Origin of the sequence: Bartonella sp. AA9NXGY, from assembly GCF_042196845.1 — a bacterium.
Taxonomy (GTDB): Bacteria; Pseudomonadota; Alphaproteobacteria; order Rhizobiales; family Rhizobiaceae; genus Bartonella.
Genome location: NZ_JBHIRB010000006.1, coordinates 1 through 115,343, shown reverse-complemented (window position 1 = coordinate 115,343; position 115,343 = coordinate 1). Strand labels below are relative to the sequence as shown.

The window sequence follows — 115,343 nt, the reverse complement described above, 5'->3', positions numbered from 1 at the left end:
TATTAATGAGAATGATACTGTTGCGACAAATGAAATTCGTTATGGTGATAATGATCGTTTAGCTGCACGTGTGGCAACAATGATGGGGGCAGATCTTTTAATACTTTTATCTGATATTGATGGTCTTTATACAAAGTCTCCCCATAGTGATCCTACGGCTGAATTTATACCTTTTGTTGCATCCATTACGCATGATATCGAAAAAATGGCAGATGTTGCTGCTTCAGAGTTTTCACGGGGAGGAATGAAGACTAAGCTTGAAGCCGGAAAAATAGCTAATGCTGCTGGAACGGCGATGATTATCACCTCAGGCAAGCGTATGAATCCTCTTGCTGCAATTGACAAAGGTGAACGCAAGAGTTTTTTTGCGGCAAGTAAGAAATCTGTCAATGCTTGGAAAACATGGATTTCTGGTCATTTAGATCCATCTGGTGTTTTGACGATTGATCAAGGAGCCATTAGGGCTCTTGAATCAGGAAAATCATTATTAGCTGCAGGGGTTATTGGCGTTGAGGGAAATTTCCAGCGTGGGGATACGGTTGCAATTGTTGGTACAGATGGAGTTGAGATTGCGCGTGGACTTGTAAGCTATGACAAAGATGAGGCTGTACGCATTATAGGACATAAAAGTGAAGAAATCGAAGCTATTCTTGGGTATGAGGCGCGCTCTGCTATGGTGCATCGTAATGATATGATTGTACGTTGCTTGACCAATACTGTTTAAAAAAGTTACTTTTGTTTTTATTGTTTTGGCAGAGTGGATGTTACGATGACTTTAGAAGAAAAAATGAAAGATATGGGACAAAAAGCACGCTATGCCGCTGCAGCATTGGCTATTGCTTCTTCTGAGCAAAAGAACAATGCATTAGAAATGATCGCTTTAAGTCTAGAGGCTCAGTCAGATGAAATTTTACGGGCGAATTGTCAAGATTTAGAGAATGCTGCTCAGAATAATTTGAAAGCTGCAATGATTGATCGGCTAAAATTAGATGATTTGCGTTTACGTGCAATGATAGACAGTGTTCGCCAAGTTGCTCGTTTATCTGATCCTGTTGGACAAGTGATGGATGAATGGACGCGTCCAAATGGGCTTCATATAAGTCGTGTACGAACACCTCTTGGTGTGATTGGCATTATTTATGAAAGTCGTCCCAATGTTACAGTTGATGCGAGTTCTTTGTGCTTAAAAGCAGGTAATGCTGCGATTTTGCGCGGTGGTTCGGATAGCTTTCATTCTTCTCATGCTCTTCATTTAGCTTTGGTACAAGGTTTAGAGCGCTCTGGTTTACCCAAAGATGCCATCCAAATGGTTGGAACGACAGATCGTGCTGCCGTTGGGGAAATGCTCAAAGGATTGGATGGAGCGATTGATGTGATCGTACCACGTGGTGGAAAGAGCCTTGTTGCCCGCGTTCAGTCTGATGCACGTGTTCCAATTTTTGCTCATTTGGAGGGACTTTGTCATATTTATATTGATAAATCGGCAGATTTAGATATGGCACGCAATATTGTTTTAAATGCAAAGCTGCGGCGAACAGGGATATGCGGTGCTGTTGAGACAGTTCTCATTGACAGCCAAGCATTAAAAAAATTTCTTCCTGTTTTAACTGCTTTACAGGAAAAGGGGTGTGAAATTCGTGCCACAGAAGATATTGTTTTTCTTATGCCAGATGTCAAATTAGCTTCTGAAGAAGATTGGTCGCATGAATATCTTGATGCTATTCTTTCTGTTAAAACGGTTGAGGGTGTTGAGGGAGCCATTGCTCATATCAAGCGTTATTCATCAGGACATACGGAATCGATTATTGCTGAGGATTTGGAAGTGGTGAAGAATTTTTTTAATCATTTAGATTCAGCTATTTTATTACACAATGCATCTACACAATTTGCTGATGGAGGTGAATTTGGTTTTGGAATGGAAATTGGTATCGCAACAGGAAAAATGCATGCACGTGGTCCCATAGGTGTTGGACAGCTAACATCATTTCAATATCACGTTAAAGGAAATGGTCAGGTTAGAGCTTGAGAACACCATTTTTTCCATGGAAAAATTGTATGCCACATGTTGAAAGATCTAATGTTGTGGGTCTTTTTGGTGGTTCCTTTAATCCACCGCATGCGGGGCATCTTCTTGTTGCAAAAATTGCCATTCGGCGTTTGCATCTTGATCAGTTATGGTGGATGATCACTCCAGGAAATCCTTTAAAGGATTGTACACAGTTGCTCCCTTTAGAGGAGAGAATGCGATTAAGTTTTAAACTTATTGACCATCCGAAAATTCGCTTGACAGGTTTTGAAAAAGCTATAGGGAGCAAAGTATCGGTAGATACGATTTTTCATATTCTTACTCATTACAGTGGCGTAAATTTTGTATGGATTATGGGGGCAGATAGTTTTGCGACGATACATCATTGGTATCGATGGCATGATATCGTCTCTATGCTTCCTATTGCGATTATTGATCGTCCTTTAGGCAATCGGTCAGCACTTTCCTCTCCTATGGCACATATTTATCGCCGTTTTCGTTTGGATGAGAGAGAAAGTAAGCGATTACCTTTTATCAAGCCACCAGTTTGGACTTATTTGCATGGACCTTTATCTTTTCAATCTTCAACAAACCTTCGTTTGAAGAAGAATGATTTTTCTTGAACATTTCATAAGATTCTGCTTCTCTTTAGAGAAGTCTTTTTTTTAGATTCCACAACGATAAGAAAGGATATTGATCTGAAAAACATTGCACACAAACACTCTTACGATATTATGCCTTCAAAAGAAAAAAAAGTTTTTTCTGTTAGTGAGAGTCTTGAAGTTATTCTCAAGAGTTTAGAAGATACAAAAGCAGAAGATATTGTTGCTATTGATATTCGAGGGAAGTCATCTTTGGCTGATTATATGGTCATAGCTTCAGCAAATTCGCAGCGTCATGTATCGTCTGTTGCTGATCATTTATTACATACTTGGAAAGATAGTGGGCAGGGGCTTGCGCGTGTAGAAGGGCTTGCTGGAGGTGACTGGGTATTGATTGATACAGGTGATATTATCATTCATCTTTTTCGTCCAGAAATTCGTCTTTTTTATAATTTAGAAAAAATATGGATGACGCCGGATTTAAACGATACGGCTTTGCTTCTCTTCGGAGATCATTAAAATGCAAATTTCTATTTTTGCGGTTGGTCGTATGAAAAGTGGGGCGGAGCAAAAATTAGTTCAGCATTATTTGGATCGTTTTTCTAAAATTTCTGGAGATGTAGGCTTTCATTTAAAAAAGTTACAAGAGATACCAGAAAGTCGTGCTCAAACAGTTTATCAACGTATGGAGGAAGAGGGGAGAAAACTTATTGAATTTTTACCTGAAAAATGTCGATTAATTGTGTTAGATGAGCGTGGAGAATCGATTTCGTCAATTTCTTTTTCTGAAAAATTGAGGCGTTATCGTGATGAGGGCATTCGAGATGTCGTCATTGCTTTGGGAGGACCTGATGGGCATAATGAACAAATAAGGAAGCGTGCTGATTTTCTTTTATCTTTTGGTTTGATGACGTGGCCACATCAAATTGCACGTATTCTTCTTACAGAACAACTTTACCGCGCTGTAACAATTGAAAATAATCATCCGTATCATCGTTTTTAATATTTTTGTTCAATTTTTAGCACTTATTTATATGTTTATTAATATTGTTTTAGCTGACACCATTTAAAGCATCTCTAATGTATACGATGAGGTGTCATGGTTTTTGCAAATGAAAAAGCTTCTTCATAGAAAGATGCTATATTTATATGAGGAGTGCGTCATATTTGTCATTCTGCTCTTGAGTATATTTTTTTGCTTTTCTGTATCGCATGCGGAAGATACAATGAGGAGTACGGAAGTCCATAAAGAATTAGGAGAAATTCGCCAAAATATTTCACTTTCGCGTGAGCGTGTTGCTTTTCTTATGCATCAAGTTGAGCATTTAAAAAAAGATCAACGTGTTTTGAGTGATGCACTCATAAAGGCGGCTAAAGAAGAACGTATAGTAGCAGATGATATTGCTAAAAGGGAAGAAAAGCTTAAAAAAATGATAGAAAAGCGGGTACAAGTCTATCAACGTTTAAAAAATCGTCGTGCTGAATTTGCGGAAGTTCTTGCAATTTTGGAGCGTATGGGATTGAATCCGCCTCCTGCTCTTATGATACAGCCAGAGGACGCGTTGGCTTCTATACGTAGTTCTGTTTTATTAGGTACCGTTATTCCTCAGATGCAAGAGAAAACACGAGATTTAACAGAAAAACTCAAGGAGTTGACCAATTTGAGTAATTCCATTACTACGGAATATAAGGCATTAAAGACAAAGCTGCAAAATCAAGCAGAGCAGCGAAAACGTCTAGAGCTTTTATTAGACCAAAAAAACAAACTACAAAAAAAATCAGAAAAAGAACTTACAGAACAGCAACAAAAAAATATTGCTCTTGCTAAAAAAGCGCAGTCTTTAGAAGAATTGATTTTAGAGCTCGACCGTCAGTCAAAACTTAGCTCTGATGCATCAGTACAGGTACGGAAAAGTTTGCAATTGTTAGAACAGTCCAATTTTGAAAGCCGAAAAGGTTCTTTACTTTTTCCTGTTTCAGGAAAAAGAATACATCACTCTAACAAAAGTTCGCAGATTACGCGCTTTGGTGAAACGATAGAAACAGAGTCAGGAGCTGTTGTTATATCACCTGTGGATGCTTTTGTTGCTTTTGCTGGGCCATTTCGTTCTTACGGACATTTAATCATTCTCAATGTTGGAAATGGTTATCATATCATTCTTACTGGAATGTCGAGAATTAATGTAAAACAGGGGCAGTTTGTTCTTTCAGGTGAGCCTCTGGGTATAATGGAAATGCAATTTATTTCAAACAGTGTTGCATTGGATATAGGAAAAACTTCTCCAATGCTTTACATTGAGTTTAGAAAGCAGGGAAAACCTGTAAATCCAACTCCTTGGTGGCAGACTGAAAAAATAAGAAGGAGCCAAAATGATTCGTAAAGTTATTCTTTTGGTCGCTGGGGTATTGCTCGGCGCCTGTTCAATGATTATGGTGCAGTCTGTTGCTGCGAATAATGAAGATAATGCATATAAAAAGCTAGCTATATTTGGCGATGTTTTTGAGCGTGTGCGTATGCAATACGTTACAGTTCCAGATGATAAAAAGCTTATTGAAAATGCTATCAATGGCATGCTCACATCACTGGACCCTCATTCATCTTATTTGAATGCTGAAGAAGCCAAGGATATGCGGGATTCTACGAAAGGAGAGTTCGGAGGTCTTGGTATTGAGGTCACTATGGAAAAAAACTTAATTAAAGTTGTTTCACCAATGGATGATACTCCTGCTTCAAAAGCAGGTATTCTAGCAGGAGACCTTATTTCAAAAATTGATGATGTACAAACGAATGGTCAAACATTGAATGAAGCTGTTAATAAGATGCGAGGTGCTCCTGGAACACCAATTACCTTAACAATTATTCGTTCTGGCGTTGATAAGCCATTTGAAGTGAAGATTGTTCGTGATATTATCAAAGTAAAAGCGGTGAAATATCGGGTTGAAGGTGATATTGGATATTTAAGAGTTATCCAGTTTTCTGAACAGACATTAAATAATCTTCTAGCGGCAATTAAAGATATCCAATCTAAAATTCCTGAAGATAAGCTAAAAGGTTACGTCCTTGATTTGCGGCTTAATCCCGGTGGGCTTTTAGATCAAGCTGTTAATGTTTCGAGTGCTTTTCTCAATAAAGGTGAAATTGTGTCGACTCGTGGGCGCAAAAAGAGTGATGTGACAAGATTTGATGCGAAGCCAGGTGATGTCATTAATGGAAAACCGCTCATTGTTCTTATTAATGGTGGTTCAGCAAGTGCTTCTGAAATTGTTGCGGGTGCACTGCAAGATCATCGTCGTGCAACAATTTTAGGGACGCAGTCTTTTGGTAAAGGATCTGTTCAAACAATTATTCCTTTGGGTGAAAATGGGGCTTTACGCTTAACAACAGCACTTTATTACACGCCATCAGGCACTTCTATTCAAGGAACAGGGATCACACCAGATATTATTGTAGAGCAACCACTCCCTGAAAAATATAAAGGTTATGATGTAAAAGTTGGTGAGTCTGCATTAAAAGGACATATCAAAGGAAAACGAGAGAGTAATAAAGGATCTGGTTCAGCTGCTTTTGTTCCCAAAGACCCTAAAGATGATATTCAATTGAATGAGGCTTATAAACTGTTACGAGGTGAAATGGCAAATGCAGCATTTCCACCAGATCCCAATAAGGATGTGTTAAAGTGAGAATTGATATCTATAGCTTGCGATTTTGAGGAATATTAAATGGATGCAGATATTAATTTGAAGATTCTTCCATATCGCAAATGTGTTGGGATTGTTGTCTTTAATCATGAGGGGAAAGTGTGGGTTGGGCGTCGTTTAATGATGCCCATTCATGCAGATGCAGATATTGACATATCTCATCGTTGGCAGCTTCCTCAAGGAGGGATTGATGAAGATGAAAAACCATTAGATGCGGCATATCGTGAACTTTATGAAGAAACGGGTATTCGATCTGTAAAGTTGATTAAAGAAGCACAAAATTGGTTCCATTATGATTTTCCACAAGAACTTATTGGGTGCACATTAACAAATAAATATCGTGGGCAAATACAAAAATGGTTTGCTTTCCAGTTTACAGGAAAGCTTTCTGAAATTGCGATTAATCCGCCACCAGATGGCAATAAAGCGGAATTCGATCAATGGAAATGGATTGATCTAGAAACCCTTCCGTTGATTGCTGTTTCTTTTAAAAAGCACGTTTATACGAAAGTTGTCAGCGAATTTCGAGGTAGCCTTAGACCATTATAAAAGCTATATGATTATGAGAAAGCTTTTTTTATTAAGATGCTTTATATTATAATAAATAATAAACATGTTTATCTTTTATGTAAAGAACAGGAATATAAAATGAAAAAGTTATTTAATTTACTTATAGTTTTTACTCTCTTGAGTATTTCATCTGTTGCATTTGCAACAAGTTCAAAGCCTCCTGCATCAAAAGATGCGGCAGCGACATTGCCAAATGGAGCTTCTTCTTTGACTGAAACCTACGGTTTGTGGACTATTAACTGTGGTATACAAGAAGGGAAAAGAATTTGTTTTATGCACCGTCAAGAAGTAAATGAGCAGGGGCGTGTTGTTGTGGCTATGGGCCTTACTCTCGATGCTGAGGGTGTTGTATCTGGTAATTTAACAGTTCCTTTTGGCATTTTGGTTTCTAAACCTGTTCGTTTACAAGTTGATGAGGGAAAAGCTGTTATCGAAACCGGTATCCGGACTTGTGTACCAGCAGGTTGTGTGGTTCCTGTCGTTTTTGACAAAAATCACGTAGCAGCTTTACGTTCTGGAAAACAGTTAAAGTTGGCGATGACAATTGCTGCTGCAGGTGAACCAGCTTTGAATGATTTATTTGTTCAGCTAGATGGTTTTAGCAGTGCTCTTAATCGTTTGACTGCTTTGCAGAAATAATTTTAAAACTAAAAGCGGCCTTTAAAAGGCCGTTTTTAGTTTGTTTGTTTTTTATAATTAATAATTAAAACGATGAGATTTAAGATTAATCCTATAAGGGATATTCAGATTTTTTGCCGTTTCTTCTATTTTATGTGCTATTTTTAATTTTGATATTTGTTTTCTAACTGCATCGTCATTAAATAGAGAGATGAAGAATTTAGATGTCTGGTTTTTATTCAAGAAAAAAGAGTATTGAAATATAAAACCATTTTTTGATACACAGACCTGCTTTAATGAAGGTTTTCTATACGCTCTTCTGTTTCCTTGATTGAAAGGGATGACGCATGATTTATGCATTGCTTCGAACGATTGATTTGATTTTTGAGATTTATATTGATATTTTAATCGCTAGTGTCATTTTTTCTTGGCTTTATGTCTTTAATATCATAAATTCACGCAATCGCTTTGTTGTTTTGATAGGAAGCTTTCTATATCGTCTTACAAATCCCGTTCTAAGCCGTATCCGGCAAATTTTACCAAATTTTGGAACGATTGATATTTCACCTATTGTAGTGTTCATTATTATTTATTTTATTCGTACTTTTATGTGGCGCGTTTACGCAAACATGTATGTATAGAAATATTACTTGAGGCGAATACATGTTTTATCAAGTTGATAAAAATAACTTGATTTTGTTTGTATATCTCATTCCAAAATCATCTGTTGACAAAATAATAGGGGTTGAATGTAGGGATGGTGAAAAACAATATCTGGTTATACGCCTTCGTGCTGTTCCTGAAGATGGAAAAGCGAATAAAGCTCTCATTAAATTTCTTGCGAAGCAGTGGAGAATCCCATCTTCTTCTATTTCTCTGAAAAACGGTGCAATATCTCGCTACAAACAACTTTACTTTTCAACACATTTAGAAGAGCTAAAACAGATATGGCAATCCTTTAGAGATTACATCTCGTAGAAAAAATAAATAACAAAGCCTATTTTTTTATAGGCTTTATTTTATTAAAATCGTTATACTTTTTTATTGCGCTCAACAGCTTGCCTAATTAATTCATGAGCAAAGTTTTTATCACGCCATCCTTCAATTTTAGCCCATTTTCCAGGTTCCAGATCTTTGTAATGCTTGAAGAAATGTTCAATTTGTTTGAGTGTAATCTCGGGCAGGTCTGTATAGTCATGAATATTGATATAGCGTTTTGTTAATTTTGTAGTGGGAATGGCAATAATTTTTTCATCTTTACCACCATCATCTTCCATCATTAGAGCTCCGATGGGGCGAACATTAATAACACAACCAGGCATAAGTGGACGGGTATTACAGATAAGGACATCAATAGGATCACCATCATCTGAAAGCGTATGAGGGACAAAACCGTAATTTCCAGGATAAACCATTGATGTATGAAGAAAACGGTCAACAAATAATGCACCCGACTTTTTATCCATCTCATATTTTATTGGCTGCCCACCAAGGGAGACTTCCACAATAACGTTAATATCTTCTGGTGGATTTTTGCCTACGGGTATTTCCTTAATATTCATAGAGACATCCTTTCTGGAATATAGTGAGGCTCAATACAATTAAATATTTTACCAAAGAGATTATGAAATTAATTTGAAATTGATGCACGTGTTTTTTCAAAACGTTTACGTTCATTAGGATCAAGATAGAGCTTGCGGAGACGAATATTTTTAGGGGTTACCTCTACAAGCTCATCATCTTGTATCCACGATAAGGCGCGTTCTAATGTCATTTTAATGGGAGGCGTTAACTTTACGGCCTCATCTTTTCCAGAAGCGCGCATATTGGTGAGTTTTTTTCCTTTTAACACATTAACTTCTAAGTCATTATCTCGTGAGTGGATGCCAATAATCATACCTTGATAGACTTTCACACCCGCATCGATGATCATAGGTCCACGATCTTCAAGATTAAAAAGAGCATAAGCGACAGATTCACCGTTGTCATTTGAAATCATAACACCATTAACACGACCAGCAATGTCTCCTTTATAAGGTTCATAAGCATGGAAAAGGCGATTCATAATTGCTGTACCACGTGTGTCCGTTAAAAGTTCAGATTGATAACCAATGAGTCCTCGGGTTGGGGCATAAAAGACAAGGCGGACACGATTACCTCCAGAAGGACGTAACTCCACCATTTCGCCTTTACGTTCAGACATTTTTTGTACAACAGTACCGGAATATTCTTCATCAACATCGATAACAACTTCTTCGATTGGCTCAAGAGTTATTCCATTTTCATCTTTTTGCATAACAACACGTGGGCGTGAAACACTAAGTTCAAATCCTTCACGGCGCATATTTTCAATGAGAACTGCAAGCTGTAATTCTCCTCGTCCTGAAACGTAGAAAGAATCTTTATCGGCTGATTCTTCAATTTTAAGAGCGACATTGCCTTCTGCTTCTTTTAACAATCGGTCACGAATGACACGACTTGTTACTTTATCGCCTTCAGTTCCAGCAAGGGGACTATCGTTGACGAGAAAACTCATAGTAACAGTAGGAGGATCAATTGGTTGGGCAGTAAGGGGTTCATTGACAGTAGGATCACAGAAAGTATCAGCAACGGTACCTTTTTGCAGACCTGCAATCGCAACAATATCACCAGCACTTCCTTCTTCAATAGGTTGCCGTTCTAAGCCACGAAATGCTAAAATTTTTGAAATACGCCCAGTTTCTAAAAGTTTTCCATCTTGTCCAAGAACCTTGACATTTTGATTGGGTTTTAGAGAGCCAGAATGAATCCGTCCTGTAATAATTCGTCCCAAAAACGGATCCGCTTCAAGAATAGTTCCAATCATGCGAAACGGTCCTTCTGCTACACTAGGAGAAGGGACATGCTGCGTCACAAGATCAAATAAAGGACCTAATCCCTGATCTTTTGGTCCCTCTGGGGCTTCAGCCATCCATCCATCGCGTCCAGATCCATAAAGAATAGGAAAATCAAGCTGTTCATCGGTTGCGTCAAGAGCAGCGAAAAGGTCAAAAACCTCATTAATGACTTCATCAACGCGTGCATCCGGTCGGTCAATTTTATTAATAGCAACAATAGGGCGCAATCCTACTTTCAATGCTTTGCCAACGACAAATTTTGTTTGTGGCATTGGTCCTTCAGCAGCATCAACAAGTACAATGGCTCCATCAACCATATTGAGGATGCGTTCAACTTCTCCACCAAAGTCAGCGTGTCCTGGTGTATCAACAATATTAATTCGAGTATCTTTCCAAACAACAGATGTCACTTTCGCTAGGATTGTAATTCCGCGTTCTTTCTCAATATCGTTTGAATCCATCATACGTTCGCTTGTACGCTGATTATCACGGAAGTTTCCTGATTGCTTGAGAAGCCCGTCTACAAGCGTTGTTTTCCCATGGTCAACGTGGGCAATGATGGCAATGTTACGCAATTGCATAAATTTTCTTCTTTTCGTTTAATGAAATTTCATTTGAGGTAAAGTCTTTACATTCTTTGCCTGACTATTAGAAAACCTTTTACATGTTTTTTTATAATTTTGGAAGATGGAGGCAATATTTTTATGGCAAAACTATTTATCCAAGTCTTTAAGGCTCTATTGAGCTTCAATTTCTGAAGCTTCGTAAAAGTTTTTATAGTACGTATGTTCTATTCTCGAGCTAAGAATTATCCAAAAAATCACCGTCAACTTGATTTTTATCAATATGACACAAGGAATTTATATGAGCTCTTGTAAGAGTAAGTATAAAGCTAGCCATATTATTGTTGTTGTTTTGCAAAGAGATTAATAAAAATCCGGAATATCTCTCAATCCATAGCCAATTTATTGACAACTGTACAACATTTTTATTCTAAATAAAGCTTTTTCTTATTCTATAACTTGTCAATCAAAATCCAGATCTAATGCAACCGTGTATTTGAGGTAAATATTGAGATGATTAAGAATTTTATAAGAAGCTCTAGCTTTTGTATGCCAGATTGGGCAAGAGTTATATCTGTTTGATTTATTTATGAACTCGGCATACAGTCTTATTTAGAAAGAATATGAAGGCATCCAAAGAAAATTCCCATCTTTGCTGTTAATCCAATTTATAATTTCAAAAGCATCTAAAGTAATATCTTTTAAACCATGGAGATAGTGCATTGCCTTACTTTTGTTAATTGCACTCTCTAATAGGAGTATGCTTTTCATGCCAAACAGAACACTTTAAACAGCATATACTTTTTGTTGCATATTCATGTACTTAAGAGAGATTGCTTAACGTACACTACATCCATTCCATGATAGAGCTCATAAATGATATAATATACGCGAATAGTATACTATTAACGCCTTTGTGAAGAAATATAAAGCCTGTTGAGTATCATCATGATTATTCTTTCTCAGCTGTCAATATTGCGCCAGTTTTTGATACGAGAGAGAGAGGATATAAGAAGTATTTTATTTTTTCTTGAATAGTTTTTAGACATACACCGATCTCGTTTGTGACTGGCAAGAAGATGACTTTAATCGATTTAATATGAGAAGCTTTATGATGAGGTAAAATTACGTTATTCGGAGCTGTTATTCAAAAAAATAATAAATTATCTATAGAGCGGTGCGCTAGAAAATAAATAATAAAGCTTATTCTCTTATGGAAAGAATCTTAGGTTACATGACAAGATTTTTCCATAAGTAAGAGTTTTTACTTTACATGTTTAAAGAAGAGTTCCTGACAAAATGAGAGAAGCTACAGAAAAATAGATTATAATGCCCATGACATCTACTAAAGTTGCCACAAAAGGAGCAGAAGCACTTGCTGGATCAAATTTTAAACCTTTAAGAATAAAAGGCAACATAGATCCAGAAAGAGAACCAAAGGTAACGATTCCAACTAAAGCTGTACCCACTGTTGTCGAAATAGCAATCCAATGTTGGCCATAGTCGTAGATACCCAGTTTTTGCCAAAGAGCAATGCGCGTAACACCAATAATTCCTAGTAAGAGACCAAGGGATAGTCCTGTTGGAATTTCACGAATGATCACTTTCCACCAGTCTTTCAACGTGAGTTCACGTAAAGCCAATGCACGTATAATAAGGGATGTAGCCTGTGAGCCGGAATTTCCTCCTGAGCTCATAATGAGAGGTATGAACAGTGTAAGAATAATCGCTTTTTCGAGTTCTGTTTCGAAATGTTGCATAGCGCTTGCTGTCAGCATTTCACCGATAAAGAGTAAAGCGAGCCAGCCTCCGCGTTTTTTCATCATTTCAGGAAACTTAATTTGCATATAGGGCTTATTAAGTGCTTCCATACCCCCAAATTTATAGGCATCTTCATTCATTTCATCGACCATAGTATCAAGCACGTCATCAACGGTTACAATGCCAATGACATGGTTACTTTCATCAACTACAGGCACAGAGAGAAGATCATGGCGCTGGAAAAGGCGTGCGATATCTTCATGATGTGTGAAAGGTGATATTGTAATGGGCGAGTCATGGGTAGGGACATTAAGAATTTGTTCATCAGGTGAGGCAAGAATAAGGTTACGCAGGGAAACAGCTTTGAGAAGAGTACCTGTTTTGGGGTCAATTACATAGCTGGTATAAACTGTTTCACGTGTTCGCTCGACCTCACGAATGTGATCCAAAGTTTTTTGTATGGTCCAGTTTGAAGGAACGGCTATAAACTCTGTTGTCATCAGTGCTCCTGCTGTATGATCAGGATAACTGGTGAGTTTTTTAAGTTCAGCGCGCGTTAAGGGGTTAAGCAAGGCATAAAGTCGTGTACGGGTTTCCTTATCCATTTCTTGAAAGACGTCTGCAGCAGCATCGGCAGACATGCCATCAAGAATTTCAACAGCACGATTTATAGGGAGAAGTTCTAGGATGGCAGCAGGTTGCTCAAGCTCTGGTTTATCAAAAAGTTCGATAACATAATCAAGAGGCAGAAGACTAAGAATAGTTACACGTTCCATGATATCGAGGTCATTGATGATATCAATAGAGTCTGCAAAATGCTGGTTCTTTAACTTTTCAGCGAGAGCTTCAGGAGAAAATTTTTTGAAGTCGAAGGCCGTTTTGATTTCAGTCATGATAAAGTACCTCCTGAAGAGTTGGAGAGTTGTAAATCTAGATAATAGATGAGATAAAAACAAAAGTTTATGGAAGATTTAAAAAAACTCCCCAGCTATATTCCCAATTGTTAATATTTGAAGTAAAGTCAAGGATAAATTATAAGTTATAAACAAGTTTCTGAATCACTAAAACGAGAATACAGCTTAATTTGAGGATAATATAAAAACGTAAATGTAAAAATCAGTTCTGATTTTACCATCATTTCTTTAATGTAGTTTGCGATTTTCAAAAGAATCTAAAGCAATATTTTATAAAGAGTGGAGATTATGCTTTTCTCCAAGTGTTTTTGTTAATATGCAATTCTATTGTGATGTGCGAGCGAATAATCTTTATTGCTTCAATATAATATGGTTTGAATGAAAGAACTTTACGATTTTCAGGTTTTTTTATTCAATAGGGTTTTGAAAGGTAGTTTTGAAACTCACGAAATAGTTTTAGTATGTTATCAATTTGTGTCGTAAAGATAATTGTTACAGTTTAAATTTATAATGGAGACATAAAGTATTATGACAAAAGCAGCAGTGCTGGACTGGAAGGGATTTTCAGGTCTTCCTGATTTTTCTTCTATAAGTGACGAAGATTTTAAACCCGCTTTTGAACAGGCACTTCAAGAAGCAGAAGAAGAACTAGAGGCAATTGCGATGGTGCAAGAACCACCAACGCTTGAGAATTTTTTGCAGCCTTTTGAGCTTTGCGGCAAAGCGCTTGATCGTGTCTGTTCAATATTTTTCTTACGCACCAGTGCTCATACGAATGTATTAATTCAACAGCTAGAGCAAGAGTTCGTTGTAAAACTTTCTCGTTATTCTTCAAAAATGATGATGGATGCGCGGATATTTGCGAAAATAGATGTACTTTATAAACAGTCGCAGCTGGGCACATTTGAGAGTGAAACAACACGTGTTCTTGAATTATGGTGGAAAAAGTTTGTTTGTCATGGGGCAAAACTCGATGAAAAAGCTAAGAAACGGCTTTTGGAAATTAATGAAAGACTTGCTTTTTTAAATGCTACTTTTGGACAAAATGTCTTAAATGATGAAGCTGAATGGATTCTGTTTTTAAAACAAACAGACTTATCTGGTTTACCGCAAGATCTCATTGCTTCAATGAAGGAAATTGCGTGTGAAAGAGGCAATGAAGAAGCGTATGCATTAACACTAGCACGTTCGATTGTTGAACCTTTTTTAAAATTCTCTGATCGTCGTGATTTGCGTGAGGTTGCATTCCAAGCTTGGGCTAAACGTGGTGAAAATAATAACAAGAATGATAATAAAACAATTATTGTAGAGATTGTTGCGCTTCGAGATGAGCAGGCTAAATTATTGGGATATAAATCTTTCGCAGATTTGAAGCTCGATAATACTATGGCTAAAAGTGTTGATTCCGTTATGGATTTGCTTATGCCTGTATGGGAGCGCGCAAGAGCGAAAGCTTCTACTGAGCAAATTGACTTACAAAATTTTGCCAACAATCAGGGCAGCAATGAATCTTTAGCTGCTTGGGATTGGCGTTATTATGCTGAAAGACTTCGCACTGAAAAACTTTCTTTCGATAGCGCTGAGATTAAATATTATTTTCAGCTTGATCTTATGATTAAAGCGGCTTTTGGGGTAGCCGAAAAACTCTTTAGCATTACATTTGAAGAAAAAAACGCTGTTACACTTTGGCATCCTGATGCACGTTTGTGGGAAGTAAAAAAGTCTGATGGAAGTCTACTTGGGCATTTTATTGGTGATTATTTTGCGCGTTCTTCAAAACGCTCCGGTGCGTGGATGAGTAGTTTGCAATCACAACATAAATTGGATGGCGGACAAAAGCCTATTATCTACAATGTTTGTAATTTTGCTAAACCACCTAAAGGGGAAGTTGCTCTTTTATCACTTGATGATGCACGTACGCTTTTCCACGAATTTGGACATGCATTGCATGGTTTGCTTTCTGATGTCACATGGCCATCTGTGTCGGGAACATCTGTTTCACGTGATTTTGTTGAGCTACCTTCTCAACTTTACGAACATTGGTTAACAGTACCAGAGATATTAAAATCTTATGCTATACATACAAAAACAGGTCATCCTATGCCACAAGAGTTGATAGATAAAGTCTTAGTAGCACAGACATTTAATGCAGGATTTTCTGCCGTTGAATTTATCTCATCAGCTTTAGTGGATATGGCTTTTCATCAAGGCGAAACAGTCACTGATCCAACAGTGTTTGAACGCCAAGAATTAGAAAAGCTGCAAATGCCTGATACAATTATTATGCGTCATCGTCCCCCACATTTTATGCACGTGTTTGCGGGAGATGGTTATGCATCTGGTTACTATTCTTATATGTGGTCGGAAGTGCTTGATGCTGATGCTTTTCAAGCTTTTGAAGAAACGGGAGATGTTTTTAATTCAGAGCTTGCTGATAAGTTGAAACGTTTTATTTACTCCGCTGGAGGAAGTCGTGATCCAGAGGAGCTTTATAAAGCTTTTCGGGGACGAATGCCTTTACCAGAGGCAATGATTAACAAACGTGGACTATAAGATATAACGGTATGGTTAACACCATGCCGTTTTCATATTATTCGAAAGGTACAGTTGCGATTTATGCAAATTTTCTCTTCATTATAGCTCTGTAAACAGAGTTTTTTATCTTATTCGCTTTTTGTTTATAGAGGAAAATAGATTTTGTATTTTAAATAGACATTATGGGAAAGAAAAATTATCAGCTCGATCTTTTTGATGCCCATTTGGTGGAAACCATGATTTTTTTATAAAACTTGACTTTCTTTTGCCTAAAAGGTGAGTGTTTTTTTGTACCATATCATCGAGGTTCATTGGAAGCTGACGCATAATTTTACTCCGCTCTTGATTCTCTGATTCTTGTATAAGTTTTTGAATAGCTTTATCGGTTGAGTATGAATTTTCATGAGAAAAGGCGTGAAAATTTAAAATATTTTTCAATGGTTTTTCTAAATAAGAGGCAATTTTTTTCTTTCCTTCAGGGGTGAAATGCATGCCATTATTGGTGCGTAATTTGGTTGTTTTTCCATTAATATCATAGCCTGAAAAAGAAAAAATTCCTTCTTCATCACTAAAGCCGCTCCAGATATCGAGAAAATACCCTCCTGCTGTTTCTGTTTCTTGTTTATAGAGCGCATTAAAAATTTTCATTTTTTGTGTCAAAAGGTCATTTCCAAAAGAAGGTTGACCTATCCATATCCATGATTTTCCAGAGGCGTGAAGACTTTCAGTAATTTCGATAATTCTTTGTTTGTAGATGCGTATCCATTCTGACTGATCTGTGTTAATCATGTTATGAGAGTCTGTGATGGGTTGATTATCATTTGCACCGATCATCATGATAATAACATCGGGGCTATTTTGGTCAATGAGTTTAGAAATATTGCTTTGCCAAGAATAATAATCCGTTCGAACTAAGCCGGAAGCTGGTATTGTGTTGTTCATGATAACGATATCGCTATTATTTATAAAAAACTTTTTAAGTGCATCGGCAACAGCGGAGGCTGCAAAATCCCCTACAACAAGAATGCGTTTTGCATTCTCATTTTTTAGCTTTTGTATGTTTTTTTGTGTTACGATCTTTTTTTGCGGCTTGTCTATTTTTTGTTCTATAATTTGCGGTGGCTGCTGTGTCTGTTTGTTTTGTTGTGATAACCATTTGAAGAAGTTCGTTGCTTTACTTGGGGATGGCTGTAAGATCCCCACAATAGAAAGTGAAAACAGCAATAATGTCAAATATATCAGGCGAAAAGAAGACAAAACCTTAGTCTCCATTATTGTTTGCGAAGGAGAAAAAGCACTTGAGATGATGGATATCCATTTTCTTTTAGACCGTAATGCAGCTGAAAAGCTTTGATTGCTTTGCGAGAGGCTGTTCCGATTTGTCCATCAATATCTCCTTTATAATATCCCAATGCACTTAAGCGAGATTGCAGTTCTTTGCACTCTTGGAAGGTAATAGGCTGAAAAGGTCTTTGCCAATCATGCACTAATCCAAGATGTCCAGCAATACGATCAGCAAGAAGGGAAACAGCAAACGCATAACGATCTGCATTATTATAATGTTTCAGAACAAAGAAATTTTTTGTGACTAAAAATATAGGTCCTTTTGCTCCATCTGGATATTTTAATATTGCTTGTTCAGCTGATGTAGGAAGAGGGTGCCCATTTGCGTGTTTTACACCTAATTTTTTCCATTGTTCAAAGGAATACCAGCCTTCAGGAAGGTTTTTCCCCTGCGGCACTTTTACCTCTACTCCCCAAATAAGATTAGGTTGCCAGCCATTTTTGTGGAGAAGGTTAGCAGCAGTAGCCAGAGCATCTGGAACAAAGTTCCAGATATCACGCCGTCCATCTTGATTTATATCAACAGCATAGGCGAGATAACTGCTTGGAATAAATTGTGTATGTCCCAATGCTCCGGCCCAAGATCCAGTGAGTTGAGAGCGTTTAATTTCACCACTTTGTAGAATTTTCATAGCAGCAATCAGCTGTGTATATGCGTATTTTTCGCGTTTTTTATCGGCATAGGCTAGGGTTGCAAGTGAGCGAATGGCATCACGCATTACACTTTTATTGGCTAAAATTTTCCCATAATTGCTTTCCATTGACCAAATAGCAAGCAGAATATTACGGTCAACACCAAAACGTTCTTCAATTTGAAGAAGCCATTTGTTCCATTTTTTTGCTTGGCGCCGTCCTTCCACAATTGCGATATCATGGACACGATTATCGAAATAGTTCCAGGAAGGAGCAACAAATTCCGGTTGGTATGCGGCGCTTTTTAGAACTTCAGGATCAATGGCATTAACACCTTTAAACGCCATATGAAACGTAGAAGGGGTAATATTGTGAGCAATAGCTATTTTTTTAAATTCTTTAATCCAGTGTTTAAATCCGCTATCAGCATATGAAAGGGATATAAAAAACATAAAAAAAGCAGAAAAAATAACGGCAGAGACAGTGAAAAGAGTTCTCCAAGCTATTGACTTCTCTAAAAAAGAGAAAGTCTTCAATTCTGTTTTTTGCATTTTGAAATCCCCATTAATATTCAATTCATTAGATGTGCAATAACTTTATTTTGTATTTAGTTTAATCGATAATATGATCAAGAAGAGGAAAAAACTGAAATAAATAACTCATTTTAATCCTTTCAATAAATTCTCAGACTCTTTTTACATTTTGATTGCCCATTATAATGATAATCAAAACAATAAGATATCTTTTTTACCATTTCGTAAAAACATATGATAAATAAAACAAAAAAGTTATATGAATTCATTGAGGAGGGTGAGTGTGCGTAAAATCCGGAAAGCAGTATTCCCAGTAGCAGGTCTTGGTACGCGTTTCCTTCCTGCGACAAAAACGATTCCTAAAGAAATGCTAACAGTTGTTGATAAACCTGTTATTCAATATGTTGTGGATGAGGCGAGGGAAGCTGGTATTGAGCATTTTATTTTTGTGACTGGACGTAACAAAGCAGTCATTGAGGATTATTTTGATGCGCAAGTTGAATTATACACGACACTTGCTGAATGTGGAAAGAAAGAAGATCTTGCACACTTATACCGTTTACAGCCATTACCAGGGTCAACTTCTTTCACTCGGCAACAACAACCTTTGGGATTAGGGCATGCTCTTTGGTGTGCGCGTGAATTAGTTGCAGGGGAACCTTTTGCTTTATTATTACCCGATATGTTGATACAGGCGAAAAAGGGCTGTCTTTCTGAAATGATGAGCCTTTATGAAAAGGTGGGTGGGGGGAATATTATAGCAGTTCAGGAATGCGATCCTAGAGAAACACATAAATATGGTATTGTTGGGAAAGGCAAACAGATTGCAAATGGTTTTGAAATCACAAAAATGGTAGAGAAACCGGCACAAGGAACGGCACCATCAAATTTGTACATCAATGGACGTTATATTTTGCAGCCAGAAATTTTTAATATTCTTTCCACTCAAGAACGGGGAACAGGAAATGAAATTCAATTAACAGATGCTATGATGCGGCTTTCAAATGAGCAAGATTTTTGGGGTTTGCAAGTAAAAGGGCGCACTTTTGATTGCGGTTCTAAAGCTGGTTTTATTGAAGCCAACGTTGCATTTTCTTTGGCACGCGCTGATATGCACAGCCACGTTTCTGCTTCATTGAAAAATTTACTGGAAACCATTAATGTTGAAAAGTGATATAGATCCCTCACTTAATTTTATTGATCGAATTTGATTATGACAATACCGTCTCCTCATATGGCTTTGCAAGGTGCAGTAGCATCAGCGCTTAAAACACTTGCTAGTGAAAAGCAGGGGCTTGAAGCTCTTGAAAAAGCTCTTCTGGAAAGTCTTTCTTCTTCTTTTGAAGCGGCTGTTCAAACTATTAGAAATGCTCGTGGACATGTGGTTATTACTGGTCTTGGAAAAAGTGGTCATATAGGGACAAAAATTGCAGCAACCTTAGCCTCAACTGGAACACCTGCCTTTTTTGTTCACGCTGCAGAAGCCAATCATGGTGATCTTGGTATGATTGGCTCTGATGACGTTATTCTTGCTTTATCATGGTCTGGTGAAACTCAAGAGTTAAGTGGTATTATGAGTTATGCGGCGCGTTTTCGTATCCCCCTTATTGCGATGACATCAAGTAAGCACTCTGTGTTAGGACGACAAGCTGATATTGTACTATTATTACCAAAGATAGAAGAGGCTTGCCCCCATGGTTTAGCCCCTACAACTTCAACAATTATGCAATTGGCAATGGGAGATGCATTAGCGGTTTCTCTTTTAGAAATGCGTGGTTTTACCGCAACGGATTTCAAAATATATCATCCTGGTGGTTCTCTTGGTGCAAGCCTTAAATACGTGTGTGATATTATGCATGAGGGTGATAATATTCCTTTGGTTATGCAGGGAACAGCTATGACTGAAGCGATGAATGTTTTGGTGGAAAAACATTTTGGTTGTGTTGGTGTTGTGAATCAAGAAGGTGAACTAATCGGAATTGTAACTGATGGCGATCTTGCACGTAACATTCATTTTAATTTATCAAAATTTAATGTTGACGAGGTGATGACCAAAGCTCCTAAAGTTGTAAAGCCAAATACACTTGTTGGTGCAGCAACAGCTTTTATTAATGATCATCAGATTGGTGCATTTTTTGTGGTTGAAGATAAAAAACCGATAGGAATTGTTCATTTTCATGATCTTTTGCGCATTGGCGCTGCTTAGATTAAGCTTCCCTATCAAATAAAATGTTATTTTAGGTTGAAATAGATTGAATGATACAAAGTTACAATTTTATTGTGAGGTGGCTTTACTGATATTTTGTGGAAGAAAATGATTATTTTACGCATTTCATAATGTTTAGAAAATTTTCAGGGTAAAGATTATACTAGCCTCTTTGCGTATTTTAGAGAGGATTTTCTATCAGGAGGAGAAAGGATATCGCCTCCTGCTTAATGTGTGTGCTCCCTCTGTTCTTAAGAGAGGTTTCCCTTGTACTTTGTTAAGATTTCCGCTTAAGGAAAAACTGTGCTCCTGTATGTGAGGTGCAGAGAAGTTGTGTGGCGTCATATGACATTGTACAATTGACTCTAGAAATTGTTCCACGGAGAATAGAGCGTATTTCAATTTCTATATTTTGGGCATTGAGATAATTATATGCTCCTTCTGATAGTTTTTCTTCTGTATCTGCTGCATGCGTTTCAAAAACACCATTGTGGAAAGAAGAAATAATACCATTCTCATCAACCCATTTTCCATCAATTCCAGTTGGCATATTTGAGTTATAATATCGCGAAAAGTTACAGGCACTTAACAGCAAGGCGGTAATTGTAAGACATAAAATATGATAGGTATGTTTCATTTATTGCACTCTATTTAGATTATTTTGCTCTCTAGTTTCTATAACATTATTAAATTACCCCATGAGTCAATATGAAAAATTTGATAAAAATCAATGAAAAAGCAAAAAAATGGAAAAAAATGCCTTAATGTTGTATTTAATTGACAGCTTGATGAATTTCGTAAGTGAAACACAAGAGGTAAAATATTTCTTATGGTTTACAACAATTTTTATATTAAGCTGCTAAGTAGTCTCAAAGGAGATTATTGACATTATGGTTGGTCCCATTCTTGTTGCGAGTGAAGATTATGGAAGACGTATAGAACTTTCTTCTATGCTGCGAGGTTTTGGTTATCGTGTCATTGAAGCAGAAAATGGTCTCCGTACGATTGATCTTTTACACAGGCGTAAAAACATTGTGCTTGCACTCCTTGATGTCGTTATGAGTGATTTGAGTGTGAGCGATTTGATTAAAATGATTAGAGTTGCTGGTGTTTCTGTTCCTATTGTCGTTATAGCACAACAAGAGAATCAGCATTTACTCCAGAAAGCTTTAACAGCTGGAGCTATTGATTATTGGATCCATCCAGTAACATTATTACGTGTAAGAGTTACTTTGGATATCCTTGCTCTTATTTCTGCCTTGGAGCATGAGGTTCGAGATATTCGGCGAAAAAAAGAGAATCATTTACGGTTTTCTGATCTTTGCGTAAAAAGTAGAGCTATGCAGATAGTATTAGAACAATCGAGACAAGCAGCAACTTCTTTACAGAATCTTTTGATAGAGGGAGAAGCTGGAACAGGACGTGAGACATTAGCTCGGATTATTCATCATGAGGGATTATTTTCGGAGGGTGTTTTTGTTCGCTTTCAATGTTCAGCCATCGTTGATCCAGAAGAAGAAAATCAGCAGTGGTTTAAAGAATTCCTACCATTGGTTTCTTCTCTTGAAAAAGGGACACTTTGCCTTTGTGATATTGATCGACTTGAGCCCATACAGCAAAAACGGTTTGCTCATTACCTTAAAGAAAGGGAAAGGGATACAAAAGGAGATTTTTTTCCTTTTCGGATCATCGCTATTTCAACATCGCGTTTAAAGGACTTGGTTAATGAGAACTTTTTTTTGCATAGTTTGTTTGAACAATTTTCTCACTTGTCTATTAGCGTTCCTGCTTTACGAGAATTAAGGGATGATTTTCCAGAGATCACACAACGTTTGATTGATCGCATTATCACAGAAACAGGGCGATCACATGTCCATGGTTTAGCAGGCTCTGCTCTTTCCTTGCTTATGCAGTATGATTGGCCTGGCAATAGAAATGAGCTTGAAACCTTTTTATTTCGTGCGATTTTACTCAGTGAAGGACCGTTATTAACTGTTCGAGATTTTCCGCAATTAATGGGAAATTCATTAATGAATGTTCCCAATATCATTGAGGGTAATATGCAAGAAGATAATGAGCAAGAATCGATAAAATTTTTGAATACTGATGGGCATGTACGTACTTTTGCAGAAATGGAGCATGATATTATAGAGAAAGCGATTAAACATTATAAAGGACATATGAGTGAGATTGCGCGTCGCCTTCATATTGGTCGCTCTACACTTTATAGAAAAATGGAAGAATTGAGAGCAATAAGAAATCAAGAACGAAAGTAAATTCATAACAAATTTCTCTTCATGACAAGCAAGCGTTTCAAAAAATAGAGTGAATTTTGATAAAGTCCGTGGGGGAAAGCTGAAGAAAACAATCATTTATTGTAAAATTTATCTATAGTGGATGATTTTGTTGATTTAAATCAAATATAAATTTTATGTGACTATTTTAATCGTTTGTTTCAATTTATACAATTTTAGTTAAGTTTACATTTATTAAAACAGAGAAGCATTTTTAAAAACTTTTAAATACTACCGCTAAAATTTTTGTATCATCAATATTAAATTTATACTCTCTTAAGCAAGAAGTGGCATTTTACCTGCTATACGATTAAGATAAAGTGATTAGTGTTATCGTTTGCATTACTGATGATGTGATAGTTTAAAATAGAAAGTTTGCCCTCTTTGACTCTTTTACAGATTGTTATTGGTTTTTTCCTCTTTTTTTTTATTGCATCTATGTTGGCAATCTACACCTATGGGCGTTTTGTGAAAAATGCTAGGGGAAAATGTTCTTATGCGTTACCTCTTCAGAAAGATGAAACTAAGCTTGATCGTATCGTCAGTCAATTAGCTGAGAAAGAAAATGGATTGGGGATTGATAAAGATGCCCTTTCCCTCATTATCAGCAATTTGGATGCGTTTTGTGTTCGGGCAATAGGAGCTGCAGAGGCTGGACGTAGCCTTGATCTGATGTATTATATTTGGGATGATGATTTAACGGGGCGCCTATTATTAAGTGAAATAGTTGAGGCAGCTGATCGAGGGGTTCGGGTACGGCTTCTTTTGGATGATATTAATGCTCAGGCACGTGATCCAGCTTATATTGCACTAGATAAACATCCTTATATTGAGGTGAGAATGTTTAATCCAGGGCGATCGCGTAAAGGTGGTTTACGCCGTGGTTTAGAAATTATATTACGGGCAATTACTGTAACACGTAGAATGCATAATAAAGCTTTTATTGTTGATGGCAGGGTCGCTTTTGTAGGAGGACGTAATCTTGCAGATTCTTATTTTGATGCTGGTAAAGAATCCCATTTTCGAGATTTAGATTTGATGTTAATCGGTCCTTCTGTTAAAAAGGTAGAAAGTATCTTTGATGATTTTTGGAATAGTGCTGTTGTTTTGCCAATTCATACTTTGGTTGTTCCTAAAAGCGCAAGTGATCTTAGCTATTGGAAAGATAAATTACGAAAGTTTCGTGATTCCAAGGTTGCAAAAGTTTATTTAGATTATGTCAAAGAGCACATTAACTTTAATTGTTTTATCCAAACAGGAAAGCGGTTATTTTTAGCAGACAAAGTTGTTGTTCTTTCTGATCCTCCAGAAAAAGCATTGCGTAAAAAAGCAAGCAATTGGCTTATGAAGGCACTTTCAAAGGTTATTGGAAATGCCCAAAAAACGGTTCAGATTACGTCACCTTATTTTGTTCCTGGTAAGGTTGGCACGCAGAATTTTAGTAATTTGGTTTCAAAGGGTGTTGATGTCAAAATTCTGACAAATTCTTTAGCTGCTACTGATGTAGCATTAGTGCATGGTGGTTATGTACCTTATCGTAAGGCATTGTTGAAAAGTGGTGTTAATCTTTATGAATTAAAAGCGGAAGGCAATACTCATGGGTTACGATTGTTTCGATCGAGTAAGGCAAGTTTACATGCCAAAGCTTTTTTAATTGATCGTAAAACAGCTTTTATTGGATCTTTAAATTTTGATCCAAGATCAGCATCATTAAATACAGAAATGGGCATTCTTTTTGAATGTGCTCCCATTACAGCAAGATTAGATTTGTTGTTTTCTGAAGAAACCACAGGGGAAATGAGCTATCATCTGCGTCTTGGTGATAATAATCGTATTTATTGGGATTTTATTGAAAATGAAAAAAAATATAGCATTGACTATGAGCCAGAAAGCAATTTTTGGCGTCGCGCATTTGCAAAAATAATAAGTTGGTTACCTATTGAATCACAATTGTAAATTTTTATAAACCACACTTAAAAAAAATATTTATTTTTCTTTTCATTTTGTTTGTAGCATGGCATAATTTTTTGCCAATCTACCATGTATGAGAACCGCAGTTGTATTTTAAAGCTTCTTGCGGTGTTTTATTATAAAAGGAATTTTGATATGGCAAAGATTGTTGAAACGGGGACAGGTGCATTGGCACTGACTTTTGATGATGTACTTTTACAACCCGGTCATTCTCTTGTTATGCCTAGTCAAGTGGATCTCAGTACGCGCATTGCAGCGGATATTAAGCTCAATTTGCCATTGCTTTCTGCGGCAATGGATACGGTAACAGAATCGCGTTTGGCAATTGCTATGGCTCAAGCTGGTGGTCTTGGGGTTATTCATCGTAATATGTCTCCTGCAGAGCAGGCAGAAGAAGTTCGCCAAGTAAAAAAGTTTGAATCTGGTATGGTTGTTAATCCAGTCACCATTGGACCAGATGCAACACTTGAAGAAGCAAAATCTTTGATGCGCTCTCATGGTATTTCCGGTATTCCGGTTGTTGAAAATGGTGCTAAAGGTGAAACTGCTGGACGGCTTGTTGGCATTTTGACAAATAGGGATGTGCGTTTTGCATCGGATCCTAAACAAAAAATTTATGAATTAATGACGCATGAAAATTTAATCACAGTGCGTGAAAATGTTCAACTCAGTGAAGCGAAGTATCTTTTACATCATCATCGTATTGAAAAATTATTAGTTGTGGATGAACAGAATCGTTGTGTCGGACTGATAACAGTTAAGGATATTGAAAAAGCAAAATTAAATCCAAACGCTGCCAAAGATTCACAAGGTCGCTTGCGTGTTGCAGCTGCAAGTAGTGTAGGGAACGATGGGTTTGAGCGGGCTGAACGATTAATTGATGCAGGCGTTGATATTCTAGTAATTGATACTGCACATGGACATTCTCAGCGTGTATTAGACACTGTTGAGCGTATTAAAAAAATGATGTTTTCTCCAGCTATTATTGCTGGTAATGTGGCGACTGCTCAAGCAACACAGGCTTTGATTGACAGTGGTGCGGATGCTATAAAAGTTGGGATTGGTCCTGGTTCTATTTGCACAACGCGAATTGTTGCAGGTGTTGGTGTTCCTCAGCTTGCAGCCATTATGAATGCTGCAGAAGTTGCTGAAAAAGCGGGCATTCCCGTTATTGCTGATGGGGGGATAAAAGCTTCGGGTGATTTTGCTAAAGCCTTAGCAGGTGGGGCTTGTGCTGCTATGATTGGCTCTCTTTTAGCGGGTACAGAAGAAAGTCCTGGCGAAGTCTATCTTTATCAAGGACGATCCTTTAAAGCTTATCGCGGCATGGGATCTGTTGGTGCTATGGCACGAGGATCGGCAGATCGCTATTTTCAAGATGATGTTCGTGATGAACTTAAGTTGGTTCCTGAAGGTGTGGAGGGGCAGGTGGCTTATAAAGGTCCTATAGCATCAGTTCTACATCAGCTTGCTGGTGGACTTCGTGCTTCGATGGGGTATGTTGGAGCAAAAGATCTCGTAGAGTTTCGTGAAAAAGCAACGTTTGTACGTATTACGAATGCGGGACTCCATGAAAGTCATACGCATGATGTTTCTATCACACGAGAGAGTCCAAATTATCGTGGGCCAGTTTAAAGATACAAGAGCCTAATATCATATTGCATAAATATAAAATTTTCCGAGAACAAGAAAGAGAGACTGCGCTTTTTTCTGTTTGTAATTTGGTGTAATAATCCCAAAAAGGAAAGAATTAGAGGTTAAAATTCTAATTCTTTCTGTTAAGACTATATGAAATAAGTTATATAAAATTAGAATTAACTTTTTGTTGTCTTCCGTCCAGTCTTTGACGCACGTTGGCGAGTGTTTGTCTGATCACTTTGGACGGATTTCTTTCCGTTGTTTGAGGGCGTTGTATTATGACGGCTTTTAGACGAAGTTGTTTTTCCATTATTATAAGTCATTATTTTCTCCTTTAAAATTGTCTGGCAGTTGCCATTAGAGTAAAAACGGTCATGCCAAATAGTGGTTCCAAGCATTTTCTAAAAAGTTAATTTTTTGTTGAACGTAAGATGAGCTTGTTTAATTTTATGAGAAGATTTTTTCTATTGTTCAGACAATCCTCGTAAACTTTATTTTACGCAAATAAATTAAAGAGTTTGTTTTTTTCGTAATGCATGGCGGAAATAAGTTTTTTATGGATGGCTACGTATCTTTTAGTATAAGAGGTAGAAGGATAAAAAACGAATGGGCAGAAGATGAAAGGAAAAATTTAGATACTCTAAATTGGATCTTATAAAAAAGTATGATCAGATCATTTTAATATTGAATGTAAATTTTTTATGGCGTTGAGAAGGTTTCATTGGCAAGAAGGCGATAATATTATTTTTTTAGATGATTTAAAATTTTATTATTTTAATGGGAGAAATGAATGCGATTAGGTGGGCGTTTGCAAGCAGCAATAGATGTTCTCACAGAGATAGAAATGAAGCATCGCCCAGTAGGAGAAGCTTTAAAGGATTGGGGTCTTTCTCATCGCTTTGCTGGAGCAGGTGATCGTGCAGCTATTGGTACAATCGTTTATGATGTTTTAAGACGACGTTATTCTTTACAATGGCGTATGGAGAGTGATGATATCCGAGATATCGTTTTTGGTGCCTTATTAGATTCTGGAAAAATGACGCTGGAGCAAATTGACGGTGAGTTGGCAGAAGATCGGTTTGCACCGCAGTTATTAGGGGCTAAACAGCGTAAATCGTGGCAAGGTCAGCAATTAGTGGATGCTCCAGACTATATTCGTGGTGATATTCCGCAATGGTGTCAAGCGCATCTGCGTCCTTTATTTGGTGATAATTGGATCACTGAAGCGGCTGCGTTAGCAACGCGTCCTTCTTTAGACCTACGGGTAAATAACCTAAAGGCAACACCAGAAAAGGTGCTGAAAGAATTAGCAAAAACCAAACTTAAATCTTTTCCATGGTTTGGGCAAGCTTTAAGAATTGCACCGATTGAAAAGTTTAATCGTCATCCCAATGTTCAAGTGGAACCAGCTTTTCAAAAAGGACACTTTGAAATACAGGATTTAGGATCTCAAATTGTTGCTCACCTTGTGGAAGCGCAAGAGAGCATGCAGGTATTAGATTATTGTGCAGGTGCTGGTGGCAAAACATTAGCTTTAGCTTCCGATATGAACAATCGTGGGCAAATTTATGCTTATGATTTTGATAAAGTGCGCCTAGCTCCTATTTTTGATCGTCTTCGACGCGCTGGTGTTCGTAATGTACAAACACGAGCACAAAAAGAAGAATTGAAGCCATTAATAGGCCAGATGGATAGAGTTCTACTAGATGCACCATGTAGTGGGACAGGAACATGGCGTCGTCGTCCAGATGCGAAATGGCGTTTAACATTAGAACAAGTGAAACAACGCCAAACAGAACAGAGGGATATTTTGAATGAAGCGATAGCTTATCTTAAGCCAAATGGGCGCTTAATCTATATTACCTGTTCTCTTTTTACAGATGAAAATGAGGAACAAATTTCCCATTTCCTTCAACAACATTCTCATTTTTCTCCAATAGATATGCCAGCGCTTTGGCAGAAACATTTTAGTTTTTCTCCTGTGCAACCAGTTTTTTCAAATTATGGACTTACTTTGTCGCCAGCCACAACACAAACAGATGGGTTCTTTTTATCTGTGTTGCAAAAAAAACATTGATCCATATTTTTGCACTTTTTATCATAAACTTTACGAGAATAATCTTTTTCGTAAGAAAATAGGCTTGTGAAAAGAGAAAGATTAAATCATAACTCTCATGAGTTTTCTTTTACAATTGTTGATTGGTTTTCTATGAGCATATCACATCCAGACACTGTTCTTATTATTGACTTTGGTTCACAAGTTACACAACTTATTGCACGACGGGTACGAGCAATGGGGGTATATTGTGAAATTGCTCCTTTTCAATTGGCTTTAGAAGCTGTGCGCCGCATAAATCCTAAAGCTATTATTTTATCAGGGAGTCCTTATTCCGTTATTGATGAGGGCTCTCCGCGTGCACCAATGGAAATTTTTGAGGCGGGTGTTCCGATTTTGGGTATTTGCTATGGTGAACAAGTCATGTGTGTTCAGCTTGGAGGAAAGGTTGAAGCTGGACATGAGCGTGAATTTGGGCGTGCTTTTTTGGAAGTTCAAGAAGAGAGTGCCCTTTTTGATGGAGTGTGGGAAAAAGGTTCTCGTTATCAAGTATGGATGAGCCATGGTGACCGTGTGGCAGCTTTACCAGAAGGTTTTCGTGTCATAGGAACCTCAAAAGGAGCTCCCTATGCGGCTATTGCGGATGAAAAAAGACATTTTTATGCGGTACAGTTTCATCCTGAAGTTATCCATACACCGGATGGTACAAAACTTTTGCAAAATTTTGTTCATAAGATCTCTGCTATTAAAGGCAATTGGTCAATGGCTTCTTATCGTGAGCAGGCAATTGCTACGATACGACAAAAAGTTGGGAAAAGTCGTGTGATTTGTGGTCTTTCAGGGGGAGTGGATTCATCTGTTGTAGCGGTACTCCTTCATGAAGCTATAGGAGATCAACTGACATGTATTTTGGTAGACCATGGGCTGATGCGCAAGAATGAAGCTGAAGAAGTTCTCACGCTCTTTCGTGATCATTATAATATAGAGCTTATTCACGTTAATGCTGCTGATGTGTTTCTTAATGCTTTAAAAGGTGAGACAGATCCAGAAAAAAAACGCAAAACAATTGGTCGCCTTTTTATTGAAGTTTTTGAAGAAGAAACGAAAAAAATAGGAGGTGCAGAGTTTTTAGCACAAGGAACACTTTATCCAGATGTTATTGAGAGTGTGTCTGCTATTGGTGAAACGGTAACCATTAAAAGCCATCATAATGTGGGTGGGCTACCAGAACAGATGAAGATGAAACTTGTAGAACCGTTACGTGAGCTCTTTAAGGATGAGGTTCGCTCGCTAGGACGAGAGTTAGGGCTACCGGAGCAGTTTATTGGTCGCCATCCTTTTCCAGGTCCCGGCCTTGCAATTCGGTGTCCAGGTGCTGTAACACGTGAAAAATTAGAAATTTTACGCGAAGCAGATGCTATTTATCTTGAGGAAATCCGTAAGGCCGGTCTTTATGATGAAATTTGGCAAGCTTTTGCTGTTCTTCTTCCAGTTCAAACTGTTGGTGTTATGGGGGATGGTCGCACTTATGAATTTGTTTGTGCTCTTCGCGCCGTCACATCTGTAGATGGAATGACTGCTGATTTTTATCCTTATGATATGGCGTTTTTAAGTAAGACAGCAGCACGTATTATTAACGAAGTTAGAGGGATTAATCGTGTTGTATATGATGTAACCTCAAAGCCTCCTAGTACTATTGAATGGGAATAATTAAAATGAAGGATAAGTCTTTTAAGAATAAAATATGACTGAGGGTTTGATATTCGAAAAGTGTAGAAAAAATCATTTAAAAATGATTGTGTATTTTCATATGATATAAGCTTTTATCTGGCAATCTGTACGTCAATATCGTTTAAAATTGAGAAGTGTGGGATTTTGCATGTCTGAGAAAAAAATTGTTGCACACCGTGGAGGAGCTCATCTTTATCCTGAAAATACCCTTTCGGCATTTAATAATGCTATAGCGTTAGGTGTTGATGAAGTTGAATGCGACGTTCATTTGCTAAAAAGCGGTGAAGTGGTTGTCTTTCACGACTTCCGTCTAGACCAATTGGTTGGAAAAAAGGGGTATATTCACGACATTGATAATGAAACACGCAAACAACTCTGCGTAAAAGGAAGCCAAGAAGCACCTCCCTTATTAGAAGAAGTGCTTGATCTTTTAGCACCAACGAATGTTGCATTGCATCTTGAAATCAAGACATGCGGTGAAGTGGAGCGCGAAACAATATTATCCCAAAAAGCGCTTGCGCTAATAAAAAGCCGAAATTTATCAGAACGGGTTTCTGCTATTAGTTTTGATCCTTTTATCCTTCGTCCTTTTATTGAAGCAGGAATACCATCTGGTCCATGTGTTGATAATTTCGAAGGTGATATGTACCGTCATTTTTCTGAATGGAAGCAATTAGGTTATTCTGATCTAAGTTTAGATGGCTCTATTGTTTCACAGAACTTTATTGAATCAGCTCTTGAGGCTGGTTTTACTGTAGGGGTATGGACAATTAATGGAAAAGCTCGGTTATCATATTGGCTTGATATGCCTGTACATTATATTACGACAGATCAACCTGATCTCGCATTGCAATTGTGTGCACAAAGGTAAAAATACATCAACACAAAAGGAACTATATATCTTCATAAAGTTAGCGTAATGAAAGAAGAAAAATTATCTAATATACGACAATAATACATTGATTTATAATCATAATTAATATTTTATTCATGTGAGTAAGAGACCTTAATACGTAAGATTCTCTTATTTCAAATATTTTTACAATGAATCAATCAAAATCATTCGTTTGCACATTACAAGCAGGGTTGGTGTGTGGATAAAAAATGATTGAGAAAAGAATAAAAATATTCATTTAACGTATTTTAAATGCAAGATTTGTTGAAGCATTAGGATCGCACATGATGATGTCGTTTTGCACTTTTATGAAGTGTAAAAATGATGGCATACAAAAAGTCTTATATACTTTAATGGAGAGGCTTTAGGGCTTATTTTATAGGTGCTATCATGAAATGTAGATGTATTGAAAGATTTTTTAACAGCATGGAAATTGGTTATACAGTGTCATTTTGTTTTGCGTGAGGGGTGTGATCTTGTTACAGGGAAAGAGACTATTAAGCGCTTCAAAATGATTTTCTTAATTTTAAAAAAATTCTATTTGTCTCTTCTTTAAATTCAGTAGCAACATCGTGTTAAAGTTATAAGCCGAAAGTTATAAGACAAATAATAAAAGAATAAACAATTCTTTTTAAAAAAGTAAATCCAGATATTAAAATAGTCATTGAAATGATATTTACGATCTATATCTTTTTACCAAGTGACTTTTCTTATTTAAGCCATCTCACTTTTTTCAGATAGTTACAAACACGTATTTCGTTAATACATAAGAATGCTTATAAAAGAAAATGAATAAATTTAAACAAATTCATTTGACCTTTTGGTGGTTCCTGTTTAAATGAGAGAATATGTTTCTGAAATAAAACTGTCATAGCATGTTCATGTGTAATACTATAAATTTAGGGGTAGTTTGTATTCCATCACTTCAGAAAGGGTGAACCATGAGTCGTTTTTATCTTTCCATAGCGGCCACGGTTGCTATCATAATGTCTACAGCGGGGGTGACAGCAAGTTTTGCACAGACAAAAATCAGCTTTTGGCATTCTATGAGTGGTGAATTAGGAAAGCAAACTGAAAGTCTTATTAACGATTTTAATGCGAGTCAGTCTGAATATAAAGTTATTTCTTCATATCGCGGTGAGTATGAAGAGGGTTTGATTTCACTCATTGCAGCATTTCGTGGAAAGAAACAGCCAGTGCTCGCTCAAATTTATGACGTTGGTACTGGAACTATGATGGCTGCAAAAGGCGCAATCTACCCATTTTATCAACTTATGGCTGATACAAAACAAGAATTTGATCCTACAGATTATTTCCCTGCTATTAGTGGTTATTACTCCGATGAACAGGGACGTATCGTCTCTATGCCATTTAATATTTCAACACCCATCCTTTATTATAACAAAGATATCTTTAAAAAAGCAGGGCTTGATCCAGAACAGCCTCCTAGAACATGGCAAGATATAGAAAACTTTTCCAAGAAAATTCTTGAGACTAAAGCGGCAACTTGTGGTTTTACAATGGCTTATGCCGCTCAATGGATTGGTATAGAAAATTTTTCAGCGTTGCATAATGTTCCTTTTGGAACGAAGGAAAATGGCTTCAAAGGACTTGATTCAGAACTTGCATTTAATGGACCTTTACAAGTGCGTATGTGGACTGACCTAAAAAAGTGGTCTGATCAAGGTATTTTCCGTTACGGTGGTCCAGCAGGTGCATTAGATTCAACACCAATGTTTATGGCACAAAATTGTGCAATTTTTATGCAATCTTCAGGATCACATGCTGGGATTGTTTCTGAAGCGCAGTTTAATGTGGGGGTTGGAATGCTACCGTACTATAAGGATACAGAAGGAGCACCACAAAATTCAGTTATTGGGGGAGCTTCTATTTGGGCGTTTAAGGGACATACTCCAAAGGAATATGCAGGGGCAGCCGCTTTTCTTAAATTTCTTTCAAAAACAGAAAATCAAGCAAAATGGCATCAGGAAACAGGTTATCTCCCAACCACAAAAGCGACTTATGAATTGAGCAAAAAACAACATTTCTATGAAAAAACACCAGGTGCGGATATAGCTATCAAACAGATTAATCTTAATCCACCAACAGTTAACTCAAAAGGGATAAGATTTGGTAATTTACCACAAATTCGTGCCATTCTTGATCAAGAGTTGGAAGCTGTTCTTAGTGGTTCAAAAACGCCGAAAGATGGTTTAGATGAGACCGTTGAACGTGGAAATAAACTCTTGCGTGAATTTGAAAGATCTAATCATTAATTTCGTTTTATTGTTAAACATTAAAGACTCAACAAAAACGGTTGAGTCCTTTTTGTTTACTTTTTTAAAGTCTCTACATTTAAAGAGCCCTACGAATGCAAGAAAAACATGCATATTTTAAAAATAGTCTACTTTCTTACGGACTGCTTTTTCCTCAGCTTCTTGTGACTTTTTTGTTTTTCTTTTGGCCTGCTGCCCAAGCAATAAAATCATCTTTTGAGCGTGAAGACCCTTTTGGCTTTACAACAACCTTTATTGGTTTTGAGAATTATCTAACTGTTCTTTCTGATCCTACTTATCGGCAATCGCTTCTTACAACCGCAGTATTTTCCATCTCAGTTACTGTCGCTTCAATGACAATATCACTTCTCTTAGCTGTCTGTGTTGATCGTGTCATACGTGCAAAAAAGGCTTATACAATGCTTTTGCTCTGGCCCTATGCTGTTGCTCCAGTATTGGCAGGTATATTGTGGCTGTTTATCTTTCATCCCACCATCGGAATTATCCCTTTTCTTCTCGAGAAAATAGGGGTGCTATGGAATTATCGTATTAATGGCACTCAAGCAATGATTCTTATTGTCATTGCGGCTAGTTGGAAACAAATTTCTTACAATTTTCTCTTTTTTCTTACAGGTCTTCAGTCTGTTCCGCGTTCTCAAATAGAAGCAGCCGCCATTGATGGTGCTGGTCCCTTTAAACGATTTTGGACAGTGGTTTTCCCGCAAATTTCACCAACGACGTTTTTCCTTCTTATTGTCAATGTCAATTATGTTATGTTTGATACTTTTGGTATTATTGATAATACAACTTCTGGAGGTCCTGCGCGTGCAACGAGCATCCTCGTCTATAAAGTATATGACGATGGCTTTAGAAATCAAATAATCGGTGCATCAGCAGCACAATCAACAATATTGATGTTGATGGTTATTGTCTTAACGTTTATCCAGTTTCGCTGGATTGAGCGCCGTGTACAATATTAGGAAACAAATTATGGTTGAAAATCGCCCTGTTTTGAAATTTCTAACCCATATTATTCTCATTGTTGGTATTATCATTATTTGCTTTCCAGTTTATGTTGCTATCATTGCATCAACTCATAGTTCAGCAGCATTTAACTCAGGAACACTTCCTCTTTTGCCTGGGAAATATGCTCTGGAAAATTATAAAACAATCTTTGGTGATGGCCTTGCACAGCTGGGTTTGCCCAACCTCTGGCCACTCTTAATGAATTCATTCATTATGGCTCTTGGGATTAGCGTTGGAAAAATTATTATTTCACTTTTGTCTGCTTATGCAATTATTTACATGCGCTTTCCCTTCCGAAAAACTGCTTTTGTTCTTATTTTTGTTACATTGATGCTCCCTGTCGAAGTTCGTATTCTTCCAACCTATGAGATTGTTGCAAAATTGGGGATGGTTAACACCTATAGTGGAATGATTATTCCACTTATTGCATCTGCAACCGCTACATTTTTATTTCGCCAGTTTTTTTTGACTGTTCCAGATGAACTCTTAGAGGCGGCACGTGTTGATGGTGCAGGTCCAGTTAAATTTTTTAAGGATATTCTTCTTCCTCTTAGTAAAAGCAATATCGCTGCTTTATTTATCATTATGTTCATTTATGGATGGATACAATATCTCTGGCCTCTTATCATCACAACGGATCAAAATCATCGAACGATCCTTATTATTTTAAAACAGCTTATTGTCGAATCACTTCAACATGATCCTCAATGGAATATACTCATGGCAGTATCGGTTGTTGCCATGGTTCCTCCTGTTCTTGTTGTTATCTTCATGCAGCGGCTTTTTATCAAAGGCCTTATTGAAACGGAGAAGTAATTGTGGCCATAATCCAGTTATCAAATATAAGAAAACAGTATGACAACGGCATTCTGGTCATTGATGATTTAAACTTAACTGTTGCCGATAAAGAACTTCTTGTTCTTGTCGGTCCTTCAGGGTGCGGAAAATCGACCTTATTACGTATTATAGCAGGACTTGAACAAGTTACCTCAGGTGAATTATGCATTGATAACGAATGTATCAATGATCGTGAACCAGCTGATCGTGATATCGCTATGGTTTTTCAAAATTATGCCCTTTATCCCCATATGACAGTTCGTGGAAATTTAGAATATGGTCTTAAAAATCGTAAAACTCCTAAAGAAGAAATTAAAAAACGTATCGCACATGCTGCAAAGCTTTTGGAGATAGAACCATTTCTTGATCGTAAACCACGACAATTATCAGGAGGACAACGTCAGCGTGTTGCAATGGGGCGTGTGATTGTACGTCAACCCCGTGTTTTTCTCTTTGATGAACCTCTTTCAAATCTTGATGCAAAATTACGGGCGCAAATGTGTATTGAAATAAAAACACTACAGCGTTCATTAGGAACAACGAGCCTCTATGTTACCCATGATCAACTAGAAGCTATGACATTAGCTGATAGAATAGTCGTTTTGAATAAAGGAGCTATCGAGCAAATTGGAACACCAATGGAAATTTACGATACTCCAGCAACAACATTTGTTGCTGATTTTATTGGTTCTCCTCCTATGAATTTTCTTGATCGCTATGTCTTAGAACAACATTTAGGGCATTCATTTTCTTATGGTGAAGAAACTGATCTTTTAGCATTCAGACCTGAAATAATCTTATTGGGCGAACATCCAGATAAAGGGCCTGTCTTTCACACAAAAATTGAGCTTATCAAGCTTATTGGAACAGGTTGCCATGTTTTAACGCGTTGGAATGGTATCATCTTTACGATTGAAATAAAAGAACGCTTGACACACGACTATGGTCAAAAACTAAGTTTCACTGTTGCTCATCAGAATTTTCATACTTTTAATAAAAACACAGGAAAGCGCACAAATAATAAGTAAGCATTAATTGATGTGATACGACTCTCTTTTATGCTGCGTCATGATAATGGTGTGTTTTGACTTTCTCGATTACATTCACAAAATCAGAGTATAATTGATGAGATTAAAAATAAAATTTTAAATGGTAAAGGCCCATTGTCACATGATGTTGAGAATATTCGAAACACTCATATAATGAAATCTTGCACTTTTATGGTATATAAGAAGAATATAATTTTCAAACATCAAACATAATAAAGTTCTTTTCATTGTAGAAAAACATCAAGAGATAATAACCATTTATTAACCATATTTCTTCTCATTTAGAAAGGTACTTTATCAATAAAAAACAATCTATTATTATCTATTTCCTGATGTAATAATTTATGTATCTTATAAAGAATGAATAAGAAAAATAGAGAGAGAAAATTATTCATAGATGATGGCACTATGCACCTTATATCTTAACTTTGATCCATTTTAGCATCTATAGGGTATAAATTTTTTCTGTAAAATCAACTTTGTTTTATATCATTGTCACCAATCATGAGGATTGAGTATCATTGGTAACATAATCATAGATCTATGATTTTATGAATTTTTTCTTCTCTCTTTCGTAGAAGATTTTTTAAGGTTTCGTGATAGCATCAATGATGGTATTTACATTATGTTCCATCATATCGAGATAAGTTGCTGCAGGGCCATTTTTGTTTGACAATGCATCAGAATAAAGTGTTCCACCAATTGTTAAACCTGTTTCTTTTGCAATCTGTTTTATGAGACGGGGATTAGAGATGTTTTCAACGAATAGGGCAGTTGCTTTATTCGCTTTAATTTGTTTTATAAGTTTAGCAACATCGGCTGCGGTTGCTTCAGTTTCTGTTGAAGCACTTTGAGGGGCAAGGATAGTAAAACCATATTCCTTGGCAAAATAGCCAAAGGCATCATGAGATGTGATAATGATACGTTTATCTTTAGGAATGGTAGCAATTTTTGTTTTCAGGGTATCTTGTGCTATTTTAAGTTTTTGGATGTAGGTTTCGGCATTTTTTTTGTAGCTGGTACAGGATTGTGGATCGATTTTACAAAAAGCAGCAGCGATATTCTTCACATAGATTTTGACATTGGGAATTGTTTGCCAAGCGTGTGGATCAATAACGCTGTGGTGGTGATGGGCATTATGTTCTTGATTTTTCATTTTGAGGGAGGGAATGTTAGCGCTAACTTCGACAAGAAGTGCTTTTGTACCACTTGCTGTAATGAGGCGATCAATAAATCCTTCTAAATGAAGCCCGTTGATGAAAATAATTTGAGCATTTCTAAGAGCCTGAGCATCATGGGGGGTAGGTTCATAAGTGTGGGTATTCGCATTGGGACCTACAAAAGTGGTCATAGAGATATGGTTGTCTCCTACATTTTTTACGAGATCTGCAAGAATAGAAAAGCTCGCAACAACTTTGATTTTATTGTGTGCAGAAGCAGAAAATGGAGAAAGGGCAAGCAATAAAGCTCCAAGAAGAACAAATTTTTGAGCAAACTTAGGCACATTTTTTTCCTTAAAGTGAGGAGGTATAAAAGAGGTGGGGAAACCATGTTACAATAAAGCCACGTGGACTTATCAAACAGGAAACAAGATAAATAAATCCTGCGGCAATGATGATAGCAGGGCCGGAGGGAAGTGAAAGATGAAAAGAAAGCAGGAGACCACATACGCTAGAAATGATTCCAAAAAGAGTGGAAAGCGCGCAAATAGGGCCTAGCCGTGAAAACCAAAAACGGGCTGTAATGGCTGGAATCATCATAATACCAACGGAAAGTAATGTTCCTAGTGATTGAAAGCCTCCAACCAGATTCAGCACCACAAGTCCAAGCAATGAAATATGAATATATTTACTCAATGGAGAGAGTGATTTAAAAAAGAGGGGGTCAAAGCTTTCTAAAACGAGTGCACGCCAAAAAATACAAAGGCTGCAGAGTGTAATCAGCATTATAGTAGTGATTAACCAAAGGGCTTGTGCATCAAGTGCAAGAACCGATCCGAATAAGAGATGAAGCAGCTCAATTGTTGAGTCTTTCAGTGAGATAATAATAACACCTGCCGCGAGTGCAATAAGATAAAAGACGGTCATGGATGCATCTTCTTTCTGAAAGCTGTTTCGTGAAATCAAAATGGTTGCTAAAGCAACAATAAGACCAGCGAAGATACCACCAAGTGTCATAGATATGAGGGAAAAACCACAAATCAGAAAAGCAATTGCAACACCAGGAAGAATGGCATGAGAGATAGCATCTCCTGTCAAGCTCATTCCACGGAGCATCAAAAATACACCAACAGGACAAGCGCTAATAGACAGAAAAATAGAACCGATAAGGGCGTTTTGCATAAATTGGAAATCAACAAAGGGGGCAAGAAAAAATGTATACACGTCTTATAACCTAAGAAAGAGAGGATCATTGATGAGAAGATTTTGTTTTTGTGCGCTAATAGGAAAAGAATTGGATGTGAGAGGTGGCATAACGTGATGAAGGGTGTTGTTTAAAAACTGTGTTGTTTCTCCATAAAAGGCGTTTTGTTGATCAATTTGAATCATTTGGGGGAAAAATTCTTGCACGATGAGAGGGTTATGGAGTGCTGTGAGAATTGTGCGTCCTTGCTGTTGCCAGTATGTGATCAGAGCAAGGAGGTCTTTTTGGGTATTATGATCTACACCATTGAAAGGTTCATCAAGTAAAATAATATTGGCATCTTGTACAATGATACGTGCAAAAAGAGCGCGTTGTAATTGCCCGCCTGATAATGTTTCAAGCGAACGGGGTGCGAGTTCTGTAAGCCCAACCATTTTAAGAGCATTTTGAATCTTAGAATCATAAGGGCGCTGATTCTTCCATAATCCACAAAAAGACCACAGTCCTGTTTTTACAAGCGTTTTCACATCAATTGGAAATGTTTTATCCACATCACATTGCTGAGCAAGATAAGCAATGCGGCTTTTTTTTGGTTTTGTAATTTTTCCTTTAAGAGGTTTAATCAATCCGGCGATGGCTTTTAGCAGTGTCGATTTTCCAGCGCCATTATCACCTGTTATTGCAACCAATGAACCAGCTTTTAACTTTGCTGAAAAGTTCTTTATTGCTATTCTATTCCTATAGCCTAATGTTGTCTTATTGAAGTGCAGATCCATATTTTTTACCATCGTTGCTTATTATTTTGGAAACTATGTAATAATATAACGTTTGTCAACAAAATGTTATATTATTACATAGTTTTAAGTACTGAAAATTTTAGTGGGAAGATCGTGGAAAATTAAAAATAATAATTGAATTCACCTTGACGAAAGAAAGAGAGTATATACTATATATAGTATCAAAATGATTGGTGATTCTAAATAAGCACAAGAGAGGGTGTTAGTGTGTTTCGTTTGGTATCTAAGTTATTTCCATTATTGTAAAGAGTTTATTGGCCAAAGGTATAGCAGTATTTTTACTGAAGGGTCTCTTTTGGAAGGATTTCCTTTCGTTTTTGTAATTGATTTTTGCCGTAAAAGAGCAAACAGAGCTCTTGAAAAACGGTAGTTTAGAACATTAGTTTTTTAGACAGCAGGAGGGAATTGTAATGCAAGCAAAAGATTGTTTTATAACTAGGGGGCTTTGCCATTTAAGTTGTAGAATAATCGCTTATTCTCATCATAGTTTTTGAAGTTATTTGATGAGGAACTCTGTTATGTTCAGGAAGCTGTGTATTATTTGAAAATAACCACATGTTTTGCGTACAATTTCTATTTTTTGTTATTCTTGAGTACCTATAAAATTATTAGATTGACCTTTCAGGGTTGATTGTTTGGAATTGTGAAAGTTGAAGAAAATGTCGATCACTATTTATAGCAAACCATCTTGTGTCCAATGTGATGCTACACGCCGCGCTTTTGATGCAAAAGGCATTCATTATCGTGTTGTTGATATTTCTTGTGATGAACAAGCATACAGTTTTGTTCAATCTCTGGGGTATCGTCAGGTTCCTGTCGTTGTTTGTGGTGAAAATCATTGGTCTGGTTTTAGACCAGATATGATTAGTGGTCTTTGTGCTTAATGGGGCTTATTGTTTATTATTCGAGTGCAACGGGTAATACAGAACATTTTGTCTCGCAGCTTGGGCAACGACTCTTCAAAATTGATAAAAGAAAGCCTTCTGCATTGGTTGGTGAACCTTATGTATTGGTTGTTCCTACATATGCAGATGGTGAAGGAAGAGGGGCCGTGCCGAAAGCCGTTGTCCAGTTTCTTAATGAAGCTGAGAACCGCAAATTAATTCGTGGTGTTATTGGCGGTGGGAATCGTAATTTTGGTCGCTATTATAATCTAGCAAGTAAAATTATTGCTGAAAAATGTTGTGTACCTTGCCTTTATCGTTTTGAGCTGCGTGGAACTGATGAAGACGTTATTTATGTAAAAAAGGGATTGGAAAGATTTTGGAAACAATTGGTATAGGACAATCGCAGAAATCGGATCAGATTACTGATTATCATGCGTTGAATGCGATGCTTAATCTTTATGATGAAAATGGTCATATTCAATTTGATATGGATCGGCTTGCTGCGCGGCAATATTTTCTTCAGCATGTTAATCAAAATACAGTTTTTTTTCATAACCTGAAGGAAAAAATAGATTACTTAATAGAAGAAGGTTATTATGAAAAAGCTTTATTTGAGCTTTATGATTTTTCTTTTATTAAAAAGCTTTTTAAACGTGCTTATGCATTTAAGTTTCGTTTTCCTACCTTTTTAGGCGCATTTAAGTATTATACCAGCTATACACTGAAGACTTTTGATGGGAAACGTTATCTTGAACGGTATGAAGATCGCGTCTGTCTTGTAGCTTTATATTTGGCACAAGGGAATAAAGCTCTTGCTGAAAGTTTTGTGGATGAAATTATTACAGGACGGTTTCAACCGGCAACACCGACATTTTTAAATGCTGGGAAAAAACAACGAGGTGAATTGGTTTCGTGTTTTTTGCTACGTGTTGAAGATAATATGGAATCGATAGGTCGTTCGGTTAATTCGGCCTTGCAGCTTTCAAAACGTGGTGGAGGTGTAGCGCTTTGTTTAACGAATTTGCGGGAAGCAGGGGCGCCAATTAAGCAAATAGAAAATCAGTCCTCAGGTGTTTTACCGGTGATGAAACTCTTAGAAGATTCTTTTTCTTACGCCAATCAGCTTGGGGCACGACAGGGGGCTGGAGCTGTTTATTTGCATGCTCATCATTTAGATATTATGAAGTTTTTGGATACAAAGCGTGAAAATGCTGATGAAAAAGTTAGAATTAAAACGCTTTCGCTTGGTGTCGTTATTCCTGATATTACTTTTGAGCTTGCACGGAATAATGAGGATATGTATCTCTTCTCATCGTATGACATCGAGCGTGTGACAGGTAAGCCCTTTAGCGATATTTCTTTAACGGAGCATTATCGTTCTTTTGTTGATAATGCAAAGATTCGTAAAAAGAAAATAAGTGCACGCGTTTTTTTCCAGACATTAGCGGAAATTCAATTTGAGTCGGGTTATCCCTATATTTTATTTGAGGATACTGCTAATCGATCGAATCCGATAGCTGGGCGCATAAGTATGAGCAATTTATGTTCAGAAATTTTGCAGGTGAGTGAGGCGAGTGAACTGGAGACAGATTTAACTTATCGCACGATTGGAAGTGATATATCCTGTAATCTTGGATCCATGAATATTGCCAAAGCAATGGAAAGTCCTGATTTTGGACAGACCGTGGAATCTGCTGTTCGCGCTCTGACTGCTGTTTCGGATATGAGCAATATTGATTGTGTGCCTTCCATTGCGAAAGGCAATGCTGAAAGTCATGCGATTGGTTTGGGACAAATGAATTTGCATGGGTTTCTAGCGCGTGAGCAGATCTATTATGGGTCTCCAGAAGCGATTGATTTTACCAATATCTATTTTTATATTGTGACATATCACGCCATACGTGCTTCCAATTTAATTGCGCACGAACGTCAAGAAATGTTTGCAGGGTTTGAAAAATCAGCTTATGCAGATGGACGTTTTTTCGAGAAATATATTGAAAAAGAATGGAAACCGCAATTTGCGCTTGTGCAAGAGCTTTTTGCACGGAATAATATTGTTATTCCAGATCAAAAGGATTGGCAGGAACTCAAAAAATTAGTTATTGAGTACGGGCTTTATAATCGCAATCTACAGGCAGTTCCACCTACGGGATCTATTTCCTATATTAATCATGCCACTTCCTCCATTCATCCAATTGCTTCAAAAATCGAAATTCGCAAAGAGGGAAAAATTGGGCGCGTTTATTATCCTGCTCCTTATATGGATAATACGAATTTGAATTTTTACCAAGATGCTTATGAGATTGGCCCTGAAAAAATTATAGATACCTATGCTGCGGCAACACAGCATGTTGATCAAGGTCTTTCATTAACATTATTTTTTCCTGATACAGCGACCACACGTGATATTAACCGCGCACAAATTTATGCTTGGAAAAAGGGTATCAAAAGTATTTACTATGTACGATTACGGCAAGTAGCATTAAGTGGAACAGAAGTTGATGGCTGTGTTTCGTGCAGTTTATAGGAGATCATCATATGACAAAGATTACAACCAAAAATCCTGTTGTGTGCGCTGTTAATTGGAATAGATTACATGATGAGAAAGATCTTGAAGTATGGAACCGCTTAACTGGGAATTTTTGGTTACCTGAGAAGGTTCCACTTTCCAATGACATTCCCTCATGGTCAAGCTTAACGGATGAAGAACGCAAGCTAACGATTCGTGTTTTTACAGGACTAACGCTTCTTGATACAATTCAAAACACTGTAGGAGCCATTTCGCTTCTGGCTGATGCGATAACAGAGCATGAGGAGGCAGTTTTGACGAATATTGCCTTCATGGAAGCGGTTCATGCACGTTCTTATTCCTCTATTTTTTCAACCCTTTGTTCGACGGTAGAAGTTGATGATGCGTTTAGATGGTCAGAAGAAAATATTCATTTGCAGAAAAAGGCTAGATTAGTACTTGAGCGTTATGAAGCAAATGATCCACTTAAGAAAAAAATTGCTTCGACTTTGCTGGAAAGCTTTTTATTTTATTCTGGTTTTTATTTGCCCATGTATTGGGCCAGTCGCGCTAAGTTAACCAATACAGCAGATCTCATTCGACTGATCATTCGTGATGAAGCGGTCCATGGTTATTATATAGGTTATAAATTCCAATTGGGCTTTGCAAAGCTTGATGAAGCCAAAAGACAAGAAATTAAAAATTTTGCTTTTAACCTGCTCTTTGATCTTTATAACATCGAGTGCAAATATACTGAAGATCTTTATGATGCGCTTGGATTGACAGAAGATGTTAAAATTTTTCTTCATTATAACGCTAACAAGGCTTTAATGAATTTAGGTTTTGAAGCTCTTTTCCCCCCTGAGGTTTGTCGTGTTAATCCCGCTATTTTGGCAGCTTTATCACCAAACTCTGACGAAAATCATGACTTTTTTTCAGGGGCAGGTTCTTCTTATGTCATTGGCAAGGCGGTTGCTACCACGGATGATGATTGGGAATTTTAATGTTTGCATGCAAATAGAAGTGCGCGGGGTATTCCACTGAGGTCTTTGCGCATTTCTAAACATTGGAAGCCATTTGTTTCAAACAAATTGCAAACTTCTTTTTCTTGAGAGTAACCAATTTCAACAGCGATAGTGCCGTTTTCTTTTAAGTAGTTGGCTGCTTCATGGGCGAGTTTTCGATAAAAATCAAGACCATCTTTTCCACCGATAAGAGCGCGCAATGGGTCATGTAAGCGCACTTCTTTTGCAAGTTTTTTGATATCTTTTGCGGGAATATAAGGTGGATTGGAAACAATAAAATCAAAGCGATCTGTGACAGAATCAAACCAATCGCTAAGAAGAGGTGTGAAGCGATGTATTACTTCAGCATTTTTTGCATTTTTTGTCGCTGTTTTAAGGGCATCTTCAGAAATATCGACAGCGACTGCATAGGATTGTGGAATTTGTTTAAGAATGGCAATGGCAATGGCGCCACTTCCTGTCCCCATATCAAGGAGTGTTATTTTTCTCGAATTTTCGACATATTTTTTGAGGAAAGGGAGAACAAGATCTATCAACGTTTCTGTATCAGGACGGGGTTCTAACGTCTCTTGAGATAAAGCGAAGGATATGCCATAAAATTCTCGTTCTCCTATAATACGGTAGACGGGTTCACCTGCAATCCGCCGTTGGACAGCCTGTTCTATTTGTGTAATGTGCTCAGAAGATAGAGGTATATCTGGTTGAGAAATTCTTTCAGCAGCATTTATTCCTGTTATCCATTCAATGAGTATTTTCGCATCGAGATTGGCTTCAGCAATTCCTTTCGTGCGCAATTTTTCTTGAGTTTGTTGGATGACATTTTTGAAAGAATATTTGTTCAATTATTGTCCATTTCTATCAGGAGTGCTGTTTGGTGATCTGAGATGAGTGCATGAAGAAGCTCATCAAGATCTCCCTCTAGAATGCGATCAAGCTTATACAAGGTTAGATTAATACGGTGATCCGTGACGCGTCCTTGTGGAAAATTATAGGTACGAATACGTTCTGAGCGATCACCAGAACCAACTTGGCTTTTACGAGAAGCTGAACGTTCACTTTCCGCTTTTTGTCGTTCGATATCGAATAAGCGTGCCCGTAAAATTTGAAGGGCTCGTGCTCGGTTTTGATGTTGTGATTTTTCTGCTTGTACGACCATAATTCCTGTTGGAATATGCGTGATACGAACAGCTGAATCCGTTGTATTAACATGCTGTCCTCCTGCTCCAGATGCACGCATTGTGTCGATACGAATATCTTCAGGACGAATATCAATATCAATATCTTCAGCTTCTGGAAGCACAGCAACGGTAGCAGCAGATGTATGGATACGTCCACCTGTCTCTGTTTCAGGGATGCGTTGCACACGATGAACCCCTGATTCATATTTCAATTTAGAAAAGACACCTTTTCCTGAAATGGTAGCAATAATCTCTTTATATCCGCCAACTTCCCCCTCACTGAGTGAAATAACTTCTACTTTCCAATTGTGAGCATGGGCATAACGTTCATACATGCGGAAAAGATCACCGGAAAAAAGTGCTGCTTCTGAGCCACCCGTTCCTGCTCGAATTTCAACAATAGCGTTTTTTTCATCAGCAACATCTTTAGGCAAAAGCAGAATCTGGAGTTCTTTTTCAAATTGCTCTACTTTTTTATATAACGATGGTAGCTCTTCCTGGGCAAGATTACGCATCTCTATATCTGTTTGTTTATCGTTAATAATCGTTTCTAATTCTGTAATCTCTTCGTAAAGAGCATTTAATGCGCGTATAGAGGTAATAACGGGTTGTAGTTCTGCATATTCAGAAGCTAATTTGACATATGTTTCAGCATTTGGATTCGTCGTCATTTGGCTTTCAATTATTTCAAAGCGCTTTTCAAGCTGTCTCATACGATCTTGTGGCAAAGAAACCATGATAATATTGGCCTAATTTTTCATAATACAATTTTTATAATATTTTGTTGCAATGATTTTTTGTTATAATATTGGCAATGAATTACTGTATAGCATCATACAAAGAGGGGTAATAAAGCAATTCTTTTTTTTGCCAATGAAAACTATTATATTTTAAAGGTAAATTTTTATAAAATTTGATTTGCCTAAGGTATTTTATCTAATGATATATGATTACTTTTTTAAGAGTTTTTTTTTCCGTAAAGTTCAAGGCGGTGATGAATAATATCATAGCCAAGAGATTTTGCAATTTCCTCTTGCAGCTTTTCAATAACATCAGAATGAAACTCGATAACTTGTCCTGTTTCTATATCAATGAGATGATCATGATGTTGCCCATCTGCTTGCTCAAAACGAGATGGACCACCACTAAAGCTATGGCGATGAATTGTTCCATTTCCTTCTAATATTTTCATGGTTCGATAAACAGTTGAGAGTGAAATATTCGAATCTATTTTGTTTGCACGCTGAAAAATTTCAAATGCATTAGGATGATCATTTGTATCAGTCAAAATATCAAGAATAACTCGTCGTTGACGTGTTACTCTTAAACCAGCTGTGCGCAATTCTTGCTCATAATTTCGCTTTTTATTCATTTGCATAGTTTGCTTTTCAAACAAAGGCTCCATGACAGTGTTTGTATTTTTTCTCTGAACCGCAAGGACAACGCTCATTACGTCCAACTTTTCCCCATGTGGTTATATCGTTAGGGTCACGATCTTGTGGATTAACAAATCTATTTTCTTGTGATCGTGCCCATAAGGTGGGAGCATTTTCTTGACTTTGATCATTAAAGACAGAAGAAGCAGCATCAGTTTGCTCAGGCATGGCCGGTTCTGTGGGGTGTTGAATGATTTCAAAGCGCATAAGCTTAGAAGTGACAATTCGGCGCAAATTTCTCAACATACTTTGAAAGAGTTCAAATGATTCTGTCTTATATTCATTGAGCGGATCCCGCTGCGCATAACCACGAAAACCAACAACAGAACGCAAATGGTCTAAACTCACCAGATGTTCACGCCATAACGTATCAATAGTTTCGAGCAATACTGCTTTGTGAAAATAAGCCATAACTTCTGGAGAATATCGTTCAGTACGCTCATTTTCAAGTTTTGTAACAGCATCTGATACACGCTCTAGAATTTGCTCCTCGGCAATTCCATCTTCTTTTGCCCATTCTTCCACTGGAAGCTCAAGATTAAAGAGTTGTTGAAGCTCTTCTTCAAGAGTTTTTGCATCCCATTTTTCAGAATATGTCCCTGATGGAATATAAGCCTCTACGAGATCCTCTACGACTTCATTGCGCATTTCAAGGATCATTTCTGATAAATCATCTGCGTTCATGACCTCCATACGCTGTTCAAAAATAACCTTGCGTTGATCATTCATGACATCATCATATTTTAGCAGATTTTTACGAATTTCAAAGTTTCGTGCTTCAACCTTTTTTTGTGCTTTTTCAAGGGCTTTATTAATCCATGGATGGATAATAGCTTCATTTTCTTTCAATCCAAGTTTTTGCAGCATACCATCCATACGGTTAGAGCCAAAGATACGCATAAGATCATCTTGAAGAGAGAGAAAGAATTTTGAGCGACCAGGATCGCCTTGGCGACCAGAACGTCCACGAAGCTGGTTATCAATACGACGGCTTTCATGACGTTCAGTAGCGATAACGTAAAGCCCTCCAGCCGCTAAAGCTTTTTCTTTAAGCTTCTGAACATCTTTTTTTATTTCTTCAATTTTAGCTGTCCGCTCTGGACCTTCCGGGATATCCTGTAACTCTTGTCGGATGCGCATTTCAACATTACCACCAAGCTGTATATCCGTACCGCGTCCTGCCATGTTGGTTGCAATGGTGAGAGCTCTAGGAACTCCTGCTTGCGCAATGATATATGCTTCTTGTTCGTGATAGCGAGCATTTAAGACTCTAAAATCGGTAATGCCTTCTTTTCGCAAACGCTCTGCCAATTGTTCTGACTTTTCAATAGAGGTTGTTCCAACAAGAATAGGCTGTTCTTTTTCATGAGCTTGACGGATATCACGCACAATTGCCCGATATTTCTCTTCTGCTGTTCGATAAATCTCATCATCTTCATCAATACGTTGTATTGGCAAATTTGTGGGGACTTCGACAACGTCAAGACCATAAATATTTCTGAATTCTTCGGCTTCTGTTGTTGCAGTTCCAGTCATGCCAGATAATTTTCTATACATACGGAAGTAATTTTGGAAAGTGATGGAAGCAAGTGTCTGGTTTTCTGGTTGAATAGCAACATGCTCTTTAGCTTCTAACGCTTGATGAAGTCCTTCAGAATAACGCCGCCCAGGCATCATTCGCCCTGTAAATTCGTCAATAATAACGATTTCATCATTGCGAACAATATAATCTTTATCGCGAGCAAACAGTTTATGAGCTTTTAGAGCATTATTGACATGATGAACGATAGCGACATTTTCTATGTCATAAAGACTCTCACCTTTAAGATGTCCAGCTTGTTCGAGCATTTTTTCAATTTTTTCAGTACCAACTTCGGTAAAGGTCGTTGTTTTTTGTTTTTCGTCTATTTCATAGTCTTCTGGAGTTAAGGCAGGAATAAATGTATCAATAAGGTTATAGAAGTCAGTACGATCTTCTAGAGGACCAGAAATAATAAGGGGGGTACGGGCTTCATCAATAAGAATCGAATCAACTTCATCAACAATTGCGTAATGATGTCCACGTTGGACCATTTGACTATGATCGAAGGCCATATTATCACGCAAATAATCAAAACCTAGTTCATTATTTGTGGCATAGGTGATGTCGCATGCATAGGCCTCTCGGCGGGCATCACTATCAAGATCATGAAGAATCACGCCTGTTGTAAGCCCTAGAAAACTAAAAATTTTCCCCATTGTTTCAGCATCACGACTGGCGAGATAATCGTTTACTGTCACAACATGAACGCCTTTACCTTCCAATGCATTGAGATAAATTGGTAGAGTTGCCATTAATGTTTTACCTTCACCAGTACGCATTTCAGCTATGCCGCAGTCGTGAAGGACCATTCCACCAATAAGTTGCACGTCAAAAGGACGCATGTCATAAACACGTTTTGCGGCTTCACGAACAGTCGCGAAAGCTTCTGGTAAGAGCAAATCAACACTCTCACCTTCACTAAGACGTTTACGAAAGGCATCTGTTTTTTGGCAAAGCTGCTCATCACTTAATTTTACGAATTGTTCTTCCAAAGCATTAATTTGTGCAACTTTTTGGCGGAGTGCTTTGAGATGTCGCTCATGAGCTGAACCAAAAAACTTACGGGCAAAAACACCTAAACTGACCATCTCTGGCCCTTTCTTTTAATTGTTGTCACTCTTGTTGGGTAATTCATACGCTCTCCCCATACTCTACATTTTCTTCAAATTATCTGATATCATTAGTGACATCATGAAATGCAGATGGTACCATTATACTTGCTGGTGTGCAATTTTTCACTCTAATTGTAAAGTAGAGATAAGAGGCTAAGCGCTTTATGTCAACTTTAAGTATGCTATTTAACTGATACAATACAAAGTAATTTAAGATACAATATGTCATTTTTCTCTATTATCATGTTTTTCATCTGCATTAGATAGGATTGGAGAAACTGAGATAAAAGGATAATTTTATACTTTTTTTAAATAAAATTACTAATTTATTTCTCTATGTTTAAAGATTAAAGTGTTATGGTAAAGAAAATTGGAATCTTGAACCTGCCTTCATTTTTAAGGAGTATATTTATGAAATTTAACTTTATCACGCTTTTTTTAGCATCAACTTTATTGGCAAGTACAAGTTTAGGGGTGAGTGCTCAAGAAGGTTTGAATTCATCGTCGAGTGATTTAAAGACTTTAGAGAAAGCTTCTGAAAAAGCCGTTTCTCCTTCTCATGTTATGGCGGTTATTGATGGGAAAAATATTACAGCAGGCCAATTGGATGATTTAGCGCTTGAAATAAATCCTAATTTAGCACGTTTTCCTGATGAACAACGCCGTATGATGGTTCTAAAAGCTTATTTAGATATGCAGGCCCTCGCAAAAGCAGCAAGAAGCAAAGGTCTTGATAAGACAGAAGCTTACGATAAACGTATGGCAGTCATGCGTGACAATGTTCTTCAACAGCTTTATTTTAAACAGGCGATTGTTGATAAAATATCGGATACTGATTTGGAAGCTCTTTATAAGCAAGAAGTTGCTGCTTTACCTAAAGAGGATGAGGTTAAAGCGCGTCATATTTTGGTCAAAACGAGAAAAGAAGCAGAAGCTATCATTAAGCATTTAAATAAAGGCGAAAATTTTGAAGAGATTGCAAAGAAAAGTTCAACAGATGGTTCTGCTGCCGTTGGGGGTGATCTTGGTTATTTTAGCCATGGTCAAATGGTCAAGCCTTTTGAAGATGCCGCATTTGGTTTGAAAGTTGGCGAATACACAAAACAACCCGTTGAAAGTCCTTTTGGTTGGCATATTATTAAATTAGAAGATCGTCGTGTAAAACAACCGCCTGCATTTGATGATGTTAAAGAGATGTTGCGGACACAGCTAATAAAAAAGCGCTATCAAGAACTGATTGTTGATTTGCGTAGCAAGATAGATGTGAAATACCCTGATCCTAATGTTACAAAAATCATGGAATCGCTTCATCAAAATGGGACGCTACTTCCCGATGAGACATCTGATGAAGAAGATACGGAATAGCTAGGAAAAATAAGTAGATAGCCTCTTTAATAGATAATTTGCTAGGTTAGTTTTGTTCAAAAAGCCTAGCAGTTTTCTATGAGAGGTTATTGATCTGCAATCATTTCATTTTTTATAGAAAGCATATTGTGGTTTTGAAAATCTCTCCTTTGTCTCCTCAAAAGATCCAAGAGCTTTCTCCATTATCTGGTGTACGGATAGCAACAGCTGAAGCTGGGATTAAATATAAAGATCGTACAGATCTTCTTTTCATCATATTCGATAAGCCAGTGAGTGTGGCCGGTGTTTTTACCCGTTCAAAATGTCCATCTGCACCTGTAGAGCATTGTCGTGCATCGCTTCCTCATGGGGTTGCAAGGGGTGTTGTTGTGAATTCTGGAAATGCAAATGCTTTTACAGGAAGCAAAGGAAAGCACACAACCGATGCAATTATTTGTGCAGCAGCGAACGCTTTAAAGGTTAGAGAAGATGAAATTTTTATAGCTTCTACGGGTGTTATTGGTGAGCCAATGGATGCATCGGGTATTGTCAATCTTTTACCAAGTATGACAGAGACAGCAGAAGAGGGAAATTGGTTGGAAGCTGCAAAAGCCATAATGACAACGGACACATTTCCAAAACTTGCTACGTGCACTTTTGACTGTGGGGGAGAGCGTGTTACCATTAATGGAATTGCAAAAGGTGCTGGTATGATTGCGCCCGATATGGCGACAATGCTGTCATTTGTGGTTAGTGATGCTACCATTTCTTCGGATGCACTCCAATCCATGTTATCAGAGGCAGTTGAGGGTTCTTTCAATTCAATTACTGTTGATAGCGATACCTCAACTTCAGATACGCTTATGTTGTTTGCGACAGGGAAAGAACATTTTCCCTGCATTAGATGTAAAACAGATCCGCGTTATGAAGTATTCTCAAAGCACTTGAGTGCACTTCTGCATGAACTTGCACTACAAGTTGTTTGTGATGGTGAAGGCGCTCGTCATTTAATTGAGGTTAATGTAGTGGGTGCTACAACAAATAATGCAGCTAAAACTATTGCTTTATCAATTGCAAATTCACCGCTCGTAAAAACGGCTATTGCCGGTGAAGATGCGAATTGGGGGCGGGTCGTTATGGCAGTTGGGAAGGCCGGTGTTGAAGTCGATCGTGATCTATTGACGATTTGGTTTGGTGAGCATCGTGTGGCCGTGAATGGCGTACGAGATCCTGAGTATTGTGAAGAGACAATAGGTACTTATATGCAAGGTAAGCACATCACGATTCGTGTTGATATCGGTTTGGGTAAGAGTACGGCGACGGTTTGGTCTTGCGATTTAACAAAAGAGTACGTTATGATCAATAGCGATTACAGAAGTTAATGGATGCACTTTATATTTAACAGTTTATTATTTTTCAGAGCAAATGGGGTATGTGAGCTCTTTTAGGAGCAGAGGGGATATGATAGAAAAGTCAGTTATCTTTATGTTCCCTATTGGGGAGTGATATGTGTATGAAAAGTTCCATTCTTCTTGTTGTTGCATGTGCACTGTTCGATCAGAATAATCGTGTTTTGCTTACACAGCGTCCTGAAGGAAAATCACTGGCTGGTTTATGGGAGTTCCCTGGTGGCAAGGTTGAGCAAGGTGAAACTCCGGAAGCATCATTAATTCGTGAACTAGAGGAAGAGCTTGGTATTTATGTTCAACCAAATAATTTACACCCTTTAACGTTTGCGAGCCATAGCTATAAAACATTTCATCTCTTAATGCCATTGTATCTTTGTGACCATTATGAGGGCGTTGCGCAAGGACGAGAAGGGCAAAATTTAGAATGGGTTTTTATTAATGATCTTGATAAATACCCTATGCCTGATGCTGATAAACCATTGGTTCAGGTATTGAAAAATCACCTTCTTTAATGTGTTATAAGGAGGAAATATTGCTTAAATTATAAATCAATATATTGAGTTATAATGATAATTTATAATTTTTTTATGTTGCATGGGGAAGTCCAGAGTCGTAAAAATTTTTCTCATTTCAAGTCTGTTTTATGTTAAATTAATCAAAACCATTCTTTTGCACGTTCCAAGCGGGGAGATTCATGTGGATAAAATTATTTAAGAAAGAAATAAAATACGTGCTGAAAGAACACTCTCCAATAGCCAAGGGTTATCGCAACATTGAGAATTGGCAAAGTGTATAATGATGCCTTTGCACGCTTCATAAGCATAAAAATGGTGGTAGATAATGGATTTATACTTTTCGCGATTATTATTGAGAGATTGTCTTGGAGGCACCGAGAGATATTAGGAGTATTTATTTCATAAGATATCGATAATAGGAAAAATTTCAAAAAATGTTGCTTTTGATTAAGAGGGGCATATCGCTTACGTAATATAGAACGCCATTGTGTTGCATATTTGCGGGGTTGTTTAAAAGAGGCATCTCGCAATATTCCAAAGCCCATTTCGTGCCGGCACTCGTGAATGGTATAATGGTAGAGCTTTATAAGATAAAATCTATTGAGCGCCACTATCTTTACGCTTGTGAAGGAGTAAGCTGGTTCCAATGTTAGTTATGATAGCTCTTGGCATTTGAGAGCATTCAGAAGGGATATTTTTCTTTTCGTAATCATTTTTACTTATACATCAATTTCGCTTGTGATGAACAAGCAAGCGATTTTGATTGATTCAACATAAAAACAGATTTGAAATAAGAGAATTTTACGATATTTAGAATGCTTGATGCAGAGTGAATGATGGATAATTATCCTTATAAATCAATCTATTGCATAATAAAAACATTCAATTAATTTTTTATAGGAGGCATGTATTAAGTTTCTTGAATTGGACGGCGTTTTGCGATAGGATATTGATTTTTTTTAGCGATACGCGTAATTGCTTTTTCCAATGGCTCAATCATAACGTCCATAGAAAAACCATTTGCGTGAATAATATTTGCGTGATCGACCATAATAGCAACATGATCTTTCCAAAAAATTAAATCACCTCGTTGAAGTTTATCAGTATCTGTAAGAAGACTGCCTATAGTTTCTTGCTGCATATCGGTATCACGTAAGACTATTTGATCGGTCATCATCATAGAGAGCTGAATGAGTCCCGAACAATCAATTCCAAAACCGCTGACACCACCCCAAAGATAAGGTGTACGGATAAAGGTTTCTGCAACTGTGACATAATCTTCATATACGCGTCCAATGGGGCTGAGATGGCTCGTAATGATTGCTGTTCCATTTTCAAGAATAGAATACATTGTGTCACGGACTTCAATTTCATCAACAACACTGACTTTGCTTCCCATAGATAATGGGGATACTATTGGTCCACGTAAGTCAGCGTGTAAATATTTAAATGTGCGTGGTACTGAAACCACATGTGTTTGTTTTATGGTTGATGTACAAAGAACTTTTGTATCAATATAACCGACATAACCATCTTTGAGTGATTGTCCCCACGACAATGTTTCCCCTTGTTCAAAAATGAGAAGTTCTTCTCCCAATAAGCATTCTGTTTGTCTTTCACTTTTTTTACTATTTTCTTTAAAAAGTCCAGCGACCGCTGTATTAACACGTCTTTTTTCACCTTGAACAAAGCGTTGAGCTGTAATTTCTGTTTCAAGACGTTGATCTGCTAGATCATCTCTGAATGCATGAAGTCTTGGGTCTTTAGAGATCATCTTTTTGCTTTCCATTTTGTTACTCCTTACCTTTAAACAAACTCATGAAAACTGTATTGGTAAGGTTTTTATCCTCAAACAAAACTAAGAACACAGTGTAAGACCAATTATTCTTTAAGCTGCAAAATTGTCCATTTTTGTGGATATTTGTGTCAAAATTCATTTTTTAAAAATATTATAAAGGGCACGAATAGTTTGTGCTGATCCACCAATAGGGTATCCTGGTTTTTCTTTTGGAACCCATCCATAAAGGTCAAAATGCGCAAAATGTTCAGCTTTTTCAACAAAAGAATTAAGAAATAAAGCAGCCGTTATAGAACCAGCAAAGCTATTTCCAGTTACATTGTTAAGATCGGCAATTGGTGATGATAACATCTCTTGGTAAGGTTTCCAAAGGGGCATTTGCCAAAGAGGATCAAAGACAGCGTGAGCAGATTCAGAAATTTGTTGTGCCCATATTGAATCATTACAATAAAATGCGGGAAGATCTGGTCCTAATGCTATACGCGCTGCCCCTGTTAAAGTAGCCATACAAAGCATGAATTGTGGACTTTCTTCATCACCATAGGCGAGTGCATCGGCAAGGACAAGGCGCCCTTCAGCATCTGTATTACCTACTTCAACACTTAAACCTTTACGACTTTTAAGAATATCACCTGGTCGGTAAGCATTCGCAGAAATTGCATTTTCTACAGCTGGAATCAAAACGCGTAAACGGAAAGGCAATTTTGCATCCATGATAAGTTTAGCCAATCCCAAAACGTTTGCTCCACCCCCCATGTCTTTTTTCATAAGCAACATGTTATTGGCTGATTTAATATCGAGGCCTCCAGTATCAAAAGTTACGCCTTTGCCCACCAACGTTATTTTAGGATGATGTTCTTGCCCCCAGAGTAACTCAATCAGTCGTGGTGCAGTGCTGCCTGCTCGTCCTACAGCATGAATCATCGGAAAGTTATGGGTTAAGAGATCGTCTCCACAAATACTTTTGATATGAGCACCATAGGTTTTTCCTAGTTTTCGAGCTTCTTTTTCGAGAGTATCAGGGTTCATATCATTGGCTGGAATATTAATGAGATCACGGACGAAAAAGACAGCTTCATAAATTCGTTGGAGTTCATTAAGATCAATAGCCTCATTGACATGGATAGATAATGATTTGAAAGAAGAATTTTGACGATAGCGATTAAATTGATAGCTACCAAATGCCAATCCAAGATAGGTATTTATTTCATCAGAGGTTGTACCTTCTAAATGCCATTGACCAGCAGGAAGCTTTTGAGCAAGCAGTCCTGTGATAAAAGGATCGTTACCATTGCCAATTCCAAATAAAACTTTTTTTAAATGCCCCGTTTCGTGAGGAATAAAGAGTATTTGTCCTGCTTTACCAGTAAAGTCATTAACTTTTATCCATGCTGTTGTTGACGCATCAAGTGATAAGTTGGCAAGAGTTCTTTGGTTTACCAATATGATAGGGCAACTGTTATCGATACGCGTTGAGGTAAAATGAATGTGGTGGTGCATAGTTATGAGATCCTTATAGCCGTCTAAGTGCGACATATTCGACCAAATGATTTTTTCCCTTTCGTAGAATGAGATTGGACCGTGGTCGTGTTGGCAATATATTTTCCTGTAAATTTTTTAAATTAATCGTTTGCCAAAGATCCTCAGCGATTTTTGAGGCTTCTTTTTCATTGAGGTGGGCATAACGATGAAAATAGGATTCAGGATTTTGAAAAGTTGTTTTACGCAAACGTTTAAAGCGCTCCAAATACCAGTGACGAATGACTTCTGTTTCGGCATCGACATAGATTGAAAAATCAAAAAAATCTGATACGAAAGGAATAGCTTTTCCATCTTTAGGAAGATCACTGACTTGTAATACATTAATACCTTCAACAATTAAAATATCAGGACGATCAATGGTAATTGTCTGATTTTCTAGAACATCATAGGTCATATGTGAGTAAAGTGGGGCACGAACATTTCCGATACCTGCTTTTATAGCCGAAAGAAAGCACAGCAGTTTTTTAATGTCATAGGAATCAGGAAATCCTTTACGATTCATACGATTTTTTTGCTGTAAGATTGCGTTAGGATAGAGAAAACCATCCGTTGTGATTAGATCAACTTTAAGACTAGATGTCCAACGTTTCAACAGTTCTTGAAGAATGCGAGCCGTGGTTGATTTTCCTACAGCTACAGAACCAGCAATTCCAATAATAAAGGGCGTTTTTCTACTCTCTTCTTGATGGAGAAACTGCTGACGTTTGTGAAAAAGTTCCTGTACTGCTTCAACATGGCATGATAACAGACGCGATAAAGAAAGATAAATGCGTTGGACTTCTTTAAGATCGATAGGATCATCAATAGAGCGTAAACGCTTAATTTCATCAAAAGTCAAAGTAAGAGGTGTGTCTTCACGAAACTCTGACCATTCTTGTGCAGTAAAAACACGATAGGGTGAATATCGGTCAGAAACGGATTTGACCAGATTATCTTTCTGATTAATTTTTTGTATAGTCGTATCAATCATTTGTATTTGTCGAGATTTTCTTGCAGCAGCAATTGATTAAGAGTAGACAGATGAGCGGCTTTATTTTCAAATAAATTTTGTTTTGCATGCTCTCTTCTTTTAAGATAATGGATCATTTTTCATTAACTTATAGTCCAGTCATTCCAGTTTGCACGGATTTGTGCTAATGAGTGCCCTTGCGCCAAAAAAGTCCATAAAAGTAGACGCGCTTTTACGGCTGATAAATAACCAGACATGAGAGCACCAGAAGCAATCATATCGATTTCGGAGCCTTTATAGCCATAAGTTATACGAGTTGTTGAGCCATTACAACAACGACTAGCAATAATGATTGGTATTTTTTGTGCATATTGTTGTACAAGGTCTGCTTCTTGAAAACTACAGTGCCCCGCACCAAAACCAGCAATAACAACTCCAGCATAATACCCACTTTCAAGGCATAGTTTCATTAATTGTGCACCAGATGATAAAGAGGAATAGAGGAGTGCAATTTGATGATCATGGTTTTGGGGAAGATCAAACGTTTTTGGGAAAAATTTTCGATCATTGAAATAAATAAGTTTTCCCTCTAAAATAGTTCCTAAAACACCTGCAAGACCTGATTGAAATGTTTCGACTTTGACGGTATGGCTTTTATAGAGCCAATAAGGTGAATGAATTGCATCATTTATGACAACGAGAACGCCCCTGTTACGACTTTGTGTGGCTGCTGCGACACGAGTGGCTGCTAAAATGTTTGCGGGGCCATCGGCGCCTGCTTCATGAGGCATGCGCATAGCGCCGGTTATGATGAGTGGTTCGGCTTCTTTCCAATAAAGAGAAAGAAAAAAAGCTGTTTCTTCCAGAGTATCAGTCCCTTGTGTTAAAACAATACCTTCTGCACCAGCGTTTATTTGTTGTTTTGCCCACTTAATTATTTCAAAAAGCATTTGAAACGATAAAGATCCACTTGGTATTTGCATTAATGTTTGTGCATGAATATCAGCAACGTTATTTAAATCAGGAACACTTTTTATGAGGTTATCTGAAGTTAAAGTCGGTTGCATGTGACCAAAACTATCAGCAGTCATTGCAATTGTTCCACCTAAGGTCCCTATGGCTATTTTTTTCATAATTTTCCTCTAAAAAGCACAAACTGTTTATATAAAGCTATTTAGCAGTAATTTACATTGACAACAATGATATCATTTTTCCATTTTCAACAAATTGAGTTATGCTGAATCATTGTGTTTTGCTGTATATGTTCTTAAATAGGACAATAGTAATTGAGTTTTACATTGTATGAAAAGAAATCAATATTAAAAAGTAAAGTTAATATTAAGGAGTTTCCTTATGACAGAACATAAGCCAGACATAATGTATGGTACAACAATTATTACGGTACGAAAAGGTGGACAAGTCGTGATGGCTGGGGATGGTCAGGTCTCTCTTGGACAGACAATTATGAAAGGCAATGCACGTAAAGTGCGTCGTCTTGGAAAGAACGGAGTGGTTATTGCTGGTTTTGCTGGTGCTACGGCAGATGCTTTTACATTACTGGAGAGATTGGAAACAAAGCTTGAACAATATCCTGATCAGCTTATGCGTGCTTGTGTGGAACTTGCAAAAGATTGGAGAACAGATCGCTATTTGCGTCGTCTCGAAGCAATGATGCTCGTGGCTGATAAGAAAGTAACTTTGGCTCTAACAGGGCTTGGTGATGTCTTAGAACCAGAAGATGGGGTTATGGCAATTGGCTCTGGAGGAAATTTTGCTCTTTCAGCAGCGCGTGCACTCATGGATTTGGATTTAGATGCAGAAACTATTGCTCGTAAAGCTATGGCTATTGCCGCTAAAATTTGTGTTTACACCAATGATCATTTTACGATTGAAACATTGGATGCAGAATTATCTTCTTTAGAGAAAGCTATTTAAATGTGTGTTGTATTTTCCCCTCGTGAGACTGTTTCTGAACTTGATCGTTTTATTATTGGCCAAAATGATGCCAAACGCTCTGTAGCTATTGCATTGCGCAATCGGTGGCGTAGGCAACAGCTTGATGAGCCGATGCGTGAAGAAGTTATGCCAAAAAATATTTTAATGATAGGGCCAACAGGTGTTGGTAAAACAGGAATCGCACGTCGATTAGCAAAACTTTCTGGAGCACCTTTTGTGAAAGTAGAAGCGACGAAATTTACTGAAGTTGGTTATGTGGGACGTGATGTTGAGCAAATTATTCGAGATCTTGTTGAAATTGCCATTTCTCTTGTGCGTGAAAAGAAACGGGATGAAATAAAAGAAAAGGCTCACGTGAATGCTGAAGAGCGGGTTTTAGACGCCCTTGTTGGTAAAACAGCAAGTCCTGCTACCCGTGATAGTTTTCGTAAAAAATTGCGTGAAGGTGAATTGGATGAGAAAGAGATTGAAATTGAAGTCGCCGATAATAATAGCAATAGTGCTTCAACCTTTGATATTCCTGGTATGCCTGGGGCACAAATGGGTATTATGAATTTATCAGATATTTTGGGCAAAATGGGCAGTCGTACAAAAGTCCGTAAGACGACAGTAAAGGATTCTTTTAAACCGCTCATTGATGATGAATCTGAAAAACTCCTTGATCAGGAGCAAATTATTCAAGAGGCGCTTCGTGTTGCTGAAAATGACGGTATTGTTTTTATCGACGAAATTGATAAAATTGCAACTAGGGATGGTGGAGCAAGTGTTGCGGTTTCGCGTGAGGGCGTTCAACGGGATCTTTTGCCTTTGGTTGAAGGAACAACAATTGCTACAAAATATGGGCAAATCAAAACAGATCATATTCTTTTTATTGCCTCAGGTGCATTTCATGTTTCCAAGCCATCTGATTTATTACCGGAACTTCAAGGACGTTTGCCCATCCGTGTGGAGCTGAACCCTTTAACAAGGGAAGATTTACGGCGCATTCTAACGGAACCAGAAGCTAGTTTGATTAAACAATATATTGCTCTTATGGCAACAGAAGAGGTTCATTTGGAAATTACCGATGATGCAATTGATGCTTTAGCAGATATTGCTGTAGATTTAAATGCAAGGATTGAAAATATAGGGGCACGTCGTTTGCAAACAGTGATGGAGCGCGTTTTGGATGAGATTTCTTTCACTGCACCTGATAAAGCTGGAACATCGTTTAAAATTGATGCTGCTTACGTGAGAAAATCTATTGGCGAGCTTGCTGCTGATATCGATCTTTCACGTTTTATTCTTTGAAAGTTATTGCTTGTTCTGTTTATCTGCGTGCTTCGATAATTTTGAAACCATGGGCTTGTTCATGTATCAACACTGTGCGGAAAATATTTTTTAATAATGTTTCATAAGGCAGGTGGCGGTTTGCAACAAAAAGCAGACTGCCGCTTGGCTTTAAGCACTTTGCAGCATTTATAATAAAATTTTTTCCTAATGAAATATCTGTTGTTTGTTGTGTGTGAAACGGTGGATTTGAAATAATTGTATCATACAGATTTGTGACAGGCTCATGTACAAGGTCATGCCAATAAAAATGAATTGGAAAAGGAGCTGTTATGGATTTAAGGTGCTGTTTTGCTGCTCTCAAAGCATTGTAGTCTGCTTCATAAAGGTCGAGAGCGGTGAGTTTTTCACTTCTTTCAAGCGCAACGTGAGAAAGATAACCCCATCCAGCACCAAAATCAGCCGTTTTTCCAGAAATAATTTTGAGCATATAAGAAGCAAGCGCAGCAGATCCTGGATCAATACGTCCGTGTGAGAACATACCAGAAGTGGTTTGAAATTTACCAAAAGTGAGCGGTGGTGAGCGCAATTGCGCAATGTTATGTCTCTCAATTTGTTGAGGAACTTGCAACCAAAATACAAGACCATGATTTTTAGACAATTTATTGGTGATGGGAACAATTGTTTTGACCCATTTCATCATTGAAGCAGCACCAGCAGTTTTATCCCCACTAATTACAATCCATCTATTGGGTTTAACGCATTCTAATAAATCAAGAAAACAATTTTGGTTCAAACCACGATATTTGCTCAAATGTAAAAATGCACCATCATAGCTGAAAGTTTTATCTATTTGAGGAGAGCAGTGAAATTGAGTATCGACAAATTTTAAAAAATCTGGTCGCCAAGGCGTAATAACTTTTAAATTTTGTGCCCATTCTGGAGCTGGGATTTCTGTTAAACCAAAACTTAGCCAACACTGGTTTGGATCAGGATACGGGAGTTCATGATTTTCAAAAGGCAAAAATAATAACACATATGACTCTTTCAAAGAAAAATGCCACTCCAATGTTGGGATGGCATTTCATGATACGATAAGAGGAAAAACTTACTCTTCTTTCTTACGGCGGCGCTTATTTTCAGGTTGTTTTTTTTCATCCACGCACTTTTCTTCATTCATCGCTTTATCACCGGTGATTTCCTTTCCGGTTGTTTGATCAACGACCTTCATTGATAACCGAACTTTTCCACGCTCATCAAAGCCCATTAATTTAACCCAAACTTTGTCACCTTCTTTTACAATATCTGTTGTTTTGGTGACGCGTTCTGATGCAAGCTGAGAGATATGAACGAGTCCATCACGAGAACCAAAGAAGTTTATAAATGCACCAAATTCTGCAGTTTTTACAACTGTTCCTTGGTAGATAGCACCAACTTCAGGCTCATCGACAATAGAATGGATCCAACGTTTTGCTGCTTCAATGGTTTTAGCATCAGCAGAAGCAATTTTAATGGTACCATCATCTTCAATATTAATTTTTGCTCCAGTTTGTTCCACGATTTCCCGAATAACTTTACCACCAGAGCCGATAACATCACGGATTTTATCGACAGAAATATTCATAACTTCGATTCGTGGAGAAAATTCACTCAGCTCAGCACGTGCACTGGTTAAAGCTTTCCCCATCTCATTAAGGATATGGATTCGTCCACCTTTGGCTTGTTCAAGCGCGATTTTCATAATCTCTTCGGTAATACCATCAATTTTGATATCCATTTGCAAGGCAGTAATACCATTTTCTGTTCCTGCGACTTTAAAATCCATATCTCCAAGATGATCTTCATCCCCTAAAATATCAGAAAGAACAGCAAAGCGTTCTCCTTCTTTAATCAAGCCCATAGCAATACCAGCAACAGGGCGTGCTAGAGGAACACCAGCATCCATAAGAGCAAGTGAGGTTCCACAAACCGTTGCCATAGAAGAAGAGCCATTGGATTCAGTGATTTCTGAGACAGCACGAATGGTATAAGGAAAAGATTCTTTCGTTGGTAACATGGGGTGAATTGCCCGCCATGCCAATTTGCCATGTCCAATTTCACGACGACCTGGAGAACCAAGGCGTCCCGTTTCACCCACTGAAAATGGTGGAAAATTGTAATGGAGAAGGAATGTTTCCTTATACATTCCTGTCAAAGAATCAACATATTGTTCATCTTCACCAGTTCCCAATGTTGCAACGACAATCGCTTGTGTTTCTCCGCGGGTAAAGAGTGCTGATCCATGTGTGCGGGGTAAAATACTTACTTCTGATTGGATAGGGCGTACGGTAGAAAGATTGCGTCCATCAATCCGCTTTTGGGTATCAAGAATGTTTCCGCGAACAATTTTTGCTTGCAACTGTTTAAATACGGTTGCAATTTGATCTGCACTAAATTGACAGTCTTTTTCTGGTTCTGGCATAAATTTATTGAGGATTTCTGTCTTTAGTGCATCAATTGCAGCATAACGTTCTTGCTTATCAGTAATTGTGTAAGCCTTTCGTATATCCTGTTCTGCCATTTTCTGCATCGCTTTTTCAAGCTCAGAAAGATCTTCAGGAACAAAATCACGAGGATCTTTTGCAGCAACTTCAGCAAGCTTTATAATGGCATCAAGGACAGGTTGAAGGCCTTTGTGACCAAACATTACGGCCCCCAACATGATATCTTCCGGTAATTCTTGTGCTTCTGATTCAACCATCAAAACAGCACTTTCTGTTCCAGCAACAACAAGATCAAGTTTTGATTCAGGCATTTCATCGATATGAGGATTAAGAATATATTGTCCATTACAATAGCCAACGCGGGCACCGGCTATAGGCCCCATGAAAGGAACACCTGACAGGGTCAATGCCGCAGAAGATGCAATCATCGCAAGGATATCGGGATTGTTTTCGAGATCATGCTGTATAACGGAAACAATAACTTGTGTATCATTTTTATATCCCTCAACGAAAAGGGGACGAATTGGGCGATCAATCAAACGTGAAACCAAAGTTTCATTTTCACTTGGTCGACTTTCACGTTTTAAATAGCCCCCAGGTATTCGACCAACAGCATAGGATTTTTCTTGATAATTAACGGTGAGTGGAAAAAAGTCCTGGTCTGGTTTTGGGATTTTGGCCGATACAACGGTAGCTAAGACAATCGTTTCTCCATAGGTAGCAATCACTGCACCATCAGCTTGACGCGCTATTTTCCCTGTTTCAAGGGTGAGCGGACGCCCGGCCCATTCAATTTCTATCTTGTGCGTTTTGAACATTTTTTATCCTTAATGACCAGTGTTTAAATCTTTGATTGCTCACATTCTGGTTTTGCGTAGCATACTTCCAAGATCTGGGGTGGACAACATACTTTTTATCTTTGTTGCAAGAAAAGAGAAGTAAACTGCTTAAATGCGAAACGATGAGCAGTTCTATCCCATAATAACTTATCAGTTTTTAAAATTTTTAATTAAAAGCAACACGTTGAAAAAATGGGTGTTTTTTAAATATCACTTCCATTTTTCTTTTAGCGACGCAAACCTAACTTCTTTATAAGTGTCTGATAACGATTTTGGTCAACTCCTTTAAGATAATCAAGAAGACGCCGACGTTGAGACACCATCTTCAAAAGACCACGACGAGAATGATTATCTTTTTTGTGAGATTTAAAGTGGTTTGTTAAATTAGAAATACGTTCAGAAAGTACAGCAATTTGCACTTCTGGTGATCCTGTATCACCAACTTTGTTTGCGTATTCTGCGACAAGAGCTTTTTTACGTTCAGCTGTAATCGACATCGTATTATCCTTTCCAAAAACGAAGAAACATAAAGCCACCCATAGCCGAGATGTCGTTCAGCAAGGGTCTGTGAGAAAACAGGAAAAGTCGAAGACTCTTACCTATTTTCGTTCTTATATAGGAAAGAAGGTTAAAATACTAGTCCTTGACAGCATTTTGAAGTCTTTCTTTAAATAAAAGCTTTTGTTTTGAAATATTGATTTAAATAGAGTTTTATGAGAAGTGTTTTAAACAATTATGCATCCTTTTGATACAAAGATTATGAGTGTGTGTGAGTGGTAACAAAAGTGATAAATAGCGTTGGAGGGAAAAGATGCAGAGCATTTCAACATTAAAACTTTTTCGTAATTCGGTATTTCGAAATTTATGGTCATCTACTCTTATTTCTAATTTAGGGGGGCTGATACAAGCTGTTGGAGCAGGGTGGTTAATGGCGTTGATTAGTTCTTCGCATTCCATGGTTGGGCTAGTTCAAAGTGCCACAACATTACCACTTGTTATGTTTTCTTTGATGGCAGGGGCATTAGCTGATAATTTTAATCGGCGTCAAATTATGTTGTGTGTACAGATTATGATGATGGTCATATCGATGAGTTTATCTGTTTTAGCCTATATGGGATTTCTAACACCTTGGCTTTTGTTATGTTTTACGTTTTTGATTGGATGTGGCACAGCTTTTTATAATCCTTCTTGGCAAGCAACGATAGGAGATATTGTGAGCAGGGAAAATATTCCTGCTGCTGTTAGTTTGAATAGTGTCGGCTTTAATTTGATGCGGAGTGTTGGTCCTGCGATTGGTGGTGCCATCATTGCAACTTTAGGGGCATCGGCTGCTTTTTTGTTTAATGCTATAAGCTATATTCCTCTTATTGGTGCGTTGTTTTTCTGGAAGTCGAATTATGAAAACAACTCATTGCCACGAGAAAGGCTGTTAGGAGCTGTCTCAGATGGTTTGCGTTATGTTGCGATGTCACCTAATCTCTTAAGTATTATGGTTCGAGCGTTCCTTTTTGGTATAGGAGCAACTTCTATTTTAGCACTTTTGCCAATTGTTGCGCATAAAGTTCTTGGAGGAAGTGCCCTTCTTTATGGTACATTGCTCGGTTGTTTTGGGTTAGGAGCCATGACAGCAGGTATTATTAATGCAGTTGTACGGCATCATTTTCGTTCAGAAACAATTATTGCAAGTGCATTTATTGGTTTCGCCTTTTCTTGCTTTTTATTGGGAATCAGTCGTTCACTGATTATAAGCCATATTGCTTTATTTCCTGCAGGGTTATGTTGGGTTTTGGCCTTATCGTTGTTTAATACATCTGTACAACTCTCTACACCACGCTGGGTTGTTGCACGTTCTTTAGCTCTTTATCAAACGGCATCTGCCGGGGGGATGGCTATTGGAAGTGCAATCTGGGGAGGTTTAGCTGATGGTTATTCTCCAACAATTGCTTTGAGCGTTTGTTCTTTATTCTTGATTTTTGGTGCTCTTGCAGGGGTAAAATTTAGAATTCAAGAAATTCCTCAGATAGATTTAAATCCTCTTGATCATTTTAGAGAGCCGGAATTATTACTCGACCTCAAAGCAAGAAGTGGCCCGATTATGATAATGATCGATTATAAAATTCATGAAAATGATCTTGAAGAGTTTCTCAAAGTGATGACGCGTCGACGCCATATTCGATTACGTGATGGTGCGCGTCAGTGGGTTCTTTTACGAGATCTTGAAAGACCTGAATATTGGACAGAGGCTTATCATATGCCAACATGGGTAGATTATTTACGCCATAATCATCGTCGCACAAAAGCGGATGCAGAAGTCAATAAGCGTCTGCGTCATTTAAATTGTGCTCCTAACGGTATAAGAGTGCACCGTATGATTGAACGCCAAACAATACCCCAAGCCAATGAGATGCTTTTAAAAGTTTCCTCTGATCATCTCCCTTAGGGTTAAAACAGTTTTTGTAAATATTACATATATTAATATTATTTCGATCAATTTGTTAGCGTAATCATAAAAAAATTGCTGTTTCAATATTTAATGAATTGATTTATAATGGTTATTTTTCATTTTTCATGTTGAGTGATAGATTCTGAAAATCTTAAGCTTTTCTCGTTTCAAATCTATTTAGAGTAAATCAGTCCATATCTTTGCTTGTACATTATAAACGAGGACTAAAGTATGAGTAAAAAACGATTGAAAAAGAAATAAAAAGCCTTTTATGAATCCTTTAAATGCAAGGATTATTGCGACATTAAGAGGAAAAAGTGTGTGGTGGTGTTAGCTTATAGCACTGACTTAAATTTTGATATGAATACGGTAAATATAGACAATGAAAAGCACCATATTTTTCTTAATTGATAGAGAAAAATATCTTTCCGCAAAAGGTGGTTGGGAAAAGAATCGATTAAATTGTGAAAATCCGCTTTGGTTTAAATAGACCTTTGTCGAGAGTGCCTATAGCAAGAAGTTGTTCCTTATAGAGGACACAAATTTCCTCTTCATCAAGAGGTGCTTTGTGATGATTCAAGAGGATAGAATGGCCTCTTATAATTCTCTGTGCTTGAGTTTCATTAAGGATATAGTGAGGGAGGCAATCCAATGCGGCGCTTGTGTCAATTAAGAGCCCATCGAGTGTTGAGAAGTTTTTTTCAAAAGAACGATTATTCTCATCTGTAGTGTTTTTATTTGGCGGAATGGCCGCTTTTAGTTCCTCCCATGTAATGAGATCTTCTTCATCAAAAGGTGCGACGGCAATACGTCTTAAATCAGCAATATGCCCATAGCAACCGAGATCACGTCCCATATCGCGTGCTAAAGAGCGCACATAAGTTCCTTTTCCGCAGGTTATTTCAAAGATAGAATGCTCTTTGGTAGGCATTTCTAATAACTTGAAAGTTTCTATTTCCACTTCACGGGGCGGAATGTCAACAACTTCCCCTTCACGCGCTAAATCATAGGCACGATTTCCAGCAATTTTGATTGCTGAAAATTGTGGAGGTGTTTGCAAAATAACACCTGTATATTGAGGAAGAAGAGCAAGTATTTCTTCTTGTGTTGGACGTATGAGAGAAGTTTTCGTTATTTCTCCTTCTAAATCATCTGTTGAGCGCTCTTGCCCCCAAGCAATATGAAAACGGTAAGTTTTTTTGCCTTGCATCACGTAAGGGACGGTTTTGGTTGCTTCGCCCAATGCAATGGGAAGGAGACCAGAAGCAAGAGGATCAAGTGTACCCGCATGTCCTGCCTTTTGAGCATGGAAGAGCCATTTGATTTGTGAGACAGCTTCTGTTGATTTCATTCCTTTTGGTTTATCAAATATGACCCAGCCAGAAACAGGACGCCCTTTTTTCTTGTGTTGCCGCGCCATATCTTTAATCCTCATCTGTATCACTATGGTGAAGATCGCGTGCAACCTCAGGCGAGCGAAGGAGGGCATCAATTTTTGAAAAATTATCAAAGCTATTATCAAGTCGGAAACGCAGTTCTGGCATATATTTCATTTGTCGCAACGCATGACTGATTTCTCCACGGAGAAAACGACTATGTTTATTGAGGGTATCAACAACATCGGTATGAGAAGCATTTTTAAGAGTACTGAGAGGTGATACAAAGCAAGTAGCAATTTTTAAATCTGGTGACATGCGTACTTCAGAGACAGAAATAACAATATCTTTCAAGACATCATCAAGCAAAATATCACGCTGTAATATATGCGCTATTGCATGACGTACTTGCTCTGCTACTCTAAGTTGCCGTTGTGATGGCCCTGCATTTTTCATCAAAGTTTTATCCCTGCTACAAGATCTCTTTTTTGACCATTTAGATAAGGAAAAAGAGATATTGTGTATAAAACCTAATAACTTTTCTCATTTCACAACAGAGTAAAGTTATTGGATTATTTTATAATGTGCGGTTAATATGTTCGATACGGAAGGTCTCAATGATGTCTCCTGCGCGCATGTCTTCATAATTTTCAAAGGCTATTCCACATTCTTGACCACTTTGCACTTCATTGACTTCATCCTTAAAGCGTTTGAGTGTTTTCAGCTTTCCTTCGTGAATAACGATATTATCGCGGATAAGGCGAACACCGGCTCCTCGTTCTATTTTACCTTCTGTAACACGACATCCTGCAACTTTTCCAATTTTTGTAATGTTAAAGACTTCTAGAATTTCAGCATTACCAAGGAAAGTTTCACGCTGTTCTGGTGAGAGTAATCCAGACATAGCAGCCTTGATATCGTCAACAAGATCATAAATGATGTTGTAATAACGAATTTCAATTCCTTGTGTTTTAGCAAAATCACGTGCCTGCTTATTGGCTCGAACATTAAAGCCAATTACAGCAGAGTTAGAAGCTTCTGCAAGAGAAATATCACTTTCGGTAATTCCTCCAGCACCAGAATGTACAATACGCGCACGAACCTCGTCATTTCCGAGTTTTTCCAATGCTGAAGCGATTGCTTCAATTGATCCTTGCACATCTCCTTTTATAATAAGAGAAAATTCCTTAACACCAGTCGTTTGCAATTTTGTCATCATCTGTTCAAGAGAACCACGCGAACCAGTTTGCCGCGCAACAGCTTTATCACGTGCTAATCGTTGCCGATATTCAGAAATTTCACGTGCTTTTGCTTCATGTGTGACAACAGCAAAACGGTCTCCGGCTTGTGGTGTTCCTTGCATGCCTAAAATTTCAATTGGTGTAGAGGGAACGGCCTCTTTGACATGGCGGCCATGGTCGTCAATCAAAGCACGTACACGACCCCATTCATTTCCAGCAACGATAATATCAGAAGGGTGTAATGTACCTTTTTGAACAAGAACTGTTGCAACAGACCCACGTCCGCGATCCAATTTGGCTTCAATGATAACGCCCTCTGCAGTTCGTTGAGGATCTGCTTTCAGATCAAGCATTTCAGCTTGAAGAAGGATAGCTTCGAGAAGTTTATCAAGATTTTGACCAGTTTTAGCAGAAACTTCAACGTCCAAAGTTTCTCCACCCATAGTTTCAACAAACACTTCATGTTGTAGAAGTTCTGTACGCACTTTTTGTGCATTCGCAGCTGGTTTATCAATTTTGTTGATAGCAACAATGATAGGTACACCAGCAGCTTTCGCATGATTGATTGATTCAATCGTTTGAGGCATAACACTATCATCAGCGGCTACAACGAGAACAGCAATATCAGTAACACGAGCTCCGCGTGCACGCATAGCGGTAAATGCAGCATGACCTGGTGTATCAATAAAGGTAATTTTTTGACCATTTTGTTCTACTTGATAGGCACCAATATGCTGCGTAATACCTCCTGCTTCGCCAGAAACAACATTTGCTTTACGAATAGCATCCAAAAGCGAAGTTTTTCCGTGGTCAACATGGCCCATAATGGTTACAACAGGGGCGCGCTGCTGCATGTTTTGAGGATTATCTGTTATATTAAAGATACCTTCTTCTACGTCAGATTCTAAAACACGTTTAACAGTATGGCCAAATTCAACAGCGATGAGTTCGGCAACATCTGCATCAATAACATCGCCAGGTTTCATCATTTGTCCTTGTTTCATCAAGAATTTAATCACATCAACAGAACGCTCAGTCATACGTTGTGCGAGCTCTTGAATAGTAATCGTTTCAGGAAGAACAACTTCGCGAGAAATTTTTTCTCTTGGTTCTTGATTTTGTGCACGCTTAAACTTTTCCTGTCTACGCCGCATTGCAGCCATTGAGCGCCCACGTGCGCTTCCTTCTTCATCCAGTGCACTATTCAGAGTTAACTTTCCGCGTCTCCGCTCATCAGCTCCTTTGACAACTTTGGGTACACGTATTTCTGATTTAGCAGGATTAGCACGTCGACTATGCCGTTCTTCCTCTTTATTGTCATCTATTTTGCGTTTTTCAACCACGGTTGTCTGTTTAGGGGCAATAGGAATATCTGTCTGTTCAATGAGAGGGGGAACAGGTGGAGTCTGTACTGGCGATATTTCTTCTTCTTGTTGGAGATGTATTTCTTTTTCTTTAATTTCTTGCTGTAAAATTTCTTCACGCTCTTTAGCGCGTCTTGCTTCTTCTTCGGCTTGTTCTCGCGTTATTTTTTCTTGGATATGTGCTTCTTCTAACGCGCGAAGTCTCGCTTCCATTTCAGTTGATGAAAGATTGCTTTTGGTCACAGATTCTTGAGGCTTTTTTCCCTCAAAACGCGGTTTAGAACGCTGGGGGGCCACATGCGGCTTTGTAATGGGCTGTAGGGTTTCAGCTTTTTCATCAGGTCGCGTAATTTTACGCCGTTTGGTTTCGACAACGACAGCCTTCGTACGGCCATGACTAAAATTTTGTTTAACCGTACTCGTTTCCAAGACAGACCTCTTGAGAGTTAGTGTCTTCTTGACGGTTGTTTTGTCGTTGTTATTTTCACTCATTGTACTTCCTTCACGGCTTGGGCCGTCATCTCACTAGACTTACTATGCTTGTCGTCACGATAGCTGATCAATTTACATGTTGTTTTGAGAAATCCTTCAGCAGCTTTTGTGTCCAGTAAGGCCGCGTGCATTACAGGATTAGAGCCAAAAGCCACTCGCATTTCATCACTTGTAAATAAAGATATGGTTTTTATAGTCCGATTTGTTTGTTGTTGTATTGAATGGATGGCCTGTGCAATTTTTCGTTTCCCATCTTCTGTTGTTTCTTTAGCATGAAGTACAAGAATAACTTTACCAGAGCGGATAGCAGCGTCAACCTTTGTTGCTCCCATAACAATTGCTCCCGCTTTTCGTGCCATGGAAAGGCTTGAAAGAGCGGCTTTTAGTAAAAGCGTATCAACAACATGCACAAGATTTGGTGCAACCTCAACATCTGTTTTAAAATTTCTATGAAAAGCTTTCTGTTTGATTGCTTTCTCAATAACAGCGTGATGGGCAGAAATCCAAACGCCACGCCCTGGTAAATTCGCTTTAAGATCAGGAACAATTTGGTTATTGGGACCAATAACAAAACGGATCAGCGTTTGTGCTGAAGCATTTTTTCGGGTCACAATGCAAGTCCGTTCGTTCATTTAAAGTGTATCCACATCCAAATCATCTGTTTTTTCATTTTCTGTAGAATTTTCATCTTCTACAGGACTTTTTGTAACAAGATCAGCTTGGTCTATCCAGCCTGCTTGTACACGTGCGGCTAAAACCATAGCTTCTGCATCTGCGCGTGTAATGTCAAAAGGGGTTAAAATACCAGAAAAATTCTGTGTTTGACCTTCTTTGCGTTCTCTCCAACCAGCTAAATCATCAACGGCATAGCCAGCAAAGTCTTCTATTGTTTTTACACCATCTTCACCTACAGCAACCAACATAGCACTTGTCATTCCAGGAAGTGTTCGCAATTCGTCAGAAACTCCAAGCTTTTTGCGTTTTTCATCAAGTTCTTTTTCTTGATGATCAAGATATTCGCGGGCACGACTTTGGATTTCAGCGGCGGTATCATGGTCAAAACCATCAATAGAAGCGATTTCTTCAAGATCAATATAGGCGATTTCTTCAATAGAAGAAAAACCCTCTGATGCCATAACCTGTCCGATCATTTCGTCAACCTCTAAGGCTTCCATAAACAATTTACTTCGTTCAGTAAATTCTTTTTGACGATTTTCAGATTCTTCCTTTTCCGTTAAAATATCAATGTTCCATCCTGTTAGTTGCGAAGCCAAGCGAACATTTTGCCCACGTCGTCCAATAGCAAGGCTAAGTTGATCATCTGGCACAATAACTTCAATCCGTTCAGCATCTTCATCAAGGATGATTTTAGAAACTTCAGCAGGTTGCAGTGCATTAACGACAAATGTTGCCGCATCAGGTGACCAAGGAATAATATCAATTTTTTCGCCTTGTAATTCAGCAACAACAGCTTGTACACGACTTCCTCGCATTCCAACGCATGCTCCAACAGGATCAATGGAACCATCACGTGAAACAACGGCGATTTTAGCCCGTGAACCTGGATCACGAGCAACAGATTTGATTTCTATAATACCATCATAAATTTCTGGTACTTCCATAGTGAAAAGTTTTACCATAAATTGGGGATGTGTGCGTGAAAGGAAAATTTGCGGACCACGCGTTTCACGGTGTACATCATTGACAAAAGCACGAATGCGATCTCCATAGCGGAATGATTCACGAGGAATTAATTCATCACGGCGAACAATAGCTTCACCGCGCCCTAGATCAACGATGACGTTACCATATTCCACACGCTTAACTGTACCAGAAATAATTTCACCAACTTTATTTTTGAATTCTTCATATTGCTGATCGCGCTCTGCATCGCGTACTTTTTGTACAATAACCTGTTTAGCAGATTGTGCTGCGATACGTCCAAAATCCATAGGAGGTAAAAGATCAGCAAAAAAATCACCAATTTTTGCTTCTGCTTGACGTTTGAGAGCATCAGACAAAGTAATTTCCGTTGTATAGTCTTCAACGACATCAACGATTTTAAGCAGGCGCTGTAATTTAATTTCACCTGTTTTAGAATTGATTTCAGCACGAATATTGGTTTCTTGACCATAACGAGAACGTGCTGCTTTTTGAATAGCATCAGCCATCGCAGAAATGACAATTTCACGGTCGATTGACTTTTCACGTGCAACAGCATCTGCAATTTGCAGAATCTCAAGCCTGTTAGCGCTTGTAGCCATCAATTTTCTCCTTCTTTGTGCCACACGATGGGTATTTCCCAGTGATATTATTTTTTGAAATTGAGCGTCTGTATAGAGTCGTTAGCGTTCTCTTCGGCAATGAATTGTTGACTTAAATCTTTATTTTGTTTCAATGCATCGCGAATAAGCTCATCGGTAAGCACTAAATGCGCATTTATGATATCACAAAAGGAAATAGGGGTATACATGGCTTCTCCATAAGCAGCTTTATCAGTGTTTAAAATAAATCCATCTTGCGTGATATTTGTAAGTGTCCCACGAAATTTTCGGCGCCCATCAATTGTTATTTTGGTTTCAATTTTTGCAAGATGCCCTTGCCAATGAAAAAAATCAGATTTTCTTACCAATGGACGATCAATTCCAGGTGATGAGATTTCTAAATGATATTTGCGTTCAATAACATTTTGTACATCAAGGAGGGGAGAAACTGTTCGACTAACAGTTTCACAATCTTCTATGGTCATAGAACCATCGGCACGTTCAACCATAATTTGAAGTGTTAAACCATTTTGACCAAGAAGTTTCACACGAACCAAACGAAAACCTAAAGGTTTAAGTAGTGGTATGACAAGAGCAGCAACCTGTGCTTCGATACCATCTTCTTCAAACAGGCGCGGTTCGTCAAGATTGCTTATTTTTTCAGCTTCGTTCATACATTTTATCCAAGTTGGTTTCATCAGTTTTATGATATTAAAAAAGAGCGGGTCCAACGGCCCACTCTTCATCATAAGACCAAGAATTTAACTATTGATACTCTTAAATTCAAAATTTTTCAAGTTGTTTATGAGAAAAGCGCTTGATCATTTATTTCTTGATAAAGGTAAGATAGGCAGGCGTTCGTCCTTCGCGTAAAGCTTTTGCTTCATAGCGGGTTCCGCTCCATAGTGGATAAGGGAGTTTCCAGTCTTGAGGGCTTTCTGCTTTCCATTCAAAGTGATCATGTTGTGCACAATGGTACAAAGTCCAGTTTACATAACTGTCTATATCGCTAGCAAAGCGCAAAAATTTCCCTATTTTAAGAACACGAGCAAAACGGTTAAGATTTTTTATGTTGATGAAGCGTCGTTTCCAGTGTTTCTTTTTCGGCCAAGGATCAGGATAGAAGAGGTCTATTCCATCAAGCGAGTTATCAGGGAGCCAATCAAGAAGGCGTGTAGCATCATCATTATAGAGGCGAAGACGATTTTGATGGTTTTGATGCTGTTCAAGAGACGATAATATTTTTGCCATGCCATTGATAAAGGGCTCGACGCCGATAAAACCGGTTTTTGGAAAATATTCCATTTCATGAAGTAAATGTTCACCTCCACCAAAACCGATTTCAAGTCGAATTTCTCTTACTTTGCTTGAAAATAAGGATGTAAGGTTTAAGGGAGGAGGGACATTTAAATCAATATTCAAACTGGGGAGAAGCATTTGTATACGTGTAAGCTGACTGTCTCGAAGTTGTTTTCCTTGTCGGCGTCCAAAAAATGCTTCACTCTTACGTATATTATGTTTAATCATGGGATTTGGATCATTGTTTGAAGCGTTTTCACGAGATCAGTTTTTTCCCATGAAAACGAACCATCGTGTTTTGGTTTACGACCAAAGTGACCATAGGCAGCTGTTTTCGCATAAATAGGTTTATTGAGGGCAAGATGTTTTCGAATGCCGGTAGGTGAAAGGTCCATTATTTTGCGGATGGCTTCTTCAATAACCTTTTCATCGACTTTTCCTGTTCCATGAAGATTAAGATAAATAGATAAAGGTTGTGCAATACCAATTGCATAGGAGAGTTGAATGGTGCATCTCTCTGCTAAATGAGCAGCAACAATATTCTTAGCCAGATAGCGTGCCGCATAGGCAGCAGAACGATCAACTTTTGTTGTATCTTTTCCTGAAAAAGCACCGCCTCCATGGGGTGCTGCACCTCCGTAAGTATCCACAATAATTTTGCGTCCCGTTAATCCGGCATCGCTTTGAGGGCCTCCAATGACAAATTTTCCTGTTGGGTTAATATACCAACTGCATTGAGCTGCAATGGGAATGTCATGTAAAGCTTGGCGAATGTAAGGTTCAACCACTGTACGTACTTTATTGGAATCCCAGCTTTCATCAAGGTGCTGCGTTGAAAGAACAATGGATGTGACCTCTATCGGTTTTCCATTTTTATAACGTATGGTTATTTGGCTTTTAGCATCTGGTCCTAATTTTCCAGTTTCTCCCTCTCCTTTATGACGAGCTGCGGCAAGAAGTTTGAGAATTTTATGCGCATAATAAATTGGCGCAGGCATGAGATCAGGTGTTTCACGGCAAGCATATCCAAACATGATACCTTGATCACCCGCTCCTTCTTCACCATGCCGATCCGTAGCATTATCAACCCCTCTTGCTATATCAGCTGATTGTGGGCGCAAAAGAACATCAATTTTAACAGTTTTCCAATGGAAGCCTGCTTGTTCATAGCCAATGGTACGAATAGCACGGCGCGCTGCTGTACGAAAACGTGTAGGATTAATGAGTGGAAAGCTAGTTTCATCATAGATGAATTCTTTATTTTTATCTTTTTTTAATAGCGTATCGGGAACACGTACTTCTCCAGCGATAACAACACGGTTGACACTGACGAGAGTTTCACAGGCAACGCGTACTAACCATGGATCAGTACCAGTCTTTTCAGCTTCTTTATAGATCATATCAACAATTTCATCGGAAATACGATCACAAATTTTATCAGGATGTCCTTCCGATACCGATTCGCTCGTAAAAAGATAATCTTGATGCGGCATAGGAACTCCTTCAAAAAAGAAAACCAACGATTTAATCAATAGCTTACTAAAGTCGTCACCATTTGCTAATTCTACAGCAAATAGTCAATGCAAATGTATATGAATAAAAGAGAAAAGATATAATTTTAATTTATAACTTATTTGTCAAATCTTCCTCAGAAAGTGCTTTTGCCAAGTCAATAATTTTTCGACGCACTTTAGCATCAGATATATTTGTAAAAGCGCGCATGAGCTGAATCCCTTCGCTGCTAGAACAAAAGTCTATAAAATTGTGTTCACTTTCAGCAAAACCCTCTACTTGTTGGGAGGTAATACCTTTATCAAAAAAGTAAGAAACAGGAACATCCATAATTTCCGCTATCGCTTGAAGACGGCTGGCACCAATACGGTTTGTTCCTTTTTCATATTTTTGGATTTGCTGAAAAGTAATTCCTAATTTTTCACCTAGTTTCTCTTGAGTGAGTCCTAAAATATTACGACGTAAACGGATACGAGTTCCAACATAGATATCTATAGGGTCAGGTTTTTTTCTAGTTTCGGTCATAATGCAACTCTTTATTTCCAGCATTTTTCTTCTAAACCAACATCATATTTATGCGCAGTTGATTTATCATATAATTAAAACAATATGTAATATTTTTTCCCAATATCACTGGTACACGCAACACAATACCGTACAAAGGGCACTTGAATCATTTAAGCTGTTTTGTAAAACCAAAACCAATACGACACAATAGCATAAGGATGAATAAGATAAAAGTAGAGAAAGTTCTGTATTCATTGCTTCCTATAGGGGTAATGGATGATGGAACTTGTGAATCAATAATGCCCACAGCATTTTGTCGAAGAGCTACAACGATTCGTCCATAAGAATCAATAACAGCTGATATGCCATTATTGGCGGCCCGTATGAGGGGGATTCCCAGTTCAACGGCACGAAGCTGTGCTTGTTGAAGATGTTGATAGGGTCCAGGTGTTACACCAAACCATGCATCATTTGTAATATTAATAATTGCTTGAGGCGGGGAGCCTTTGAAAGTCATTTCATGGGGAAATATTGCTTCATAACAAATCAAGGGTAGATAAGAAAATCCGTTTGGCATTGTAACAATTTTGCGCACACTTGCAGCACTATATCCACCAATATTATCAGCAAGGGTACGCAATCCAATTTTTTTCAATAAATGCTGATAAGGAAGATACTCACCAAAAGGAACCAAATGAAGTTTATCGGAAGTATTTAAAATATTACCTTGAGCATTAATGACTGCAATTGTATTAAAATATTGTGTTTGGGAATGAGGTAGATCATTGCTGGCGCGTATTGCTCCAACAATAGCCCATTGTTTAGGTTTTAAAAGAGAGGCAATGCGCATTGTGATAGATGAATTATCATAGAGAAGGTAAGGAACGGAAGCTTCAGGCCATACGATAAAATCGGGTTCTGAATTTTGATCGGTTGTTGGCGTTGCACTTAGCTTCATATGCGCTTCCAACATAGATTCTCGTGTATTATCACGCAATTTTATATTTTGTTGGATGGACGGTTGAACAATGCGCACCCAATAAGCACTTTTTTGATCTTCAGTTGTGTTTTCTATAGTATGAAGACGATAAAACCCAAAACCACAGTGAATGAATATAAGTGATAAGCAAAGAGAAAGTGCTACTTTCTTTTTTTCATCCGTTAATAAAACAGTTGGCAAACTGTAGGCTAAGACAGCAAGAATATTCATTCCGTAAAGTCCTACGATTGCATCAGATTGCATGAACATTGGGGTTGGCATGGCTGTATAGCCAAGAGAATTCCATGGAAATCCTGTGAATAAAAACGCACGCAACCACTCGGATAATCCTAATGCAAAGGCTAAAACAAAAAAGCGTGCTATTCCTTTTGTCCATAATAAACCGACAATGAAACCAGAAAAAAACCAATAAAGAGAAAGGTAGAGTGGAGGGAATAAAATGGCTAATGGGACTGCCCAACCAAAAGAATCTGGATCTGTTAACAAAGCATTGCATAGCCACCAAAGGCCGCAAATAAAATAACTAAAACCAAAGGTTCCACAGCTTAAAGCGTAAGTAAAAAAATGTTTTTTATTGTTTTTGGTGGCCCGTATTGAGTCAAGTAAAACAATAAAGAGAGGGAAAGTTAAAAAGCAAAGAGGCGTTAAATAAAAGGGTGGAAGTGCAAAAGAAGTAAGAGCACCACACAGAAATATCCATGCTTGGCGCTTCCAGCCTGTAACAGAGAACAAAAAAACGATGAAATTGCTTAAAAATGCTGGACTATTCTTTAGGGATGGCATTGTTCTCAAGATTCTCATTTTTGGGAATGCGAAAAATGCGCAATCGTTTAATCCGGCGTTTATCAGCTTCTAAAATACGAAATCTATAACCAGGTACAGCTTCGACAATTTCACCTTTAGCAGGAATGCGATCAAGAATTGAGACGATCAAACCACCAATAGTATCAACTTCATCACCATATTCCCCTACGATAAAATCAGGACCAAGAGCTTTCTCCACATCTTCTAGTTCAGTTCTTGCATCAACGAGCCATTTATTATTTGGTTCACGTACGATAGCATTGTCGACATTATCATGTTCATCTTCGATATCCCCAACGACTAACTCAACAATATCTTCCATTGAAACGAGACCATCTGTTCCTCCATGTTCATCAATAACTAAAGCCATTTGAGTTCGTGTAGTTTGCATCCGTGTTAATAATTTGCTTGCAAGCATAGAACTGGGAACAAAGAGAACTGTTCGGATCAAATCCAATTCACCGATTGGAGTATGCAAGTCTGTATGGTTTAATTGAAGCAAATCGGATTTTTGTTCGGTTTTTGTTGGGTTGATAATAAAGCGAGTGATGTAGTTAAGAATATCGCGGATATGGATCATGCCGCGCGGATCATCTAAAGTTTCAGCATAAACGGGGATACGAGAATGACCAATTTTTGCAAAACATTTAAGGGTTTCTCCAAGAGAGGTGTTTATTTCTAATGCTTCGATTTCAGAACGAGGTATCATAACATCATCCACGCGTGCTTCACGTAAGCGTAAAATGTTATGCAGCATAGTACGTTCTTCAGGTGAGAAGAGGGCGGCATCTTTTTCATTGTTAGTCGTGAGTGCAACGGTAAGATCATCGCGCAGTGACGTAGATGCACAATTTCGACCCCGTAAGAATGAAAACAAATGATTCATCAGGGAATATTTTTCTGTATGATTCGTCTGCTGAGAGGGGTCTTTTTCATTATTAGAAGATGCTTGATTATTATTTTGTGCATTTATTTTGTTTGCCATGGTTTTGAAATCTTCTAGACTTTCTTTTTTATAATAGATAAATAAGAGGCTTTAAATGGTATGCTGGTAATATTGATTTTAAAAGTTAAATTTTATCATTGATAGACAATTATGCGTAAGGATCTTTTATGGAAAGCTTTTGAAGAATTTCTCTTTCGAGCTTTTCCATTTTATATGCTTCATCATCAGTTTCATGGTCATAACCAAGCAGATGCAAGATACCATGAACAATCATATGTGTTAAATGGTCTTGAAATGTTTTTCCTTCTTTCTCTGCTTCGAAAACAACAGTTTCTCGGGCAATAATAATATCACCGAGTATGGGACCAGGTCGATTTCCAGCTTTAAGTGGAAAAGCAGGAAAGGATAATACATTAGTAGATTTGTTTTTGTTGCGCCATTGTGCATTGATTTGTGCCATATGTTCATCATCCGTAAAAAGCAGGCTAATCTCGCTTACAACATTTGCCAATGAAACATGATGCATAGTTGCCATTAATGCTTTTTCAGTGATATTATAAAGCATTTTCTCATCATTCCACCCTGCGCTTTTAATCATTATATCAATAATAATCATGATGAATCAAATTCATTTTTTAATGCATCGCATGCGAATGATTTTTTTTATTTTGTATTTCGGAATCACGATCATAAGCACGAACGATAGCAGCAACAAGTGGGTGGCGTACAACATCTTTTTCATCAAAATGCACAATTGCAATATTTTCTACATTTGAAAGAATGCGAATTGCTTCAATGAGACCTGATTTTTGCCCTGTAGGCAAATCAATTTGGCTTACGTCACCGGTAACAATCATACGCGTTCCTTCTCCAAGACGTGTGAGGAACATCTTCATTTGCATGGGGGTAGTATTTTGTGCCTCATCAAGAATAACAGCAGCATGGGCAAGTGTTCGTCCGCGCATAAAGGCGAGAGGAGCAATTTCTATGACACCAGAGGCTAAAATGCGTTCTATTTTTTCAGCGGGCATCATATCATAAAGAGCATCATAAAGTGGTCGTAAATATGGGTCGACTTTTTCTTTGAGATCACCGGGAAGAAAACCAAGATGTTCTCCAGCTTCAACAGCCGGACGTGAGAGAATAATTCGCTCAATGATACCACGTTCTAGAAGCATTGCAGCATGAGCAACAGCAAGATACGTTTTTCCTGTTCCTGCTGGTCCTACACCAAACACAAGTTCAGTATGCTCCATAGCACTTATGTAAGCGTCTTGTGTTGGAGTTCTTGCATGAATTATTTTTTTATGGGTACTCAACCGAGCTGGTATACGTTTCGTTGCAGATTTGTGTGTTATTGTGTCTTCTTTCTGCTTCTTTGGTATATTTGCCATAGCAATCGCTCCTTTTATATCTGATAAAGTGAGCTCTTGATGTGTTTTGGCACGTTCATAAAGCTGCTGCAATACATATTGCGCATGTTTTATAACAGAAATATTTCCACGGATTAAGACTTCATTACCACGCGGATGAATACTAAGTTCGAGTTTTTTTTCGATATAAGCGAGATTTTCGTCAAATTTACCAAAAACTGCTTTTGCATATTTATTATTTTCGAAAATCAAAACAACTTGGCTCACATCTGAAGCGCTTGTTTGTTTCAAGGTATCAGCCTTTTCAAGGGACATATTTACTTTTTCTTTAATACGCTTTATTTTTTCGGTTGAAGCTTTCAGCCTATTCTCCATATCTACATAAATGTTGCACATTTTGTTAAGTAAATTTTATAAAAGACAATTTTTACAAAAAGTGCACGCTTTAGATGTAATCATTTGCTTTTAAAATAAAAGAGTTTTCCAAAATATTTATTTTTGAACAAGGTATTAGAGGCATGTTTATCTATTTGTCACTTCACCAACAAAACTGTTTGAGCTTGCATTTTTAATATGAATTTCTATCACGCTACCTGTAGAGGCTTCTGTATCGACAACAACAGGTAAAAGCCAAGGGGAACGCCCTACCATTTGCCCTGAGTGACGTCCAGGTTTTTCGATGAGAACGTTCGTTTTTTGATCAATTTTAGAACGCAAAAACGCATTTTGTTGCTCAAGGAGAAGGGCTTGTAAATGTTGAAGTCGGGCATCTTTTACAGATTCATCAACATGATTTTTCATTGTGGCTCCCACTGTTCCAGGACGGGGGGAATATTTAAAAGAATAAGCTGAACTGTACTGTACTTGTTGAATAAGTTTAATGGTTTCTTCAAAGTCTTCATCTGTTTCTCCTGGAAACCCTACAATAAAATCACCTGAAAAGGCAATATCGGGTCGTGCCGTCCGAATTTTTTCGATAAGATGAAGATAATGAGAGCTTTTGTGTTGTCGGTTCATGGCTTTTAAGATGCGATCTGAACCTGATTGAACAGGAAGATGGAGGTAAGGCATTAACATATCAAGATCTCGATGCGCGGCAATAAGGCTATCATCCATATCACGTGGGTGGCTGGTTGTGTAACGCAAACGCTTTAAACCATCGAGTTTTGCGAGATGATAAAGAAGATCGCCAAGACGCCAAGTTTTGCCATCAGCACTTTGTCCATGCCAACCATTGACATTTTGTCCAAGCAGCGTAATTTCTTTGACACCCGCTTCGATGAGTTGAAGGGCTTCCTCGGTAATTTGCTCAACGGATCGTGATATTTCAGCACCGCGTGTGTAAGGAACAACACAAAAAGTGCAAAATTTATCGCAACCTTCCTGTACTGTTAAAAATGCGCTAACACCTCGTTTTCTTACTGCATGTTTATTATGGGGCGGCAAATGAGCAAATTTATCTTCAACAGCATAGTCTGTTTCGATGATTTTTTTCCCTTGTTTGGCTTTTTCTAACAATTCTGGCAAGCGATGATACATTTGCGGACCAATAACAAGATCCACTGTTGGAGCACGGCGCAAGATTTCACTTCCCTCAGCTTGTGCAACACAACCTGTTACACCAACCATCAGGGGTTTATCAGGTGTGCGCTCTTGACGCATAACGCGCAAACGACCAAGATCAGAATAAAGTTTTTCTGCTGCTTTTTCACGAATATGACAGGTATTAACAAGAATAAGATCGGCATCATTGGGAATTTGTGTTGTCACATAGCCTTGCGAACTGAGGCTATCAGTCATCCGTTGGCTATCATAAACGTTCATTTGACATCCATAGGTTTTGATAAAAACCTTTTTAGGAGCAACAGGAGGCGTATTTTTAGGATTTACTTTATTCATAGCGCATGTGTAAATGTTTTTTACACAAATCTCAATCTATTTGCTTAAAAGTTTTTTGCATGATAATTGCATCACCACGACCATTTTTTGACGCGTAGTAGGCAAGACGTTCAGAAATTTTTTGAAATTCAAAGCGTTGATAAAGGTTCAAAGCAGAAAGATTTGTGGCTTCTACTTCCAAGAATAATTTTATAGCGCCCTTGTCGTGAAGATGGTGAACTGTACGATCGATAAGAAAGGTACCAATTCCTTTTTGACGATAATGAGGATGAACAGCAATTGTGATGATTTCTGCTTCATCAAGGATGAGACGGCATAGGCAAAAGCCTAAAATTTGATCAGAGTGATCAATGAGAAAAGCTTTGTATCCGAAGATAGAGTGATCTGTTAAGAAATTATCAAAAGCTTGTTTTTCCCAAGAAGGGGTAAAACAATGCTGATGAATTTGATGAAGAGAAGCACTATCATTAACTTGTAGCGGAGCAATTCCAAAATTCTTTTTTGTCAATGAAAATTTGGGCATTATTTTTTTTGTGGTAAAGCAAAATTGGTTTGTTGTTTTGCATCAGCGCTGCGTAGATAGAGTGGGCGAGGTGAATTTTTTGATTGTTTGTTTGCAGCAAGATAAGCATAGTTTACAATATCGGCCGCTTCGCAGGGGATTTTTTCTAGGACAATTTTTTCGTATATTTTATGGTTTTTAATATGCTCCACAACGATATCAGCAGCTGGGCCAGTCAGTCGGGTTTTTTTGGGCAAATCTTCGAGGATATTTTCAATTGTTTTTAATCCCGGCTCTCCCAAAGGTGTGAGATCATTATGAAAATTTTGATGGTAGAACATCCCTCTCCCTGCTTCAATGACAACAGTAATTGCCGATGCTGTACTTTTATTGTTTATGACTTGTGCTGCTAACGCTTCAAGAGCACTCACTCCAACAGCAGGTATTTCAAGTGCTAATGCCAAAGCGCGCGCTGTTGCAACACCGACACGTACACCAGTAAATGATCCAGGTCCAATATTGACAGCAATATGCTCAACTTGATCAAGCGTCATATTGGCTTGTTTCATTATTTGTGTAATCTGCCCAATAAGTTTTTCAGCATGTCCTTTGTTCATGCGCTCATTGATACGCGCAATAACAGATTTATGACGAATAAGCGCAACAGCACAATAAATTGAAGCAGTATCTATAGCAAGGATAAGCATAAAAATATTTTAGTTGAATAAAATGATAAATAAAAGTCCTGCTGTATTTTTAATCTTTTCATTATCGTATATTTCATTTGTAAGAAAGTTACTAGTGCCAATAAGCAACAATATCTTTTTATGGGATAGAACGAGATGTTGATTTAATCCTTATTTTTATCACTTTTTGAATGAGTATCTTGAGTATTGTAAGATTCTCTTATTTTAAATCTACTTATGGTGAAACAATTAAAGTTATTAGCTTGTATATTACAAGCGGAGTTAGCGTATGAATCAAAACTGTTGAAGAAAAGAATAAAAACTCCTTCACGAATCGTTTAAATGTAAGGGTTGTCACAACTTGTAAGCTATCAAATAGTACTTTGATGCCACTTGTATTACATAGTAAGTAAAAGTAATTTAAAAGAGGAAAAGTTATGACCCCACATTTTTTCCAAATAAGAATATATTCTATCCGTCTTTATATAAAAAACTCAGCATAATAAGAGCAGATGAAAGAAATGGCATTGTTTTGCATGAGTTACGTATTTTGATACTACCCTGTTGCAAATCATTATGGACTGAAAAGCACATTTGACAGTTTTCACTTAAATATCAGCTCTTTCAATTTTTTGTATAGAATAATGAGCAGTATTTTAGAACTTTTTCTGGTTTATGAAAGAACTGATTTTAATAATAATGAGGACTTTGGGTTGATTGCATACTACGTTGAAAAAATAATAATCAATGCACATTTAAAATGTTATATGATTTAAATCATTCAATTGTATCATGATCAGGCTACAAATACCGAGAATAATTATGGAGCAGGTTGAAGCCAAAATGACGCGCCATCCTGCTTTTTTTAGTGATCGGATATCAACACCTAATCCTAGTGCAGCCATTGAGATAACAGTAAACAACTGGGCAATAAATTTGATGGAATTGATAGCCTTTTCAGGGATAAGACCACTTGAGCGAACAAGCATCATGATAATAAAGCCAATGATAAACCATGGGACGAGGGTATGTAAACGCAAGCGTGTTTGTGCTGATCGGCGATAAATGATTGATAGAGTAAAAATAACAGGGCCTAACATGAGAACCCGTACTAATTTGACAATTGTTGCAATTTGAACACTCAGAAAAGAGACAGATGCTGTTGCTGCTAAAACCTGTGGTACAGCATAAACAACCATGCCAGCAAGCACACCATATTGGCTAAATGACAAATTCAGAGATGGATGTAAAAAGGGTAAAAATAAAATAATAAGAATTCCTAAAAGAGCAGTGAAGGCAATTGACGCGGCTACATCGTCATGTTTTGCTTTTATGACAGGTGCAACGGCAACAATAGCTGAATTGCCACAAATAGCATTCCCACAAGCGACCAGCATTGCCAAATGTGTAGAAAGCCCGAAAAGTCGGCCGATGGCAAAGCTCAGGATAATCGTTACGAATATCACGAATATGATACTAGCAAGCAAATTCCAGCCAGCTGAAAGGACTGCGTTAATGCTAATGCTTGCTCCTAGAAGAACGATAGCAATTTCGAGAAGTGTTTTTGCACAAAAGGTGATACCTTTTTGAAAATATGTTGGCAAAGGAAAACAACTACGGATAATCGATCCTAAAAGAATTGCCAAAACAAGGCTTTCAAGCCATGATTGTCCAAAAAGCTGTTTTTCTACGACTTCTAAGCCATAAGCTAAGGCTGATATGAGTAAACATACTAGAATACCAGGACAAAAGTCGTTTAAAAGTGAGAGTTTTTTCTTTATCACTTGAATATTTTCCCTATACAAAGAAATAATAGTAAATAAAACGAGATAACAGGTAAGAGAAAGAAATTTTTAAAGATTTGTTCTTGCTTGTACAGCTGCTGCTAAAGTTCCATCATCAAGATAATCAAGCTCGCCTCCTACAGGAACACCATGAGCAAGTCGCGTAATTTTAACTGGAAAATTAGAAAGCTGATCGGTGATATAGTGAGCAGTTGTTTGACCTTCGACAGTCGCATTGACAGCAAGAATAATTTCCGTAATAGGGTTTTGTACAACACGCTGTATTAAGGTGGCAATGTTGAGTTCGTCAGGACCTATTCCATCTAAGGGGGAGAGTCGTCCACCCAACACATGGTAACGTGCGGCTAAAGTTTTTGCGCGTTCAAGAGCCCACAGATCAGCAATATCCTCAACAACGATGATTGTTGTATCATCGCGGCGCAAATCTGTACAAATTGAACAAGGATCAATGGTATCGACATTTCCACAAACAGAACAAATACCGACTTTTTCGATAGCTGCTTGTATAGCCGCTCCCAAAGGCTCCAGCAATGTCTCCTTTTTTTTGATAAGATGAAGCGCAGCACGACGTGCTGAACGTGGACCAAGACCTGGTAACCGTGATAAAATCTGAATGAGACGTTCAATCTCAGGTCCTGCAATGTATTTAGACATATTTTTGTCTCACGGGAAAAAACCGTTTCATTAAAATGGAAGTTTGAAACCTGATGGGAGTGGTAGCCCTGCGGTCATACTTTTGGTTTTTTCTTCTATTGCAACTTCGATTTTTGTTCTTGCTTCATTATAAGCTGCCATAATGAGATCTTCAAGAATTTCACCTTCCTCAGGTTTGAGTAATGAAGGATCAATTTGAATTGCTGTTATAATATTTTTGCCATTTAAAGTGATATTGACGAGACCACCTCCTGCAGTGCCCACAGCTTGCAGATTAGCTATTTCCTCCTGAATCTTCTGCATTTTTTCTTGCATTTCTTTGGCTTTTTTCATCATGCTCATCATTTCACGCATAGGAATAGGTATCCTTATTCATCATTGATATCATTTTTATTTTTAAAAATATCAGCATTTTTAAAGGTATTGGAGAGTAAATCAAGATCATTTTCTTCTTTATTGAGTCGAATATCGACAATTTTTGCTTCTGGGAAATGATTGAGGATTTTCGCAATATCAGGATCTGTTTCTGCATTGGAAAAAAGAGTCTTTTGAATCGCTATACTTTCCTCCTGTAAGGTTGGGCCACCTCCTTCATTAACAAAAGTTATTGTCCAGCGTTTTTCAGTCCATTGAGATATCTTTTTTTCTATATCATGAGCAAGAAATTGTGGGGTATTTTCAGAAAGTCTCAAGGTAATATGCCCAGCTTCAAAAGAAACAGGATGAACAAATTCTTTAACAAGGAGTTTGAAAGGAACGTCATTATGCTGTTCGGCTAATTGAACAATATCGTGCAAAGAATTAATCACGAGAGTTTTAGGTTCAGTAATCTTTTCTGTTGTTTGCGTGACAGAATGCGATAAATTTGCAATCTTTTCAGAAAGATCAGTAGATTGAGAAGTTTCTGGAATTTCTGTTACTTCTTGGGCGTTGATTTTGTCATGGTTTTGATTTTCAACTAAATTTTCTGGTTGTAAGGAATGATCTAATTGGTTTTTCAAAGATGTTTTTAAATCTGATTGATCGGCTAATGTATTTGAAACGCTCGAGGAAGCATGGGCTCCGACCATTGTTTCTTTTGCTATATTATTTGCATTCGTAGATTCTTGATGAGAAGAATTTGTAACGAGTGTGAGAGGCGTTTTTTCTTGCGTAAGCTTTTTTAAAGCTTCATCAAGAGTTGGTAGGTCAGCTGTGTGAGCAAGACGAATTAAAAGCATTTCAGCGGCTTGAAGTGGACGTGCAGTTTGATTAACTTCCTGTAAACCTTTGAGTAACATTTGCCAGTTTCGGGATAAAACAGGAACGGAAAGTTTTTTTGAAAAGTCTAAACTTTTTAAACGTTGTTCTTCAGTTAGTGAGAAATCTTCCACTATTTCTGGTGTAAAACGTAAACGTGTGACCAGATGATTAAAATCGGCTAGTTCTGTCAATATAGTAAGAGGATCAGCACCTGCTTCATATTGACTGCGTAATTCATGTAACGCATTGACAACATCGCCCTTCATGATAAATTCAAAAAGATCAATAATACGTGCTTGATCCGCTAATCCCAACATTGTACGCACCGCAATAGCATTAACATTGCCATTGCTATGGGCGATTGCTTGATCAAAAATGGATAATGCATCACGTGCAGATCCTTCTGCAGCACGGGCAATCATAGAGAGTGCTTGATCTTCTACTTCTACCTTTTCAGATTTCGCAATTTGACGCAAATGTGCACTCAAAGCTTTTGAGTCAATACGTCGTAAATCAAAACGTTGGCAACGCGAAAGAATTGTAATAGGAACTTTGCGAATTTCTGTTGTGGCAAAAATAAATTTCACATGGGAAGGTGGTTCTTCAAGAGTTTTCAATAAACCATTAAAGGCTTGTGTTGAGAGCATATGTACTTCATCGATAATATAAACCTTATAGCGTGCAGAAACAGGACGATAGCGTATTTGTTCAATAATTTCACGAATATCATCAATGCCCGTATGAGAAGCGGCATCCATTTCTATAACATCAATATGGCGTCCTTCGATAATTTGTGTGCAATGTTCACCAAGAGAGTCCAATACAGTTGTTGGTTGGTCAATATCTTTTGTTTTATAATTAAGTGCACGTGCCAAAATACGTGCTGTTGTGGTTTTACCTACGCCACGAATCCCTGTTAACATCCACGCTTGTGCAATACGACCTTTTTCAAAGGCGTTGGTGAGAGTACGCACCATAGCTTCCTGACCAATGAGGTCAGAGAAGTTTTGGGGTCGATATTTACGAGCAAGAACACGATAGGCTGTTTCTACCGGTAAATTTTCCATGAATATTTCCAACTTCGAAGTTCTTTATGCGTACATTTTGATAATACAAAAGCATAGATCAATACTGTAGTCTCATATAAAAGGATTTTTTCTTAATCAAATTATTTATGGGACAATTTGTTTAAAAATAACAAAACCCCTTTATTTGCTGCATACAAATGCCGCTCTGAAGATTAAAAATACCTCGCTAAAAGACAGCATAAAAAATAATTTCTTCAGCAAAATAGGAGGTTGGAACGATGACCCGTACCAGAACTCGTTGGGGCTGCTTCTTTCCAGACCTGACCCAGTTGGCGAGTAGTTCGTCCACCACCAACCTCCCAAACTCATATTGTCGATTTGGAATGAAAAATCAAGCTCAGAAACGAAAAATATCCTAAGAACGATGAAGAATTTTCCTTTGCGTTTAATTTATTGACATATAAACAACAAAGAGATTGTGGATTTATTAGTTTTTATAGCAGTAGCTCTGCATATTTATTTGGTATGAAAATATCTTTTCGCTTAAGATAGTCTGAATGTATAATTATTCTCATTCGCTGAAACATATAAGAGTTTTAGGATAGACACGTCTGTTCTAAAACTACGAAATTGAATCATCAAAAATTTACAACAGTTAAAGAAGAAAATAAAGCAGATAGATCATGTAATTGGCTAACATTCGAAAGTCAGGGGGAAGAGTGCTATTTAAATAATTATAAAATATTGCTTTAATGGTGTTTCTCATCTCACACAAAACAGAACATCCCAAACAGAATACATTTAATGTTGTACATTCACAGGCTTTTTAAAGAGCGATTGCTCAATACTCTTAACTATATTTCAAACTCTACTCGTAAATAGTATACATACTCTCCTTGAGATATAAGTCCATTGTGCACTATCTTTTTTATGCTTAATAAAAGTATAAATTTTAGCCCTCATACTACTTAACAACTCCCAATGTTGCGATCCCTTGCACTTGAGAGGCTTTATAAGAAGCATTTTTATTCCTTTTTTAATCGTTTTTACTCACACATCACTCCCATTTGTAACTTTCAAGGAAACGATTTTAATTGATTCAATATGAGATTTAAGATGGGAGATCTTACTTTATTTGTGGTTGTAATTCAGTATAAAAAATCGAACTCTTATAATGATAAGTCAATATATTAAATATCTTATAAGAGAACCACCTCATTTCTATAGTGAATGAGAATATCAAATATGTAATATTTTTTCTTTTAACGTATATAAATACTGAGTAGATGTTATCGCTCTTTTTTTGCGTACTTGTTCTTTTAATTAAAAAACATTGATGTTTATCACAAGATGGATCAATATATGAATTTTTATTATTGAGAAAAGGTTTCATATATTTTTAAGAGACTGTACTTATGCAAGAGAAGATGCAACATTAAACGCTATAGAAATAAGGGGGTACTGATTTTATAAGCATAAAAATGGTTCTTATTCGATATAAGCGACATTTTATAGTTTCAAATAATTATATCCTTTAATAAGGAGGGAAGAGCGAGATGATTTTTTACAAAAGCTGAATGAGTATGATTTAAAATGCAGCGAGGAATGCATCTGTAGAGCAAATTTTACTTTTCTGTTTATCTAAGTGATTTGGGTACGATGTGCTTTATAGTACTTAAAATAAAGCAGTTGCAAAGATAGAAGTTATATTCTTATTAAAAAAATAGCTCTGATAGTAGAAAATACAGAACAATTTAATTTTAGTCATTTAGTTTTCGCAAAAGTTCTTTAATATCTAACCTTATAAGCAGCTTAAGGGTTGCCATATTAGGATAAAAATAACCTTTTCAGCGATTAGTTTTAATGGCTCATTATGCCCTATTTTGAAAAAAATACCTGAAAAAAGAATAACTCTACTCAAATTTAGATGTTATAGAAATATTGTTAATCATAACCTCCTGTGTCACAATCTGTTCCAACAACTTTTTTGTTCGTAATATTTTTAAAAATATAATGTCCTGACCAAGGAAAACTTATATGAAGAGATTTTATATTTTTTAGGGTAAAGATTTTCTTTTCTTTATCATGGGTTATTTTCTTTTCATCATCAACAAAAATTCTCAATTTGTTTAAATCAGAAGGGGCAGAGTATGATAAAGTAAAGGATACTTTCTTCGGTTTAAAGGTATTACAAGAGTATTCAACTCCTTGCTGGAATGTATAGGATGGTGTGATCACAACACTTTCATCCCGCGCAAAATTCCATTTTTTTTCACCAAAGCCAGCAAATGCAACACTAGAGTAGGCGAGAATATTTGCGGCTAATAATCCTCGCGTGAAGATTTTTTTCATTATCCTCTCCTTTTTTCTAAAGTGAGGTGAATCATAAATCAGTTTTTATAAAGATACAAGTTCAAACTTAACGCTAAAATCAGGGCTAAGTTGCATTTTCTAGTTTTAAACCATGTTTAGAATGATATTAATCTAAAAGATTCGAATACTCTATTATGTATAATAATTTGAATTGTTTTGAGAGCTAATTTAGAAGTTCGTTATCTTTATTGGAATATTGTCAGAGGAAATGACTTTTCTCAAGAGGCTCTCTTTAAATATATAAAGGGAAATAGATGGTACAAGCGTTTTTATTTTTGGTTACTGTGTTTTTTTACACTGGTTTTTATACGAGTTGAATTGCGGTTTATCATGATATAATTTGTGAGAAAATATTATGAAAATAATTTATATATTCTATTACGAGCTGTTTTTTCTTCTTCAGTGTTTATGAAGGGTGTTGAGTAGAAAAAACGAGCCCTTTCAAGATGCGTTGCATTATGAAATTTTTACGATGCTTTTTGATATCAACAAAAAATGATAGCAGCTTAATTGCTTTTATATATACGATGTTCGATCGTTTTGTGCTGGATAAGTACCGATAATACGCAGTTCTGCAGAAAAGAAAGATAATTCTTCTAAGGCAAGTTTCATCATCGGGTCTTCAGGATGTCCTTCAATATCAACAAAGAACTGTGTTGCATTGAAATTTCCACCAATTTGATAGCTTTCTAATTTTGTCATATTGATACCATTCGTTGCAAATCCTCCCATAGCTTTATAGAGAGCAGCGGGGACATTGCGCACTCGAAAAAGAAGACTGGTGATGATTTTTTCGCCATTTTGAGGTTTGGGGACATGTCGTTTGGAGCGTGAAAGGATGACAAAACGGGTAATATTATGAGGGTTATCTTCAACATCTCTTTCAATAATATCAAGTCCATAGAGTTCTGCTGCGATTAAAGGTGCTAAGGCAGCCTGTGAACGTTTAGCATTTTTTTTAATAAATTTTGCAGCTCCAGCGGTGTCAGCAGAAACAACAGGTTTCCAACCGTTGTTTCGTATGATTTTTCGGCATTGTGCAAGGGCATGCGTATGGCTGTGGACGGTTTTAATTTCGTCATGTGTAACGCCGGGCAAAACCATGAGTTGAAAATGGATAGGTAAAAAATATTCATCAATAATATAAAGAGATGACTGTGGTAAAAGATGATGAATGTCTGCAACGCGTCCCGCAAGGGTATTTTCAATAGGGATCATAGCAAGATCAGCTTTCCCGCTTTCCACTAAATTAAGGGCGTCTTCGAAAGTAGCAGAGGGAACAGCATCCATATTGGGGAACATATTGGAGCAAGCAATATGGGAATTAGCGCCGTATTCTCCTTGGAAAGAAATTTTATTGGTTTTTTTAAGTATTTTCATGCTAAAATCTCACAAACTCTATCGAGATCATGTTGTGTGTCTACACCTAAGGGAATTGTATCGACTATTTCCACATCAATACGCATATTGTTTTCTAATGCACGTAATTGTTCAAGTTTTTCACGTTTCTCAAGTGGTGAGGGTTTGAATGATACAAATTTCTCAAGTGCTTCGCGCCTATAGGCGTATATTCCAATATGGTGATAAAGAGGACCCTCTCCATAAGGTGCTTTGGCGCGCGTAAAATAAAGAGCACGAAGGCGATTTTGAGAAAGCGGTGTACCAATGATTTTGACAACATTGGGATCTCTTGTTTCATTTTCTTCAATGATTTTGGCACCCAAGGTTGCAATATCAGTAAAGCTATTTTCTAAAGGGCGTAGCGCACGAATGATTTCACGAGGCATGATTGTTGGTAAGTCACCTTGTATATTTAAAATGGCGTTGTAGCGTTGTTCAGGATCAATGCGCACTAAAGCTTCATAAATACGATCAGATCCAGACTTATGATCACCTCGTGTTATGATATATTCATGCCCATAATCTGCAACAGCTTTAGCGATATCATTATGATCTGTTGCAACGATTGTACGTCCTATTCCAGCTTTTTTGGCTTGTTCTGCGACATGAACAATCATCGGTTTTCCGCCAATTTCAGCGAGAGCTTTTTGAGGAAGACGGGTTGAGCCCATACGGGCAGGAATAAGAATAATTGTTTCAAGAGCCATTGTAAGATTCCCAATGTCATCTGTGATGCATTTATGATGTTGTGTGTTATAAAGAAGATGTTGTGTGTTATAAAGAAAAAGCTTAAACTAAAAATGGTAATAAAATCGTGAACATTTGAGTTTTTATGAATCGCTCGAGATTTATTTATTTTATTTGTGCTTGTTTATGTGTGCTGGTCGCTATTGTGGGGATTTTCACACTCAGCAATATAGTTTACGATCATCCTACATCAGTCCAATATCATCATACAGTTGCCAAGAATGATATATTTCAAGAAAAACAAAAAGCACCTGATGTTTCCCTATCACTAAATAGCCGCCTTCAACAAGGCAATTTTGAAAATGGCCGTAAAGTTTTTCGCCAATGTGCCATATGCCACACATCTGGACGCAATGAAGCAGGGCGTGTTGGTCCAGTTCTCTGGGAGATTGTTAACCGCCCTTTGGCATCAGCAGCAGGTTTTGCTTATTCACGGGCATTACGTGCTCATTCTGATCAAAAATGGGATTTTGTAACGTTAGATCGTTATTTACATTCTCCACGTGAAGCTTTTCCTGGGACCATTATGTCTTTTCGTGGAATTAAAAATGACCAAGATCGTGCCGATCTCTTGCTTTATTTACGCAGTTTATCCGATCATCCTGTTCCTTTACCAATGGATAATAATAAAGCGAACGAGCCAAATTAACTTATACCATAGATGTTAATTTTAGAAAGAAGTCTGATTTTTTTGTAATTTTAGTTTCACAGTTTTATAAAAAGAGCTCTTATTGATGTTTTGTTAGGGGGGAACGCCCCTCACGCAAAACAGAACATATTTAACATTGCATATTTACTCGCTTATTTTAAAGAGATCTTTTATAAAAATGCACTCTTTACGCTGTCGTCTGTGGATTGGTTTTCAAGATTTGTGTGCTTCACTTTTTCTACATATACTTGTCTGTGAAATTATTGCTGAAGGATTATCAATTTATGAGCCGCAGCTTTCTGCTTCTGAATGCAATAATTATGTAATTAAAGCTCTCCATGAGGTTTATCTCAATCCTTCTATACACAAATCCCCATGTACTTTTACATCAATTCCCATGTATTTTTCTTATGAACAGAGACAATTGATTGTTCTTATACGTGCAATAATCCTAAGCTGCGTTTTATGATGCTCGATGAATAGACGTTTTCTCTTGAGGTTAGAGATGTACTGACAGATCATTAACCTTTTATAGTATCGATCACTAAAATGTGACTTAGATTATTTATTTATAGGTTATGGTTTGAAGTAAGCACTTTCATGTGAAACAATTTTTATGTGTGAATATTAAAATAGTTGAATAGAGTTCTGCTGATTGTATTTTTATCTACGTCGAAAATTTTTTACACAAGAATATTGATAGCAGCTATGTTCCCACGAGTCTCTGTCCATTTATAGACGATGACATGAAATTATGCTGATAATCCATTATAGAGAATTATTTTTTCACAAAAGGTTTTCCATATTTGTGATAAATTTAATAGGTTTCATTGGTTACAATGTTTCGATGACTTGCGATAAAATTAATTAGTATTTCAATACATATTGCGAGAGTGCTAAAAATTAGTGGAAGAGAGGACATAATCATGATTCTCCAAGCTTCTTAATAACTATGGTATTTTCTTTATAATTTGAGCGTTTATAAGTAATAATATTAAATTGCGCTAATAATCCATTATAGAGAAGAATCTTTCCTACTAATGGCTCTCCGATGTTTGTGATCATTTTAATAACTTCCATTGCTTGTAGGGTTCCAATAACGCCAGGTAAAACACCGATGATTCCAGCTTCAGCGCATGTTGGAATAGTATCGGGAGCAGGAGGGGTGGGAAATAAATCGCGATAGTGAGGATTATTGTCTTTATACGGCATAAGGACGGTTAATGAGCCATTAAAACGTTCTACAGCACCACTTATTAAAGGTTTTTTACATTGGGCAGCGTGATCAGCGAGAAGATAGCGAGTGGTAAAATTATCACTTCCATCAACAATGATGTGGTAAGCATTGAGCAGTTTATCCACATTACTTTTATCTAAGCGTAGGGTGTGTTTTTCAACTACAACATGGGGATTTATTGCTTTTATAGTGGTTTCAGCACTGTCTGTTTTGCTTTTGTTGATTGCATTTGTTTTATGAATAACTTGGCGTTGTAAATTGGAAAGTGAAACGATGTCGTTATCGACAATTCCAAGGGTTCCAACACCTGCGGCAGCCAAATAGGTTAAGACAGGAGCACCAAGACCACCCGCGCCTACAACAAGAACACGTGCTGTTTTTAGCTTTTGTTGCCCTGCACCACCAATCTCAGGCAAAATGATGTGGCGTGCATAGCGTTCGATTTCTTTGTTGTTTAATTTTATATCTGTTTCTTGTGTCATAAATTTTCTCTTGTCATAGTTCTTTTATTGTTTACTAAGTTTATGATGCATAGACCAGTCTGCTTTTAGGATAGAGAGGATTTATTTATGAAAATTGCCATTCAGATGGATCATATTTCAACAGTTCGGATTCAAGGAGATACGACATTTGCACTCGCTTTAGCAGCCCAAGAACGTGGACACTCTCTCTTCCATTATACACCAGATCGTTTATCTCTATACGATGGTTGTGTGATTGCACGACTAGAGCCATTGATTGTACATGATAAAGAGGGAAGCCACTATCGATTAGAAAAGCCTGTTCGTACGGAATTAACAGATATGGATGTGGTTCTTTTACGCCAAGATCCACCTTTTAATCTCAATTATATCACAACAACTCATTTGTTAGAGCGTATTCATCCTAAAACACTCGTTGTGAATGATCCTGCATGGGTACGCAACAGTCCAGAAAAAATTTTTGTTACTGAATTTTCTGATCTGATGCCAGAAACATTAATTACCAAAGATATTGAAGAAATAACAGCTTTTAGAGAGACATTTGGCGATATTATTGTTAAACCACTTTATGGGAATGGGGGCGCTGGTATTTTTTATTTAAGACAAGATGATCGCAATTTAGCATCATTGTTAGAAATGTTTGCAGAAATTTATCACGAACCTTTTATTGTTCAGCGCTATTTAGAGGCAGTACGAAAAGGAGATAAAAGGATTATTTTGCTTGATGGTACACCTGTTGGAGCTATTAATCGAATTCCGACAGAAACAGATGTGCGCTCTAATATGCATGCTGGAGGTCGCGCGGAAAATGTGGAGTTAACAAAACGTGATTATGAAATTTGTGAACGCATTGGTCCAGCCTTAAAGGAACGCGGTCTTCTTTTTGTGGGGATTGATGTGATCGGAGATTATATAACAGAAATTAATGTGACGTCTCCTACGGGAATTCGTGAAATTAAACGCTTCTGCGGTACGGATGTTGCTCATTTGTTTTGGGATGTTATTGAGTTCAAGCGTTCAAATGAATTTATTTGACAGAGGACAAAAACATGGTTTTAAAAAAATGATCCATGTTGTTTTTTATATTTGTTATGTTGCAAATGTGAACTAGAATGACCGTATAATATAAATTAAGAGGCTTTGTTTTCAATTTTTAGGGAGTTTATAGATGAACAAAGTATTATCAATTGGAGTGGGATTGATTTTTGCGCTACTGCTGTCAGCAAATGGAGGCAATGCGCGCGATCAAATACAGATTACTGGTTCATCTACAGTTTTACCTTATCAAAAGATTGTTGCTGAAACATTTGGAGAAATTTATCCCCATTTTAAGGTTCCTGTTATCGAATCGGGAGGAACAGGAGCTGGTATTAAGGAATTCTGCCGTGGTATTGGGGAGAACACTGTTGATATTGTTAATGCTTCGCGAGCAATGAAACCGAGTGAATTACAGTCTTGTTTTGATGCTGGTGTAAAAGATGTTGAGGAAATACGTATTGGGTATGATGGCATTGTTTTTGCAACTGATATTAAGGGACCTGATTGGAAATTACAGCCAGTAGATGTTTATAAAGCCCTTGCTGCTCGAATTATTATAGACGGAAAGTTGCAACCGAATAATGTTTTGAAATGGAGTGCAGTCAATAGTGCTCTTCCTGATTGGACGATAGCAGCGTATATTCCTGGGGAGAAGCATGGGACACGTGAAGTTTTTGAGGAAAAATTACTTACTGAGGGGTGTAAAGAGAGTGGGGCAGTTGAGGTGATGAAGTCTTTAGGAATGGATGATAAGGAGATACACACTGCTTGTATTGCGGTACGTAAGGATGGAAAAGCGGTTGATATTGATGGTGATTATTCTGAAACATTTGCGCGTCTAATTTCTAATAAAACAGGGGTTGGTATTTTTGGTTTGTCTTTTTATCAAAATAATGCTGATAGGCTAAAGGTTGCCGATATTAACGGTTTTGCGCCAACAGTTGAGACGATTTCTAGTGGACAATATCCGGTTTCTCGTCCGCTTTTTTTCTATATTAAGAAAGCACATTTAGGTATTATTTCAGGTTTGCGAGAGTATGTTGATTTTTTTCTTTCTGATCAAATGATTGGTCCAGAGGGTCCTTTGGCTGAATATGGTTTGATTGTTTCTCCTGAAAAGGAACGTCAAGCACAGCGTTCTGATTTTTCTGCTGGTCGAGTAATGACATTGAAATAATTTGCAGGGAAAATTTGTTGGATTTCTGAGATAGGAAATTTGGGTGCTATTTTTTTATAAAAACTGAAAGATAAAATGCGCATTTCCTTCATTGTTTTGCTATTATTGATTTTTGGATTTTGTGGCTTTTGTATTTCTTATATGCGAGCACGCATTCTTGAATACAGACAACATAAAATGCATTCTCGTGCGTATTATTATGGCTGGTGGACATTTTTGATTACTGTTATTCCAGCTTTTATTTTTTTAATTGTTTGGGATGCTGGGAGTACAATTTATTTAGAATATAATGCCTCTCGAGAGCTGGGGGCGTATAGTGCGCATGTAACAGAGCCTGTAAATCACGATCTACTTTGGGAGACACTTCGAAGTCTCGTCAAAAAGATTCATCGCTTTGAGGGGAATCTTTCTACCGCTTCCTATAAGGAAGTGCAGGCACAATTACTCGCGAAGGGATTGATTTTATCCGATGAAGCATCGGATGATGTGTTCAAAATAGCACAGTCGTGGGTATTCTCTTCTGAAAAGCTTAAGTTTATAGGTTATGTTTTTCTTTTTGCTATTGCGTCCTTTGGTTTTATCTGTGGAATGATGCAAATTGCGCCTCATCAACGTGCCCGTAATAAGGTTGAATCTTTTATTATTATTGGATTGATTTGTGCATCTATTGTTGCAGTCTTGACAACAATAGCCATTGCGCTTTCTATGCTTTTTCAGACAGTAAGCTTTTTTCAGTCTGTATCCTTTTCAAATTTCTTTTTAGGAACAGTTTGGGATCCGCGTTTTTCCGCGAGCGGTTCCAGCGATGAAGTAGGACAATTTGGTCTAATACCGCTTCTTGCTGGTACGCTTTATATTGCATTTGTTGCCATGCTTTTTGCTGTACCTATAGGACTATTTTCAGCTCTTTATATGGCGGAGTATGCTTCTGCGCGATTGCGAGCAATTGTGAAGCCATTGTTAGAAGTTCTTGCTGGCATTCCAACGATTGTTTATGGCTTTTTTGCTTTGAAGGTTGTGGGACCATTTTTACGAGATCTCTCTGCTTCTCTCTCAGACGGGGTTAGTTTTATTATGGCACAAAGTGTTTTGACTGCTGGAGTTGTGATGGGAATTATGTTGATACCTTTTGTTTCCTCTTTATCGGATGATGTTATTACGGCTGTTCCACGCATTTTACGTGAAGGTTCTTATGGTTTAGGCGCAACGCAATCTGAAACAATTAAAAAAGTTGTTATACCAGCAGCGCTTCCAGGGATTATGGGGGCTATTTTGTTGACGGCATCGCGTGCAATTGGAGAAACAATGATTGTGGTTTTGGCGGCAGGTGTTGCAGCAAATTTAACACTCAATCCTTTCGAAGCAATGACTACGATGACTGTTAAGATTGTTAATCAATTGACCGGTGATTTTGAGTTTAATTCTCCACAAACTCTGGTGGCTTTTGCCTTAGGGATGACGCTCTTTGTTATGACACTTTTGATGAATATTCTAGCTCTTTATATTGTGCGTAAATATCGGGAACAATATGAATGAATGAAGATTTTTTTCCTCGTCGCAATATTAGTCTCAAGCGTCGGTATTGGGCTGAACGTCGTTTTCGTGCCTATGGTTTGATTGCCATTTTTATTGGTTTATTTTTTTTATTTACGCTTTTATGGTCTATCATTAGTCAGGGTTATACAGCTTTTTTTCAAAGTGAAATGACATTATCGATTTATTTGGATGAAAAGATCATTGATCCAAGTGGTCAACGTAAAACAAAACCACAAGTGCTCATGACGGCGAATTATCCACTTCTTGTACGCAATGCTTTAGCGAAGAAACTTAATATCAATCAAAATGATCGAGCCTCTCTTTTGGACGTTAACCGTATGTTTTCAAATGGTGTCCGTGTTCAACTGCGTGAAATGGTGACAAAAAATCCAAAACTGATTGGCACAATGCAAAAAGTTAAAGTTTTGGCATCTGCGGATATTGATTCTGCTTATAAGGGACAGATTGATCTGCGTGTAGCAGAAAAAAACCGTAAAGTTTCTAATCGACAAATAGAATGGATAAAGCGTTTAGCGCATGATGGTACGCTTTATAAAACATTTAATATTGGTTTTTTTACATTTGGCGCTTCAAGTCGTCCTGAGACTGCGGGATTAGGTGTTGCGATCATTGGTTCTCTTTATATGATAGGCATCGTTTTATTAGTTTCCCTTCCGATAGGCATAGCAACGGCTCTTTATTTAGAAGAATATGCACGCAAAAATAAATTTACAGATTTTATAGAGGTTAATATCAATAATCTTGCAGCTGTTCCTTCAATTGTGTTTGGTCTTTTAGGACTCTCTTTTTTTGTTAATTTTTTAGGATTACCACGTTCAGCCTCTTTTGTTGGTGGTCTTGTTTTAGCGCTCATGACTCTTCCCACGATCATTATTGCAACACGTTCTGCTCTGCGTGCTGTTCCTCTCTCTATTCGTTCTGCAGCTTTGGGGTTGGGAGCATCAAAAACACAAATGATTTTTCATCATGTTGTTCCTTTAGCTGCGCCTGGCATTTTAACAGGCACAATTATTGGAGTCGCTCAGGCTTTGGGTGAAACAGCTCCTTTGCTTTTGATTGGAATGGTTGCTTTTGTTGTTAATATTCCTACGACCCCCATGGATCCAGCAACGGCTTTGCCTGTTCAAATTTTTATGTGGGCGGGTGAAGCAGAGCGTGCTTTTGTTGAAAAGACATCAGGTGCTATTATTGTATTGATGATTTTTCTTGCGATCATGAATATTTCTGCGGTTTTTTTACGTCGACGATTTGAACGCCGCCAGTAATTTTAATAAAACAACAGCTTTGATAAGATTTTTGTAAGGTGAATTTTTGTAATGAAGATTAAAATGCGCGGTCAGGATGTGAAGGTTTCTTACGGAGATAAAGAAGCACTCCACGGTATTACACTTGATATTCCTGAACATCAAGTAACTGCTTTGATTGGTCCATCAGGATGCGGAAAGTCAACTTTTTTGCGTTGTTTTAACCGTATGAATGATACAATTGAAGGCGCTAAAACAACTGGTCTTATTACCTTAGATGGGGAGAATATTTATGACACACGGATTGATGTTGTAGAATTGCGCGCTCGTGTTGGAATGGTTTTTCAAAAGCCCAGCCCTTTTCCAAAATCTATATTTGAGAATGTTGCGTATGGTCCACGCATTCATGGTTTAGTTAAAACACGCTCTGAATTGCATGATGTAGTTGAAAAGAGTTTGAGGCAGGCAGGTTTGTTTGAAGAAGTAAAAGACCGCCTTCATGATCTTGGAACAAGTTTATCAGGGGGACAACAACAGCGTTTGTGTATTGCACGTGCTATTGCGGTTAGTCCTGAAGTTATTTTGATGGATGAGCCCTGTTCAGCTCTTGATCCCATTGCAACAGCACGGATTGAAGAGCTTATCGATGCGTTACGGCAAAATTATACAATTGTTATCGTAACGCATTCCATGCAACAGGCCGCACGTGTTTCTCAATATACGGCTATGTTTCATTTAGGGCATTTGGTAGAAGTTGGTGCGACTGAAATGATCTTTACCTCACCAAAAGAGCAACGGACACAAGATTATATTACGGGGCGTTTTGGATAGGTGAATTGAGGAGTATAAGATATGTCTATGAAACATACTGTCCGTTCTTATGATGCAGAACTAAAATATTTAAGAGTAAGGATTACAGAAATGGGAAGCCATGCAGAAAGGATGATTGAACGTTCTGTCGCATCGGTTGTGAGTAGTGATCTTCAACTTGCAACGACAGTGATTGCCGATGATGTGTTTTTAGATGAAGCAGAACGTGACATTGATGAAAAAGCGGTTGCTATTATTTGCAAACGCCAACCGATGGCTGTCGATTTGCGTGAAATTATTGGAGCCATTCGTATTTCTTCTGATCTTGAACGGATTGGGGATATGGCAAAAAACATTGCTAAAAGGACTGTTGCACTTTCAGAAATACGTCAATCTGCTTCTGTTTATCATGGGCTTGAAACAATTACAGCTTTAGCACTCAATCAATTAAAAGAAGTCTTAAATGCTTATACGAGTCGCCTATTAGAGCGTGTTGACGCGGTGCGTGAGCGTGATGAGAAGATTGATGCTTTGTATACTTCTCTTTTTCGTGAACTTTTGACGTATATGATGGAAGATATGCGCAATATTACGGTTTGTACGCACTTACTGTTTTGTTTAAAGAATATTGAACGAATTGGTGACCATGTTACTAATATTGCTGAAATGCTGCATTATATCATAACGGGTTACCATATGTCCTCTGATCGTCCTCGCGATGACCTTACTTATAAAGTTGGGGTAGGTGAGAAGAAAATAGATTAAAATTTTTCTTATATGTATAAAATAAGTTTGTAGATATATGAGTATTTTCTTAAAGTGCAGCTATAGGAAGAATAAGATAACCATCTTATGGAAAAGCACAAAGAAGCAACAAAGAGTTTTTTCAGAGAAGCATGGCAGATTGTTAACTCTTGGTTTGACATATTTGTATATTAGATGATATCATCACTCGTATTGTGGCAGGAGGGGAGTTTTCTAGGGGAATTTCCTTTCAGATCATTTTGTTAAAATTTTATATTAAAGGGGATATCTGTATTATTTTTTCGTATGTAGAAGAAGTGGATAGTGTTACTTTATTGTAATTGAAACGTGTGGGTTATTATAGCCTATATTGAGCCATGAAGAATAACAATATCGATCTGTAAATTAAGAGTTTTTTATTTTTTATTTTGCATAGATACTTTTTGATTACCTCTTGTATTAAAATTTTACTGAGTGGTAACAATTAGCTATGTACTTTATTGAGAGATACATTTAAAGCTCATTTCAAGACTTGAATAGCTCAGAGATTATAGGAATGTGTTGCATAAGATGAAAAAAAATCGTTGGAATGTATTTGTTACCTGTTGTGTAGCGCCGTTAGTTGTTGTGGGGTGTGCTTCAAATCATTTAGATACTGGAAAAATAAATAATAATAAGACAAAAACGGTTACGTATCCATTGACAGAGCGTCAATGTCTTATGCGAGCGATGTATTTTGAATCAAATCGCACAAGCCGTGAAGGAATGATTGCCGTTGGGACGGTTGTTATGAATCGTGTTAATTCAACCGCCTATCCTAAGACGATTTGTGGTGTTGTTGGTCAATATAGGCAATTTGCTCCTGGTGTTTTAACGCGTCCTATGACGGAGAAAGCATCTGTTGCTCGTGTAAGAGAGGCAGCTGATGCCGTTTTACGGGGTGAACGAGATAAGAAAGTTAAACACGCTAAGTTTTTTCATACCGCTGGTTTGTCTTTTCCGTATAAAAACATGCATTATGTTCAGGTTGCAGGGGGAAATGCTTTTTATGAAAAACGATCACGTGATGGGGCACTTCAAGTTCCTACAAATAATCGCCCTTATGATGTTGCTTATGCTTTTGCTCAAGAACGTTCTGGTCATGCGCCAAGCTTTATAGATGAAGGCTTAGAGAGTAGGGGCGTAAAGGCAGAGAAAAGTACATCTCATTCGACAGAAGTAGCACAATCCAAGACGTCACATCCAGCGCCTTTTGCTATGGTACAGCTTGATAAAGTTCCTATCCCTGCCTATGCACCTCAACATCTAGCTAGGAAAGAGGAAAATAAAACGATTATGGCTTTACCTTCATCCGATCAGTTAAATGCAATTGTTGCAATGTTAGAAAAACGACACAGAAACTGGTAAGTTTTTCATGACCAAAGAAGGGTTATACACCCATTGCGGTTTATGAATTAAGTGAATTTTAGCGATAATGATATGCATAAGTATACGTAGAGAAAGTGAACTCAAAGGATCTGAAAAACAATTTATAATATGACGACATAAAGAACGCATTTTATTTAGAGAAGGGTATTGGTAATGTACTTTGATATTCATGAGACAATTTCGCCTGAAATGCTTAATCGTCTTGCAGAAATTACAGTGAAAGTGGGGTTGAATTTACAAGAAGGGCAGGATCTTGTTTTGACTGCTCCAGTTTCAGCGTTACCTTTTGTTCGGCGTATTGCATATCATGCTTATAAGGTTGGTGCTGGTGTCATTACACCAATTTTTAGTGATGATATGTTATCGCTTACACGGTTTGAAAATGCTCATACAGCTAGTTTTGATTGTGCCCCTTCTTGGCTTTATGAGGGAATGGCGAAGGCTTTTGAAAATGGGGCAGCGCGTTTAGCGATTGTTGGTGATAATCCTTTGCTCCTTTCCAATCAGGATTTTGATAAGGTTTCACGTTTAAATAAAGCCACTTCAATAGCTTATCAGCCGGCACTCAAGCAAATATCAAATTTTGCTATGAATTGGTCGATTGTTGCTTATCCAACAGCAGGGTGGGCTGAGGCGATGTTTCCTTCTTTATCGCTTAATGAGGCGATTAAAAAATTAGCTGATGCAATTTTTTCTGCTTCACGTGTTACAGAAGAAGATCCGGTACAGGCGTGGACTGTCCATAATGCACATTTGAAGAAACGATCATCTTGGCTTAATGAGCAGCGTTTTTCTGCCTTACACTTTACAGGGCCAGGAACTGATTTGACGGTTGGTTTGGCAGATGATCATGAATGGCATGGCGGTGCATCTGTTGCTCAAAATGGTGTTATTTGCAATCCGAATATTCCGACAGAAGAAGTTTTCACGACTCCTCATGCTCATAAGGTTGAAGGTTTCGTTCGCTCAACAAAGCCCCTTTCCTATCAAGGAACTCTGGTTGATAATATTGAAGTACGTTTTGACGCAGGGCGTATTGTTGAGGCTCGTGCATCAACAGGCCAAGAAGTTTTACAGCAGGTTTTGCAAAGTGATGAGGGTGCAAGCCGGTTGGGCGAAGTTGCCCTTGTGCCCCATTCTTCACCAATTTCTAAGAGTGGCCTCCTTTTTTATAATACCTTATTTGATGAAAATGCTGCATGTCATATTGCTTTAGGTCAGTGTTATTCCAAATGCTTTTTAGATGGGGCATCATTGACGTCAGAAGAGATTGCAGCACGTGGTGGGAATAAAAGTGTCATTCATATTGACTGGATGATTGGTTCTGGCGAAATTGACATAGATGGCATTACCCAAGATGGTGTAAGAGTTCCTGTATTTCGTAAGGGTGAATGGGCTTAATTTTGTTACCATAAAACACGGTCATTTGAGGTGGGGTGGGATGTAAGCCTCATTGATACGTTAAGTATTTTAGAGTGTGTGGTATATATTCAAGGCAGGGTTTGTCCATAAAGCCTTTAGTTAAATGATTCACATGAGTAGGAATCCAAGTAAAATCCACTCATCAAGAATTTGTTTAGTAGATGTAGAGGAAGTCTTCGTTCTTTGAGGGGGGTGGGAAGAAGTCAATTTATCAGAGATACGATTGGAAAGTGTATAATTATTAAAGAAGAGTAATGCCTGAGCTTCCTGAAGTAGAGACAGTTCGTCGTGGACTTGAGTCCGTTGTAACTGATGCAAAGATAGTATCTGTCAAACTTAATCGTAGAGATTTGCGCTTTCCTTTTCCTGAGGCTTTTTCTGAGCGCCTTATTGGCAGAACAATTATAGAACTTGGTCGGCGTGCAAAATATTTATTATTTCATCTTTCTCAGAATGAAACGATTTTAAGCCATTTAGGAATGTCTGGTTCATGGCGTATAGAGAATGATCTTTTAAGAACAGTTTTTTCAACGACAAGTAAATTGGTTAAGCATGATCATTTTGTCATGGATATTCAGACAAAGAATGGTGACGTTTATCGTCTTATTTATAATGATGTGCGTCGCTTTGGGTTTATGCTTTTAGTCGATACGGATAAGCTTTATGAACATCCACTTTTAAATAAGCTAGGTCTTGAACCTATAAGTAATTCGTTTTCTGGTCGTTATTTACAAAAGGCTTTTGTTAATAAAAAAATGTCTCTCAAGGGTGTTTTACTTGATCAGTCTATTGTTGCAGGTCTTGGGAATATTTATGTTTGTGAAGCACTTTGGCGGAGTCGTTTGTCTCCACAACGTGGTGCATTTACATTAGCATCAAAAACGGCACGTGCACGTGAATTTGCAGATTCTTTAGCACAAAATATACGCAATGTGATTTCTGAAGCCATTTTGTCTGGTGGCTCTTCTTTACGTGATTATATGCATATAGATGGTTCGCTTGGTTATTTTCAGCATGCTTTTTCAGTTTATGGACGAGAAGGCAAGCAATGTTTGGAATGTGGAGCGCCTATTATGCGCATTTTACAGGCTGGACGTTCAAGTTTTTACTGCTCACAATGTCAAAAATGAATAAGGTGTCTTGCAAAATCTTACAAGAGGCTTAAAGTCATCGCATCTATAATATAATTACACAAGGCTTGAAAGGTTTTTTTTATGCTGAATAAAGTACTAACACATCTTGATGGAAATATAGAGAAGAGCCTTGAACGCCTTTTTTCTCTTTTACGTTTTCAATCGATTTCTACAGACTCGGCTTACAAGGATGCATGTCGTAAAGCAGCTGATTGGTTAGTGGAGGATTTAAAAAGCATCGGTTTTGAGGCTTCACGCCGTGATACGCCGGGGCATCCAATGGTTGTTGGGCATCATCCTGGACCTTCAGATGATTGTTTGCATGTGCTGTTTTACGGACATTATGATGTTCAACCTGTTGATCCATTGAGTTTATGGGAGGATGATCCATTTACACCTTCTTTAAAAGAGAGAGATGGAGAGAAAGTTATTTGTGCTCGTGGAGCTTCAGATGACAAAGGTCAGTTGATGACTTTTATTGAAGCATGTCGTGCATTTAAGAAAGAAACAGGGCAGCTTCCTATTAAAGTTACTGTTTTATTTGAGGGAGAAGAAGAATGTGCTTCTCCTTCCCTTATTCCTTTTTTAAAAGCAAATACAGATGAACTTAAGGCAGATTATGCATTGGTTTGTGACACGTCAATGTGGGATGCGGATACACCATCTATTGCTCTTTCTCTTCGGGGAATTATGGCAGAAGAGATTATTATCACAGCAGCGAATCGTGATTTACATTCTGGTTATTTTGGAGGAGTAGCAGCTAACCCCATTCGTATTTTAACGAAAATCTTAGCAGGACTTCACGATGAAAATAATAGGGCAACACTTCCTGGTTTTTATGATGGCGTAGAAGAAACACCTCCACAAATTTTACAATCATGGAATGCACTTAATTGTACTGCTGAAAATTTTCTTGGTCCTATAGGACTTTCCGTTCCAGCTGGTGAAAAAGGGCGGAGCATTTTAGAGCTTGTATGGGCACGTCCTACCATGGAAATTAATGGTATTAGTGGCGGCTATGAAGGGGAAGGGATGAAAACGGTTATTGCTTCTCAAGCGAGTGCAAAAGTATCGTGTCGTTTGGTGCATAAGCAAGATCCAGAGAAAATACGCCAAGCGTTGCGTGATTATGTACGTAGCTCAATTCCTGCTGATTGTAAGGTTGAATTTAAGAATCACGGTTCTTCTCCGGCACTTCAGATTTCTGATGATTCATCTTTTATCAAGGAGGCGAAGGATGCTTTATCACAAGAGTGGGAAGTGCCTGCTGTTTTGACAGCCATGGGGGGCTCGATCCCAATTGTAGCAGATTTTCGGTCAATTCTTGGTATGGAAACTCTTTTGGTTGGTTTTGGACTGGCTGATGACCGTATTCATTCTCCTAATGAAAAATATAATTTAAAATCGTTTCATAAGGGGCAGCGGTCTTGGGCGCGTATTCTTGCTGCTTTAGCAAGTAGGAGGGTAAATGGCTGAGATTCGCGTTCATCAAGGTGATTTACCAAACTTAGACAATTATAAAACTGATGCCATTGCGATTGATACCGAGACTTTAGGATTACAACCCTATCGTGATCGTTTATGCGTTGTTCAGCTTTCTTCTGGAGATGGTACTGCCGATATTATACAGATTGCTAAAGGACAAAAGAATGCACCTAATTTGGTCAAGCTTCTTGAAGATAAAGCAGTCGTAAAAATATTCCATTTTGGGCGTTTTGATCTTGCTATTTTAGCACATACATTTGGTGTTATGCCAGAGGCTATTTTTTGTACAAAGATTGCTTCGAAACTCACGCGCACTTATACGGATCGTCATGGCTTGAAAGAAATTTGTAATGAATTGCTGAATGTGAATATTTCTAAACAGCAACAATCTTCGGATTGGGCGGCAGAAACGTTATCACAGGCACAAATTGAATATGCTGCGTCGGATGTGTTATATTTGCATCGTTTAAAGGTTATATTTGAAGAACGTTTAAGACGTGAAGAGCGAGAAAATGTTGCCAAGGCATGCTTTCAATTTTTGCCTATGAGAGCTAGGCTTGATCTTTTAGGATGGGCGGAAGTTGATATTTTTGCGCATAGCTAACTTTAAAATTGGCTTTTAAATGGAGTTAATTATTGATGTGAGAGGACAAAATGCTTGTACATTATGGGCATTTTATCCTCTCATCTTTTCTGATAAGAATTATAATAAATTCTTAAGTGCTATTTCATTTGAAGTTTAGGCAATAAAGGTACTTTTGCGAATTCATATTTTTTATTTTTGTAACAGCTTTTATTTGAAACAAAGCAATTTTGAGGAGAGGCTGGAAACATACGGTAGGTTGGAAGACTTAAATCTCTGAAACCGGTATACAGCCTAATTGGGGGAGAATATGAATGTGTAAATGTAAAAACCAAATCTCATCTTTACCATCATTTTTAATTCTGCTTTACGACTTTTAAAAGTATTTAAAGCAATGTCTGTTAAATAATAGAGATTACGCATTGCCTCATGTTTTTAATGGATTTACGTTCTTCGTGTAAAACAGAACTCCCTAAACGGAATATATTTGTGTTGCTAATTCATGTGCTTTTTGTAAAGAAACCGACACCCAAGTTCATTTTACGGTGGTGCTCATAAAAGATATAACAATAAAGCTTCCAATACCAATATAAAATCTATTGAACACTACCATCTTTATGCTTATGGAGTAACAAGCCGCTACCATCCACACAACTGTGCCAATTCCCAATGTTGTGTAAGTCCTTAGCACTTGAGACGGTTCATAAGAGACATTTTTAGTCTTTTTAGTGTTTTTATCCACACAGCTCTTCCAACTTGTAACGTGCAAACAAATGGTTTTGATTGATTCAACATGAAAAAGATTTGGAATAAGAGAATCTTATGGTATTTAGGATTCTCAGTCAATATGGATAACGCTATATTATCATTATAAATCAGTATATTATATGAAGTTCGTATAGTTTATTATTTTCAGACGATACTTCGTGCCTTTATTTATTACTCAATAAGTAATTTCTATGTTGGCAGAGCAGGGCAACTTTCTTTTATTTTAAAATTAAAATGCTCCAAAGCTTTATTTTTAAGGATTCTCACTTTTTATCTATAAACATGCTATTTTTTCTGGAAATTTGCAATGAACGCACTAGATAAAATCCATTATGAATATTTGATGAGGTTAAATTTATGAACATAAAATATTTTATTACAGCTTTTGCTACTTTTGCTTCAATCTCTATGGCTCAAGGTGCAAGTTTTTTAGCGTCTCAAAACCTTATACAGAGAGCATCTTCGGCTGTTCCTCCAATAGGTTTTTTTACTGGTGAACAGCTTCGCAAGTTATTATCTGAAGTTTTTCAGATAGAACTTTCTTGCACAAATAACAGCGAAAGCATAACAGCAGCTAAGTTAGTACCTGTGTTACATTCTGGTAAAAAAAGAGATCATTATCCTAAAAGAAGACCAGGGAAAAAAGGACGGCCAAACCTATTTGCACGAGGTCCAATGAGTTTTTAAAAAGTGAAAAAACAACATCAAGAAGTATAATATATGCTTTGAAGTTGAAAAAGAGGGATATTTTTTCTGCCAAATTCATGATTTTTAAAGCAAGGGGTGGTTTGAAAACTTTCAGAAAGATTTCTCATTTTTTCAGCTTTAAGGAGATTTCTATATAAGTTTTAATGTTTATCATACCGGTTGTCTGTCTTTAGGTATTTTTTTCAATTTCGTCTTGTAAAGGAGTATGAAATGATAGCCTACAAATAAGGCTGAATCTCTGAAAAAGACTTTACTATAAGGTTGAGAGAAGAAAAAAATGGTAAATATGTCAAAAAGGAATAAATGCCTAAATAAAAACAAAGAGCAAGCGTGATGAAATTGCATGTAATCTTGTTGCAGTCCATAGGGTAGTGGAGATCTTGTTCATGTGCGCTACAAGCGTTCTTTACAATGATGAAAAAATAATCAAAGTGCTATTCACATTTGGTTATGCGAAGGATGAAGCTAAAAACGTTGTTTGTATGAATTTAAATGGAACAGTTAGATTTAGCTGCCCTCAATATTGTAACGGTCTTCACTATTACAATATTGAGAGTATTAATAGGAAGCATTTTAGCTTTTAAATAGTTTTATTTATTCACACACTTGCTTGTTTGTGAGGTGCAGAGGGATGGTTTTGGTTTCTTTAATATAAAAAGGCTTAAGATAAGAGCATCGTCAATATTGCAGACGAATTAATATAAAAGATATTTTTTCATTGTAAATCAATATATTATATTTTTATGTCAATAGCACACGCTTTACACGGAGGGTACTGTGGCGCAGTTTTTTTATCAAAATGATAAAGGAGAGAAAACGTGAGGAAAAGAGACCATTTGTGCATGGGCATAGTTTTATTCTCATTTATTACAGATCAAGCAATTAAGGGTACTTTGATTGGCTTTTTGTTTTTTTTATAAGTGTATCATTTTTGCTACAGATATCTGAAGATGGTGCTCTATATGAAACGGTGTGTTCAAATAAATATTCAGCTATGGAGAGAAAATATGAATATGAAATGGTTAATAACAGCTTCTGCTTTCGCTTTTGTTTCAGCTTCAGCAGCACAAGCAGCAGATGTTATTGTTCCCCCAAGACCAACACCTGTTGCTCCCGTTATTGTTGCTCCAACTTTTTCTTGGACAGGTTTTTATGTTGGGGGCCAGATTGGTGGTTTTTCGGGTAAAACGAAAATGGATATTCTCAGTAACGGAAAAAAGATTCCAGTGCCTGATGACCTTTTGCCTAAACTCTCTGGTTTCATGGGTGGTCTTTACGCAGGTTCCAACGTTGATCTTGGTAATGGCCTTATTCTAGGTGTTGATACAGATATCATGTGGTCTAATAAAGATGACACGAAGACAGGAAAAACATATGTCATTGCCCCAGAACACATCAATTATATTAACAAGGTATTAAAAGATGCTGCAATTAATATTGGTAAAGATGCGCTTAAACCTGGCGCTAAACGAACCCACAGTTTCACTTTTAAAGAAAAGTGGGCTGGTGCAACGCGCGTGCGTATTGGTTTTGCAGCTGAACGCATTATGCCTTATGTTGCTGGTGGTATCGCTTATACACAGCTTCAAGATAGTGCGTTGATTTCAATAACAGATAAAGATTCAGACAAAGTAATCGCTTCTGGTACTCTGTCTGATGAAACAAAGACCCTTGTTGGTTACACCCTTGGTGCTGGTGTTGATTTAGCAATGACCAATAATATTATTGTACGTGCGGAATATCGTTACTCAGATTTTGGTAAAAAGAAATTCTCAAATGATAAATATGAGACTTCTTACAAAACCAATGATTTCCGTGTAGGTGTTGCTTACAAATTTTAACAGATGGTAAGTTAAATAACGAAGAGGCTCCGTCTTTGACAGAGCCTCTGTTATTTTCTGTTGCTATATTATTACACAACACATAATTTATTGTGGATATGAAAAGATATTCTTCAGGTTTTTTAAAAAAATATTATTGCATAAGCAATAAACAATAATTATATTTAAAATCAATAAGTTATTACATTATACAGCTTACGGTTTCTCGTACAAAATCAAGCTATGAAGCATTTTTTTCTGGGATAAGCCCTCCATTTTCTGTAACTGTATCATTTTTACTACAGCTTTTCTTTCTGTAATCTTGTAGCACTGTGCTCATAAATAAATTAGGAGCAAAGTTTATGAATATAAAATCTTTAGTAACAACTTCTGTTATCGCTATAGCAGCAGCTTCTGCAGCACAAGCTGCTGATGTTGTTATCCCTCGTGAAACAGCCCCAGCAGTCATCGCAGCAGCCCCTGCCTATTCTTGGACAGGTTTTTATCTTGGTGCTCAGATTGGTGGTCGTTCAATGAAATCTGACAAAGGTTCTAGCACTTTAGGTTGGCACGATCTTAAGCTTTCCGGTATGCTCGGTGGCCTATACACAGGTTACAATGTTGATCTCGGCAATGGTGTGATCTTCGGCTTGGATACAGATGTCTCTTTTATTGGTAAAAAAGACACAGTTGATTACGGTACATGGGATGTTGGAACAGCAGTTACTAAAACTGTTGAAGGTATTAATAACATCCTTACAGAAGCTAAGATCCCACTGAAAGATGGTTTACAAGTTAAAAAATTCGATAAATACACCGAAAGTGTTACTATGAAAGAAAAGTGGTCTGGTGCTACACGCGTTCGCATTGGTTTTGCTACTGATCGTATCATGCCTTATATCGCTGGTGGTGTTGCTTATACGCAGATTCAGGGCATTTCAGCAATTGAAGTGAAAAAAGCTAGTGATGCTGGTGATGATGCTAATAAGGTTATTGCTTCTGGTAACGTATATGATGAAAAAAAGACCCTCGTTGGTTTCACCCTTGGTGCTGGTGTTGACTTCGCAATGACAGACAACGTTTTGTTGCGTGCAGAATACCGTTATTCAGACTACGGTAAAAAGAAATACTTTAAAGACACAGCTGAACTTCAATACAAAACCAATGATTTCCGTGTAGGTGTTGCTTACAAATTCTAATTTCGTAAACAACGAAATAAACTTCCAAGAGGCTCTGTCAAAGACAGGGCCTCTATTATTTTCTGTTGTTATATTATTACTCACTCCATATTTATTGGAGATATAAAAATATTTTCATAAACGACAGACAAGAATTACATTCAAAATCGATAAGTTAACTTACGAATTCTCGTACGGAGTGAAGTTAATAGCGTTGTAAAGTCATGCAGCGATTTTGTTTTGAGCGCATCCTCCATTTTCTATGACTGTATTATTTTTTACGACAGCTTTTCTTTATGTAATCTTGTAGCATTATCCTCTAAATAAATGAGGCGCAAAGTTTACGAATACAAAATCTTTAGTAACAACTTTTGTTATCGCTATGACTACAGCTTCTGCGGCACAAGCTGCTGATATTGTCATTCCTCGTAAAACAGCTCCAACAGTTATCATAGCTCTTTCGTTTTCTTAGACAGGTTTTTATCTTGGTAGTTAAGTTGGCAACTTTTCAAGTCAAAGTTGATGTATTTGATTTAGAGACAAAAGAAAAAACTTTAGATAAAGATGCACTACCTAAGTCTTCCGGTTTCATAGGTGGTATTTATTTTAGGTTCCAACATAGATCTTGAAAATGTCCTCATTCTAGGTGTTGAAACCGATGCAGTCTGGGCAGACCGAGGAGAGACGAAGACGGTCTCAAAGATTCTTACGATTGATGATTTTAATGATGAATTTGAAGATGCTGGTGTTACATTGGATGAAAATGAAAAGTTTCAAAAGGGTTACACAGCAGTTTATCGCATTGGTTTCAAAGAAAAAAGGTTTGGTGCAACACGGGTTCGTGTTGGTTTTTCCGTCGCTGATCGTATTATGCCTTATGTTGCCGATAGTATTGCTTATGCGTAAATACAGGGTGTTGGTAAAATTTCAGGAACAAAAAAATCGGCAAATGATAACCCAAGTAAAGCATTTTCTGCTACGGTATTTGATAAAACAAAAACGATGGTGGATTTCACTCTTGGTGGTGATATAGATTTCGCGATGACAAATTATATTCTGCTTCGTACGGAATACCGTTACTCAGACTTTGGTAAGAAGGAATTTAAAAAGGATTACCTTAAACTAGGCTACAGAAGCAATGACTTTCATGTAGATGTCGCTTACAAGTTCTAATTTCATCAAAAGTACAATTATGAATAAAAAGTATTAATAAAAAATTAAATTTTTAAGAGATCTTGACTTTGATCAAACCACTGGTTTTCTGGGTGTTTATTTGTATGGTTGTGACATTTTTACTACAGCTTTTCTATCTATAATCTTGTAAGGTCATTTTATAGTTAATTTAGGAGCAAAATTATGAATACAAAATCTTTAATAGCAGCTTCTGTTGCTGCTTTAATTTCATCTTCTGCAGCACAAGCTGCTGACGTGGTGATCCCTCATGAAGTTGCACCAGCAGTTATTGCAGCAGCCCCTTCGTTTTCTTGGACAGGTTTTTATCTTGGTGGTCAAGTTGGCAACTTTTCGAGTAAAACTAAAGTAACTATTCCAGGAGCAGACAAAGAACTTTTCAAAAAAGATAACACACCTAGTCCTTCTGGTTTCATGGGTGGCATTTATGCCGGATCTAACGTAGACCTCGGAAATGGTCTCGTTCTCGGTGTTGAAACCGATGCAGTTTGGGCAGACCGTGAAGAATCAAAAAAAGCCCGTGAATTGACCCTTACTGAAAAAGATGCAGCAAATTTTAATGATGCCCTTGAAAAAGCTAAGGTTGAATTAAAAGGTCAGCAACGGTTTGAAAACGGTGACAAGGTAACAGAAACGCACAGTTACAAAGAAAAATGGTCTGGTGCGACACGTGTCCGTATCGGTTTTGCTGCTGTTGACCGTATTATGCCTTATGTTGCTGGTGGTATTGCCTATGCGCAGGTGCAGGGCATTCAATCCGTTGCAGGAAAAGGAGAGAGAGCTAAAGTTGAGCAGAAAGCTGGCGGGGATGGAAAAGTGCCAGAGGCAGGGGCTAAGCAAGCCATAGATTTGACTGGTGGCACTTGGGCTGATGACACGAAGACAATGCTTGGTTTCACTATTGGTGGTGGAGTTGACTTTGCAATGACAGACAACGTTCTTTTACGTGCTGAATACCGTTACTCCGATTTTGGTAAAAAGAAATTCGCCAACGATACACGTGAATTCAACTACAAAACCAATGACTTCCGTGTAGGTGTCGCTTACAAATTCTAATTTCGTAAAAATGAAATTATCAGCACAAAAAATACTAAGGCCTCGTTTAACGGGGCCTTTATTTTATTATCTCTCTATTTTATTCCTCTTAATCTCTTCATTTTTAATGGGATCATACTCCTCATGCAAAACAGAACGCCCTAAACGGAATATACTTGTTGTTGTGTATTCACACATTTTTTTTAAATAAATATTTTTCAAAGTACATCAATCTCACTTATGTCTTTGGAAAAGATTTGAATATTTTAGGCTCTGATGTTCAAACAAAGGATAAACTTCTCTTGCAAGCTGAGAGGAATGTTTCGATTGATGCCACACGCAACAGTGCCAATAGCCATCGCGGGGATCAAACATCTCATGTCGCGGTGCACAATGGCTCTCATCTAAGTTCTGGAAAAGAGACCACTGTTCTCTCTGGAAAAGATATCCATATGGCTGCTTCCGATATAGATGCCAAGGGCAATGTTGCTCTTGGCGCGAAAGGGGAGGTAACAATAGGGGTAAGAAACGATGAAATGGAGTATCATCTTCGCACCAAAAACACGAAAGTGGATATGCAAGCCTCTCATGCCGTTGGCTCTTCGATAAAATCGGGAGGTGACACCACTGTTGTTGCAGGGCAGGATGGCAAACCGCATGATCTTAGCATTACAGGTAGTTCCATTGCGGCTGATGGCAAGGTGGGGCTGAAAGCCAGCAACGATATTCTCATCAATAATGCAGAGGATAGCTTACAGTATGAGATGTCGTACCATAAAGACGGTGGAGCATTTAGTAGCAGCAAATCTGAGCATAACAAGATGGATGTGCGCCAAGTTGTGGGGTCGAGCATAACAGGGGGTGAAGGCATTGCCATTGACTCAGGAAATAACACGGAAGTTGTCGCCTCGACGCTCATAGCCGGTAAGGCAGAGGAAACGTCAGGAGAGAAAGCACTGGGAGATCAGAAAAAAGCGGATATTACCATTCACTCTGGGGGAAAGATTACTATCAAAGGCGCCCAAGAACACTTGGATCAGCAAGCACAA

General features: G+C 37.6%; 95 protein-coding genes, 1 other RNA gene and 2 pseudogenes (1 of these 98 running past the window's edge). 52 read left to right on the top strand and 46 right to left on the bottom strand.

From position 1 onward, the window contains the following. The 11 genes from proB to ACFIM6_RS04645 all read left to right on the top strand — a co-directional run. Window positions 1-724: the 3' portion of a glutamate 5-kinase gene (gene proB / locus ACFIM6_RS04695; protein ID WP_375611864.1), read on the top strand. The gene continues 416 nt to the left of window position 1, outside the view; 724 of the gene's 1,140 nt are visible here — the last part of the coding sequence; its start codon lies beyond the left edge, outside the window; the stop codon is at window positions 722-724. Between the two features lie 45 nt (window positions 725-769). Then, a complete protein-coding gene (locus ACFIM6_RS04690) occupies window positions 770-2,026 on the top strand; it encodes a glutamate-5-semialdehyde dehydrogenase (RefSeq protein WP_375611863.1) in 1,257 nt (418 codons plus the stop codon). Between the two features lie 29 nt (window positions 2,027-2,055). Next, window positions 2,056-2,649, top strand: a complete 594-nt coding sequence (locus ACFIM6_RS04685) for a nicotinate-nucleotide adenylyltransferase (RefSeq protein WP_375611862.1) — start codon at window positions 2,056-2,058, stop codon at window positions 2,647-2,649. Window positions 2,650-2,760: 111 nt separating this feature from the next. Continuing rightward, window positions 2,761-3,147, top strand: a complete 387-nt coding sequence (gene rsfS, locus ACFIM6_RS04680) for a ribosome silencing factor (protein ID WP_375610572.1) — start codon at window positions 2,761-2,763, stop codon at window positions 3,145-3,147. 1 nt (window position 3,148) lies between these two features. Continuing rightward, on the top strand, window positions 3,149-3,631 hold the full coding sequence (gene rlmH / locus ACFIM6_RS04675; RefSeq protein WP_375611861.1) for a 23S rRNA (pseudouridine(1915)-N(3))-methyltransferase RlmH: 483 nt from the start codon (window positions 3,149-3,151) through the stop codon (window positions 3,629-3,631). Between the two features lie 133 nt (window positions 3,632-3,764). Then, window positions 3,765-5,009 carry a murein hydrolase activator EnvC family protein gene (locus ACFIM6_RS04670; protein WP_375611872.1) on the top strand — a complete coding sequence of 415 codons (1,245 nt, stop codon included), beginning with the start codon at window positions 3,765-3,767 and terminating at the stop codon, window positions 5,007-5,009. Continuing rightward, complete coding sequence (locus tag ACFIM6_RS04665; RefSeq protein WP_273790634.1) at window positions 4,999-6,309, top strand: S41 family peptidase; 1,311 nt, start codon at window positions 4,999-5,001, stop codon at window positions 6,307-6,309. Before ACFIM6_RS04670 ends, ACFIM6_RS04665 begins: the two co-directional genes overlap by 11 nt. A gap of 39 nt (window positions 6,310-6,348) precedes the next feature. Beyond that, a complete protein-coding gene (locus ACFIM6_RS04660) occupies window positions 6,349-6,876 on the top strand; it encodes an RNA pyrophosphohydrolase (protein WP_375611860.1) in 528 nt (175 codons plus the stop codon). 99 nt (window positions 6,877-6,975) lie between these two features. Then, window positions 6,976-7,536 (top strand): invasion associated locus B family protein, encoded by a 561-nt coding sequence (locus ACFIM6_RS04655; protein WP_273790632.1) that lies wholly within the window; start codon window positions 6,976-6,978, stop codon window positions 7,534-7,536. Between the two features lie 326 nt (window positions 7,537-7,862). Next, window positions 7,863-8,156, top strand: coding sequence for a YggT family protein (locus ACFIM6_RS04650; protein ID WP_375611859.1), 294 nt, complete (start codon window positions 7,863-7,865; stop codon window positions 8,154-8,156). A gap of 22 nt (window positions 8,157-8,178) precedes the next feature. Beyond that, window positions 8,179-8,493: a DUF167 domain-containing protein gene (locus ACFIM6_RS04645; protein WP_375611858.1), complete on the top strand. Its 315-nt coding sequence runs from the start codon at window positions 8,179-8,181 to the stop codon at window positions 8,491-8,493. A gap of 53 nt (window positions 8,494-8,546) precedes the next feature. Here the strand turns inward: ACFIM6_RS04645 and ppa are convergent, their stop codons facing one another. The 3 genes from ppa to mgtE all read right to left on the bottom strand — a co-directional run bounded on the left by ppa (window position 8,547) and on the right by mgtE (window position 13,608). Further along, window positions 8,547-9,077: an inorganic diphosphatase gene (gene ppa / locus ACFIM6_RS04640; protein WP_375611857.1), complete on the bottom strand. Its 531-nt coding sequence runs from the start codon at window positions 9,075-9,077 to the stop codon at window positions 8,547-8,549. 68 nt (window positions 9,078-9,145) lie between these two features. Next, window positions 9,146-10,972, bottom strand: a complete 1,827-nt coding sequence (typA, locus tag ACFIM6_RS04635) for a translational GTPase TypA (RefSeq protein ID WP_375611856.1) — start codon at window positions 10,970-10,972, stop codon at window positions 9,146-9,148. A 1,259-nt stretch (window positions 10,973-12,231) separates the two neighbouring features. Continuing rightward, complete coding sequence (gene mgtE / locus ACFIM6_RS04630) at window positions 12,232-13,608, bottom strand: magnesium transporter (protein WP_375611855.1); 1,377 nt, start codon at window positions 13,606-13,608, stop codon at window positions 12,232-12,234. Between the two features lie 549 nt (window positions 13,609-14,157). On the opposite strand from mgtE, the gene ACFIM6_RS04625 reads away from it, so the two are divergent. Next, window positions 14,158-16,182 carry a M3 family metallopeptidase gene (locus tag ACFIM6_RS04625; protein WP_375611854.1) on the top strand — a complete coding sequence of 675 codons (2,025 nt, stop codon included), beginning with the start codon at window positions 14,158-14,160 and terminating at the stop codon, window positions 16,180-16,182. A gap of 162 nt (window positions 16,183-16,344) precedes the next feature. On the opposite strand, the gene ACFIM6_RS04620 is transcribed toward ACFIM6_RS04625, so the two are convergent. Further along, window positions 16,345-17,421 (bottom strand): SGNH family hydrolase, encoded by a 1,077-nt coding sequence (locus ACFIM6_RS04620; RefSeq protein WP_375611853.1) that lies wholly within the window; start codon window positions 17,419-17,421, stop codon window positions 16,345-16,347. A 14-nt stretch (window positions 17,422-17,435) separates the two neighbouring features. Further along, window positions 17,436-18,692: a lytic murein transglycosylase gene (locus tag ACFIM6_RS04615; RefSeq protein WP_375611852.1), complete on the bottom strand. Its 1,257-nt coding sequence runs from the start codon at window positions 18,690-18,692 to the stop codon at window positions 17,436-17,438. A 265-nt stretch (window positions 18,693-18,957) separates the two neighbouring features. On the opposite strand from ACFIM6_RS04615, the gene ACFIM6_RS04610 reads away from it, so the two are divergent. Next, a complete protein-coding gene (locus ACFIM6_RS04610; RefSeq protein ID WP_375611851.1) occupies window positions 18,958-19,848 on the top strand; it encodes a UTP--glucose-1-phosphate uridylyltransferase in 891 nt (296 codons plus the stop codon). 39 nt (window positions 19,849-19,887) lie between these two features. Continuing rightward, a complete protein-coding gene (locus ACFIM6_RS04605) occupies window positions 19,888-20,880 on the top strand; it encodes an SIS domain-containing protein (protein WP_375611850.1) in 993 nt (330 codons plus the stop codon). Between the two features lie 277 nt (window positions 20,881-21,157). On the opposite strand, the gene ACFIM6_RS04600 is transcribed toward ACFIM6_RS04605, so the two are convergent. Then, the gene (locus ACFIM6_RS04600; RefSeq protein ID WP_375611849.1) at window positions 21,158-21,517 is read right to left on the bottom strand and encodes a hypothetical protein; all 360 of its coding nucleotides are present in this window, start codon (window positions 21,515-21,517) and stop codon (window positions 21,158-21,160) included. A gap of 253 nt (window positions 21,518-21,770) precedes the next feature. Between ACFIM6_RS04600 and ACFIM6_RS04595 the strand changes: the two genes are divergently transcribed. The 3 genes from ACFIM6_RS04595 (at window position 21,771) to guaB (ending at window position 26,780) form a co-directional block, all read left to right on the top strand. Beyond that, window positions 21,771-23,156, top strand: coding sequence for a sigma-54-dependent transcriptional regulator (locus ACFIM6_RS04595; RefSeq protein WP_375611848.1), 1,386 nt, complete (start codon window positions 21,771-21,773; stop codon window positions 23,154-23,156). Between the two features lie 402 nt (window positions 23,157-23,558). Beyond that, window positions 23,559-25,130 (top strand): phospholipase D family protein, encoded by a 1,572-nt coding sequence (locus ACFIM6_RS04590; RefSeq protein ID WP_375611847.1) that lies wholly within the window; start codon window positions 23,559-23,561, stop codon window positions 25,128-25,130. A 150-nt stretch (window positions 25,131-25,280) separates the two neighbouring features. After that, complete coding sequence (gene guaB / locus ACFIM6_RS04585; protein ID WP_375611846.1) at window positions 25,281-26,780, top strand: IMP dehydrogenase; 1,500 nt, start codon at window positions 25,281-25,283, stop codon at window positions 26,778-26,780. 179 nt (window positions 26,781-26,959) lie between these two features. Here the strand turns inward: guaB and ACFIM6_RS04580 are convergent, their stop codons facing one another. Further along, the gene (locus ACFIM6_RS04580) at window positions 26,960-27,106 is read right to left on the bottom strand and encodes a hypothetical protein (protein WP_375611873.1); all 147 of its coding nucleotides are present in this window, start codon (window positions 27,104-27,106) and stop codon (window positions 26,960-26,962) included. 467 nt (window positions 27,107-27,573) lie between these two features. On the opposite strand from ACFIM6_RS04580, the gene ACFIM6_RS04575 reads away from it, so the two are divergent. The 7 genes from ACFIM6_RS04575 (at window position 27,574) to ACFIM6_RS04545 (ending at window position 36,632) form a co-directional block, all read left to right on the top strand. After that, window positions 27,574-28,860, top strand: coding sequence for an RsmB/NOP family class I SAM-dependent RNA methyltransferase (locus ACFIM6_RS04575; protein ID WP_375611845.1), 1,287 nt, complete (start codon window positions 27,574-27,576; stop codon window positions 28,858-28,860). A gap of 132 nt (window positions 28,861-28,992) precedes the next feature. Continuing rightward, entirely contained in the window at window positions 28,993-30,549 is a 1,557-nt protein-coding gene (gene guaA / locus ACFIM6_RS04570) for a glutamine-hydrolyzing GMP synthase (RefSeq protein ID WP_375611844.1), read from the top strand. Window positions 30,550-30,718: 169 nt separating this feature from the next. After that, window positions 30,719-31,441, top strand: coding sequence for a glycerophosphodiester phosphodiesterase (locus ACFIM6_RS04565; RefSeq protein ID WP_375611843.1), 723 nt, complete (start codon window positions 30,719-30,721; stop codon window positions 31,439-31,441). A gap of 965 nt (window positions 31,442-32,406) precedes the next feature. Further along, a complete protein-coding gene (gene ugpB / locus ACFIM6_RS04560) occupies window positions 32,407-33,741 on the top strand; it encodes a sn-glycerol-3-phosphate ABC transporter substrate-binding protein UgpB (protein ID WP_375611842.1) in 1,335 nt (444 codons plus the stop codon). A gap of 95 nt (window positions 33,742-33,836) precedes the next feature. Further along, window positions 33,837-34,721 (top strand): sn-glycerol-3-phosphate ABC transporter permease UgpA, encoded by an 885-nt coding sequence (gene ugpA, locus ACFIM6_RS04555; protein WP_375611841.1) that lies wholly within the window; start codon window positions 33,837-33,839, stop codon window positions 34,719-34,721. A 10-nt stretch (window positions 34,722-34,731) separates the two neighbouring features. Continuing rightward, complete coding sequence (ugpE, locus tag ACFIM6_RS04550) at window positions 34,732-35,583, top strand: sn-glycerol-3-phosphate ABC transporter permease UgpE (protein WP_375611840.1); 852 nt, start codon at window positions 34,732-34,734, stop codon at window positions 35,581-35,583. Between the two features lie 2 nt (window positions 35,584-35,585). Beyond that, window positions 35,586-36,632: a sn-glycerol-3-phosphate import ATP-binding protein UgpC gene (locus tag ACFIM6_RS04545; protein ID WP_375611839.1), complete on the top strand. Its 1,047-nt coding sequence runs from the start codon at window positions 35,586-35,588 to the stop codon at window positions 36,630-36,632. Between the two features lie 607 nt (window positions 36,633-37,239). Here the strand turns inward: ACFIM6_RS04545 and ACFIM6_RS04540 are convergent. From ACFIM6_RS04540 to ACFIM6_RS04530, 3 genes are read right to left on the bottom strand one after another with little or no spacing between them, the layout of a single operon-like run. Continuing rightward, window positions 37,240-38,157 (bottom strand): metal ABC transporter solute-binding protein, Zn/Mn family, encoded by a 918-nt coding sequence (locus ACFIM6_RS04540; protein WP_375611838.1) that lies wholly within the window; start codon window positions 38,155-38,157, stop codon window positions 37,240-37,242. 10 nt (window positions 38,158-38,167) lie between these two features. After that, the gene (locus ACFIM6_RS04535; RefSeq protein WP_375611837.1) at window positions 38,168-39,037 is read right to left on the bottom strand and encodes a metal ABC transporter permease; all 870 of its coding nucleotides are present in this window, start codon (window positions 39,035-39,037) and stop codon (window positions 38,168-38,170) included. 3 nt (window positions 39,038-39,040) lie between these two features. Further along, on the bottom strand, window positions 39,041-39,793 hold the full coding sequence (locus ACFIM6_RS04530) for an ABC transporter ATP-binding protein (RefSeq protein ID WP_375611836.1): 753 nt from the start codon (window positions 39,791-39,793) through the stop codon (window positions 39,041-39,043). A gap of 680 nt (window positions 39,794-40,473) precedes the next feature. On the opposite strand from ACFIM6_RS04530, the gene nrdH reads away from it, so the two are divergent. The 4 genes from nrdH to nrdF are packed head-to-tail and all read left to right on the top strand — an operon-like array spanning window position 40,474 to window position 44,214. Beyond that, window positions 40,474-40,698, top strand: coding sequence for a glutaredoxin-like protein NrdH (gene nrdH / locus ACFIM6_RS04525; RefSeq protein WP_005774163.1), 225 nt, complete (start codon window positions 40,474-40,476; stop codon window positions 40,696-40,698). Further along, window positions 40,698-41,096: a class Ib ribonucleoside-diphosphate reductase assembly flavoprotein NrdI gene (gene nrdI, locus ACFIM6_RS04520; protein ID WP_375611835.1), complete on the top strand. Its 399-nt coding sequence runs from the start codon at window positions 40,698-40,700 to the stop codon at window positions 41,094-41,096. Before nrdH ends, nrdI begins: the two co-directional genes overlap by 1 nt. After that, window positions 41,078-43,228, top strand: a complete 2,151-nt coding sequence (nrdE, locus tag ACFIM6_RS04515; RefSeq protein WP_375611834.1) for a class 1b ribonucleoside-diphosphate reductase subunit alpha — start codon at window positions 41,078-41,080, stop codon at window positions 43,226-43,228. Before nrdI ends, nrdE begins: the two co-directional genes overlap by 19 nt. Window positions 43,229-43,239: 11 nt before the next feature. Then, entirely contained in the window at window positions 43,240-44,214 is a 975-nt protein-coding gene (gene nrdF / locus ACFIM6_RS04510; RefSeq protein WP_375611833.1) for a class 1b ribonucleoside-diphosphate reductase subunit beta, read from the top strand. On the opposite strand, the gene prmC is transcribed toward nrdF, so the two are convergent. The 4 genes from prmC to secA form a co-directional block, all read right to left on the bottom strand. Further along, window positions 44,211-45,077, bottom strand: a complete 867-nt coding sequence (prmC, locus tag ACFIM6_RS04505; RefSeq protein ID WP_375611832.1) for a peptide chain release factor N(5)-glutamine methyltransferase — start codon at window positions 45,075-45,077, stop codon at window positions 44,211-44,213. The two genes, nrdF and prmC, sit on opposite strands and share 4 nt — an antisense overlap. Continuing rightward, window positions 45,074-46,150 carry a peptide chain release factor 1 gene (prfA, locus tag ACFIM6_RS04500; protein ID WP_375611831.1) on the bottom strand — a complete coding sequence of 359 codons (1,077 nt, stop codon included), beginning with the start codon at window positions 46,148-46,150 and terminating at the stop codon, window positions 45,074-45,076. The genes prmC and prfA overlap by 4 nt, the downstream gene beginning before the upstream one ends. A 221-nt stretch (window positions 46,151-46,371) precedes the next feature. Further along, window positions 46,372-46,863: a Fur family transcriptional regulator gene (locus ACFIM6_RS04495; RefSeq protein WP_375611830.1), complete on the bottom strand. Its 492-nt coding sequence runs from the start codon at window positions 46,861-46,863 to the stop codon at window positions 46,372-46,374. Next, window positions 46,802-49,519 (bottom strand): preprotein translocase subunit SecA, encoded by a 2,718-nt coding sequence (gene secA, locus ACFIM6_RS04490; RefSeq protein ID WP_375611829.1) that lies wholly within the window; start codon window positions 49,517-49,519, stop codon window positions 46,802-46,804. Before secA ends, ACFIM6_RS04495 begins: the two co-directional genes overlap by 62 nt. A 435-nt stretch (window positions 49,520-49,954) precedes the next feature. Here secA and ACFIM6_RS04485 point away from each other — a divergent pair, with 435 nt between their 5' ends. The 3 genes from ACFIM6_RS04485 (at window position 49,955) to mutT (ending at window position 52,808) form a co-directional block, all read left to right on the top strand. Continuing rightward, the gene (locus ACFIM6_RS04485) at window positions 49,955-50,908 is read left to right on the top strand and encodes a peptidylprolyl isomerase (RefSeq protein ID WP_375611828.1); all 954 of its coding nucleotides are present in this window, start codon (window positions 49,955-49,957) and stop codon (window positions 50,906-50,908) included. 128 nt (window positions 50,909-51,036) lie between these two features. Continuing rightward, window positions 51,037-52,269: a bifunctional glutamate N-acetyltransferase/amino-acid acetyltransferase ArgJ gene (argJ, locus tag ACFIM6_RS04480; protein WP_375611827.1), complete on the top strand. Its 1,233-nt coding sequence runs from the start codon at window positions 51,037-51,039 to the stop codon at window positions 52,267-52,269. A gap of 125 nt (window positions 52,270-52,394) precedes the next feature. Then, the gene (gene mutT / locus ACFIM6_RS04475) at window positions 52,395-52,808 is read left to right on the top strand and encodes an 8-oxo-dGTP diphosphatase MutT (RefSeq protein ID WP_375611826.1); all 414 of its coding nucleotides are present in this window, start codon (window positions 52,395-52,397) and stop codon (window positions 52,806-52,808) included. Between the two features lie 913 nt (window positions 52,809-53,721). Here mutT and ACFIM6_RS04470 read toward each other — a convergent pair. The 4 genes from ACFIM6_RS04470 to ACFIM6_RS04455 form a co-directional block, all read right to left on the bottom strand. Further along, window positions 53,722-54,585: an NlpC/P60 family protein gene (locus tag ACFIM6_RS04470; protein WP_375611871.1), complete on the bottom strand. Its 864-nt coding sequence runs from the start codon at window positions 54,583-54,585 to the stop codon at window positions 53,722-53,724. A gap of 159 nt (window positions 54,586-54,744) precedes the next feature. Further along, window positions 54,745-56,109 (bottom strand): M17 family metallopeptidase, encoded by a 1,365-nt coding sequence (locus ACFIM6_RS04465; protein ID WP_375611825.1) that lies wholly within the window; start codon window positions 56,107-56,109, stop codon window positions 54,745-54,747. Between the two features lie 13 nt (window positions 56,110-56,122). Further along, a complete protein-coding gene (gene coaA, locus ACFIM6_RS04460) occupies window positions 56,123-57,121 on the bottom strand; it encodes a type I pantothenate kinase (protein ID WP_273790598.1) in 999 nt (332 codons plus the stop codon). A gap of 122 nt (window positions 57,122-57,243) precedes the next feature. Next, window positions 57,244-58,233, bottom strand: coding sequence for an asparaginase (locus ACFIM6_RS04455; RefSeq protein WP_375611824.1), 990 nt, complete (start codon window positions 58,231-58,233; stop codon window positions 57,244-57,246). Window positions 58,234-58,453: 220 nt separating this feature from the next. Between ACFIM6_RS04455 and hslV the strand changes: the two genes are divergently transcribed. Together hslV and hslU are read left to right on the top strand one after the other, a co-directional pair. Further along, window positions 58,454-59,035 carry an ATP-dependent protease subunit HslV gene (gene hslV / locus ACFIM6_RS04450; protein WP_375611823.1) on the top strand — a complete coding sequence of 194 codons (582 nt, stop codon included), beginning with the start codon at window positions 58,454-58,456 and terminating at the stop codon, window positions 59,033-59,035. Continuing rightward, on the top strand, window positions 59,036-60,346 hold the full coding sequence (hslU, locus tag ACFIM6_RS04445) for an ATP-dependent protease ATPase subunit HslU (RefSeq protein ID WP_375611822.1): 1,311 nt from the start codon (window positions 59,036-59,038) through the stop codon (window positions 60,344-60,346). It abuts the gene before it with no gap. Between the two features lie 19 nt (window positions 60,347-60,365). Here the strand turns inward: hslU and ACFIM6_RS04440 are convergent, their stop codons facing one another. From ACFIM6_RS04440 to rpsO, 3 genes are all read right to left on the bottom strand, one after another. Beyond that, the gene (locus ACFIM6_RS04440; RefSeq protein WP_375611821.1) at window positions 60,366-61,361 is read right to left on the bottom strand and encodes a class I SAM-dependent methyltransferase; all 996 of its coding nucleotides are present in this window, start codon (window positions 61,359-61,361) and stop codon (window positions 60,366-60,368) included. A 72-nt stretch (window positions 61,362-61,433) separates the two neighbouring features. Then, window positions 61,434-63,626 (bottom strand): polyribonucleotide nucleotidyltransferase, encoded by a 2,193-nt coding sequence (gene pnp / locus ACFIM6_RS04435; RefSeq protein WP_375611820.1) that lies wholly within the window; start codon window positions 63,624-63,626, stop codon window positions 61,434-61,436. 248 nt (window positions 63,627-63,874) lie between these two features. Continuing rightward, window positions 63,875-64,144, bottom strand: coding sequence for a 30S ribosomal protein S15 (rpsO, locus tag ACFIM6_RS04430; protein ID WP_375611819.1), 270 nt, complete (start codon window positions 64,142-64,144; stop codon window positions 63,875-63,877). Window positions 64,145-64,458: 314 nt separating this feature from the next. Between rpsO and ACFIM6_RS04425 the strand changes: the two genes are divergently transcribed. Next, a complete protein-coding gene (locus tag ACFIM6_RS04425; protein WP_375611818.1) occupies window positions 64,459-66,087 on the top strand; it encodes an MFS transporter in 1,629 nt (542 codons plus the stop codon). Between the two features lie 460 nt (window positions 66,088-66,547). Here the strand turns inward: ACFIM6_RS04425 and truB are convergent, their stop codons facing one another. The 24 genes from truB to ACFIM6_RS04305 all read right to left on the bottom strand — a co-directional run bounded on the left by truB (window position 66,548) and on the right by ACFIM6_RS04305 (window position 92,565). Further along, on the bottom strand, window positions 66,548-67,510 hold the full coding sequence (gene truB, locus ACFIM6_RS04420; protein WP_375611817.1) for a tRNA pseudouridine(55) synthase TruB: 963 nt from the start codon (window positions 67,508-67,510) through the stop codon (window positions 66,548-66,550). A gap of 4 nt (window positions 67,511-67,514) precedes the next feature. Beyond that, window positions 67,515-67,922, bottom strand: a complete 408-nt coding sequence (gene rbfA, locus ACFIM6_RS04415; protein WP_375611816.1) for a 30S ribosome-binding factor RbfA — start codon at window positions 67,920-67,922, stop codon at window positions 67,515-67,517. A gap of 121 nt (window positions 67,923-68,043) precedes the next feature. Continuing rightward, window positions 68,044-70,563: a translation initiation factor IF-2 gene (gene infB, locus ACFIM6_RS04410; protein ID WP_375611815.1), complete on the bottom strand. Its 2,520-nt coding sequence runs from the start codon at window positions 70,561-70,563 to the stop codon at window positions 68,044-68,046. Beyond that, a complete protein-coding gene (locus ACFIM6_RS04405; RefSeq protein WP_375611814.1) occupies window positions 70,560-71,195 on the bottom strand; it encodes an RNA-binding protein in 636 nt (211 codons plus the stop codon). Before ACFIM6_RS04405 ends, infB begins: the two co-directional genes overlap by 4 nt. Then, window positions 71,196-72,827: a transcription termination factor NusA gene (gene nusA, locus ACFIM6_RS04400; RefSeq protein ID WP_375611813.1), complete on the bottom strand. Its 1,632-nt coding sequence runs from the start codon at window positions 72,825-72,827 to the stop codon at window positions 71,196-71,198. A 47-nt stretch (window positions 72,828-72,874) separates the two neighbouring features. Then, window positions 72,875-73,525, bottom strand: coding sequence for a ribosome maturation factor RimP (gene rimP / locus ACFIM6_RS04395; protein ID WP_375611870.1), 651 nt, complete (start codon window positions 73,523-73,525; stop codon window positions 72,875-72,877). A 127-nt stretch (window positions 73,526-73,652) separates the two neighbouring features. After that, entirely contained in the window at window positions 73,653-74,354 is a 702-nt protein-coding gene (locus tag ACFIM6_RS04390; protein ID WP_375611812.1) for a tRNA (guanine(46)-N(7))-methyltransferase TrmB, read from the bottom strand. Then, entirely contained in the window at window positions 74,351-75,619 is a 1,269-nt protein-coding gene (gene metK, locus ACFIM6_RS04385; RefSeq protein WP_375611811.1) for a methionine adenosyltransferase, read from the bottom strand. Before metK ends, ACFIM6_RS04390 begins: the two co-directional genes overlap by 4 nt. 130 nt (window positions 75,620-75,749) lie before the next feature. Then, window positions 75,750-76,163, bottom strand: coding sequence for a helix-turn-helix domain-containing protein (locus ACFIM6_RS04380; protein ID WP_375611810.1), 414 nt, complete (start codon window positions 76,161-76,163; stop codon window positions 75,750-75,752). A gap of 148 nt (window positions 76,164-76,311) precedes the next feature. Next, the gene (lnt, locus tag ACFIM6_RS04375; RefSeq protein WP_375611809.1) at window positions 76,312-77,946 is read right to left on the bottom strand and encodes an apolipoprotein N-acyltransferase; all 1,635 of its coding nucleotides are present in this window, start codon (window positions 77,944-77,946) and stop codon (window positions 76,312-76,314) included. Next, window positions 77,909-78,934, bottom strand: a complete 1,026-nt coding sequence (locus tag ACFIM6_RS04370; RefSeq protein ID WP_375611808.1) for a hemolysin family protein — start codon at window positions 78,932-78,934, stop codon at window positions 77,909-77,911. The genes lnt and ACFIM6_RS04370 overlap by 38 nt, the downstream gene beginning before the upstream one ends. 109 nt (window positions 78,935-79,043) lie before the next feature. Then, a complete protein-coding gene (gene ybeY, locus ACFIM6_RS04365; protein WP_375611807.1) occupies window positions 79,044-79,511 on the bottom strand; it encodes an rRNA maturation RNase YbeY in 468 nt (155 codons plus the stop codon). A gap of 19 nt (window positions 79,512-79,530) precedes the next feature. Beyond that, window positions 79,531-80,631, bottom strand: coding sequence for a PhoH family protein (locus ACFIM6_RS04360; protein WP_375611869.1), 1,101 nt, complete (start codon window positions 80,629-80,631; stop codon window positions 79,531-79,533). 159 nt (window positions 80,632-80,790) lie between these two features. Next, window positions 80,791-82,167 carry a tRNA (N6-isopentenyl adenosine(37)-C2)-methylthiotransferase MiaB gene (gene miaB / locus ACFIM6_RS04355; RefSeq protein WP_375611806.1) on the bottom strand — a complete coding sequence of 459 codons (1,377 nt, stop codon included), beginning with the start codon at window positions 82,165-82,167 and terminating at the stop codon, window positions 80,791-80,793. Between the two features lie 31 nt (window positions 82,168-82,198). After that, window positions 82,199-82,690 carry a ribosomal protein S18-alanine N-acetyltransferase gene (gene rimI / locus ACFIM6_RS04350; protein ID WP_375611805.1) on the bottom strand — a complete coding sequence of 164 codons (492 nt, stop codon included), beginning with the start codon at window positions 82,688-82,690 and terminating at the stop codon, window positions 82,199-82,201. Continuing rightward, window positions 82,690-83,376 (bottom strand): tRNA (adenosine(37)-N6)-threonylcarbamoyltransferase complex dimerization subunit type 1 TsaB, encoded by a 687-nt coding sequence (tsaB, locus tag ACFIM6_RS04345; RefSeq protein WP_375611804.1) that lies wholly within the window; start codon window positions 83,374-83,376, stop codon window positions 82,690-82,692. The genes rimI and tsaB overlap by 1 nt, the downstream gene beginning before the upstream one ends. Window positions 83,377-84,110: 734 nt before the next feature. After that, window positions 84,111-85,139, bottom strand: coding sequence for a YeiH family protein (locus ACFIM6_RS04340; RefSeq protein ID WP_375611803.1), 1,029 nt, complete (start codon window positions 85,137-85,139; stop codon window positions 84,111-84,113). Between the two features lie 69 nt (window positions 85,140-85,208). Then, window positions 85,209-85,814 (bottom strand): recombination mediator RecR, encoded by a 606-nt coding sequence (gene recR / locus ACFIM6_RS04335; protein ID WP_273790577.1) that lies wholly within the window; start codon window positions 85,812-85,814, stop codon window positions 85,209-85,211. A gap of 30 nt (window positions 85,815-85,844) precedes the next feature. Next, window positions 85,845-86,168, bottom strand: coding sequence for a YbaB/EbfC family nucleoid-associated protein (locus ACFIM6_RS04330; protein ID WP_375611802.1), 324 nt, complete (start codon window positions 86,166-86,168; stop codon window positions 85,845-85,847). A gap of 14 nt (window positions 86,169-86,182) precedes the next feature. Beyond that, on the bottom strand, window positions 86,183-88,123 hold the full coding sequence (locus ACFIM6_RS04325; RefSeq protein ID WP_375611801.1) for a DNA polymerase III subunit gamma/tau: 1,941 nt from the start codon (window positions 88,121-88,123) through the stop codon (window positions 86,183-86,185). A 223-nt stretch (window positions 88,124-88,346) separates the two neighbouring features. Beyond that, an RNA gene (gene ffs, locus ACFIM6_RS04320) (signal recognition particle sRNA small type) lies at window positions 88,347-88,444 on the bottom strand. Window positions 88,445-90,028: 1,584 nt separating this feature from the next. Next, the gene (locus ACFIM6_RS04315) at window positions 90,029-90,436 is read right to left on the bottom strand and encodes a hypothetical protein (protein ID WP_375610537.1); all 408 of its coding nucleotides are present in this window, start codon (window positions 90,434-90,436) and stop codon (window positions 90,029-90,031) included. A 537-nt stretch (window positions 90,437-90,973) separates the two neighbouring features. Continuing rightward, complete coding sequence (locus ACFIM6_RS04310; RefSeq protein ID WP_375611800.1) at window positions 90,974-91,837, bottom strand: prephenate dehydratase; 864 nt, start codon at window positions 91,835-91,837, stop codon at window positions 90,974-90,976. Beyond that, on the bottom strand, window positions 91,834-92,565 hold the full coding sequence (locus ACFIM6_RS04305; RefSeq protein ID WP_375611799.1) for a 3-deoxy-manno-octulosonate cytidylyltransferase: 732 nt from the start codon (window positions 92,563-92,565) through the stop codon (window positions 91,834-91,836). Before ACFIM6_RS04305 ends, ACFIM6_RS04310 begins: the two co-directional genes overlap by 4 nt. A 125-nt stretch (window positions 92,566-92,690) precedes the next feature. On the opposite strand from ACFIM6_RS04305, the gene ACFIM6_RS04300 reads away from it, so the two are divergent. Continuing rightward, window positions 92,691-93,254 carry a c-type cytochrome gene (locus tag ACFIM6_RS04300; RefSeq protein WP_375611798.1) on the top strand — a complete coding sequence of 188 codons (564 nt, stop codon included), beginning with the start codon at window positions 92,691-92,693 and terminating at the stop codon, window positions 93,252-93,254. A gap of 924 nt (window positions 93,255-94,178) precedes the next feature. Here ACFIM6_RS04300 and ACFIM6_RS04295 read toward each other — a convergent pair. After that, on the bottom strand, window positions 94,179-94,973 hold the full coding sequence (locus ACFIM6_RS04295; protein WP_375611797.1) for a molybdopterin-synthase adenylyltransferase MoeB: 795 nt from the start codon (window positions 94,971-94,973) through the stop codon (window positions 94,179-94,181). An 87-nt stretch (window positions 94,974-95,060) separates the two neighbouring features. Between ACFIM6_RS04295 and gshB the strand changes: the two genes are divergently transcribed. The 17 genes and pseudogenes from gshB to ACFIM6_RS04210 form a co-directional block, all read left to right on the top strand. Beyond that, window positions 95,061-96,008, top strand: coding sequence for a glutathione synthase (gshB, locus tag ACFIM6_RS04290; RefSeq protein ID WP_375611796.1), 948 nt, complete (start codon window positions 95,061-95,063; stop codon window positions 96,006-96,008). Between the two features lie 133 nt (window positions 96,009-96,141). Further along, on the top strand, window positions 96,142-97,188 hold the full coding sequence (locus tag ACFIM6_RS04285) for a PstS family phosphate ABC transporter substrate-binding protein (protein ID WP_375611795.1): 1,047 nt from the start codon (window positions 96,142-96,144) through the stop codon (window positions 97,186-97,188). Between the two features lie 75 nt (window positions 97,189-97,263). Next, complete coding sequence (pstC, locus tag ACFIM6_RS04280) at window positions 97,264-98,724, top strand: phosphate ABC transporter permease subunit PstC (protein WP_375611794.1); 1,461 nt, start codon at window positions 97,264-97,266, stop codon at window positions 98,722-98,724. After that, a complete protein-coding gene (pstA, locus tag ACFIM6_RS04275; protein ID WP_375611793.1) occupies window positions 98,721-100,010 on the top strand; it encodes a phosphate ABC transporter permease PstA in 1,290 nt (429 codons plus the stop codon). The genes pstC and pstA overlap by 4 nt, the downstream gene beginning before the upstream one ends. Window positions 100,011-100,061: 51 nt before the next feature. Then, window positions 100,062-100,820: a phosphate ABC transporter ATP-binding protein PstB gene (gene pstB / locus ACFIM6_RS04270; protein WP_375611792.1), complete on the top strand. Its 759-nt coding sequence runs from the start codon at window positions 100,062-100,064 to the stop codon at window positions 100,818-100,820. Window positions 100,821-100,841: 21 nt separating this feature from the next. After that, the gene (gene phoU / locus ACFIM6_RS04265; RefSeq protein WP_375611791.1) at window positions 100,842-101,564 is read left to right on the top strand and encodes a phosphate signaling complex protein PhoU; all 723 of its coding nucleotides are present in this window, start codon (window positions 100,842-100,844) and stop codon (window positions 101,562-101,564) included. Window positions 101,565-102,113: 549 nt separating this feature from the next. Beyond that, on the top strand, window positions 102,114-102,950 hold the full coding sequence (locus tag ACFIM6_RS04260; protein WP_375611790.1) for a cell wall hydrolase: 837 nt from the start codon (window positions 102,114-102,116) through the stop codon (window positions 102,948-102,950). 174 nt (window positions 102,951-103,124) lie between these two features. Next, on the top strand, window positions 103,125-104,372 hold the full coding sequence (locus ACFIM6_RS04255; RefSeq protein ID WP_375611789.1) for an aminopeptidase: 1,248 nt from the start codon (window positions 103,125-103,127) through the stop codon (window positions 104,370-104,372). Window positions 104,373-104,647: 275 nt separating this feature from the next. After that, a complete protein-coding gene (gene mutM, locus ACFIM6_RS04250; RefSeq protein WP_375611788.1) occupies window positions 104,648-105,523 on the top strand; it encodes a bifunctional DNA-formamidopyrimidine glycosylase/DNA-(apurinic or apyrimidinic site) lyase in 876 nt (291 codons plus the stop codon). Window positions 105,524-105,607: 84 nt separating this feature from the next. Beyond that, window positions 105,608-107,002: a M20/M25/M40 family metallo-hydrolase gene (locus ACFIM6_RS04245; protein ID WP_375611787.1), complete on the top strand. Its 1,395-nt coding sequence runs from the start codon at window positions 105,608-105,610 to the stop codon at window positions 107,000-107,002. Further along, the gene (locus ACFIM6_RS04240) at window positions 106,995-107,615 is read left to right on the top strand and encodes a ribonuclease D (RefSeq protein WP_375611786.1); all 621 of its coding nucleotides are present in this window, start codon (window positions 106,995-106,997) and stop codon (window positions 107,613-107,615) included. Before ACFIM6_RS04245 ends, ACFIM6_RS04240 begins: the two co-directional genes overlap by 8 nt. 1,104 nt (window positions 107,616-108,719) lie before the next feature. Further along, the gene (locus tag ACFIM6_RS04235) at window positions 108,720-109,049 is read left to right on the top strand and encodes a hypothetical protein (protein WP_375611785.1); all 330 of its coding nucleotides are present in this window, start codon (window positions 108,720-108,722) and stop codon (window positions 109,047-109,049) included. Window positions 109,050-110,077: 1,028 nt separating this feature from the next. Further along, a complete protein-coding gene (locus tag ACFIM6_RS04230) occupies window positions 110,078-110,911 on the top strand; it encodes an outer membrane protein (protein ID WP_375611784.1) in 834 nt (277 codons plus the stop codon). A 341-nt stretch (window positions 110,912-111,252) separates the two neighbouring features. Beyond that, window positions 111,253-112,089 (top strand): outer membrane protein, encoded by an 837-nt coding sequence (locus tag ACFIM6_RS04225; protein ID WP_375611783.1) that lies wholly within the window; start codon window positions 111,253-111,255, stop codon window positions 112,087-112,089. A gap of 361 nt (window positions 112,090-112,450) precedes the next feature. Next, a pseudogene (locus ACFIM6_RS04220) lies at window positions 112,451-113,241 on the top strand (outer membrane protein). A 183-nt stretch (window positions 113,242-113,424) separates the two neighbouring features. Beyond that, a complete protein-coding gene (locus ACFIM6_RS04215) occupies window positions 113,425-114,315 on the top strand; it encodes an outer membrane protein (RefSeq protein WP_375611782.1) in 891 nt (296 codons plus the stop codon). Window positions 114,316-114,530: 215 nt separating this feature from the next. Continuing rightward, window positions 114,531-115,343: pseudogene (locus ACFIM6_RS04210) on the top strand (hemagglutinin repeat-containing protein); the annotation flags it as partial.

Coding starts and splice junctions, on each gene's coding strand:
- gshB (WP_375611796.1), top strand. CDS start 95,061: ATGAAAATTGCCATTCAGATGGATCATATTTCAACAGTTCGGATTCAA.
- ACFIM6_RS04390 (WP_375611812.1), bottom strand. CDS start 74,354: ATGATTAAACATAATATACGTAAGAGTGAAGCATTTTTTGGACGCCGA.
- hslV (WP_375611823.1), top strand. CDS start 58,454: ATGACAGAACATAAGCCAGACATAATGTATGGTACAACAATTATTACG.
- ACFIM6_RS04315 (WP_375610537.1), bottom strand. CDS start 90,436: ATGAAAAAAATCTTCACGCGAGGATTATTAGCCGCAAATATTCTCGCC.
- ACFIM6_RS04305 (WP_375611799.1), bottom strand. CDS start 92,565: ATGGCTCTTGAAACAATTATTCTTATTCCTGCCCGTATGGGCTCAACC.
- ACFIM6_RS04625 (WP_375611854.1), top strand. CDS start 14,158: ATGACAAAAGCAGCAGTGCTGGACTGGAAGGGATTTTCAGGTCTTCCT.
- pstB (WP_375611792.1), top strand. CDS start 100,062: ATGAAGATTAAAATGCGCGGTCAGGATGTGAAGGTTTCTTACGGAGAT.
- nrdI (WP_375611835.1), top strand. CDS start 40,698: ATGGGGCTTATTGTTTATTATTCGAGTGCAACGGGTAATACAGAACAT.
- ybeY (WP_375611807.1), bottom strand. CDS start 79,511: ATGATTATTATTGATATAATGATTAAAAGCGCAGGGTGGAATGATGAG.
- ACFIM6_RS04530 (WP_375611836.1), bottom strand. CDS start 39,793: ATGGATCTGCACTTCAATAAGACAACATTAGGCTATAGGAATAGAATA.
- ACFIM6_RS04285 (WP_375611795.1), top strand. CDS start 96,142: ATGAACAAAGTATTATCAATTGGAGTGGGATTGATTTTTGCGCTACTG.
- ACFIM6_RS04670 (WP_375611872.1), top strand. CDS start 3,765: ATGCTATATTTATATGAGGAGTGCGTCATATTTGTCATTCTGCTCTTG.
- ACFIM6_RS04660 (WP_375611860.1), top strand. CDS start 6,349: ATGGATGCAGATATTAATTTGAAGATTCTTCCATATCGCAAATGTGTT.
- ugpA (WP_375611841.1), top strand. CDS start 33,837: ATGCAAGAAAAACATGCATATTTTAAAAATAGTCTACTTTCTTACGGA.
- ACFIM6_RS04605 (WP_375611850.1), top strand. CDS start 19,888: ATGACAATACCGTCTCCTCATATGGCTTTGCAAGGTGCAGTAGCATCA.
- rimI (WP_375611805.1), bottom strand. CDS start 82,690: ATGCCCAAATTTTCATTGACAAAAAAGAATTTTGGAATTGCTCCGCTA.
- guaA (WP_375611844.1), top strand. CDS start 28,993: ATGAGCATATCACATCCAGACACTGTTCTTATTATTGACTTTGGTTCA.
- pstC (WP_375611794.1), top strand. CDS start 97,264: ATGCGCATTTCCTTCATTGTTTTGCTATTATTGATTTTTGGATTTTGT.
- ACFIM6_RS04575 (WP_375611845.1), top strand. CDS start 27,574: ATGCGATTAGGTGGGCGTTTGCAAGCAGCAATAGATGTTCTCACAGAG.
- ACFIM6_RS04665 (WP_273790634.1), top strand. CDS start 4,999: ATGATTCGTAAAGTTATTCTTTTGGTCGCTGGGGTATTGCTCGGCGCC.
- recR (WP_273790577.1), bottom strand. CDS start 85,814: ATGTCTAAATACATTGCAGGACCTGAGATTGAACGTCTCATTCAGATT.
- ACFIM6_RS04230 (WP_375611784.1), top strand. CDS start 110,078: ATGAATATGAAATGGTTAATAACAGCTTCTGCTTTCGCTTTTGTTTCA.
- ppa (WP_375611857.1), bottom strand. CDS start 9,077: ATGAATATTAAGGAAATACCCGTAGGCAAAAATCCACCAGAAGATATT.
- ACFIM6_RS04380 (WP_375611810.1), bottom strand. CDS start 76,163: ATGACCGAAACTAGAAAAAAACCTGACCCTATAGATATCTATGTTGGA.
- rimP (WP_375611870.1), bottom strand. CDS start 73,525: ATGAAACCAACTTGGATAAAATGTATGAACGAAGCTGAAAAAATAAGC.
- nusA (WP_375611813.1), bottom strand. CDS start 72,827: ATGGCTACAAGCGCTAACAGGCTTGAGATTCTGCAAATTGCAGATGCT.
- metK (WP_375611811.1), bottom strand. CDS start 75,619: ATGCCGCATCAAGATTATCTTTTTACGAGCGAATCGGTATCGGAAGGA.
- phoU (WP_375611791.1), top strand. CDS start 100,842: ATGTCTATGAAACATACTGTCCGTTCTTATGATGCAGAACTAAAATAT.
- lnt (WP_375611809.1), bottom strand. CDS start 77,946: ATGAGAATCTTGAGAACAATGCCATCCCTAAAGAATAGTCCAGCATTT.
- ugpE (WP_375611840.1), top strand. CDS start 34,732: ATGGTTGAAAATCGCCCTGTTTTGAAATTTCTAACCCATATTATTCTC.
- ACFIM6_RS04465 (WP_375611825.1), bottom strand. CDS start 56,109: ATGCACCACCACATTCATTTTACCTCAACGCGTATCGATAACAGTTGC.
- ACFIM6_RS04300 (WP_375611798.1), top strand. CDS start 92,691: ATGAATCGCTCGAGATTTATTTATTTTATTTGTGCTTGTTTATGTGTG.
- ACFIM6_RS04565 (WP_375611843.1), top strand. CDS start 30,719: ATGTCTGAGAAAAAAATTGTTGCACACCGTGGAGGAGCTCATCTTTAT.
- ACFIM6_RS04615 (WP_375611852.1), bottom strand. CDS start 18,692: ATGCAAAAAACAGAATTGAAGACTTTCTCTTTTTTAGAGAAGTCAATA.
- ACFIM6_RS04425 (WP_375611818.1), top strand. CDS start 64,459: ATGCAGAGCATTTCAACATTAAAACTTTTTCGTAATTCGGTATTTCGA.
- ACFIM6_RS04485 (WP_375611828.1), top strand. CDS start 49,955: ATGAAATTTAACTTTATCACGCTTTTTTTAGCATCAACTTTATTGGCA.
- ACFIM6_RS04655 (WP_273790632.1), top strand. CDS start 6,976: ATGAAAAAGTTATTTAATTTACTTATAGTTTTTACTCTCTTGAGTATT.
- nrdH (WP_005774163.1), top strand. CDS start 40,474: ATGTCGATCACTATTTATAGCAAACCATCTTGTGTCCAATGTGATGCT.
- ACFIM6_RS04215 (WP_375611782.1), top strand. CDS start 113,425: ATGAATACAAAATCTTTAATAGCAGCTTCTGTTGCTGCTTTAATTTCA.
- nrdF (WP_375611833.1), top strand. CDS start 43,240: ATGACAAAGATTACAACCAAAAATCCTGTTGTGTGCGCTGTTAATTGG.
- ACFIM6_RS04580 (WP_375611873.1), bottom strand. CDS start 27,106: ATGACTTATAATAATGGAAAAACAACTTCGTCTAAAAGCCGTCATAAT.
- miaB (WP_375611806.1), bottom strand. CDS start 82,167: ATGAATAAAGTAAATCCTAAAAATACGCCTCCTGTTGCTCCTAAAAAG.
- mgtE (WP_375611855.1), bottom strand. CDS start 13,608: ATGACTGAAATCAAAACGGCCTTCGACTTCAAAAAATTTTCTCCTGAA.
- ACFIM6_RS04245 (WP_375611787.1), top strand. CDS start 105,608: ATGCTGAATAAAGTACTAACACATCTTGATGGAAATATAGAGAAGAGC.
- rsfS (WP_375610572.1), top strand. CDS start 2,761: ATGCCTTCAAAAGAAAAAAAAGTTTTTTCTGTTAGTGAGAGTCTTGAA.
- ACFIM6_RS04330 (WP_375611802.1), bottom strand. CDS start 86,168: ATGCGTGAAATGATGAGCATGATGAAAAAAGCCAAAGAAATGCAAGAA.
- ACFIM6_RS04370 (WP_375611808.1), bottom strand. CDS start 78,934: ATGGCAAACAAAATAAATGCACAAAATAATAATCAAGCATCTTCTAAT.
- ACFIM6_RS04455 (WP_375611824.1), bottom strand. CDS start 58,233: ATGAAAAAAATAGCCATAGGGACCTTAGGTGGAACAATTGCAATGACT.
- rpsO (WP_375611819.1), bottom strand. CDS start 64,144: ATGTCGATTACAGCTGAACGTAAAAAAGCTCTTGTCGCAGAATACGCA.
- hslU (WP_375611822.1), top strand. CDS start 59,036: ATGTGTGTTGTATTTTCCCCTCGTGAGACTGTTTCTGAACTTGATCGT.
- ACFIM6_RS04405 (WP_375611814.1), bottom strand. CDS start 71,195: ATGAACGAACGGACTTGCATTGTGACCCGAAAAAATGCTTCAGCACAA.
- ACFIM6_RS04295 (WP_375611797.1), bottom strand. CDS start 94,973: ATGACACAAGAAACAGATATAAAATTAAACAACAAAGAAATCGAACGC.
- ACFIM6_RS04225 (WP_375611783.1), top strand. CDS start 111,253: ATGAATATAAAATCTTTAGTAACAACTTCTGTTATCGCTATAGCAGCA.
- ACFIM6_RS04600 (WP_375611849.1), bottom strand. CDS start 21,517: ATGAAACATACCTATCATATTTTATGTCTTACAATTACCGCCTTGCTG.
- truB (WP_375611817.1), bottom strand. CDS start 67,510: ATGGCGCGGCAACACAAGAAAAAAGGGCGTCCTGTTTCTGGCTGGGTC.
- ACFIM6_RS04595 (WP_375611848.1), top strand. CDS start 21,771: ATGGTTGGTCCCATTCTTGTTGCGAGTGAAGATTATGGAAGACGTATA.
- guaB (WP_375611846.1), top strand. CDS start 25,281: ATGGCAAAGATTGTTGAAACGGGGACAGGTGCATTGGCACTGACTTTT.
- pstA (WP_375611793.1), top strand. CDS start 98,721: ATGAATGAAGATTTTTTTCCTCGTCGCAATATTAGTCTCAAGCGTCGG.
- rlmH (WP_375611861.1), top strand. CDS start 3,149: ATGCAAATTTCTATTTTTGCGGTTGGTCGTATGAAAAGTGGGGCGGAG.
- ACFIM6_RS04310 (WP_375611800.1), bottom strand. CDS start 91,837: ATGAAAATACTTAAAAAAACCAATAAAATTTCTTTCCAAGGAGAATAC.
- pnp (WP_375611820.1), bottom strand. CDS start 63,626: ATGTTCAAAACGCACAAGATAGAAATTGAATGGGCCGGGCGTCCGCTC.
- ACFIM6_RS04260 (WP_375611790.1), top strand. CDS start 102,114: ATGAAAAAAAATCGTTGGAATGTATTTGTTACCTGTTGTGTAGCGCCG.
- ACFIM6_RS04495 (WP_375611830.1), bottom strand. CDS start 46,863: ATGAGCGTTGTCCTTGCGGTTCAGAGAAAAAATACAAACACTGTCATG.
- prfA (WP_375611831.1), bottom strand. CDS start 46,150: ATGGTTTCTTTGCCACAAGATCGTATGAGACAGCTTGAAAAGCGCTTT.
- ACFIM6_RS04685 (WP_375611862.1), top strand. CDS start 2,056: ATGCCACATGTTGAAAGATCTAATGTTGTGGGTCTTTTTGGTGGTTCC.
- ACFIM6_RS04325 (WP_375611801.1), bottom strand. CDS start 88,123: ATGGAAAATTTACCGGTAGAAACAGCCTATCGTGTTCTTGCTCGTAAA.
- ACFIM6_RS04650 (WP_375611859.1), top strand. CDS start 7,863: ATGATTTATGCATTGCTTCGAACGATTGATTTGATTTTTGAGATTTAT.
- typA (WP_375611856.1), bottom strand. CDS start 10,972: ATGCAATTGCGTAACATTGCCATCATTGCCCACGTTGACCATGGGAAA.
- rbfA (WP_375611816.1), bottom strand. CDS start 67,922: ATGAAAAATGCAGGGCCATCACAACGGCAACTTAGAGTAGCAGAGCAA.
- mutM (WP_375611788.1), top strand. CDS start 104,648: ATGCCTGAGCTTCCTGAAGTAGAGACAGTTCGTCGTGGACTTGAGTCC.
- tsaB (WP_375611804.1), bottom strand. CDS start 83,376: ATGCTTATCCTTGCTATAGATACTGCTTCAATTTATTGTGCTGTTGCG.
- ACFIM6_RS04470 (WP_375611871.1), bottom strand. CDS start 54,585: ATGATCTCTAAAGACCCAAGACTTCATGCATTCAGAGATGATCTAGCA.
- secA (WP_375611829.1), bottom strand. CDS start 49,519: ATGGTCAGTTTAGGTGTTTTTGCCCGTAAGTTTTTTGGTTCAGCTCAT.
- mutT (WP_375611826.1), top strand. CDS start 52,395: ATGTGTATGAAAAGTTCCATTCTTCTTGTTGTTGCATGTGCACTGTTC.
- ACFIM6_RS04690 (WP_375611863.1), top strand. CDS start 770: ATGACTTTAGAAGAAAAAATGAAAGATATGGGACAAAAAGCACGCTAT.
- ACFIM6_RS04235 (WP_375611785.1), top strand. CDS start 108,720: ATGAACATAAAATATTTTATTACAGCTTTTGCTACTTTTGCTTCAATC.
- ACFIM6_RS04255 (WP_375611789.1), top strand. CDS start 103,125: ATGTACTTTGATATTCATGAGACAATTTCGCCTGAAATGCTTAATCGT.
- ACFIM6_RS04240 (WP_375611786.1), top strand. CDS start 106,995: ATGGCTGAGATTCGCGTTCATCAAGGTGATTTACCAAACTTAGACAAT.
- coaA (WP_273790598.1), bottom strand. CDS start 57,121: ATGATTGATACGACTATACAAAAAATTAATCAGAAAGATAATCTGGTC.
- ACFIM6_RS04645 (WP_375611858.1), top strand. CDS start 8,179: ATGTTTTATCAAGTTGATAAAAATAACTTGATTTTGTTTGTATATCTC.
- infB (WP_375611815.1), bottom strand. CDS start 70,563: ATGAGTGAAAATAACAACGACAAAACAACCGTCAAGAAGACACTAACT.
- ugpB (WP_375611842.1), top strand. CDS start 32,407: ATGAGTCGTTTTTATCTTTCCATAGCGGCCACGGTTGCTATCATAATG.